The organism is Streptomyces sp. NBC_01450, assembly GCF_036227505.1.
Taxonomy (GTDB): Bacteria; Actinomycetota; Actinomycetes; order Streptomycetales; family Streptomycetaceae; genus Streptomyces.
Genome location: NZ_CP109480.1, coordinates 8,570,085 through 8,684,388 on the forward strand (window position 1 = coordinate 8,570,085; position 114,304 = coordinate 8,684,388).

General features: G+C 71.1%; 99 protein-coding genes, 1 tRNA gene and 1 pseudogene (1 of these 101 running past the window's edge). 52 read left to right on the forward strand and 49 right to left on the reverse strand.

Annotation, left to right across the window (positions count from 1 at the left end):
* The first annotated feature begins 61 nt into the window (after nt 1–61).
* Nucleotides 62–1,294, forward strand: a complete 1,233-nt coding sequence (locus OG568_RS38095) for a DUF5685 family protein (RefSeq protein ID WP_329534823.1) — start codon at nt 62–64, stop codon at nt 1,292–1,294.
* Nucleotides 1,295–1,413: 119 nt separating this feature from the next.
* Here OG568_RS38095 and OG568_RS38100 read toward each other — a convergent pair whose 3' ends face one another.
* A complete protein-coding gene (locus tag OG568_RS38100) occupies nt 1,414–2,370 on the reverse strand; it encodes an ABC transporter substrate-binding protein (RefSeq protein WP_329534824.1) in 957 nt (318 codons plus the stop codon).
* 419 nt (nt 2,371–2,789) lie between these two features.
* On the opposite strand from OG568_RS38100, the gene OG568_RS38105 reads away from it, so the two are divergent.
* From OG568_RS38105 to OG568_RS38155, 11 genes are all read left to right on the forward strand, one after another.
* Nucleotides 2,790–3,647: an amino acid ABC transporter permease gene (locus tag OG568_RS38105; protein WP_329534825.1), complete on the forward strand. Its 858-nt coding sequence runs from the start codon at nt 2,790–2,792 to the stop codon at nt 3,645–3,647.
* Nucleotides 3,644–5,416 carry an FAD/NAD(P)-binding protein gene (locus tag OG568_RS38110; protein WP_329534826.1) on the forward strand — a complete coding sequence of 591 codons (1,773 nt, stop codon included), beginning with the start codon at nt 3,644–3,646 and terminating at the stop codon, nt 5,414–5,416. Before OG568_RS38105 ends, OG568_RS38110 begins: the two co-directional genes overlap by 4 nt.
* A 43-nt stretch (nt 5,417–5,459) precedes the next feature.
* Entirely contained in the window at nt 5,460–6,221 is a 762-nt protein-coding gene (locus OG568_RS38115) for an amino acid ABC transporter ATP-binding protein (protein WP_329534827.1), read from the forward strand.
* Nucleotides 6,222–6,272: 51 nt separating this feature from the next.
* Nucleotides 6,273–7,352 (forward strand): LLM class flavin-dependent oxidoreductase, encoded by a 1,080-nt coding sequence (locus tag OG568_RS38120; protein ID WP_329534828.1) that lies wholly within the window; start codon nt 6,273–6,275, stop codon nt 7,350–7,352.
* Nucleotides 7,349–8,647, forward strand: coding sequence for an NtaA/DmoA family FMN-dependent monooxygenase (locus OG568_RS38125; RefSeq protein ID WP_329534829.1), 1,299 nt, complete (start codon nt 7,349–7,351; stop codon nt 8,645–8,647). Before OG568_RS38120 ends, OG568_RS38125 begins: the two co-directional genes overlap by 4 nt.
* A gap of 4 nt (nt 8,648–8,651) precedes the next feature.
* Nucleotides 8,652–9,518 (forward strand): DUF1684 domain-containing protein, encoded by an 867-nt coding sequence (locus OG568_RS38130; protein WP_329534830.1) that lies wholly within the window; start codon nt 8,652–8,654, stop codon nt 9,516–9,518.
* Between the two features lie 303 nt (nt 9,519–9,821).
* Complete coding sequence (locus tag OG568_RS38135; RefSeq protein WP_329536570.1) at nt 9,822–10,721, forward strand: S1 family peptidase; 900 nt, start codon at nt 9,822–9,824, stop codon at nt 10,719–10,721.
* A 184-nt stretch (nt 10,722–10,905) separates the two neighbouring features.
* Nucleotides 10,906–11,796, forward strand: a complete 891-nt coding sequence (locus OG568_RS38140; RefSeq protein WP_329536571.1) for a slipin family protein — start codon at nt 10,906–10,908, stop codon at nt 11,794–11,796.
* 246 nt (nt 11,797–12,042) lie between these two features.
* Entirely contained in the window at nt 12,043–13,125 is a 1,083-nt protein-coding gene (locus OG568_RS38145; protein WP_329534831.1) for a S1 family peptidase, read from the forward strand.
* A gap of 191 nt (nt 13,126–13,316) precedes the next feature.
* Nucleotides 13,317–16,859 (forward strand): DNA polymerase III subunit alpha, encoded by a 3,543-nt coding sequence (locus OG568_RS38150; protein WP_329534832.1) that lies wholly within the window; start codon nt 13,317–13,319, stop codon nt 16,857–16,859.
* The gene (locus tag OG568_RS38155; protein ID WP_329534833.1) at nt 16,856–17,830 is read left to right on the forward strand and encodes a DNA polymerase Y family protein; all 975 of its coding nucleotides are present in this window, start codon (nt 16,856–16,858) and stop codon (nt 17,828–17,830) included. Before OG568_RS38150 ends, OG568_RS38155 begins: the two co-directional genes overlap by 4 nt.
* A 15-nt stretch (nt 17,831–17,845) precedes the next feature.
* On the opposite strand, the gene OG568_RS38160 is transcribed toward OG568_RS38155, so the two are convergent.
* Nucleotides 17,846–18,220 (reverse strand): cupin domain-containing protein, encoded by a 375-nt coding sequence (locus tag OG568_RS38160; protein WP_329534834.1) that lies wholly within the window; start codon nt 18,218–18,220, stop codon nt 17,846–17,848.
* A 93-nt stretch (nt 18,221–18,313) separates the two neighbouring features.
* On the opposite strand from OG568_RS38160, the gene OG568_RS38165 reads away from it, so the two are divergent.
* Both OG568_RS38165 and OG568_RS38170 read left to right on the forward strand, forming a co-directional pair.
* Complete coding sequence (locus OG568_RS38165; protein WP_266415718.1) at nt 18,314–18,760, forward strand: MarR family winged helix-turn-helix transcriptional regulator; 447 nt, start codon at nt 18,314–18,316, stop codon at nt 18,758–18,760.
* 170 nt (nt 18,761–18,930) lie between these two features.
* Nucleotides 18,931–19,788, forward strand: coding sequence for an esterase/lipase family protein (locus OG568_RS38170; protein ID WP_329534835.1), 858 nt, complete (start codon nt 18,931–18,933; stop codon nt 19,786–19,788).
* Between the two features lie 61 nt (nt 19,789–19,849).
* Here the strand turns inward: OG568_RS38170 and OG568_RS38175 are convergent, their stop codons facing one another.
* Nucleotides 19,850–20,893: a lytic polysaccharide monooxygenase auxiliary activity family 9 protein gene (locus OG568_RS38175; protein WP_329534836.1), complete on the reverse strand. Its 1,044-nt coding sequence runs from the start codon at nt 20,891–20,893 to the stop codon at nt 19,850–19,852.
* 168 nt (nt 20,894–21,061) lie between these two features.
* Here OG568_RS38175 and OG568_RS38180 point away from each other — a divergent pair, with 168 nt between their 5' ends.
* The gene (locus OG568_RS38180) at nt 21,062–21,523 is read left to right on the forward strand and encodes a GNAT family N-acetyltransferase (protein ID WP_266581477.1); all 462 of its coding nucleotides are present in this window, start codon (nt 21,062–21,064) and stop codon (nt 21,521–21,523) included.
* A 52-nt stretch (nt 21,524–21,575) separates the two neighbouring features.
* Here the strand turns inward: OG568_RS38180 and OG568_RS38185 are convergent, their stop codons facing one another.
* Entirely contained in the window at nt 21,576–21,710 is a 135-nt protein-coding gene (locus OG568_RS38185; protein WP_266415725.1) for a hypothetical protein, read from the reverse strand.
* Nucleotides 21,711–21,847: 137 nt separating this feature from the next.
* Between OG568_RS38185 and OG568_RS38190 the strand changes: the two genes are divergently transcribed.
* On the forward strand, nt 21,848–22,600 hold the full coding sequence (locus tag OG568_RS38190; RefSeq protein ID WP_329534837.1) for a class I SAM-dependent methyltransferase: 753 nt from the start codon (nt 21,848–21,850) through the stop codon (nt 22,598–22,600).
* Nucleotides 22,601–22,656: 56 nt separating this feature from the next.
* Here the strand turns inward: OG568_RS38190 and OG568_RS38195 are convergent, their stop codons facing one another.
* Nucleotides 22,657–23,157 carry a DUF402 domain-containing protein gene (locus tag OG568_RS38195; protein WP_329534838.1) on the reverse strand — a complete coding sequence of 167 codons (501 nt, stop codon included), beginning with the start codon at nt 23,155–23,157 and terminating at the stop codon, nt 22,657–22,659.
* Nucleotides 23,138–24,067 (reverse strand): GNAT family N-acetyltransferase, encoded by a 930-nt coding sequence (locus OG568_RS38200; RefSeq protein ID WP_329534839.1) that lies wholly within the window; start codon nt 24,065–24,067, stop codon nt 23,138–23,140. Before OG568_RS38200 ends, OG568_RS38195 begins: the two co-directional genes overlap by 20 nt.
* A gap of 71 nt (nt 24,068–24,138) precedes the next feature.
* On the opposite strand from OG568_RS38200, the gene OG568_RS38205 reads away from it, so the two are divergent.
* A complete protein-coding gene (locus OG568_RS38205) occupies nt 24,139–24,507 on the forward strand; it encodes a GntR family transcriptional regulator (RefSeq protein WP_329534840.1) in 369 nt (122 codons plus the stop codon).
* Here OG568_RS38205 and OG568_RS38210 read toward each other — a convergent pair.
* Nucleotides 24,495–25,268, reverse strand: coding sequence for a DUF72 domain-containing protein (locus OG568_RS38210; RefSeq protein ID WP_329369925.1), 774 nt, complete (start codon nt 25,266–25,268; stop codon nt 24,495–24,497). The two genes, OG568_RS38205 and OG568_RS38210, sit on opposite strands and share 13 nt — an antisense overlap.
* Before the next feature lie 35 nt (nt 25,269–25,303).
* The gene (locus OG568_RS38215) at nt 25,304–26,398 is read right to left on the reverse strand and encodes a DUF5925 domain-containing protein (RefSeq protein ID WP_266415735.1); all 1,095 of its coding nucleotides are present in this window, start codon (nt 26,396–26,398) and stop codon (nt 25,304–25,306) included.
* A 158-nt stretch (nt 26,399–26,556) separates the two neighbouring features.
* Here OG568_RS38215 and OG568_RS38220 point away from each other — a divergent pair, with 158 nt between their 5' ends.
* The gene (locus OG568_RS38220) at nt 26,557–27,978 is read left to right on the forward strand and encodes a GH39 family glycosyl hydrolase (RefSeq protein WP_329534841.1); all 1,422 of its coding nucleotides are present in this window, start codon (nt 26,557–26,559) and stop codon (nt 27,976–27,978) included.
* Between the two features lie 48 nt (nt 27,979–28,026).
* Here the strand turns inward: OG568_RS38220 and OG568_RS38225 are convergent, their stop codons facing one another.
* From OG568_RS38225 to OG568_RS38250, 6 genes and pseudogenes are all read right to left on the reverse strand, one after another.
* The gene (locus OG568_RS38225; protein WP_329534842.1) at nt 28,027–31,893 is read right to left on the reverse strand and encodes a lipopolysaccharide biosynthesis protein; all 3,867 of its coding nucleotides are present in this window, start codon (nt 31,891–31,893) and stop codon (nt 28,027–28,029) included.
* A complete protein-coding gene (locus OG568_RS38230) occupies nt 31,886–32,686 on the reverse strand; it encodes a polysaccharide deacetylase family protein (protein ID WP_266415742.1) in 801 nt (266 codons plus the stop codon). The genes OG568_RS38225 and OG568_RS38230 overlap by 8 nt, the downstream gene beginning before the upstream one ends.
* Nucleotides 32,687–32,729: 43 nt before the next feature.
* Complete coding sequence (locus OG568_RS38235) at nt 32,730–33,746, reverse strand: glycosyltransferase family 2 protein (RefSeq protein ID WP_266415744.1); 1,017 nt, start codon at nt 33,744–33,746, stop codon at nt 32,730–32,732.
* On the reverse strand, nt 33,743–34,561 hold the full coding sequence (locus OG568_RS38240; RefSeq protein WP_266581460.1) for a glycosyltransferase family 2 protein: 819 nt from the start codon (nt 34,559–34,561) through the stop codon (nt 33,743–33,745). Before OG568_RS38240 ends, OG568_RS38235 begins: the two co-directional genes overlap by 4 nt.
* 412 nt (nt 34,562–34,973) lie before the next feature.
* The gene (locus OG568_RS38245) at nt 34,974–35,489 is read right to left on the reverse strand and encodes a hypothetical protein (RefSeq protein WP_329534843.1); all 516 of its coding nucleotides are present in this window, start codon (nt 35,487–35,489) and stop codon (nt 34,974–34,976) included.
* Between the two features lie 134 nt (nt 35,490–35,623).
* Nucleotides 35,624–36,663, reverse strand: a pseudogene (locus OG568_RS38250) (S8 family peptidase); the annotation flags it as partial.
* Between the two features lie 439 nt (nt 36,664–37,102).
* Here OG568_RS38250 and OG568_RS38255 point away from each other — a divergent pair.
* The gene (locus OG568_RS38255; RefSeq protein ID WP_266581456.1) at nt 37,103–37,909 is read left to right on the forward strand and encodes an SGNH/GDSL hydrolase family protein; all 807 of its coding nucleotides are present in this window, start codon (nt 37,103–37,105) and stop codon (nt 37,907–37,909) included.
* Between the two features lie 7 nt (nt 37,910–37,916).
* Here OG568_RS38255 and OG568_RS38260 read toward each other — a convergent pair whose 3' ends face one another.
* The 4 genes from OG568_RS38260 to OG568_RS38275 form a co-directional block, all read right to left on the reverse strand.
* Entirely contained in the window at nt 37,917–39,572 is a 1,656-nt protein-coding gene (locus OG568_RS38260) for a serine/threonine-protein kinase (protein WP_266415750.1), read from the reverse strand.
* Between the two features lie 72 nt (nt 39,573–39,644).
* Nucleotides 39,645–41,375 (reverse strand): urease accessory protein UreH domain-containing protein, encoded by a 1,731-nt coding sequence (locus OG568_RS38265; protein ID WP_329534844.1) that lies wholly within the window; start codon nt 41,373–41,375, stop codon nt 39,645–39,647.
* Nucleotides 41,372–42,961, reverse strand: a complete 1,590-nt coding sequence (locus OG568_RS38270) for a tetratricopeptide repeat protein (RefSeq protein WP_329534845.1) — start codon at nt 42,959–42,961, stop codon at nt 41,372–41,374. The genes OG568_RS38265 and OG568_RS38270 overlap by 4 nt, the downstream gene beginning before the upstream one ends.
* Before the next feature lie 138 nt (nt 42,962–43,099).
* On the reverse strand, nt 43,100–44,623 hold the full coding sequence (locus tag OG568_RS38275; protein ID WP_266415756.1) for a DUF4331 domain-containing protein: 1,524 nt from the start codon (nt 44,621–44,623) through the stop codon (nt 43,100–43,102).
* A gap of 274 nt (nt 44,624–44,897) precedes the next feature.
* Here OG568_RS38275 and OG568_RS38280 point away from each other — a divergent pair, with 274 nt between their 5' ends.
* From OG568_RS38280 to OG568_RS38290, 3 genes are all read left to right on the forward strand, one after another.
* Nucleotides 44,898–45,440, forward strand: coding sequence for a sigma-70 family RNA polymerase sigma factor (locus tag OG568_RS38280; RefSeq protein ID WP_329534846.1), 543 nt, complete (start codon nt 44,898–44,900; stop codon nt 45,438–45,440).
* A 184-nt stretch (nt 45,441–45,624) separates the two neighbouring features.
* Entirely contained in the window at nt 45,625–46,449 is an 825-nt protein-coding gene (locus tag OG568_RS38285) for an anti-sigma factor (RefSeq protein WP_329534847.1), read from the forward strand.
* A gap of 115 nt (nt 46,450–46,564) precedes the next feature.
* Nucleotides 46,565–46,834 (forward strand): hypothetical protein, encoded by a 270-nt coding sequence (locus OG568_RS38290; protein WP_054231078.1) that lies wholly within the window; start codon nt 46,565–46,567, stop codon nt 46,832–46,834.
* 245 nt (nt 46,835–47,079) lie between these two features.
* Here the strand turns inward: OG568_RS38290 and OG568_RS38295 are convergent, their stop codons facing one another.
* Both OG568_RS38295 and OG568_RS38300 read right to left on the reverse strand, forming a co-directional pair.
* A complete protein-coding gene (locus OG568_RS38295; protein WP_329534848.1) occupies nt 47,080–47,862 on the reverse strand; it encodes an ABC transporter permease in 783 nt (260 codons plus the stop codon).
* Nucleotides 47,859–48,845 carry an ATP-binding cassette domain-containing protein gene (locus tag OG568_RS38300; protein ID WP_329534849.1) on the reverse strand — a complete coding sequence of 329 codons (987 nt, stop codon included), beginning with the start codon at nt 48,843–48,845 and terminating at the stop codon, nt 47,859–47,861. Before OG568_RS38300 ends, OG568_RS38295 begins: the two co-directional genes overlap by 4 nt.
* A gap of 64 nt (nt 48,846–48,909) precedes the next feature.
* Between OG568_RS38300 and OG568_RS38305 the strand changes: the two genes are divergently transcribed.
* Nucleotides 48,910–49,623 carry a TetR/AcrR family transcriptional regulator gene (locus OG568_RS38305; protein ID WP_266581440.1) on the forward strand — a complete coding sequence of 238 codons (714 nt, stop codon included), beginning with the start codon at nt 48,910–48,912 and terminating at the stop codon, nt 49,621–49,623.
* Nucleotides 49,624–49,651: 28 nt separating this feature from the next.
* On the opposite strand, the gene OG568_RS38310 is transcribed toward OG568_RS38305, so the two are convergent.
* Genes OG568_RS38310 through hmgA form a run of 3 tightly spaced genes read right to left on the reverse strand, consistent with a single transcriptional unit; the run spans nt 49,652 to nt 53,002 of the window.
* On the reverse strand, nt 49,652–50,842 hold the full coding sequence (locus OG568_RS38310; protein ID WP_329534850.1) for a type ISP restriction/modification enzyme: 1,191 nt from the start codon (nt 50,840–50,842) through the stop codon (nt 49,652–49,654).
* A 41-nt stretch (nt 50,843–50,883) separates the two neighbouring features.
* Complete coding sequence (locus tag OG568_RS38315; protein WP_266581438.1) at nt 50,884–51,633, reverse strand: GntR family transcriptional regulator; 750 nt, start codon at nt 51,631–51,633, stop codon at nt 50,884–50,886.
* Between the two features lie 28 nt (nt 51,634–51,661).
* Entirely contained in the window at nt 51,662–53,002 is a 1,341-nt protein-coding gene (gene hmgA, locus OG568_RS38320; protein ID WP_329534851.1) for a homogentisate 1,2-dioxygenase, read from the reverse strand.
* Nucleotides 53,003–53,203: 201 nt separating this feature from the next.
* Here hmgA and OG568_RS38325 point away from each other — a divergent pair, with 201 nt between their 5' ends.
* The 8 genes from OG568_RS38325 (at nt 53,204) to OG568_RS38360 (ending at nt 64,071) form a co-directional block, all read left to right on the forward strand.
* Nucleotides 53,204–53,839, forward strand: coding sequence for a nuclear transport factor 2 family protein (locus OG568_RS38325; protein WP_329534852.1), 636 nt, complete (start codon nt 53,204–53,206; stop codon nt 53,837–53,839).
* On the forward strand, nt 53,836–54,453 hold the full coding sequence (locus tag OG568_RS38330) for a TetR/AcrR family transcriptional regulator (RefSeq protein ID WP_329534853.1): 618 nt from the start codon (nt 53,836–53,838) through the stop codon (nt 54,451–54,453). Before OG568_RS38325 ends, OG568_RS38330 begins: the two co-directional genes overlap by 4 nt.
* Before the next feature lie 150 nt (nt 54,454–54,603).
* Nucleotides 54,604–56,862 (forward strand): molybdopterin oxidoreductase family protein, encoded by a 2,259-nt coding sequence (locus OG568_RS38335; protein WP_329534854.1) that lies wholly within the window; start codon nt 54,604–54,606, stop codon nt 56,860–56,862.
* A gap of 154 nt (nt 56,863–57,016) precedes the next feature.
* Nucleotides 57,017–58,441: a CitMHS family transporter gene (locus OG568_RS38340; protein WP_329534855.1), complete on the forward strand. Its 1,425-nt coding sequence runs from the start codon at nt 57,017–57,019 to the stop codon at nt 58,439–58,441.
* A 120-nt stretch (nt 58,442–58,561) separates the two neighbouring features.
* Nucleotides 58,562–59,791 carry an MFS transporter gene (locus tag OG568_RS38345; RefSeq protein WP_329534856.1) on the forward strand — a complete coding sequence of 410 codons (1,230 nt, stop codon included), beginning with the start codon at nt 58,562–58,564 and terminating at the stop codon, nt 59,789–59,791.
* A gap of 248 nt (nt 59,792–60,039) precedes the next feature.
* Complete coding sequence (locus OG568_RS38350; RefSeq protein WP_329534857.1) at nt 60,040–61,383, forward strand: ABC transporter ATP-binding protein; 1,344 nt, start codon at nt 60,040–60,042, stop codon at nt 61,381–61,383.
* 131 nt (nt 61,384–61,514) lie between these two features.
* Nucleotides 61,515–62,903 (forward strand): aldehyde dehydrogenase family protein, encoded by a 1,389-nt coding sequence (locus tag OG568_RS38355; RefSeq protein WP_329534858.1) that lies wholly within the window; start codon nt 61,515–61,517, stop codon nt 62,901–62,903.
* Between the two features lie 85 nt (nt 62,904–62,988).
* Nucleotides 62,989–64,071 carry a Zn-dependent alcohol dehydrogenase gene (locus OG568_RS38360; RefSeq protein WP_329534859.1) on the forward strand — a complete coding sequence of 361 codons (1,083 nt, stop codon included), beginning with the start codon at nt 62,989–62,991 and terminating at the stop codon, nt 64,069–64,071.
* On the opposite strand, the gene OG568_RS38365 is transcribed toward OG568_RS38360, so the two are convergent.
* The 3 genes from OG568_RS38365 to OG568_RS38375 all read right to left on the reverse strand — a co-directional run bounded on the left by OG568_RS38365 (nt 64,068) and on the right by OG568_RS38375 (nt 66,652).
* A complete protein-coding gene (locus OG568_RS38365) occupies nt 64,068–65,036 on the reverse strand; it encodes a DMT family transporter (RefSeq protein WP_329536572.1) in 969 nt (322 codons plus the stop codon). The two genes, OG568_RS38360 and OG568_RS38365, sit on opposite strands and share 4 nt — an antisense overlap.
* 73 nt (nt 65,037–65,109) lie before the next feature.
* Complete coding sequence (locus OG568_RS38370; protein WP_329534860.1) at nt 65,110–65,835, reverse strand: ArsR/SmtB family transcription factor; 726 nt, start codon at nt 65,833–65,835, stop codon at nt 65,110–65,112.
* A gap of 175 nt (nt 65,836–66,010) precedes the next feature.
* Complete coding sequence (locus tag OG568_RS38375; protein WP_329534861.1) at nt 66,011–66,652, reverse strand: TetR/AcrR family transcriptional regulator; 642 nt, start codon at nt 66,650–66,652, stop codon at nt 66,011–66,013.
* Nucleotides 66,653–66,737: 85 nt separating this feature from the next.
* Here OG568_RS38375 and OG568_RS38380 point away from each other — a divergent pair, with 85 nt between their 5' ends.
* The 3 genes from OG568_RS38380 (at nt 66,738) to OG568_RS38390 (ending at nt 68,902) form a co-directional block, all read left to right on the forward strand.
* Nucleotides 66,738–67,889: an acyl-CoA dehydrogenase family protein gene (locus OG568_RS38380; protein ID WP_329534862.1), complete on the forward strand. Its 1,152-nt coding sequence runs from the start codon at nt 66,738–66,740 to the stop codon at nt 67,887–67,889.
* 95 nt (nt 67,890–67,984) lie between these two features.
* Nucleotides 67,985–68,215 carry a YiaA/YiaB family inner membrane protein gene (locus OG568_RS38385; RefSeq protein ID WP_266623489.1) on the forward strand — a complete coding sequence of 77 codons (231 nt, stop codon included), beginning with the start codon at nt 67,985–67,987 and terminating at the stop codon, nt 68,213–68,215.
* A 60-nt stretch (nt 68,216–68,275) separates the two neighbouring features.
* Nucleotides 68,276–68,902: a TetR/AcrR family transcriptional regulator gene (locus tag OG568_RS38390; protein ID WP_329534863.1), complete on the forward strand. Its 627-nt coding sequence runs from the start codon at nt 68,276–68,278 to the stop codon at nt 68,900–68,902.
* A 201-nt stretch (nt 68,903–69,103) separates the two neighbouring features.
* Here OG568_RS38390 and OG568_RS38395 read toward each other — a convergent pair whose 3' ends face one another.
* Complete coding sequence (locus tag OG568_RS38395; RefSeq protein ID WP_266415803.1) at nt 69,104–69,565, reverse strand: MaoC family dehydratase; 462 nt, start codon at nt 69,563–69,565, stop codon at nt 69,104–69,106.
* A 128-nt stretch (nt 69,566–69,693) separates the two neighbouring features.
* On the opposite strand from OG568_RS38395, the gene soxR reads away from it, so the two are divergent.
* On the forward strand, nt 69,694–70,221 hold the full coding sequence (soxR, locus tag OG568_RS38400; RefSeq protein ID WP_329534864.1) for a redox-sensitive transcriptional activator SoxR: 528 nt from the start codon (nt 69,694–69,696) through the stop codon (nt 70,219–70,221).
* A gap of 69 nt (nt 70,222–70,290) precedes the next feature.
* Here soxR and OG568_RS38405 read toward each other — a convergent pair whose 3' ends face one another.
* The 3 genes from OG568_RS38405 to OG568_RS38415 form a co-directional block, all read right to left on the reverse strand.
* A complete protein-coding gene (locus OG568_RS38405) occupies nt 70,291–71,358 on the reverse strand; it encodes an RNA ligase (ATP) (RefSeq protein WP_329534865.1) in 1,068 nt (355 codons plus the stop codon).
* 133 nt (nt 71,359–71,491) lie between these two features.
* Nucleotides 71,492–72,220, reverse strand: a complete 729-nt coding sequence (locus tag OG568_RS38410; RefSeq protein ID WP_329534866.1) for a 3-keto-5-aminohexanoate cleavage protein — start codon at nt 72,218–72,220, stop codon at nt 71,492–71,494.
* A gap of 422 nt (nt 72,221–72,642) precedes the next feature.
* Entirely contained in the window at nt 72,643–73,245 is a 603-nt protein-coding gene (locus OG568_RS38415; RefSeq protein WP_266581405.1) for a hypothetical protein, read from the reverse strand.
* A gap of 368 nt (nt 73,246–73,613) precedes the next feature.
* On the opposite strand from OG568_RS38415, the gene OG568_RS38420 reads away from it, so the two are divergent.
* Nucleotides 73,614–76,406, forward strand: a complete 2,793-nt coding sequence (locus tag OG568_RS38420) for a penicillin acylase family protein (protein WP_329534867.1) — start codon at nt 73,614–73,616, stop codon at nt 76,404–76,406.
* 34 nt (nt 76,407–76,440) lie between these two features.
* Here the strand turns inward: OG568_RS38420 and OG568_RS38425 are convergent, their stop codons facing one another.
* The gene (locus OG568_RS38425; RefSeq protein ID WP_329534868.1) at nt 76,441–77,775 is read right to left on the reverse strand and encodes a serine-threonine protein kinase; all 1,335 of its coding nucleotides are present in this window, start codon (nt 77,773–77,775) and stop codon (nt 76,441–76,443) included.
* Between the two features lie 110 nt (nt 77,776–77,885).
* On the reverse strand, nt 77,886–79,139 hold the full coding sequence (locus tag OG568_RS38430; protein WP_329534869.1) for an exo-beta-N-acetylmuramidase NamZ family protein: 1,254 nt from the start codon (nt 79,137–79,139) through the stop codon (nt 77,886–77,888).
* A gap of 229 nt (nt 79,140–79,368) precedes the next feature.
* On the opposite strand from OG568_RS38430, the gene OG568_RS38435 reads away from it, so the two are divergent.
* The 3 genes from OG568_RS38435 to OG568_RS38445 are packed head-to-tail and all read left to right on the forward strand — an operon-like array spanning nt 79,369 to nt 82,441.
* Nucleotides 79,369–80,133: an SDR family oxidoreductase gene (locus tag OG568_RS38435; protein WP_266623476.1), complete on the forward strand. Its 765-nt coding sequence runs from the start codon at nt 79,369–79,371 to the stop codon at nt 80,131–80,133.
* Nucleotides 80,130–81,791 (forward strand): AMP-binding protein, encoded by a 1,662-nt coding sequence (locus OG568_RS38440; RefSeq protein ID WP_266415821.1) that lies wholly within the window; start codon nt 80,130–80,132, stop codon nt 81,789–81,791. The genes OG568_RS38435 and OG568_RS38440 overlap by 4 nt, the downstream gene beginning before the upstream one ends.
* A gap of 56 nt (nt 81,792–81,847) precedes the next feature.
* Nucleotides 81,848–82,441, forward strand: coding sequence for a TetR/AcrR family transcriptional regulator (locus OG568_RS38445; protein WP_266415823.1), 594 nt, complete (start codon nt 81,848–81,850; stop codon nt 82,439–82,441).
* 145 nt (nt 82,442–82,586) lie between these two features.
* Here the strand turns inward: OG568_RS38445 and OG568_RS38450 are convergent, their stop codons facing one another.
* The 7 genes from OG568_RS38450 to OG568_RS38480 form a co-directional block, all read right to left on the reverse strand.
* Nucleotides 82,587–83,801 (reverse strand): acyl-CoA dehydrogenase family protein, encoded by a 1,215-nt coding sequence (locus OG568_RS38450; protein ID WP_266415825.1) that lies wholly within the window; start codon nt 83,799–83,801, stop codon nt 82,587–82,589.
* Between the two features lie 5 nt (nt 83,802–83,806).
* Nucleotides 83,807–84,829, reverse strand: coding sequence for a phosphotransferase family protein (locus tag OG568_RS38455; RefSeq protein WP_329534870.1), 1,023 nt, complete (start codon nt 84,827–84,829; stop codon nt 83,807–83,809).
* A 144-nt stretch (nt 84,830–84,973) separates the two neighbouring features.
* Nucleotides 84,974–85,270, reverse strand: coding sequence for a hypothetical protein (locus OG568_RS38460; protein ID WP_329534871.1), 297 nt, complete (start codon nt 85,268–85,270; stop codon nt 84,974–84,976).
* 80 nt (nt 85,271–85,350) lie between these two features.
* Entirely contained in the window at nt 85,351–85,713 is a 363-nt protein-coding gene (locus tag OG568_RS38465) for a DUF202 domain-containing protein (protein WP_329534872.1), read from the reverse strand.
* The gene (locus OG568_RS38470; protein ID WP_329534873.1) at nt 85,710–86,102 is read right to left on the reverse strand and encodes a YidH family protein; all 393 of its coding nucleotides are present in this window, start codon (nt 86,100–86,102) and stop codon (nt 85,710–85,712) included. Before OG568_RS38470 ends, OG568_RS38465 begins: the two co-directional genes overlap by 4 nt.
* A 32-nt stretch (nt 86,103–86,134) precedes the next feature.
* Entirely contained in the window at nt 86,135–86,656 is a 522-nt protein-coding gene (locus OG568_RS38475; protein WP_329534874.1) for an NUDIX hydrolase, read from the reverse strand.
* A 77-nt stretch (nt 86,657–86,733) separates the two neighbouring features.
* Nucleotides 86,734–87,627: a DMT family transporter gene (locus OG568_RS38480; protein ID WP_266581385.1), complete on the reverse strand. Its 894-nt coding sequence runs from the start codon at nt 87,625–87,627 to the stop codon at nt 86,734–86,736.
* 312 nt (nt 87,628–87,939) lie between these two features.
* Here OG568_RS38480 and OG568_RS38485 point away from each other — a divergent pair, with 312 nt between their 5' ends.
* From OG568_RS38485 to OG568_RS38505, 5 genes are all read left to right on the forward strand, one after another.
* Nucleotides 87,940–89,595, forward strand: coding sequence for an FAD-binding dehydrogenase (locus OG568_RS38485; RefSeq protein ID WP_329534875.1), 1,656 nt, complete (start codon nt 87,940–87,942; stop codon nt 89,593–89,595).
* Between the two features lie 290 nt (nt 89,596–89,885).
* Nucleotides 89,886–90,845, forward strand: coding sequence for a hypothetical protein (locus tag OG568_RS38490; protein ID WP_266685546.1), 960 nt, complete (start codon nt 89,886–89,888; stop codon nt 90,843–90,845).
* Nucleotides 90,846–90,889: 44 nt separating this feature from the next.
* Nucleotides 90,890–92,455, forward strand: a complete 1,566-nt coding sequence (locus OG568_RS38495; protein WP_329534876.1) for an APC family permease — start codon at nt 90,890–90,892, stop codon at nt 92,453–92,455.
* A gap of 129 nt (nt 92,456–92,584) precedes the next feature.
* A complete protein-coding gene (locus tag OG568_RS38500; protein ID WP_385076407.1) occupies nt 92,585–93,346 on the forward strand; it encodes a molybdopterin-dependent oxidoreductase in 762 nt (253 codons plus the stop codon).
* A complete protein-coding gene (locus OG568_RS38505; protein ID WP_329534877.1) occupies nt 93,330–93,965 on the forward strand; it encodes a cytochrome b/b6 domain-containing protein in 636 nt (211 codons plus the stop codon). The genes OG568_RS38500 and OG568_RS38505 overlap by 17 nt, the downstream gene beginning before the upstream one ends.
* Before the next feature lie 39 nt (nt 93,966–94,004).
* Here the strand turns inward: OG568_RS38505 and OG568_RS38510 are convergent, their stop codons facing one another.
* The gene (locus tag OG568_RS38510; protein ID WP_329534878.1) at nt 94,005–95,402 is read right to left on the reverse strand and encodes a GntT/GntP/DsdX family permease; all 1,398 of its coding nucleotides are present in this window, start codon (nt 95,400–95,402) and stop codon (nt 94,005–94,007) included.
* Nucleotides 95,403–95,440: 38 nt separating this feature from the next.
* Nucleotides 95,441–95,968 carry a gluconokinase gene (locus OG568_RS38515; RefSeq protein ID WP_329534879.1) on the reverse strand — a complete coding sequence of 176 codons (528 nt, stop codon included), beginning with the start codon at nt 95,966–95,968 and terminating at the stop codon, nt 95,441–95,443.
* A gap of 130 nt (nt 95,969–96,098) precedes the next feature.
* On the opposite strand from OG568_RS38515, the gene OG568_RS38520 reads away from it, so the two are divergent.
* Nucleotides 96,099–96,800, forward strand: a complete 702-nt coding sequence (locus OG568_RS38520) for a FadR/GntR family transcriptional regulator (RefSeq protein WP_266415853.1) — start codon at nt 96,099–96,101, stop codon at nt 96,798–96,800.
* A gap of 5 nt (nt 96,801–96,805) precedes the next feature.
* Here the strand turns inward: OG568_RS38520 and OG568_RS38525 are convergent, their stop codons facing one another.
* The 4 genes from OG568_RS38525 to OG568_RS38540 form a co-directional block, all read right to left on the reverse strand.
* Nucleotides 96,806–97,189, reverse strand: coding sequence for a YchJ family protein (locus tag OG568_RS38525; RefSeq protein WP_443077811.1), 384 nt, complete (start codon nt 97,187–97,189; stop codon nt 96,806–96,808).
* A gap of 22 nt (nt 97,190–97,211) precedes the next feature.
* Entirely contained in the window at nt 97,212–98,600 is a 1,389-nt protein-coding gene (locus OG568_RS38530; RefSeq protein ID WP_329534880.1) for a M1 family metallopeptidase, read from the reverse strand.
* 71 nt (nt 98,601–98,671) lie between these two features.
* The gene (locus OG568_RS38535) at nt 98,672–102,556 is read right to left on the reverse strand and encodes a Pls/PosA family non-ribosomal peptide synthetase (RefSeq protein WP_329534881.1); all 3,885 of its coding nucleotides are present in this window, start codon (nt 102,554–102,556) and stop codon (nt 98,672–98,674) included.
* Between the two features lie 329 nt (nt 102,557–102,885).
* Nucleotides 102,886–102,970, reverse strand: a tRNA-Leu gene (locus tag OG568_RS38540).
* A gap of 188 nt (nt 102,971–103,158) precedes the next feature.
* Between OG568_RS38540 and OG568_RS38545 the strand changes: the two genes are divergently transcribed.
* The 3 genes from OG568_RS38545 to OG568_RS38555 all read left to right on the forward strand — a co-directional run bounded on the left by OG568_RS38545 (nt 103,159) and on the right by OG568_RS38555 (nt 105,868).
* On the forward strand, nt 103,159–104,484 hold the full coding sequence (locus tag OG568_RS38545) for a M20/M25/M40 family metallo-hydrolase (RefSeq protein ID WP_266415862.1): 1,326 nt from the start codon (nt 103,159–103,161) through the stop codon (nt 104,482–104,484).
* A 147-nt stretch (nt 104,485–104,631) separates the two neighbouring features.
* The gene (chpH, locus tag OG568_RS38550) at nt 104,632–104,865 is read left to right on the forward strand and encodes a chaplin ChpH (protein WP_010988036.1); all 234 of its coding nucleotides are present in this window, start codon (nt 104,632–104,634) and stop codon (nt 104,863–104,865) included.
* 151 nt (nt 104,866–105,016) lie between these two features.
* Nucleotides 105,017–105,868 (forward strand): chaplin family protein, encoded by an 852-nt coding sequence (locus tag OG568_RS38555; protein ID WP_329534882.1) that lies wholly within the window; start codon nt 105,017–105,019, stop codon nt 105,866–105,868.
* A 131-nt stretch (nt 105,869–105,999) separates the two neighbouring features.
* Here OG568_RS38555 and OG568_RS38560 read toward each other — a convergent pair whose 3' ends face one another.
* Nucleotides 106,000–106,188 carry a DUF5703 family protein gene (locus OG568_RS38560; RefSeq protein WP_054231126.1) on the reverse strand — a complete coding sequence of 63 codons (189 nt, stop codon included), beginning with the start codon at nt 106,186–106,188 and terminating at the stop codon, nt 106,000–106,002.
* Nucleotides 106,189–106,235: 47 nt separating this feature from the next.
* Here OG568_RS38560 and OG568_RS38565 point away from each other — a divergent pair, with 47 nt between their 5' ends.
* Nucleotides 106,236–106,943, forward strand: coding sequence for a hypothetical protein (locus OG568_RS38565; RefSeq protein ID WP_329534883.1), 708 nt, complete (start codon nt 106,236–106,238; stop codon nt 106,941–106,943).
* A gap of 132 nt (nt 106,944–107,075) precedes the next feature.
* Here OG568_RS38565 and OG568_RS38570 read toward each other — a convergent pair whose 3' ends face one another.
* Both OG568_RS38570 and OG568_RS38575 read right to left on the reverse strand, forming a co-directional pair.
* A complete protein-coding gene (locus OG568_RS38570) occupies nt 107,076–109,343 on the reverse strand; it encodes a helix-hairpin-helix domain-containing protein (protein ID WP_329534884.1) in 2,268 nt (755 codons plus the stop codon).
* On the reverse strand, nt 109,340–110,323 hold the full coding sequence (locus OG568_RS38575; protein ID WP_266581361.1) for an aldo/keto reductase: 984 nt from the start codon (nt 110,321–110,323) through the stop codon (nt 109,340–109,342). Before OG568_RS38575 ends, OG568_RS38570 begins: the two co-directional genes overlap by 4 nt.
* 150 nt (nt 110,324–110,473) lie before the next feature.
* Here OG568_RS38575 and OG568_RS38580 point away from each other — a divergent pair, with 150 nt between their 5' ends.
* Together OG568_RS38580 and OG568_RS38585 are read left to right on the forward strand one after the other, a co-directional pair.
* Nucleotides 110,474–111,529 (forward strand): LLM class F420-dependent oxidoreductase, encoded by a 1,056-nt coding sequence (locus OG568_RS38580; protein WP_329534885.1) that lies wholly within the window; start codon nt 110,474–110,476, stop codon nt 111,527–111,529.
* A 234-nt stretch (nt 111,530–111,763) separates the two neighbouring features.
* A complete protein-coding gene (locus OG568_RS38585) occupies nt 111,764–112,552 on the forward strand; it encodes a ferritin-like domain-containing protein (protein ID WP_329534886.1) in 789 nt (262 codons plus the stop codon).
* 34 nt (nt 112,553–112,586) lie between these two features.
* Here OG568_RS38585 and corA read toward each other — a convergent pair whose 3' ends face one another.
* Entirely contained in the window at nt 112,587–113,585 is a 999-nt protein-coding gene (corA, locus tag OG568_RS38590) for a magnesium/cobalt transporter CorA (RefSeq protein ID WP_329534887.1), read from the reverse strand.
* Nucleotides 113,586–113,683: 98 nt separating this feature from the next.
* Here corA and OG568_RS38595 point away from each other — a divergent pair, with 98 nt between their 5' ends.
* Nucleotides 113,684–114,304, forward strand: the 5' portion of a protein-coding gene (locus tag OG568_RS38595; RefSeq protein ID WP_329534888.1) for a histidine phosphatase family protein. It continues 66 nt past the right edge of the window; only the first 621 of its 687 coding nucleotides appear in the window; it begins with the start codon at nt 113,684–113,686; the stop codon falls past the right edge of the window.

The following is a 114,304-nucleotide window of genomic DNA, read 5'->3' on the forward strand; positions in this document are numbered from 1 at the left end:
GTGAACGCGAGGGTCGGTACGATGCCGCAGCTCAACGTCGTACGAGGCACGGGGGAGTGTCGTGTTCGGAATCGTGAGGCCCTGCAGCCATCGCCTCGGGGAGGGGCTCAGAACGCAGTGGATGGCGCATCTGTGCGGGCTCTGTCTCGCGTTGCGCGGAGACCACGGGCAGTTCGCTCGGATTGTCACTAATTACGATGGGCTGCTGATATCGGTTTTGACGGAGGCTCAGGTCGAGCGCGCCACCGGAGGGCGGCGTACGGCGGGACCGTGCCCACTGCGCGGGATGCGGACCGCGTCCGTCGCCCAGGGTGAGGGAGCCCGTCTCGCCGCCGCCGTCTCGCTGGTGCTGGCCTCGGCCAAGGTGCGCGACCACGTGGCGGACGGGGACGGACTGTTGGCGCGCGGGCCGGTGGCGCTCGCCGCCCGCCGGGTCGCCGCGAGCTGGGGGCGCGCCGGGGCCCGTACCGGATCCGACGTGGGCTTCGACACCGCCGTACTCGTCGATGCCGTCGACCGGCAGATCGGCATCGAGACGCTCGCCGGTCCTGGAACGCCGCTCCTGACCGTCACCGAGCCCACCGAGACCGCGACCGCCGCCGCCTTCGCGCACACGGCCGTCCTGGCCGGGCGCCCGGACAACGCCGAGCCGCTCGCCGAGGCCGGCCGGCTCTTCGGGCGGCTCGCGCATCTGCTGGACGCCGTGGAGGACAGGGAGACCGACGCCGCGTCGGGGGCGTGGAACCCGCTCACGGCCACCGGCACCTCGCTCGTGGAGGCGCGACGGCTCGCCGATGACGCCCTGCACGGGATACGGCTCGCGCTGCGCGAGGTGAGCTTCACGGACGGCAAGCTGGCGCATCTGCTGCTCGCGCACGAGCTGGGACGGTCGGTGGACCGTGCGTTCGGGACGTCGGGGTGCGGGCATCAGGCTCATGCGGATGGTGTGCGAGGGGCGTTCGGACCGCCGCAGCACGGTGGGCCTTACAACCCGAGCAGCCCGCATCCCCATGACGGGCAGAATCCTTACGCCGGTGGCGGCAACCCCTTCGGCGGCGGTCCCTCCTTCCAGCTGCCGGGGCCCGGCAGGCGTGGCTTCTGGGCCGGGTGCGCGGCCGCGATCGGGGTGTGCTGCACCTGCAAGGTGTGCTGTGCCGACGAGTTCGAGGGGCCCTGGTCGCGCAAGAAGCGCGAGGGCTGTTTCAGCAACTGCGACTGTGACTGCGGTTGCTGCGAGGCCTGCGAGATCTGCGAATGCTGTGAGTGCTGCTCGTGCTGTGATTGCGGACTGTGACCGAACCCGTATACGGCGGCGTGCGCGAGCACGCCGCCGTACGGGTTCGATCGGCCGGACGGGAATTCCAGCTAAGGCACTTGAGCGGACGTCACACTCCGATCTCGTTGCCGGGCGCCCTAGTTCTTCAGTTCCGGCGGCGAGATCTGCGACTTCTCTATCGCCGAACCCGTGGTCCCCCACTTCTTGAGGATCCTGTCGTACGTGCCGTCCGCGATCAGCTTGTTCACCGCCGCCTGGAAGGCCGGTGCCAGCTTCGTGTTCTTCTTGAAGGCGAAGCCGACGTCGAGGCGGTGGAACTCGTTGAGGAACTTGACGCCCTGCTGTTGGGTGACGGCGTAGCGCAGGCCGTTGATGGTGCTCATCACGATGTCGCTGCGGCCCTGTTGGAGCGAGGACCAGATCGCGCCCTGCTCGCTGTAGGTCTGCACCTTGTACGCCTTCTCGCCGGCGTCGGCGCAGACCTTCTTGTTCTCCTCCAGCGTCGCCTCGAAGGTGGTGCCCGCGCCGGTCGCGACGTTCAGGCCGCACAGCTGCTTGAGATCGGTGATCTTGGCGAGCTTGCTGTCCTTGCGGGCGGCGAAGCCCTGGCCGTCGTTGATGTAGGTGACGAAGTCGATCGTCTTGCGCCGTTCGTCGGTCACGCCGAAGTTGCTGGCGCCGAAGTCGTACTTGCCGCTGTCCAGGGCCGGCAGGATCGCCTCGAAGCCGGCCTGTTCCGTCTTGAGCCCGATGCCGAGCACCTTGGCCACGGCGTCCGCGAAGTCGACGTCCTGGCCCGTCAGCGTCTTGCCGTCGTCCAGGTATGTCGTGCCGGGTGGCGTACCGCCGACGGCGACCGCCACGGTGAGGCTGGTGACGCCGGACGGGAGCAGCTTGGCCGCGGCCTCGTCCTTCGTGATGTCCGAGACGACGTCCGTGGTGGGGATCTTGCCGGCCTTGGCCGCGGCCGCGTTCGCCGTGGTGCCGGTCGTGCCGTCCGAGCCGGAGCCGCATGCCGTGAGAAGCAGGGCCGCCGAGGTGATCAGGGCGAAGGGTGCAAAACGCCTGTAACGGGTACGCGTGGACGTACGCATGGTGTGCGGTCTCCTGAGAGCAAGAGTGAGCAGAACCCGAGGGGAGGGATGCGCGTGTGAAGGCGAAGGGGGGAGAAAAGAGGGGGAGAACGCGAAAGGCGCCCGATTTGATCAAGGGATCAAGTGGTCAGGGCGCGCAGTGGGTCAGCTCAACAGGAAGAGGACCACACTCGACCGAAGTCGATGTGGGAGCGCTTGACCAGCCACTGCTGTGGATGCATGGGCCAAGTGGAACAGGCATCCGGTTGTGCGTCAACTGACCTGAGACGTACGGCTCACAGTATGGACAGCCTTGACAGCGGGGGGAAACGGGCCCGTACTCTCGGTGGACGGCCCTGCTGAGGGGCTCGGCCGTACGGCGCCGCGAGGCGCTCCGTGTGAAGGCAGCCGTGTTCGACCGACGTCACGGAGTCTTCCGCATGTCTTCCGACACCCTCGCCAAAACATCCGCCGCACCGGACATACCGGAGCAGGCCGACTCCCTGCGGATCGTTCCGCAGCGCCGTCTCGGTCAGTGGGCGGCCGCCGTCGCCGTGCTCGTCCTGCTCGGACTCGCGGTCACCTCCGTCGTCCGCAACCAGGCGTTCCAGTGGGGCGTGGTCGGCGACTACTTCACCTCGGACTCCGTGCTGCGCGGCCTGTGGCTCACCCTGTGGCTGACGGCTGTGGTGATGGTGCTCGGGTTCGTCCTGGGGACGCTGCTCGCGGCGGCCCGGCTGTCCGCCAACCCCGTGCTGCGCAGCGTCGGTTGGGGCTATGTGTGGCTGTTCCGGTCGATTCCGATCCTGGTGCAGCTGCTGCTGTGGTTCAACATCGGGGCGCTGTATCCGCAGCTCCTCGGCGTGAAGACGGTCAATCTGTTCACCCCGATCGCGGTCGCGATCATCGGGCTCACCCTGCACGAGGCCGCCTACGCCGCCGAGGTCGTCCGGGGCGGCATCCTCTCCGTCGACCGTGGACAGATCGAGGCCGCGCAGGCGCTCGGGCTGAGCTGGTGGCGCCGCTGGTGGCGGATCGTGCTGCCGCAGGCGATGCGCTCCATCGTGCCGCCCGCCGGGAACATGCTGATCGGCACCCTCAAGGGCACCTCGATCGTCAGCGTCATCGCCGTGCAGGACCTGCTCTTCTCGGTGCAGCTGGTCTACCACCGCACCTACCAGGTCATCCCGCTGCTGATGGTCGCCACCATCTGGTACACCGTCGTCACCTCGGTGCTCAGCGTCGGCCAGTACTACGTCGAGAAGCACTACGCGCGCGGTTCGGAGCGCACCCGATGAGCACGACGAAGCCGACTCTCGTGATCGTCGGGGCCGGGCCGCGGGGGACCGGTCTCATCGAGCGCATCGCCGCCAACGCGCTGGAGCTGTACGCCGGTTCGGGCGCCGAAGGCCTCGACATCCATCTCGTCGACCCCCATCCGCCGGGCGCCGGACGCATCTGGCGCGCGGCGCAGTCGCCGCTGCTGTGGATGAACTCGCACGCCGAGGACGTCACCATGTTCACCGACGAGACGGTGGTCATGGACGGTCCGGTACGCCCCGGCCCCACGCTGCACGAATGGGCCGCCATCGACGGCGGCACCTTCGCCGACCGCCGGCTCCAGGGCGGCTATCTGCGCTGGGTGCACGAGCAAGCCGTGGCGGCCCTGCCGCCGGACGTCACCGTCCACCACCACCCGCACAGGGCCCTCAGGGTGAGCGGTTCACGCGAGGGACGCCAGCAGGTGTGGCTGGAGGGCCGCGCGCGTCCCCTCCTCGCCGACCTCGTCGTCCTCGCTCTTGGCCACCTCGACGCCGAACTCGACCAGGAACAGCACGAGTTGGCGGCGTACGCCCGCACCCACGGCCTGGTCCATCTGCCGCCGGACTTCACCGCCGACAGCGACCTGTCCGCGCTCGCACCCGGCGAACCCGTCCTCGTGCGCGGCTTCGGTCTCGCCTTCGTCGACCTGATGGTGCTGCTCACGGAGGGGCGGGGCGGGCGGTACGACGGCGACACGTACGTTCCGTCGGGGCAGGAGCCGGTGCTGTATGTCGGGTCGCGGCGCGGAGTGCCGTACCACTCGAAGATCGGTTACGACTGGACCGGCGAACGGCCGCCGCCGCCACGGTTCTTCGGGCCCGACGAGGTCGACGCGCTGCTCGCCCGGCCGGGAGGGCTCGACTTCCGGCGGGATGTGTGGCCGCTGATCGAGAAGGAGCTGGGGTTCGCGCACTACCATCGGCTGTTCACCGTCCACCCCGAGCGCACGGCCATCGCCTGGACCGACTTCGAGGAGAAGTACGCGGCCGGGGAGGCGGCGGAGCGTGAGGCTTTCGTGGCGTCCGCCGTGCCCGACCCGGCCGACCGGCTCGACCTCGCGGCGCTCGACCGCCCGCTCGACGGGGTGCGGTACGCGACGCACGAGGAGTTCCAGGAGGGGCTCCGGGCGTACGTCGAGGGAGATCTGAGTCGCCGTCATGACCCCGTGCACAGCCCTGACCTGGCCGTCTTTCTCGGACTGCTCTCCGTCTACGGGCAGTTGATCCGGCTCGGTGACATCGGGGCCTGGTGGCACGGCTTCTTCAGTTACCTCGCCTCGGGGCCGCCCGGCCCCCGGCTGCGGCAGATGCTCGCGCTGTCCCGGGCCGGCGTCGTGCGGTTCGTGGGCGCGGACATGGCCGTGACCGCCGAGGACGGGGTGTTCCGGGCGTCGAGCGCGACCGTGCCGGGCGCGAGTGTCGAGGCGCGGGCGCTGGTCGAGGCGCGGCTGCCCGAGCCCACGGTCGGGCGTGCCCTCGACCCGCTGCTGCGCGCACTGCACGCCGACGGGGCCGTCGAGACCCCGGAGGGGCTGCTGCGGGTGGACCGCTCCGACGGGCGGATCCTCGACGGAGCCGGGCGGCCGCATCCCCGGCGGTTCGCGCTGGGGCCCTACACCGACGTCCGCACCCCCGGCGCCTTCACCCGGCCGCGCACCGGCGGGCCCGCCTTCCGGCAGAACGACGCCACCGCGCGGGCCGCGCTGGCGTTCCTGCGCGACCTCGCGTGTCGGGCCGCCGCGTAACCACCGACCGCCAACTCCGCTGCCAGCACAAGGGATTCACACCATGACCGTCATGGTCGACATCAGGTCCGTCCACAAGAGCTTCGGACCGCTGGAAGTGCTCAAGGGCATCGACCTCGAGGTGCGCACCGGAGAGGTCACCGTGATCCTCGGCCCGTCCGGCTCCGGCAAGTCCACGCTGCTGCGCACCATCAACCACCTGGAGAAGGTGGACCGGGGCCGGATCAGCGTCGACGGCTCGCTGGTCGGCTACCGGCGCTCCGGCGACAAGCTGTACGAGCTGCGCGAGCGCGAGGTGCTGAAGCAGCGCACCCGGATCGGGTTCGTCTTCCAGAACTTCAACCTCTTCCCGCACCTCACTGTGCTGGACAACATCGTCGAGGCCCCGGTCTCCGCGCTGAAGCGCCCGCGCAAGGACGCCGTCGAGGCGGCGCGGGCGCTGCTCGACCGGGTGGGGCTCGCCGACAAGGCCGACTCCTACCCGAAGCGGCTCTCCGGCGGCCAGCAGCAACGCGTCGCCATCGCCCGAGCGCTCGCCCTGGAGCCGAAGCTGCTGCTCTTCGACGAGCCGACCTCGGCGCTCGACCCCGAGCTGGTCGGCGAAGTCCTCGACGTCATCAAGGACCTGGCCCACCAGGGCACCACGATGATCGTCGTCACGCACGAGATCGGGTTCGCCCGGGAGGTCGCCGACACCGTCGTCTTCATGGACGACGGGCGGATCGTCGAGTGGGGCGCCCCCGGTGACGTACTCGACCGGCCGCGGCACGAACGGACGCGGTCGTTCCTGTCCAAGGTTCTTTGACCCTCTCCAGGGTCTTTTCGATCGGTTTACCGGAGAAAGGTTTCACCCGATATGACCGCACCGCACGGCCGGGGGCTGTTGCACCTGGCCGCCGCCCTCGATCAACAGGCGGCCTTCGACGCCGCCTCGTACGTCGAGCCGGCGCAGCTCGCGGAGCGTGGCGGACTCGACTTCGTGACGCTCGGCGACACCTTCGCGCGCCCCGGGCCCGACGCGCTCGCCGTGCTCTCCCGTCTCGCGCCCGCCACCCGCCGGATCGGTCTGGTGCCGACCGTGACCACCACCCACACCGAGCCCTTCCACGTCCAGGCGGCGGTGGCGACCCTCGACTGGGTCAGCAGAGGCCGGGCCGGCTGGCAGCTCGACGTGTCGACGACCGAGGGCGAGGCCCGCCTCTTCGGGCGCCGGCATGCCGCACCCGCCGACGCGCTGTGGCGGGAGGCCGGCGAGATCGCCGAGGTGGCCGCCCGGCTCTGGGACAGCTGGGAGGACGACGCCGAGATACGCGACGAGGCCACCGGCCGGTTCATCGACCGGGAGAAGCTGCACCACGTCGACTTCCGGGGCGCCACCTTCTTCGTGAAGGGGCCCTCGATCGTGCCGCGGCCCCCGCAGGGCCATCCCGTGCGGGTCGTCGACGCCACCGAGGGACCCGCCCGGCGGGTCGCCGCCCGGTACGCCGACGTGGCGCTCGTCCGGGTCGCGGGCCCCGCGCAGGCCCGCGCCGTTCGGACCGAACTCCGGGACGCGGCAGCGGAGTTCGGCCGCAACCCCGACGCCCTGCGGGTCCTCGGCTCGCTCGTCGTCGACCTCGGCGACGGGGAGCGCGCGGCCGAGCCGGGTCACGGCGGCGGCGGTCCCCGGCAGAGCGCGCAGGGGCCGCTGTACCGGGGCGGCCCGGTCGATCTGGCCGAGCTGATCACCGCCTGGCACGCGTCCGAGGCCGTCGACGGCTTCCACCTCACCCCGGTCGAGCCGCGCCGTGACCTGGAGCGGCTCGTCAACGGAACGGTGGCGCTGCTCCAGCACCGCGGCCTGTTCCGCACCTTCTATCCGGGCAGCACGCTCAGGGAGCATTTGGGGCTGGCCCGGCCCGCCAACCAGTACGCCGTGACAGGGGGAGCGTCATGACCGTACGCAAGCGCATGCATCTGGCGGCGCACTTCCCGGGCGTCAACAGCACCACCGTCTGGACCGACCCGCGCTCGAGGTCCCAGATCGACTTCGCCTCCTTCGAGCACCTCGCGCGCACCGCCGAACGAGGCCTGTTCGACTTCTTCTTCCTCGCCGAGGGACTGCGGCTGCGCGAGCACAAGGGACGGATCCACGACCTGGACGTCGTGGGGCGGCCGGAGTCGATCACCGTCCTCAACGCGCTCGCCGCCGTCACCGAGCGGCTCGGGCTCGCCGCCACGGTCAACGCGACCTTCAACGAGCCGTACGAACTCGCCCGCAGACTGGCCACGCTGGACCACCTCAGCGGGGGCCGGGCCGCCTGGAACGTGGTCACCTCCTCCGACGCCTTCACCGGGGAGAACTTCCGCCGCGGCGGCTTCCTCGACCGCGCCGACCGGTATGCGCGCGCCGCCGAATTCGTCGCCACGGCCCGGGAGTTGTGGGACTCCTGGACGCCGGAAGGCGTGGCGCGCCCCTTCGCGCACCGGGGGCAGCACTTCGACATCGCGGGGGAGTTCGGGCTGCCGCGCTCACCGCAGGGGCAGCCCGTCGTCATCCAGGCCGGGGACTCGGACGAGGGCCGGGAGTTCGCCGCGTCCACGGCGGACGTGGTCTTCACCCGGCACGGGACCCTGGAAGCCGGCCGGGAGTTCTACGCCGATGTGAAGGGTCGGCTCGCGGCATACGGGCGGTCGCCCGAGGACCTGAAGATCATGCCGGGTGTCACCGTCGTGCTCGGTGACACCGCGGCCGACGCGGTGGAGCGGGCCGCCGAGATCCGCCGCCGGCAGGTCTCCCCGCAGAACGCGCTCCTCGCCCTGGAGCAGATCTGGGGCGTCGACCTCTCCTCGTACGACCCCGACGGGCCCCTGCCCGACATCGACCCGGAGCCGGAGCCGGCCCTCGCGCGGGGGCGGGTGCGTGTCGCCGACCCCCTCGCGGTGGCGGAGAAGTGGCGGTCCCTGTCGCGGGCGAAGGGGCTGTCCATCCGGCAGACCGTGATCGAGGCGTCCGGGCGGCAGTCCTTCATCGGCACGCCGGAGGCCGTCGCCGCCGAACTGGACGAGTTCGTGACGGGTGAGGCCGCCGACGGCTTCATCCTCGTCCCCCATCTGACCCCGGGCGGGCTGGACGAGTTCGTGGACGGGGTGGTCCCGCTGCTCCAGGAGCGGGGCGCCTTCCGTACGGAATACACGGGCACGACGCTGCGCTCACACCTCGGGTTGCCGGAACCCGTATGGAAGGGTTGATCACATGACGAACGACGCATCCGCCGACGTATCTGACGGCGTATCCGCAGACGTATCCGACGACGCATCCGCAGACGTATCCGCAGACGCGTCCGACGGCGCGTCCGAGGACTGGAAGCGGTGGCACGAGTACCGCGTCGAGACGGTGTCCGCCGCCTACGGTCCGCTGGCGCTCACCGGTACGCACTGGCTGGAGGACTATCCGGACGGGCGACTTCCGGACATCCCCGGGCGGTGGACCGACCAGGAGGACGGGATCCTGCTGACGGCCGCCCCCGAGGACGGTCTCAGCCTGGACGGAAAGCCCTTCACCGGCGAGGTCCGGCTCGACGCCGACCCCGGGTCCGCCGCCAAGGCCCGGGTGGGGCTCGGCGAGCGCCGTTTCGTCGTCCTGGTGCGCGAAGGGATCTGGGGCGTACGCGACTTCGACCCCGCTTCCGAAGCGCGCGCGGCCTTCAAGGGCGTCGAGGCGACGCCGTACGAGCCGCGCTGGTCGGTGCCGGGGCACTTCACGCCGTACGGCGAGAACCGCACCGTACACGTGGAGAACGCGGACGGAGTCGCCCGTGGTCTGGCGCTCGGCGGCATCCTCGCCTTCACCCTGGACGGCGAGGACCTCACGCTCCATGTGTCGGTGGAGAGCGACGGCTCGCTGTGGGCCGTGTTCGCAGACGCCACCAGCGGGGACAGCAGCTACCGCTTCCGGTTCCTGCGTCCCGCGGCGCCCGACGCCGAGGGGCGCACGACGGTGGACTTCAACCGGGCCGTGCTCCCGCCGTGCGCGTTCGCCGACCACTTCATCTGCCCCTTCCCGCCGCCCGGGAACAGCCTGGGCGTGGCCGTCCCGGCGGGGGAGCGCACGTTGCTCTGACGGTTCACTCCTTTGAGCCCTCTGCCCACTCCTCCGAGCCCTCCTGGCACTTCGAGTGCCCCGACGATCCACTCGCAATCCGCACACCCGAATCTGGGAAGATCAACTGCCGCTGGTGGAAGGCAAGTTGAACACTGCACGGCCGAAAGGCGCCCTTGCGCCGGTCGGCCGCGCAGCCGAATACTCCCCCACAGCGCTTGTCAGGAGCACGGCTTGTCCGGAATCCGGTCGGGCGGCTCCGGGCTGCGCCTCACGGGCCCCGACCCCACGCGGGCCCCCTACTTCCCTCGGGAGGAACGACAAGTGAGGATCAAGCGCACCACCCCCCGCAGCGGTATAGCGAGACGGACCCGGCTGATCGCCGTGACCACCGGACTCCTGGCCGCCGCAGCGTTCTCCGTCCCCACCGCGAACGCATCCGACGTCCAGACGTTCAGCGCCACCCAGCTGAGCACGGTGAACAAGTCGGTACTCAAGTCCGATGTCGCGGGCACCGCCTGGGCGGTCGACGCCAAGACGAACCGCGTCGTCGTCACCGTCGACAGCACGGTCTCCAAGGCCGAGATCGCGAAGATCAAGAAGGACGCGGGCGGCGACTCCGCGGCCATCACGATCAAGCACACCCCGGGCAAGTTCAAGAAGCTGATCACCGGCGGCGACGCCATCTACGGCGGTTCCTACCGCTGCTCGCTCGGCTTCAACGTGCACAGCGGGAGCACCTACTACTTCCTGACCGCGGGTCACTGCGGTGAGGTCGCCTCCACCTGGTACTCCAACTCCGGTCACACCACCACGCTGGGCACGAACGTCGGGTACAGCTTCCCGACCAACGACTTCGCGCTGGTGCGCTACACCAACACCTCGATCGCCCACCCGAGCGCGGTCGGCAGCCAGACCATCAGCAGCGCGGCCACGCCCAGCGTGGGCACGACCGTCTACCGTCGTGGTTCGACCACCGGCACGCACAGCGGTCGGGTCACCGCGCTGAACGCCACGGTCAACTACGGCAGCGGTGACGTGGTCTACCAGATGATCCAGACCACGGTCTGCGCCGAGGGCGGCGACAGCGGCGGTCCGCTCTACGCGGGTACCGTCGCCTACGGTCTGACCTCCGGCGGCAGTGGTGACTGCACCTCCGGCGGTACGACCTTCTTCCAGCCGGTCACCGAGGCGCTGAGCTACTACGGCGTGAGCGTCGGCTGACCGACGGTCCCCCGTAGCACGCACAACCGGACCTGCAGCCAGCAGCAGGCGAGCCCCCGTACGCAACTGTCGTGCGGGGGCTCGCCCTTGCTCGGGTGACGGAGTTACCGTCGAAGTACACGCCGGGTACGCGCCTGTTGCGGCACTTGCCCGATGCGCCCACTTCGGACCCTGGGGGGCCGTGATGGTCGAGGAGCTGGTGGCGGCGGGAGTCTCCGTCGCATCCGTGGGGATCGTCTATGTGATGGCCGGGGCCCGGGTCGTCAAACAGTACGAACGGGGTGTGGTGTTGCGCCTCGGCCGGCTGCGCTCGGATGTGCGCGGGCCGGGGTTCACCATGGTCGTTCCCTTTGTCGACAAGCTACGTAAGGTCAACATGCAGATCGTGACGATGCCGGTGCCCGCGCAGGAGGGCATCACTCGGGACAACGTCACGGTGCGGGTCGACGCGGTCGTCTACTTCAAGGTGGTCGACGCTGCGGACGCGGTCATCCAGGTGGAGGACTACCAGTTCGCGGTCTCGCAGATGGCGCAGACCTCACTGCGCTCGATCATCGGCAAGAGCGACCTGGACGATCTGCTCTCCAACCGGGAGAAACTCAACCAGGGCCTGGAGTTGATGATCGACAGTCCGGCCATGGGCTGGGGTGTGCAGATCGACCGGGTCGAGATCAAGGACGTGTCACTGCCGGAGACGATGAAACGGTCGATGGCCCGGCAGGCCGAGGCCGACCGTGAGCGGCGCGCGCGGGTCATCAACGCGGACGCCGAGCTGCAGGCGTCGAAGAAGCTGGCGGAGGCCGCCGGGGTGATGTCCGAACAGCCCGCCGCGCTTCAACTGCGCCTGCTGCAGACCGTGGTGGCGGTCGCCGCCGAGAAGAACTCCACCCTCGTACTGCCCTTCCCGGTGGAACTGCTGCGGTTCCTGGAACGGGCGCAGCAGCCTGCCGCGCCGGCGCCCGAGCAGCCGGTGCGGGCATCGGAGGGCGTTGAGCAATCGGTGCGGGAGCAACCGTCCTCCCTCGCGCTCCCGTTGGGATCGGACCCCGAAGGGTCGAAAACCAGACAGGACTAGACCTCACGGGCTACGCATACGTCACTCGCGCTCGGTGTTTGCACTGCGAACGCACAGGGTGCGATCACACAGGGTCAAGGTGCCGGGGGCGTACGCCCGTTGCTGTACGCGCGTCCTGAAGTCGACCTTGTGAGCTCCCTGTGGGTCTCGGAATAGTGGGCGCCGGTACGCCTTTCGATTCCGTACACCTTCCGGCCCCGGTGGTCCCCACAACCTCCCGGGCCGCCCCCCACAGGAGGACGCGAAGTGAAGCACCGACGTATATCCGGGCGGCGCGCAGCCGTGGCAGGCGGGAGTGTCGTCGCCCTGGTCGCCGCGGGAGTCACCTTCCAGACTGCGAACGCGAGCGAGACACAGAAGAGCGCGGCGCCCCGGGAGCTGTCGATCGTAGCGGCCGGAAAGCTCGCCTCGACGCTCGGCGAGGACCTGGGGTCCGACGCGGCGGGAACGTATTACGACGCGAAGGCCGGACACCTCGTCGTCAACGTGCTCGACCGAGCCGCGGCGCGCGTCGTCGAGGCGGCCGGCGCCCAGGCCAGAATCGTCGAGAACTCCCTCGCCGAGCTGACGAGCGCCCGTACCACCCTCAAGAAGGACGCGACCATCCCCGGCACGTCCTGGGCGACCGACCCGGGTACCAACAAGGTCGTCGTCACCGCGGACCGCACGGTCGGGGGCGCGGCCCTCGTCCGGCTGACCAAGGTCGTCGACCGCCTCGGCGCCAAGGCCGAACTCCAGCGCACGAAGGGGGAGTTCAAGCCCTTCATCGCGGGCGGCGACGCGATCACCGGCTCCGGCGGACGCTGCTCGCTCGGCTTCAACGTGGTCAAGGGCGGGCAGCCCTACTTCATCACCGCCGGACACTGCACCCGGGCGATCTCCACCTGGTCGGACTCCAGCGGCAAGGAGATCGGCACGAACGAGCAGTCCAGCTTCCCCGGCAACGACTTCGGTCTGGTCAAGTACACCTCGACGGTCGACCACCCGAGCGAGGTCGATCTCTACAACGGCTCCGCGCAGCCCATCACCCAGGCGGGTGCGGCGACCGTCGGGCAGTCGGTGACGCGCAGCGGTTCGACGACCCAGGTGCACAGTGGCAAGGTCACCGGCCTGGACGCCACCGTGAACTACGGCAACGGCGACATCGTCGACGGACTCATCCAGACCGACGTCTGCGCCGAGCCCGGTGACAGCGGCGGCTCGCTCTTCTCGGGCTCCACGGCCATCGGCCTCACCTCGGGCGGCAGCGGCGACTGCGCCTCGGGCGGCGAGACCTTCTTCCAGCCGGTCACCGAGGCGCTGTCGGCCTTCGGCGCCCAGATCGGCTGACGCGATCCGTCCTGCCTGCTCAGGGCCGGGTCGACCGGTGTTTGCGCAGGTGGGACGGGCTCGAACAGATGTCGCACACTTGTTCGGAAATTGGTCTATGGTGGGGGTGAGGTCATTGGGAACGAATGTTCGAGAGTCTGGTGAGAGGGCCCTCGGACACGAACGGATACGGACGGGTACGGGAGGTGTGTGTGCCGGGGTTCACGCATCTGCACACCGCCTCCGGGTTCTCCCTGCGGTACGGGGCCTCGCACCCGGAGCGGCTGGCCGAGCGCGCCTCGGAGCGGGGCATGGACGCCCTCGCGCTCACCGACCGGGACAGCCTCGCGGGCGCGGTCCGGTTCGCCAAGGCCTGCGCGAAGGCGGGTGTCCGTCCGCTGTTCGGGGTGGAGCTCGCGGTCGAGGCTCCCGTGCGGGTGGTGGGGACTTCCGCCCGAGCGGACGGGGGTCCGGTACGGGCGGCCGGTGAGCCGGCACGAGGGACCGGCGAGCCCGTACGGGCGGAGCGGCGCCGCGCCCCGGTCCGTGGCGGTGCCTTCATCGACGAGTCGACTCCCCGGGTGACCTTCCTCGCCCGGGACGGCGCGGCCGGCTGGGCCGACCTCTGCAGAATCGTCACGGCGTCGCATGCGGGCGGCGGTCCCGACAGCGGTCCGGGGCGGCAGCCCCTGCTGCCCCGGACGGACAACCACGCCGAAGGGCTGACCGTACTGCTCGGCCCCGCCTCCGACGTCGGCCGCGCACTCGCCGCGGGGCGCCCCGACCGCGCCGCGAAGCTGCTCGCGCCCTGGCGGGAGATCTACGGCGACGCCCTGCGTCTCGAAGCCGTCTGGCACGGCCGCGAGGGCACCGGCCCGGGATCCCTGCGGCTCGCCGCCCGCACCGTCGGCTTCGCCGCCGAACAGCGGGTGCGGCCGGTGCTCAGCAACGCCGTCCGGTACGCCGACCCGGGCCTCGGCCCGGTCGCCGACGTCCTGGACGCCGCCCGCCGCCTCGTCCCCGTCGACCCCCGGCGCGAGCTGGACTCCGGCGAGGCCTGGCTCAAGGGCGAGGCCGCCATGCTGGGCGCCGCCGAACGGATCGTCGAGGCCGCGGGCTACCGCCGTGACACCGCGTACCGCCTGCTCGAACAGACCCGGGCCACCGCCGCCGAGTGCCTCGTCGACCCCGAGGACGACCTCGGCATCGGCACCGTCCACTTCCCCGAGCCGCACCTCGTCGGCGCGGGCCGGCGCACCGCCCAGCGCGTCCTGGCCTCCCGGGCGGCGGCGGGCATGGTGCTGCGCGGATACGACAGCAAGCGGGCCTACTGGGAGCGGATGCACCGCGAGCTGGACATCATCGCCCACCACGACTTCGCCTCCTACTTCCTGACGGTCGCCCAGGTCGTGGACGACGTACGGGAGATGGGCATCCGGGTCGCCGCGCGCGGCTCCGGCGCGGGTTCCCTCGTCAACCACCTCCTCGGTATCGCGCACGCCGACCCGGTCGAGCACGGGCTGCTGATGGAACGCTTCCTGTCCAAGCGCCGCTCGGTGCTGCCCGACATCGACATCGACGTGGAGTCCGCGCGCCGGCTGGAGGTCTACCGCGCGATCATCGACCGGTTCGGCACCGAGCGGGTCGCGACCGTCTCGATGCCCGAGACCTACCGGGTCCGGCACGCCGTCCGCGATGTGGGCGCCGCTCTCTCCATGGATCCGGCCGACATCGACCGGATCGCCAAGTCCTTCCCGCACATCCGCGCCCGCGACGCCCGCACGGCGATGGACGAGCTGCCCGAACTGCGGAAGCTGGCGGGGGAGGTCCAGCGGGAAGGGGGGAAGTACGGACGGCTGTGGGAGCTGGTCGAGTCCCTCGACGCCCTCCCGCGCGGCATCGCCATGCACCCGTGCGGGGTACTCCTCTCCGACGCCTCGCTGCTCGCGCGTACGCCGGTCGTGCCGACCAGCGGCGAGGGCTTCCCCATGTCGCAGTTCGACAAGGAGGACGTCGAGGACCTCGGGCTGCTCAAGCTCGATGTGCTGGGCGTGCGGATGCAGTCCGCGATGGCGCACGCGGTGGCCGAGGTGGAGCGGGCCACGGGGGACCGGCCGGACATCGACGCGGTGGCGCCGGGCGACCCGGCGACGTATCGGCTCATCCGGTCCGCCGAGACGCTGGGCTGTTTCCAGATCGAGTCGCCCGGACAGCGCGACCTGGTCGGACGGCTGGAGCCCGCGACCTTCCACGACCTCGTCGTCGACATCTCGCTCTTCCGGCCGGGACCGGTCGCCGCCGACATGGTGCGGCCGTTCATCGAGGCGCGGCACGGGCGGGCGCCGATCCGCTATCCGCACCCGGACCTGGAGGGGCCGCTGAAGGAGACGTACGGCGTCGTGGTCTTCCACGAGCAGATCATCGACATCGTCGACATCATGACCGGCTGCGGACGCGACGAGGCGGACCGGGTGCGGCGCGGGCTGTCCGACCCCGAGGAGCAGGGGCGGATCCGGTTCTGGTTCGCGCAGAACGCGGCGGCCAAGGGGTACGACGCCGAGACCATCGCGCGGACCTGGGAGATCGTCGAGGCCTTCGGGTCGTACGGCTTCTGCAAGGCGCACGCGGTCGCCTTCGCCGTACCGACGTACCAGTCGGCGTGGCTGAAGGCCCATCACCCGGCCGCGTTCTACGCCGGGTTGCTCACGCACGACCCCGGGATGTATCCGAAGCGGCTGCTGCTGGCGGACGCGCGGCGGCGGGGGGTGCCGATCCTGCCGTTGGACGTGAACCGGTCGGCGGTCGCCCACCGTATCGAACTGGTGTCTGAATCTGTTGGTTCCGGCGGTCGCTGGGGCGTCCGGCTCGCCCTCTGTGACGTGCACGGCATCAGCGAGGCCGAGGCGGCGCGGATCGCGGACGGACAGCCGTACGCCTCCCTGCTCGACTTCTGGGAGCGGGCCCGGCCGAGCAGACCGCTCGCACAGCGGCTCGCGCAGGTCGGCGCACTGGACGCGTTCGGCGCCAACCGACGTGATCTGCAACTGCACCTGACCGAGCTGCACCGGGGTTCCCGGGGCGCGCGCGGCGGTCAACTCCCCCTGTCCGACGGGCGGAAGACCGCCTCCGCCGGGCTGCCCGACCTTTCCTCGGCGGAGCGGCTCAGCGCCGAACTGGGTGTGTTGTCGATGGACGCCTCGCGCAATCTGATGGACGACCACCGGGAGTTCCTGGAGGAGCTGGGCGTGGTGACGGCACGCCGGCTGCGGGAGGCGCGGCACGGTGAGACGGTCCTGGTCGCGGGCGCCAAGGCGGCCACCCAGACCCCGCCGATCCGCTCCGGCAAACGCGTCATCTTCACCACCCTGGACGACGGCACCGGCCTGGTCGACCTCGCCTTCTTCGACGACTCGCACGACGCCTGCGCCCACACCGTCTTCCACTCCTGGCTGCTGCTGGTGCGTGGAGTGGTGCAGCGCCGTGGCCCGCGCAGCCTCAGCGTGGTGGGCGCGGCGGCCTGGAACCTCGCCGAACTGGTCGAGCTGCGCGCCGAGGGAGGCCTCGACGTGGTGGCGGCACGGCTGGCGGAGCCCGCGCCGGAGCCCCCGCCGGAGGGGGCGGGCGCGCGGGAGAGCCGGAAGATCCGGATGTCCACGGGGTACGAGATGCACCCCTGGGCCGATCTGCGTCCCGCGGGCGAAGGGCCCGCGGGAGGAAAGAAGTTGTGGCACCAGAGTCCGGGGAGTGCGGGATGACCATCCTCTGCGTACGTTTCCAGCTGCCTCCGATGTACGAGGCCGCCCTGCCGGGGCTCCTCGGGCTGTTGGAGGAGTTCACCCCCGTCATCGAGGCGCTGCCGCCCGACGGCGCGCTGGTCGATCTGCGGGGCGCCGAACGGTACTTCGGGCGGACCACCGTGGAGTTCGCCTCGCTGATCCGGGTAAGGGCGCTCGCCCGGTACGGGGTGGACTGCGCGATCGGTGCCGGTCCCGGGCCGATGCTCGCGCGGATGGCGCTGCGGGAGGCCATGCCCGGAGTGACCCGGGTGGTGCCCGGGGAACCGGACGCCGTCGCGGAGTTCCTCGCCGAGCGGCCCGTCGCCGCGCTGCCCGGGGTCGGCGGCGCCACCGCCCGCACCCTGTGCGAGTACGGTCTCGACACCATCGGCAAGGTCGCCGCCGCGCCCCTGTCCACGCTCCAGCGCCTGACCAGTGCCCGGACCGGCCGCGAACTGCACGAGAGGGCGTCCGGCATCGACCGCGGCCGGGTCGTACCGAACGCCACCTCGCGCTCTCTCGCCGCCGAACGCCCCTTCTCCCGAGACGAGTTGGACCCGTCCCTGCACCGTCGCGCGCTGCTCTCCGCCACCGAGGAACTGGGCACCCGGCTGCGCGCCCTGGAGAAGGTCTGCCGCACCCTGACCCTCACCGTCCGCTACGCCGACCGCTCCTCGACCACCCGCAGCCGCACCCTCAAGGAACCGACCGCCCACTCCTCCGCGCTCACCGGCGTTGCGTACGGCCTGTACGAGGCTCTTGGCCTCCAGCGCGCCCGGGTCCGCGCGATCGTCCTGCGCGTCGAGGGCCTGACCACCGCCGGACAGGCCTCCCACCAGCTCACCTTCGACCCCGTGGACGAGAAGGTCCGCCGCATCGAGGAGGTCGCGGACCGCGCGCGAGCGAAGTTCGGGCCGCGTGCGGTGATGCCGGGGACGCTGGCCGCGTAGATCCGGTACGGGGGATCAGTTCGCCCACGGGGGAGTGAGGACCGAGCCGTCGGCCAGTTCCGCCTGGAGGCCGATGGATGTGGTGACCCAGGCGGTGGCGGTCTCCTGGGTCGGGTTCTCGATGCCCAGGGTTGCGCCGGGGTTGATGATCACCGTGTCGCCCGCGGTGATCCGCTCGGTGCGGCCGTCGAGGGTGATCAGCAGTTCGCCGGTGAGGAGGTGGAAGATCTCCTCACGGTTGACGGTGTGCACGGGGGCCTCGTGTCCCGCGGGTATCTCGCCGCGCCAGGCGCACAGCTCCTTGCTCCCGCTGAGGGGAGTGGCGTACGAGACGAAACGGACGCCGTGGATCTCGTGGACGACGGCTTCGGACGAGCGGACGACGGGCATGGGTGCCTCCAGGGCCAATGGTCAAGCCGCTTGACTATATGGCTCTATGGTCAAGTGGCTTGACCAGTTAGTCAAGGGTGTTTCAATGCACGCGTGCACAACTCCGAGGCCATGGCCCTGTCCGCCGCTCTGCTCGCCGTCGCCGGTGAGCTGACGCAACGCATTCACGAGGGCGTCGTCGCCCGGGGGTTCGAGGGGATACGGCCCGCGCACGGCTTCGCGTTCGCGCGGCTCGCCCCGGACGGCGCGACGGTCACCGACCTCGCGGCGCACCTCGGGGTCACCAAGCAGGCCGCGAGTCAGCTTGTCGACGAGTTGGTGCGTAAGGGGTACGTGGAGCGGCGGCCGCATCCCGACGACGCGCGCGCTCGGCTGATCGTGCTGACCGAACTCGGCTGGGCCTGTACGCGCGCGGCGGAGGAGGCGGCCGCCGAGGCGGTACGGGCCTGGGGTGAGGTACTCGGGGAGAGTGAAATGCGCGCGTTGCGCGACCGTTTGCTGCGTATCGCGCCCTACGGTCCCATCAGGCCCTCCTGGTGACGGCGCATCGGCCGTGACCACCGCTCTGACCACCACCGGAAGTTTTTACTGACGCGTAACTTCACACTTGGGCTACTCGCCCGTAACTTGACGAGTGAACAGCATCCTGGTGATCCGGATCACAGGGCGTACGTCGTCGCAACTCCCTTGAGCCGCAAGGAGATCACCCGATGCTGCCCTGGAAGCGCCTGCTCAGACCCCTCACCGCACTCCTGCTGACCGCCGTGGTCGCCGTGGTCCCCGCCGCCACCGCCCACGCCGCCGCACCGAGCAGTGGCTGGAACGACTACTCCTGCAAGCCCTCCGCCGCCCATCCCCGCCCCGTCGTCCTCGTCCACGGCACCTTCGCCAACTCCACCGACAACTGGCTGGCCTTCGCGCCCTACCTGGTGGCCCGCGGGTACTGCGTCTTCTCCCTCGACTACGGGCAACTGCCCGGCGTCCCCCTCTTCAACGCCCTCGGCCCCATCGACAAGTCGGCCGAACAGCTTCAGGTATTCGTCGACAAGGTGCTCGCCGCGACCGGCGCGGCCAAGGCCGACCTCGTCGGCCACTCGCAGGGCGGCCTGATGCCCCGCTACTACCTCAAGTTCCTCGGCGGCGCCGCCAAGGTGAACACCTTCGTCGGCATCGCGCCCGACAACCACGGCACCACCCTCGACGGCCTCACCAACCTGCTGCCGTACTTCCCGGGCGCCGAGGACCTGCTGTCCATGGCCACACCCGCGCTCGCCGACCAGATCGTCGGCTCCGCCTTCCTGACCAAGCTCAACGCGGGCGGCGACACCGTCGCGGGCGTGCACTACACGGTGATCGCCACCAAGTACGACGAGGTGGTCACGCCGTACCGCTCACAGTTCCTCACCGGATCCGACGTCCACAACGTGCTGCTGCAGGACCTGTGCCCGGTCGACCTCTCCGAGCACGCGGCGATCGGCCTCATCGACCGGATCGCCTTCCACGAGGCGGCCAACGCCCTCGACCCGGCACACGCCACCCCCACGAACTGCGCCTCCGTGTTCAGCTGACCGCCCCGGCCGGGGCCTGTCCGACCTGAGCCGCCGGACAGGCCCCGGAGTACACCGGGGACTAGCGGCCGCGCCGGCCGCCGGTGGTGTCGCGACGGCGGACCGAGGCGAACAGTGCCGCCGATCCCAGCGCCAACGCGCTCGCTCCGCCGATCACGAGGTACGGAGCGGAGGGGTCGCCGCCGGTCTCGGCGAGGTGCTGCTCCGAGACGCCCGCGGCCTCCGGCTCGCCCGCGGAGCCGCCGGGAGTGGCTTCGGAGGGGTTCTTGTCGGCCGCCGGAGTGACGGTGCCGTCGTGGTGGTCATGTCGAACCGTCGACTTGTCGGCACCGTCGGCTATCCGCCGCTCGGAGGGTGCGGAAGCGGTGGGTGCCGGGATGGTCGGTGGGGGAGTGGTGCCGGTTCCGGCATTGCCCGTACCGCCGCTGCCCTTGCTGCCGCCGCCGGAACCGGCGTTGCCGGAACTCCCGCCGAAGGTGACGTCCGAGCAGGAGTAGAACGCCTCCGGACTGTCCGAGCGCTGCCAGATCGCGTAAAGCAGCTGCCTGCCCGAGCGCTGTGGCAGGGTGCCGGAGAAGGTGTAGTAGCCGTTCGTCGCGACCGGATCGGTCTTCGTGGCGACCGGGTGCGCCAGGTCCAGGTCGGCCCAGGCCGACGGCTTGGACGGGTCGTAACCCGCCTTGGTGATGTAGACGTTGAACGTGCCCTTGTGCGGGGCCGTCACCCGGTACTTGAAGGTGTACGCGCCGCCGCTCACGCTCGTCGTCGGCCAGTCGGCGCGGGCCAGGTCCAGGCCCTTGAACTCGTCGTTGCCCGCGCTGCACAGCTTCCCGTCGGGGATGAGCCGCTGGTGTCTGCCGTTCGCGTCGCCGATCCGGATGCCGTTCCAGTCGTACAGCGCCTGGGTGCCGCCGGCCGCGACGGCCGCCTTGCAGGCGCCGGTTTTCGGGCTCTCGGGATTCTCCGCGTAGCACTGGAAGACCCTGCTGACCGGGTCGCCCATCGTGCCGTGCGCGGCGGCGGGCGCCGCGGCGAGGGCGGTCAGGGCGACCGGGGCGACACCGACGGCGACAGCGACGGTGGCGGCCTTGCGGCGAGCGGGCATGGGGGAACTCCTCGAAACGGTCCTGCGGGGGGTGGCGGACCCGTGGGGGTGATCAGCAAGCTAGCCCGAAGAAGCCGCGAAATCGCCTGTCGGAGGCGGGTGCGGGAGATCCTTATGGTCGGCTTAAGGGAGCGCTGAGCCTGCGCTCAGGTAGGTACCGTTCGGGGCATGACAGACGCCCGGAACGAACCGGAGATCCGCCCGGCCACCGCCGCCGACCTGACCGCCGTGAAGGCGGTGACCGACGCCGCCTACCACCACTACATCGAGCGCATCGGAGTGGTGCCGGCGCCCATGGAGGCGGACCACGCGGCGAACGTGGCCGAGGGGCGGGTATTCGTCACGGGGGAACCGGTGACGGGCCTCGTGGTGATCGAGGCGCGCGAGGACCATCTCTTCCTCGACAGCGTCGCCGTCCACCCCGACGCCCATGGCAAGGGCGTCGGGCGACGGCTGCTGGCGTTCGTGGACGCACACGCGCGTGCGCTCGGACTGTCCGAGGTCAGGCTCTACACGAACGCGATGATGTGGGAGAACCAGAAGATCTACCCGAAGTACGGGTACGAGGTCGTCGAGCGCCGCGTGGACGGCCGGTACGACCGGATCCACTACCGCAAGCGGCTCGACTGACGGTTTCCGTGCTGGGGCGTGTCTCTGTGCCGGGGCGCGCGGCCCGGGCCGCTCACCCGTCCGGCCACCACGTGCGGTGGATGTCCTTTCGGACCTCCGGACGCTCGGCCGGACGCTCGTCGGCCTCGTCCCGCACTCGGCGGGACTGCGACTTCCTCAGGGGCTTCTGCACGGTCACACGGCGCATGGCTGCCTCCTTGTGCCTACCGGGTTCCGCGGTTGTACGGAGGTAGACCCTTTCCGGGAGAGTTGCTCATCGGTCGGGATCTGTCTGTGGCGGCTGTCACGATTCGACTGTCAGTGGTGGGTGTCACTCTGGGGCACATGGCGAGTTACAGCGACATGAATCCAGGTCAGAGCGGTGTCGAACCGTGTCAGGACGAGGTGAGATCGGGGCCCGGCGACGCGATCACGGAGCGCGGCGACGTGAACGCGGAGCGCGACGGCGTGCGGTCGGGCGCGGACGGGAGCGTGGACCCGGCGGACGGCGTGGACCGGGTGGACTGGGATGCCGAGGCCGACACCTTCGACGACGAACCCGACCACGGGCTGCGCGACGCCGCCGTGCGGGAGGCCTGGGCGGAGCGGCTGAGTGCCTGGCTGCCCGAGACCCCGTCCGACGTCCTCGACCTGGGCTGCGGCACCGGCAGCCTGTCGCTCCTCGCGGCCGAGCGGGGACACCACGTCACCGGGATCGACCGCGCGCCCCGCATGGTCGACCTGGCCCGCGCCAAGCTCGCCGGGCGTGACGCGGTGTTCCTCCTGGGTGACGCGACGGCACCACCCGTCGGTGAGCAGCGGTTCGACGTCGTGCTCGTCCGGCACGTCCTGTGGGCCCTGCCCGACCCCGAGCGCGTCCTGCGGCACTGGCACGGGCTGCTGCGTCCCGGAGGGCGGCTCGTCCTGGTCGAGGGCGTGTGGGGAACGCTGAGCCCGGTGGGCATACCCGCGGACCGGCTGGCCGCCCTGCTGGAACCCCTGACCTCGGACCTCCGGGTGGAGCGGCTGTCCGACGACGCGCGGCTGTGGGGGCGCGAGGTGGCGGACGAGAGGTACGCGGTGGTGGCCCACATCTGACCAGCGGGGACCCGGCGGTCGTCCGACGGGCGGCTGCCGGGTTCCAGGGCCTGTCCCTAGTCGAGCAGTGCCTCGAAGTCGCCCCCGCGGGCCAGGAGTTCGAGGGCGTCGAGGGCGTCGCGCGCGGCGGTCGCGGCCCGCGGGTCGGTGGTCGCGAGGCCGCTCGCGGCGAACTCGTCCTCGTCCAGGCGCAGTACGTCCGTGCCGTCGGCGGAGCGCCACAGGTCCAGGTCGAGGTCCTCGACGACCAGTTCGCCGCCGGAGAGGGTGGCCGGGCGGGTGATGTCGCAGTACCAGCCCTTCCGTACGCCCTCGGCGTCCCGGACCTCCTTGACCGCGTACCAGCGGTCCCGCCAGTAGTACTCGGTGAAGACATCGCCCGGCTCGAACCGTACGAAGCCGAAGTCGCGGACCCCCTCGCCCGCCCACGGCGCGCGCACGGTGACGCGGGTGCCGTCGTCGGCGAGCAGCTCGGCCGGGTAACGGATCTTCGTACGGCCGGACTTGACGAGGACGACCTCCACCGTGGCCGGGGTGTCAGCCGAGTTCGCGGACATACGTCACCTCCGTCGCGCAGACCTCGTAGCCGAACCACTTGTTGATCGCCAGCATCGGCCCGTTGCCGGCGTCGTTGCCGGTGAAGGCCTCTGTGAGACCGGCGGCCCGGGCGCGGTGCAGGGAGTCGTTCTTGGCGAGCTTGGCGAGACCGCGGCCGCGGTGGGCGCGGGCGGTGCCGGTCATGACGGTGCCGTAGCGGGTGGCGCCGTCGGTGCGGGCCGCGCTGAACGCGGCGGGGCGGCCGTCGACCACCGCGACCGAGGTCAGGTCATGGCTGAGGAGGGGATGGTTCCAGGTCTCCTCCAGCCAGGCCTCGAAGTCCGTGAACTCGCGGTCGACGTCGCTCGGTTCGTCCAGCAAGGTCTCCGCGTCCAGTTCGAACAGCGGGCGCGGGTCGTCCGCGAAGTCCGCGGCTGTGCGCAGCTCGACGCCCTTGGGCGGTGCTTCGAGCGGCGGCAGGGTGCCGTTCGCCAGGTCGAGGCGGAGGAAGTGCGCGGAGCGGCTCGCGCGGTAGCCGTGCTTCTCCGCGAAGGCCCGGTTCGCGGGCCGGTCCAGGACCCAGGTGTGGATCTTCGTCGCGCCCAGCGCGGCCAGTCGCTCCTCGGCGGTGCTCACGAGCAGTGATCCAGCGCCCCGGCCCAGCCGCTCGGGGTGCACATAGACGTGAAGGTGGCCGTTGCCCGGGTCGGGGCTGTCGTACACCAGGCCGACCTGCGCCGTACCGATGAGCTCGCCGTCCTCCTCGGCCAGCAACGGCCGGTAGTGGGCGTCGGGGTGGGCGTGCGCCACGTCGTACGCGACGGACTCGCCTGTCTGGATCATGAACGGCAGGGCCAGGTGACGGATATGGGCGAAGCCCTCGGTGTCTGCCGGGACCTCGCCGAGCAGCTCGCGAACGATCACAGTCATGGGGATGGACGCTACGCGCGAGGTGTGTGCGAGTGCCTCTCATTTTCCGTCCGGTACGGGACAATCGCTCCGTGACGCTGAAGATCCACATCGATGAGGGGGCCGCGCCCTACGAACAGGTGCGTGCCCAGATCTCCGAGCAGGCGCGGTCCGGCGCGCTGCCGGTCGGCTACAAACTGCCCACCGTGCGGGGGCTGGCCGAGGAGCTCGGCCTCGCCGCCAACACGGTTGCCAAGGCCTACCGGGCGCTGGAGTCGGACGGGGTGGTCGAGACGCGCGGACGCAACGGGACGTTCGTCGCCGCCGCGGGCTCGGCGGCGGAGCGTGAAGCGGCGTCGGCCGCACAGGCGTACGCCGAGCGCGTGCACCGCCTCGGCCTCTCCGAGTCCGCCGCGCTGGACGCCGTACGCGATGCCCTGCGGGCGGCCTACCGGCCCTGAGGCCGGTCGTCCGGCGTCCGGGTCACCGTCAGGCCCGTTGTCCTCGCCGCCCGGGCGAAGGCCGCCGCGTCGTGGACCGCCGCCGCGTTCGGGTCGTTGTTGAAGTACGCGTACACCGGGTGGTCGTCGGACCAGGCGTCCGTGACGCGCCCTACCCAGGTCGTCAGGGACTGGCGGCCGTAGCGCGGCCACGGCAGGGCGCGGCCCTCGTGGAAGCGGAGGTAGCCCCAGTCGGCGGTCCGCCACAGGGGCGTCACGGGGCGGGCCTGTACATCGGCCCAGCAGAGGGCGGCGCCCCGCGACTCCAGTACCTTGCGCACCTCCGGTGTCCACCAGGAGTCGTGGCGCGGTTCGACCGCGACCCGGACGTCGGCGGGGAAGCGGCCGAGGCACTCGTCGAGAAGGGCGGGGTCGGCGTGCAGTGTGGGCGGGAGCTGGAGCAGGACCGGGCCCAGGCGGTCACCGAGCCCGGCGGCGTGGCTCAGCAGCCGGTCGACCGGCTCCGCCGGGTCACGCAGCCGTTTGATGTGCGTCAGATAGCGGCTCGCCTTGAGGGCGACGACGAAGTCCGGCGGAGTGCGCTCCCGCCAGCTCTCGAAGGTCTCGCGCGTCGGCAGCCGGTAGAAGGCGTTGTTGATCTCGACCGTGGCGAACCGTGCCGCGTACTCCTCCAGCCAGAGCCGCATGGGCACCCCGTCCGGGTACAGGACGCCGCGCCAGTCCTTGTACTGCCACCCCGACGTGCCCACGAACAGGGTCATACGACCATCAAAGCACCACGCGGAGTTCCGGGCAGCTACAGATAGAGCCCCGCGTCCGCGCCCTCCCGCTGGTCCGGCACCGACGTCGGCGTGGTGCCCCGGCGCAGCGCGTACAGCTCGGCCAGGGTCGCGCCCTCGCGGCCGACGCCCTCCTCCGTGCCCAGCCAGCTCACCGCCTCCGGGCGGGTCAGCGCGCCGACCTCGATCCGGGCGAGGCAGCGGCCGGGACGGACCACGGCGGGGTGGAGGCGCTCCAGGTCCTCGTTGGTCGTGACGCCCACGAGCACGTTGCGGCCCTGGCCGAGGAGCCCGTCGGTGAGGTTGAGCAGCCGCGAGAGCGCCTGGCCCGCGGTGTGCTTGGCCTCGCCGCGGATCAGCTCGTCGCAGTCCTCCAGCAGGAGCAGCCGCCAGCGGCCCTTGCCCGGGCCGTCCTCCTCGCCGATCGCGATGTCCATCAGATACCCGACGTCGGAGAAGAGTCGCTCCGGGTCCAGGACGCAGTCCACCTGGCACCAGTCGCGCCAGGAGCGGGCCAGGGTGCGCAGGGCCGAGGTCTTGCCCGTGCCGGGCGGACCGTGCAGCAACAGCAGCCGGCCCGCGATGTCCTCGGGTGTCGTCTTCATCAGCCGGTCCATGGCGTCCGCCACCGGCGCCGTGTAGTTCGGCCGCACCTCCTCCCACGTACCCGCGGAGATCTGCCGGGTGGTGCGGTGCGGGCCCCGGCGCGGGGAGACGTACCAGAACCCCATCGTCACGTTCTCCGGCTGGGGTTCGGGCTCGTCCGCCGCGCCGTCCGTGGCCTGGTCGAGGATCTTCTCGGCCAGTTCGACGCTGGTCGCGGTGACCGTGACATCGGCGCCCCGGTTCCAGCGGGACACGAGCAGGGTCCAGCCGTCGCCCTCGGCGAGCGTGGCGCTGCGGTCGTCGTCGCGGGCCGAGCGCAGCACGCGGGCGCCCGGCGGGAGGAGCGTCGCCCCGGACCGTACGCGGTCGATGTTCGCCGCGTGCGAGTGCGGCTGCTCGCCCGTCGCGAAGCGGCCGAGGAACAGCGCGTCGACGACGTCCGACGGCGAGTCGCTGTCGTCGACGTTGAGCCGGATCGGCAGTGCGTCGTGTGGGTTGGCAGACATGCCGCCATGATCCGTCACGCGGGCGCGCCGTGCACCCGGTTTCCGCGGTGCGTCCTGTGTGTCGCCTGTGTCTGCCCGTATCCCCTCCGTCCTGTTACACGGCTGTGGTCTTACAAGACCTGTCCCGCGGCCGATCCCCGCCGTTACTGTTGCCCTTGATGGGACGTCATGGGTGGAATTCGGGGGCACGGCGGTGGCGGCTCACCGCGCTGCTCGGCGTGGGAGTGGCCGCTCTGGCCCTGGTGGTGACCTTGCTCAACACCCTGCCCGGGGGCGGTGCGAGCACCGCGGGCACCACCCGCGACGGGGACAAGGTGCACGGCACCCCCGTCACCCCGCCCGAAACGTCGCAACCGGAGGTGGGCTGGGGCTTCACCCACACCCAGTACAGTGCCGACCAGGGCAGTGACACGGCCACCCAGCGCGTCGAGGGTCTGCTGGAGAAGCAGTCGCTGCCACAGATCCAGCACATCATGGGGTGGGGGGCGGGCAACCCCGAACCCTCCAAGGGGCGTTACGACTTCTCGGAGATGGACCGCCGTATCGACTTCATGCGGAAGTCCGGCGGGACCCCGGTCGTCACCCTGTGCTGCTCCCCGGACTGGATGAAGGGCGGCAAGCCCGGCGCGAACAACACGGACTGGAGCCAGGCCGCCCTGGAGACCGCCCCGGACCGCGCCCACTACGCGGACTTCGCCGCGCTGGCCGCGACCGTCGCCAAGCGCTATCCGGACGTCCGTCACTTCATCGTCTGGAACGAGTTCAAGGGCTTCTGGAACAACAGCAAGGCACGCTGGGACTACGAGGGCTACACCGAGCTCTACAACCTCGTCTACAAGGCGCTCAAGAAGGTCAACAAGGACATCCTGGTCGGCGGGCCCTACCTCGTCATGGACAGCGTCGACCCGCGCCAGACGGAGAACGCCTCGACGACCCTGAAGGGCACCTGGGGCACCATGGACCAGCGGGTCCTCGACGCCTTCGACTACTGGAACAAGAACAAGGTGGGCGCCGACTTCGTCGTCGTCGACGGCTCCAGCTACACCAACGACGACGACCTGCTCCCGAACGAGTTCGCGGCCACCGACAAGTTCACCGCCGTCAGCCGGTGGGTGCGCGAGCAGACCCACGGCCTGCCGCTGTGGTGGGCCGAGTACTACGTCGAGCCCGCCGACGGCAACGACGAGCGCACGGGCTGGTCCGAGGCCCACCGCGTCGCCGTCCAGGCCGCCGGCCTGATCGGCATGGCCCGCGGCGGCGCCACCTCCGGCTTCTACTGGAACCCGGAGAAGGAGAAGGGCACCGACTGCGCGGGCTGCCTGTGGACGCCGACCGACAGCGCCGGCGGCGGCGCGGCCCTGCCCATGCTCGACCTCGTCTCCCGCTTCAGCCGGGCGTTCGCACCCGGCACCAAGTACGCGACGGTGTCCGTGGCCCCTGACGACGTGCCCAACGTCCGTGTCCTCGCCACCGACAAGGCCGTCCTCGTCGTCAACACCCTCAACCGGTCCATCAACGCGCAGGTGGACGGCAAGCGGTTCGACATGAAGGCCTACGAAGTGAAGTGGCTCACCCGCTGAACCCGTGATCCCGGGTCCGGGTGAGCCACCGCCTGGCTGGACCTCGTCCTACTTCATGGTCAGGAACCGCTGCACGAGCGAGGCCAGCAGCACCGCCAGCAGCGGCAGCGAGAACCAGAAGCTGCTCTGCAGCCACCGCAACTGCCGCACACTCGGCCGCACCGCGACCCGTACGACCTCCCGCGCCGTCAGCATGATGATGAGCGCCACGGCCGCCAGCGCGCCGACCACCGACCACGGAGTCCAGGTGATCTGGGGTCCGATCGGTCCCGGATCGGGCTCGGGCACCTTGCCCGCGGGCTGCTTGCGTAGCGCGTACATCGTCACGTCGTCGTTGACGAGGACCTTCTTCAGGTCCTGCCGGTCGTCGAGGTTGCGGATGAGCCGCGACTCCCAGGTCGCCGAATAGCCCACGTCCATCTGGAGGTAGACCACCTGACTGCGGTTGATCATGAGGTACGAGTTCGGGCCGGCGTCCTTGAGCGACTTGACCAACCCGGACACCAGCACCGGGTCACTCGGCGCCAGCGTCGGCACGTACTGCACCTTCTCCATGTCCCGGGTGCCCCACGGCATCGCGGGCGTCACGTTGTTGACCGTGTCGTTGCTCAGCCACAGCAGCCGTACGGTCGGCTTGTCGTGCGCGTACACGTAGTCCATGGCCGTGACCTCGCCCGGCCGGATCCGCTCGAAGGACTCGTTGCCCCAGCGGGCCACCAGGAAGCCGCCCATGAGGAGCAGCCCCGCCATGAGCGCGGCGAGCGGGGCGAGGGTCACCCGGTCCTTCTCACGCTCCTTCGCGGTGACGCCGGTGCGCGGGAAGAGGGCGAGCCCGGCCAGCAGCGCCGCGCCCGGCAGGGCGAACATGAAGACCCGCAGGGCCATCTCGCCGCCGTACGACTGCATGCCGAAGCCCAGGAACGGGACGAAGGTCAGGACGATCAGTGACCGCTCGCGGTACTTGTGGTCGCGCCGCCGCCACCAGCCCCAGCAGGCGAAGGCCATCACACCGCCGGCGAGCAGCACGCGCGCGTAGAGGACGAGTTTGTGGGTCGAACTGCCGCCCTGGATACGGCCGGAGACGGAGGTCGACACATTGCTGCCGACGCCGCCGACCCCGCCGAACAGGTCGTTGAAGTGGCCCGACCAGTAGGGCTCGGCCATGAAGCCGATCCAGACGGAGACCAGGACGGCGAACAGGATCGGCAGCCCGCGCAGCTCGGACCGGCCCACGAGGACGAGGACCGCGAGCACCCCGAGCATCACGAACGGGGTGAGTTGGTGCGCCGGGACGCTCGCCGCGAACAGGCCGATCAGCACCATGAGGAGCACTGCCTGCTGGCGCCGGTCGGTCGGCTCGACCTCCGCCTCGCCGGGGCGCGCCTTCGTCCACAGGACGCGCGGCGCCCGGAACCACACCAGCAGGATCGCCACGAAGGCGAGGTAGAGGAGATAGGTGAAGCCCTGCGGGGAGAAGTAGTCCTGGCCGACCCAGCCGCTCAGCACGAAGATCCAGATGCCGGTCCACTTGGCGCGCCAGCTCGCCCGCATGGAACGCACGAGCAGGAACATCGGGGCCAGGTAGAGCAGCTGTATGGTCAGCGGCCACCAGCGGATCACCTCGGTGAGGTCGCTGACACCGCAGGCCTTGGCGACGAACGCGGCCCCCGCGAAGAAGCCCGGCCAGCTCCAGCGGGCGTCCAGGTCGGGTACGGCGGATCCGGTGCGGTCGATGTAGTCGATGAAGCCGAGGTGCTGCCAGGCGGTGGCGAACCGTGGCTCGGTCTCGATGACCGCGGGGAGCGCGTGCAGGGAGACCACGGTGGCGAGCAGGGTGATGAACAGCAGGCCCTTGTGCTCGCGGTTCATCCAGAGCAGCGAGGCGAAGACCGTGATGAGCAGGGCCGCGCCCACGAGGGTGGGCAGCGGGAGGATCGAGATGAGGCCGAGGCCGCCCATCTTGTCGAGGGAGGCGTCGTCGAGGCTCAGTGCCGGGACCCAGTAGAGGAGCAGCGCGGAGATCAGCAGGAAGCCGAGGAGCACGCCGGGTTTGGAAGGGTGCCGCAGGCGGTCGCGGAGAGGTGGTGGGGGTGGGGGTGTGTCGTCTGCCGGCTGCGGGTCGGTGGTGGCTGGTCGCGCCCACGCGGCGGCCCCGCTTGATGTCCCGCCCCGCACCCCTGTCGGGGCGCTGTCCGAACCGTCTGTCTCGAAGGGAGCGTCGACTTCCGGCGCTTCCGCCGGGCCCAGGGAAGCCTCCGAGCCCGGCTCCCGCGCCTCCACCGGCAGCCCCACTGAGGGCAGTTGCGGCTTCAGCGCCCAGGTCGGGCGGTGGTCTGTGCGCACCTTGGGCGTGCCCGTGGGCGGAGTGCCGGGTCCCGGGCGGACGTCCGGTCGGCGTTCCTGGTGGTCGAAGTCGACGTGCACGCCGAGGGCGAGGGTGTCGGAGTCGAGCGCCCAGGCGGGCCCCCGCTTCGCCTCGCGCGGCTTGGCCACGGGCACGTCGCGCGCGCCCAGGTCGGCGAGGTCCCCGTCCGGTGCCGCGCCCGCCGGGAGTTCGGCGGGCGGCGCGGTCCGTACGATCTTGAACAGCTTGGGCGCGGCGATCGACACGATCACCGCGAGGCTGGAGATCTCCGCGACGCCCGCCCCGGTCAGCCCCATCCGGGGGAGCAGGGTCACCGTCAGGCCGAGGACCAGGACGCACAGCAGGCCCTGCAGATAGGCGAGTCCGGAGGTGCGGCTCTGGGCGCGCAGCACCGCGAAGTACGTCTCCATGACGACCCGCAGCAGCGCGCCGACCGCGAACCAGCGCAGCAGCGGGGTCGCCGCGTGCGCGTAGCCGTCGCCGAAGACGTGCAGGATGAACGGCGCCCCGACGAACAGCAGCCCGCACACCGGCAGCATGATCCGCGCCATGCGCTTGAGCGCGGCCCGGGTGTTCGCGGCGAGCCGCGCCGGGTCGTGCGAGCCCTCGACGGTCAGCGAGGCGCCCATGTTGATGGCGAGCAGGTTGACCGTGCCGCCTATCGTCGTGGTGATGTAGAAGTACGCGTTGTCGGAGGAGCTGACCTGCGAGGCGACGATCACCGGGACGAGATAGACCACGGCGAGCGAGAAGAGCGAGCCGGTGTAGTCGCCGGCCAGGAAGCGACCGACCTCCTTGAGCGTGGGCGGGTTCGCGCGCTCCTCGGTCGCCTTGATGTGCCGGGGGACCAGCCGACGGAAGACCAGCAGGCCGAGCGGTACCACCGACAGGGCGATCGCGGCGACCCAGGAGACGAAGACGCCCGTCGTCGGGATCGCGGCGGCGAGCCCGACCAGCAGTGCCAGCTTCACCGCGGAGAACACGGTGTTGCCCACCGGCACCCACAGCGCGCTGCGCAGTCCGGTCAGTACGCCGTCCTGCAGGGTCAGCAGCGACCAGGCGACGACCGCCAGGACGAAGCCGAGGCCGTTGAGCGGGCCGTGCAGGAAGCGGTACGAGGGGCCCCACATGTCCAGTGTCAGCAGGAAGACGCCGCCGGCCACCGCCACGACCACCGAACTGCCAGCGTACGTGCGGAAGATGAGGCGTCCGGTGGCGCGGCCCGCGACGGGGATGAAGCGGGCCAGGGCGCCGGTCAGGGTCACGGCGGTCAGGCCCGCGAGGAGCTTCATCGCGGCGATCGCGGCGGAACCCTGGCCGACCGCGGAGGCGGAGTAGTAGCGGGCGGCGATCAGCCAGTACCCGAGCCCGAGCACCGCGGAGATCCCGGTGTTGAGCATCAGGGCGTAGGCGTTGCGGAAGAGTTGGTTGCCTCCGCCGCTGCCGTCCTTGCGGCCCCGGCCGGGCAGGCGGAGGCGGCGCCCGGGCCGCTGCTCGGGCGCCTCGGCGGTGGGCGATGAAGCCTGGGCTGTGGTCGTCGTGTCAGACACGGGAACGGATGGCCTTCCGCCGGACCTGTCGTGCTCTTCGGACCATGGCGTACCCCTTGGTGAGGGCGCGGTCCCGGGCGAAATTGCGGGCGATCGCGCGGCCCTCGACCAGCCGCTCGAACTCCTCGATACCGGTGCCGCGGCGCACGGTGACGCGTTGCAGGGCGTACGGGCCCTGGCGGCGGCGCGCCAGGCCGTTGCCGACGGCGAGCGACTGGGCGAAGCCCGTCTCCCGCACCACGTGACGCACCCGGCGGCTGGAGTAGCCGTACGGGTACGCGAACGAGGCCGGGCGGGTGCCCAGCTCGTCGGCGATGATCTCCTTGCAGCGCAGCACCTCGAACCGGAGCGCGTCGTCGGTGAGCTGGTCCAGCTGCGGGTGTGTGTGGCTGTGCCCGCCGATCTCGACCTGCCCGGCGGCGAGTTCGCGCACCTGATCCCAGCTCAGCATGGCGTCGAGGCCGCCTCCGGTGTCGTACGCGCCCTTGATCCATCCCGTCGAGACGAACAGCGTCGACGCGAAGCCGTGTTTGGCCAGCACGGGCAGCCCGTGCCGGTGCACGCCCTCGTATCCGTCGTCGAAGGTGATCAGCACGGGGCGTCGCGGCAGCGGCCGGCCGGAGCGCCAACGCGCCGCCAGCGCCGCTGTGTCGACCGGGGTGAACCCCTGGTCGCCCAGCAGCGCCATCTGCTCGGCGAACGCCTCGGGCCCGACGGACAGTTCACGCGTCGCGTCATTGGGCGCGGCGGCGATGGAGTGGTACATGAGGATGGGTACGGGAGTGTCGTTCATGGGGCCGCCACACCTCCCGCGACCCGCGGGGGTCCTCCTGTGCTCATGCCGCCGCCCCCTCGCGTCCCGGACCGCTCCCGGCCCCGTTCTCGATCTCGGCCACGGTGAACGTGGCGCCGCCCCGGCGGGCCCGGACGCTGCCGAGTACGTACCCCCCGGCCGCCGTCAGAACCCCGGCCACGATGGCGCCCGCGCGCCCCGCGCCGCCCGGGCGGGCGAGCAGGGCGTCACGCAGTCCGCGGGCCACCCCGGCGGGCAGGACGCGGGTCGCGTAGCGGCGTTCCGACTCGAGGCCCTTGTCGGCGCCGACGCTTCGGGCGACCAGGGCCTTGGAAAGGCCCTCGGCATAGGCGCGGGTGCGGAAGTACGCGAAGTGCTCGCGCGGCTGCGGTACCCGGTGATGGATGACCGCGCGGTCGTCGATCAGCAGGATCGCGTCCGGGCGGGCGCGGGTGAGGCGGATGCACAGCTCCGTCTCCTCGCAGCCCAGCGGACGCTTGTCGCCGTCGCGGCCGATGCCGGTCGCGAAGCCGCCCGCCGCGTCGAAGGCCGTACGACGGAAAGAAGCGTTTCCGCCCAGGACGTTGCGGACCTGGACCCGGCCCGGCGGCAGCCCCTTGTACGTGCAGCCCACCACCCAGTCGAACTCCTCGGGGAACCAGGCGGGCCGGCGGCCCGACGCCCAGATCGGCATCGTACGGCCGCCGACGGCCATGACCCGTGGGTCGGCGTACCCCGAGGCGAAGTGGCGCAGCCAGTCGCGCTCGGCCACGGCGTCGTCGTCGAGGAACGCGATGATCTCGCCGCGCGCGACGGCGATCCCGGTGTTACGGCCCGCGGACAGGCCGCGCGGGCCCGCGTTGGCGAGCACCCGTACCGCGTCGGCCTCCTTGTACTCCCTGCTCAGCCGGTCGAGCAGCGTGGCGTTGTGGTCCACGACGAGGAGCGTCTCCAGGGCGGGCAGCGACTGCGCCCGCACCGAGGAGACCGCCGCGAGGATGTCCTCCCAGCGGTCCTCGGTGTAGACGCAGATCACCACAGAGATGTCGGGACCGCTCAAGACACCTCTCCCTGACCCGAGTCGAGCTGGGCGGCGTGCGGCCTGCGGCGCAGCGCGCGCCGGTTGGAACGCTCACCCATGATCACCTTGAGCACCCGGAACCCGTCCCGCACGGCCCGCAGATTGCTCGTGCCGTGGATGCGGAGGTACTCGTGGCTGGGAATCTCCTGCACTTTCAGTCCGGCCTTGACCACCCGGATGTTCATCAGGGTCTCGACCTCGAAACCGGTGCAGTCGAGTTCGATCTCGTCCAGGCAATGCCGCCAGAACGCGTTGTAGCCGTAGCAGAGGTCGGTGTAGCGGGCGCCGAACTTGGCGTTGACGGCCGCGCACAGCACTCTGTTGCCCAGCTTGCGTATCGGCGTCATGTCGGAGGTGCCGCCGCCATTGGCGAACCGCGAGCCCTTGGCGAAGTCCGCCCCGGACACCAGTGCGGACACATACGACACGATCTCGTTCCCGTCGGCCGAGCCGTCCGCGTCGACCATCACGATGATGTCGCCGGTGCACGCCTCGAATCCGGTGATCAGGGCGTCGCCCTTGCCCTTTCCCTGCTGCTCGACGACTTTGACGTCGGGCCACAGTTCCCGGGCCACCTCGACGGTGTTGTCAGTGGAATTGCCGTCGACAAGAACCACTTCATGTATCCAGTCGGGAAGGGTCTTGAAGACGTACGGGAGATTCTCCGCCTCATTCATGGCGGGAATCACGACACTCACCGGTGGCGCTATGGCCAGGTGAGAGGAGATCGGCCGGTATTTGCCGGCCATTAAAAGATCTTCGCCCGATACGGCTGGGCGCAGGACTGAACTCATGAGTCTGGTCCCTCTCGTCCGGTGGACCGCCCGCCCCTGGGCGGTCCGGCTTTTAGTCCGGTTCGAAAGGGGGGTTCTCACTTACGGCATGACGAAATGGATCTCCGTGCATGCCGGGTGAGCTGGCAAAGCTGGCCGATTCCGAAGGCGGAAGTCCGAGGACGGAAACCCGAGGACGGAATTCCGGATACGGAAACCGGTCGCGCGGCACGACTCGGCACAAGTGTGGTCACCGAGCACGGCACCCCCCTACCGCGCCCCGCGCCGGGCCCTCTTCGCGATCTTGAGCCCTCCCCTAGATCGCATGTGCGTGATGGTCCGATGCGGGTGAGATGTATGACGGTATTGACGATTGCGTCCATATGGCAAGGCCTGGAACGGCGTCTCACGTTTTTGTTGGTTTGGCCGTTACCTAACGACTCGAACGGATTTTCCCCATCCGCTTGCGTAGTTGCCGTACCACCACCAGCAGGAGAACAAGCGTGCTGATCGCCGTCACGGCCACGATTCCGCCACGGACCGACCACCGGTGCACCGCCAGCATGCCCTGGGCGACGAGGAGGTCGACGGCGATCGCTCCCGCGACGGACACCACCGTGCGGGCGAGGGGATCCAGCCCGCGCAGCGCGGCCGCGATGGCGGCTCCTGGTGCGGCGAGCAGGAAGAAGAGTGTGAACGGGCCGCGCAGGGACGCGTCCACGTCGGCGAGCGCGAGCACCGCGCCGACCCCCGCGACGGCCACCGCCACGCCCGCGAACAGGGGGACCAGGTCCCTCCCCGGATCCTGTCCCGACCGCTTGTCACTGTCTGATGAAGGTGACTTGATGCCTATGGTCTGCATTGGCGACTTTGCCCCCCGAAGCGCCGGATGCCGGGCTTCAATGTCGCGCAGCGGGCTGGGGGTCGTCAAGATGCGGTCGGCGCTCATGGACGCTTCTTGGTCGACTTCAAACATCCGGCGCGAGTGTGGACGGAGTGTTCCCCGGAGGCGCCGGCTGCCTCCGGGGAACCGCGGTACGGGTCAGGCGAGTTGGGGTGTTACGAGACGATCTTCCTGGGGTGTCACGGGACGATCTTCAGCAGCCGGTTCGGGGAGCCGGTGCCCGGGCTGGTGACTTTGCCCGTCGTGGCGCCGTTCACCAGTGCGGTGGCGACCTGCGCCGGGGTGGCGGAGGTGTGGCCCGCGAGGTAGACGGCGGCCGCGCCCGCGACGTGCGGGGTGGCCATCGACGTACCGGAGATGGTGTTCGTGGCGGTGTCGCTGGTGTTCCAGCCCGCCGTGATGGAGGAGCCGGGGGCGAAGAGGTCCAGGACGGAGCCGTAGTTGGAGTAACTGGCCTTGGCGTCCGTGCTGGTGGTGGCGCCGACGGTGATCGCCGCGCCGACCCGGGCGGGGGAGTAGGAGGAGGCGCTGGCGCTGTTGTTGCCCGCCGCGACCGCGTAGGTCACGCCACTCGCGATGGAGCTCGCCACGGCGTTGTCCAGTGAGGTGGAGGCGCCGCCGCCGAGCGACATGTTGGCGACCGAGGGGCCGCTGTGGTTGTCGGTCACCCAGTCGATGCCCGCGATCACGCCGGCGGTGGTGCCGGAGCCGGAGTTGTCGAGCACGCGCACTGCCACGATCTTCGCCTTCTTGGCGACGCCGTAGGTCGAGCCCGCGATGGTGGTGGCCACGTGGGTGCCGTGACCGTTGCCGTCCTGGGCGGTGCTGTCGCCGTCCACGGCGTCATAGCCGTAGGACGCCCGGCCGCTGATCTGGGAGTGTGTGATCCGCACGCCGGTGTCGATGACGTACGCCGTCACGCCGCTGCCCGCCGTGTCCGGGTAGGTGTACGTGCCGGAGAGCGGCAGCGAGGTCTGGTCGACGCGGTCCAGGCCCCAGGGAGCGCTGGACTGGGTGGTGTCGGTGAGGCGCACCGTCTGGTTCTGCTCGACGGAGGCCACCGCCGGCCTGCGGCGAGTCTCTTGGCCTCGGTGGCGCTGGCGTGGCGGTCGAGGGCGGCGCCGAACGTCTTCTGCGCGGCGCCGCCGACTCGGGACCAGGCCGTTGCTCTCGGTGGAGACGGCCTTCGCGTCACGCTCTTCTTGAGCGTGACGATTTGACGCCCTCGTCCGCCCGGAGGTGGACGATTCCGGTCCGCACCGCTGCGCGGTACCACCGAGGGTTCCTGCTTCACAGGCCCTTGCCGTGCCCCGAGGGGAGCGGTCTTACATGAGCCTCCACAGGCGTCACTTTCCGCCCGTCCGGCGGTAGATCCGACAACCCCGTCGTCGGACAAGCCGAGATTAGCAGCGGTACTACGTCCATCCCGGCCGTTACCCCTGATCTCCACGCTGAGGGATGGCGCCCCGGGCGGAGGTTCGATATTGCGATGGGTTCGGCGGCTGGGTGTGTCCCTGACGCCCGTCTCTGATCGAACTTGCGGTGAGCTCGTGGGGCACGTCCCAATAGAGGTTGAAAAGTCTTGGCATGGACACTTCCTGTCAACACGCGTAGCTGCTACGACAGTTGTGGCAGAGATCCTGCTAAAGGGAGGTTCCATGAGACGTTCCCGAATTACGGCATACGTGACCTCACTCCTCCTCGCCGTCGGCGTCGCCCTCACCGGGGCCGCGACGGCGCAGGCGTCCGGAACCGTCGCGGCCACCGGGTATGTGGCCCTCGGCGACTCCTATTCGTCCGGTGTCGGCGCGGGCAGCTACATCAGCGCCAGCGGCGACTGCTTGCGCAGCACGAAGGCGTACCCCTATCTCTGGGCCGCCGCCCATTCACCCTCGTCGTTCGACTTCACGGCCTGCTCGGGCGCCCGTACGGGTGATGTCCTGGCGAACCAGCTGGGCCCGCTCAGCTCCTCCACCGGCCTCGTCTCCATCAGCATCGGCGGCAACGACGCGGGCTTCGCGGACGTCATGACGACGTGTGTGCTCCAGTCCGACAGCGGCTGCCTGTCCCGCATCGCCACCGCCAAGGCTTACGTCGACTCCACGCTCCCCGCCCAACTCGACTCCGTCTACTCCGCGATCAGCGCGAAGGCACCCGCCGCCCATGTGGTCGTCCTCGGCTACCCCAGGTTCTACAAGCTGGGCGCGACCTGCCTCGGTCTCTCCGACACCAAGCGCGCCGCGATCAACGGCGCCGCCGACTACCTGGACAGCGCCCTCGCCAAGCGCGCCGCCGACCACGGCTTCACCTTCGGCGACGTCAGGACCACCTTCACCGGGCACGAACTCTGTTCAGGCAGCGCCTGGTTGCACAGTCTGAACCTGCTGAACATCACCGAGTCGTACCACCCGACCGCGGCCGGCCACTCCGGCGGTTATCTGCCGGTCTTCACCTCGGTCGCCTGACCATCCCTCACGGAGACGTGGAAGCGGAGGCCTCGTCCGACGGGGTCTCCGTCACACACGTCACCGAGAACGGCACCGAGTTGGACGTCGTCCTGACGGGGCTCCGGACCTCCACGCTGATCTCGTTCTGGAAGGTCCCGCTCGAGTTGTACGTCGTCAAGAAGATCGACTTCTGCTTGGTCCTGCCACCGTCCGACGGGAACGACAGGGTCTTCCAGCCCGGATCGGACACCTCACCCGTCTTCAGCACCCAGCGGTACTCGACGTCCACCGGCACCCGGCCCACCGTGAAGGTCGCCGTGAAGGTCGGAGCCTGTGCCTGGGGCGGCGGGCAGGAACCGGAATAATCGGTGTGCGCACCCGCGACCGTCACCTGCACGGACTGGGCCGGCGGCGAGCTCGTACGGGCGCTGCTCGACGGACTGGCCGAGGGAGTGACGCCGCCGGGCGCGGCCGTGTTGCTCGCGCTTCTGCTCGCGGACGGCGAACTCCCGTCTCCGGCACCGCTCTTGGTGCCACTCCCACTGCTGTCGTTGTTGCTCCCGCCGCCGTTGTCACGGTTTATCAAGGCGTACGTCAGTCCGCCCAGCGCGAGCGCGAGTACGATCACGCCCGCGATCACGGCGGCGGCCGCGCGCCGGTTGCGTACGGGCTCCGTGGAGGTGGGGGTGTCGTTGGGCGGCGGGTACGGCGTGTGACCCGGCTGCGGTCCCTGCGGGTAGGTCCGGGACGGCGGGACGGGAGGTCCGAATCCCGGCGGCTCGTGCGCGGGGTGGGAGAACGAGGAGATCGTCGGCGACTGGGCGGTCGGCGACGGCGGGCCCGCGGCCGGGGAGCCGCCCGCGGCGACGAGCCGCAGATCGCTCTCCGCCTGCGCGGCGCTCAGCCGCTCGGCCGGGTCCTTCCTCAGCAGACCCTCGATCACGGGCGTGAGCGGCCCCGCGCGGCGCGGCGGCGGCAGCGGCTCGTCGACGATGGCCCGCAGGGTGCTCAGCGGGGTGTTGTGGCGGAAGGGCGAGTTGCCCTCGACCGTCGCGTACAACAGGACCCCGAGCGACCACAGGTCGGACTCGGGCCCGGGCGTACGACCGAGCGCCCGCTCGGGAGCGAGGAACTCGGGCGAACCGATCACCTCGCCCGTCATCGTCAGCGCCGAACTGCCCTCGACCGTCGCGATACCGAAGTCCGTGAGGACGACCCGGCCCTCGTTCGACAGCAGCACGTTCGCCGGCTTCACATCGCGGTGCAGCACCCCGGCCTCGTGCGCGGCGCGCAGTGCGGAGAGCACCTCGGCGCCGATGTCGGCGGCGCGCTGCGGCGACTGCGGGCCCTCGGAGTCCAGCAGATCGGAGAGGGAGACGCCACGGACGAGCTCCATCACGATCCAGGGGCGGCCGTCCTGCGTCGCCACGTCGTACACCGTCACCACGTTGCGGTTCGCGACCCGGGCCGCGGCCCAGGCCTCGCGCTCCAGACGGGCGTACATCCGCTCCACGTCGTGCGCCGGGATCCCGGCGGGCGCACGGACCTCCTTGACGGCGACCTCGCGGTGCAGCACCTCGTCAAGCGCGCGCCACACGGTCCCCATCCCGCCCTCACCCAAAGGGGAGAGGAGGCGATAGCGGCCCGCGATCACACGTTCACTGCCCGGCTCTTCGGACACGGGTGTCCCCCCATTCGTATCCGCTGCGCATCCGCGTGATGTCTCTTCGCGCGATTTCTCCCCAAAAGTAGCTCAGCCGAGTGCGGATGCCGCCCCCTTGAACACCAATCCAGCCCCAAGAGCGACGACGATCAACGCCGAGCCCAGGGGAGCGGTCCTGCGGATCAGGGCCGCGGTCGGTCCACCGGCCCACCGGGGACGCTTCGCCAGCGCACGGTTCATCCCGTCGCCCAGCTTGACGACGGCGAACCCGGCCGCCGTGAGCGTCAGGGCGAGACCGACGCCGTACGCCAGGACGAGAAGAAGGCCGAACCACGCCTGTCCCAGCGCCGCCGCGCCCACCAGGACGACCACGGCGGAGGGGCTGGGCACGAGTCCGCCCGCGAAGCCGAGCAGGATCGTGCCGCGGAGGGTGGGGGCGACCTCGTGGGTGTGGGTGAAGCCGCCGTGGGTGTGTTCGAGGGTGGGGGAGACGGCGGAGTCGTGCGAGTGGGGGTGGGGGTGCGCGTGGTCGTGGTGGTGGTCGTGATCGTGCCCGTGTGTATGCGGCTTGCTCTCCGCCACTGCCGTCGCGGAGGAGGCGTGGGCGTGGGCGAGCACCAGGGGTCGTTCGTGCTCTTCGGTGTGCTGGTGTTCGTGGTCGTGGGCGTGCTCGTGGCTGTGCGGGTGCGGGTGCGGGTGCGGGTGGGCATGGTCATGGTCGTGCCCATGGCCGTGTGGCCGCGGCCGGTTGCGCCAGGCCCGGCGTAGGAGCGTGGTGCCCGCGAAGGTCACCAGGACGCCGCTGCCGATGCCGAGCCAGGCGATCACGGAAGGCGCCGCGGCCGAACCGGCCGTCACCAGGAGGCCGAGGGCGACCACGCCCAGGGTGTGGGTGATCGTGACCGAGGCGGCCAGCGGAAGGACGTCACGCAGTCCCGCCTTGCCGCCGCGCGCCGCGGCCGTCGCGGCCATCAGGGTCTTGCCGTGGCCGGGCGCGAGCGCGTGCATGGCGCCCAGGAACACGGAGATGACCAGGGCCAGCGCGGCGAAGCCGAGGGTGAGGTGATGGCGGGCCACCAGGTTGTTCAGCGCCTCGGTCCAGCGGTCGGCGCCCCGGGGCAGTACCGAGGCGCCGGGCGCCTCCGCCCGCTCCTCGACGAGGGCTGGGCCGCCGGGGCGTATCCGCAGGGACGCGGTGGCGGTGTCGGCGGGGGAGGAGAGCAGCGCCTTGGGGTAGCTGGTCAGTTCGTGCGACACCGACTTGGTCGGTACGTCCGAGGCGGCCAGTGTCATCCGGTCGCCACGCGCGGTGATCTCGCGCCAGCCGGGTCCCCGGTCGGCCCCGGCGCTGTGGAAGCCCAGGGAGACCGTGCCCTCCTTGGGCAGCGCGGCCGTCAGCCGGCACTCCACGCGCAGGGTGTTGAGCCCGGCCTGCCCGGGGCGCAGCTTCGCGTGGCTCGTGACGACGGAGAGCGCGGCCGGCTGTCCGTCGACGGTGACCTTGCTGCCGGTCGCGGCCGTCTCGCAGCGCTGCCGGGCCCAGTCCGTCATGCCGAGCTTCTCGAGGTCGGGCTTCGCCTGGGTGGCCGGGATCTCGGCGAGGTCCTCGACGTGGCCGACGCGCAACTGCCCCGGGGCGGCGACGAGTCCGTCGTAGCGGTTGACGGTGAAGTTGCCGAGCGGATGCGCGCTCGCGGCCGCGGTGGGGACGAGGACGAGGGCGCAGGCGGCGGTGAGGACGGCCGCGCAGGAGGCGAACAGCCGACGCGACCTCCCCCGCGGGGACCGCGCCCGCAGGCCGCGCGTGCGAGGGGACTTCACTTGGCCTCCCCCAGAGCTTTGCGGGCCTCACGGGCCCCCAGGGGTGAGAAGCCCGCGTTGAGGTCGAGGGCCGACTTCAGCGAGGCCCGGGCTTCCTTCTCGTGGCCGGTGGCGCGCTGGATCATGCCGCGGTGGTAGAGGAAGGACGCGTTGTGGTAGCCGGTGGCCGTGGCCTGGCGGGCGTACGGCAGGGCCTCCTTGTCACGGCCGTTGACGTGCAGCGCCCAGGCGAGCGCGTCCGCCGTGTGCACGGTGTGGCGGCGGGCCCACTCGGCGCGCGCCGCCTTGAGCGCGTCGCCCCGGTTGCCGTGGTCGGCGGCGGCGAGGGCCGTGTCCAGGTCGGCGTTGACACCGTAGGAGTGGGCCAGCGAGACCCAGGCGGTCACAAGGGAGTACTGGTCGTGGGCCTTCTGGGCGTCGCCGGCGTGGCCGCGTGCCTCGTACAGCTCACCGAGTTCGACGAGGGGCTGGGGGAGCGGATAGCGCTCCACGACCTGCTCCATGCCCTTGATCGCCGCGGCTTGGTCACCCTGCGCGGCCTGGGCACGGGCGCGGCCCTCGAGTGCGGGGAGGTAGCTGTCGTCGGCGGCGAGCGCCCGTGCGTAGTACTTCAGGGCGGAGGCGTAGTCGCCCTGGTTCCAGGCGAGTTGGCCGAGCGCCGTCGCCACGTAGGAGACGTCGCCCCGGCTCGTCGCGGTGCCGAGCGCCTGCTCGAGGACCCGGCGGGCGGTCTTCACATCGCCGCGCAGCTCGTGGACGTAGGCGTACCGGGTGAAGACGGGGACGCCCGGTCGGCGCGAGTCCGCCAGGTCGGCGGCCTTCGAGGCGTCGGCGTAGCGGCCGAGTTCGACGAGCGCGTCGATACGGGAGGAGAGGGCGCGCTCGCTGTACGGGTTCTCCTTCAGCACCTTGTCCGCGTAGGTCAGGGCGCCGGTGAAGTCGTGCCGTGCCGCGGCGAGGGCGGCGCGGCCCGTGAGCGCCGACTCGTTGCCGGGGCGCAGCTTCAGGGAGCGGTCCAGTGCCTGCTGCGCCTGGGGGTAGCGGGAGGGGTCGCCCTTCGTGCGGGCCTGCTCGACGTACGCGAGTCCGAGGGTGGCCCAGCTGTCGAAGTCCTTCGGCTGCGTGCGGAGATGGGCCTGCAGGGCGGTGATGCTGGCGTCGAGATCCCCACTGGCCAGCAACTGGGGCGACACGGCGCCGGGGGCGGCGGCGACCGCGGTGCCCGAGCCGTCCCGCAGGGCTCCGAAGATCATGGCCCCGGCCGTGAGCGCTACGGCCAACGAGGCGGCACACAGGCCGAGTTGGGCCGCACGCCAGCGACGCGACGAGGCGGACACCCGCCGGACGGCGGCGACGCGTTCGTCGACCACGGGCGGATGGTCCTCGGGTTCGGACGAGGGGTCTTCGGCCACGGGCAGCTCGGCCTTGTCCTCGGCCTTGTCCTTGTCCTCGGCCACGGGCTTGGCCACGGGCTTGGCCACGGGCTCGGGTTCGGGCGCGGAAGCGTCGTGTGGAGGCTGCGGGGCGGCCGTCGTCACCTCGTCGGGCTCGCCCTCCGGCGCGCTCTCGTTCGTACGCGGGGACATGCCCTCTCCTCAAAGTCCTTGGGTGAACGTTCGTCGTGGGGGGTGGGGCGGCGCGGCCCGCGCCGTGGGGGATGGTGGGTGCGGGCCGCGCCAGTCGGTGCACCGGGCCCGGTCAACGGGCCCGGTGGGCAGGGCCGGTCAGTAGGCCCGGTTGTACATGCGGCGACGCCACCACATCACGCCGGCGCCGATCAGCAGGACCCCGGCCACGCCCGCCGCCGCGGAGCCCGCGATCAGCATGGTGTCGGTGCCGCCGGAGCCCGACTGCAGAGCGTCACCCAGCTGGTTCTTGACGTCGTTGCCGGTGCCCTTCGCCAGCGCTCCACGCGAACCCGAGGTGGGCTCGGCCACGTACGGGAACGACTTCTCGAAGCTCTTGTCGTTCTTGTCGACCGAGTCCGACAGGCCGGTCTTCTGGCCGAGGAGCTCGCCCTCGACGACCCGCAGCGAGGCATCGATCACGTCGTCGGCGAGCCGACGTCCGTTCGGGAAGCCCGCCTTGTCGCCGTCGAGCACACCGAGCCGCTTGGGATGCATGCTGGGCTTGATCGAGGTGTTGAGCCGCAGCTCCTCCGCCGGAGTCACCTTGGGCGGCTGGTTGAGACCCTTCACGCCCTTCAGGAACACGTCGACCAGGTCGTTGCGCGGCTCGGCGGGCGCCTTGATCTTGTAGATCGCCTCGATGAGCTTGGGCAGCTCGGGGTTGGTCACGTTCTTCAGGAACTGCGCGTCGTCCCACGGCGAGGACGCGTTGAACTTGTCCTTGTCCTTCTGCGGGTTGACGACCTCGTTGACCAGCGGGCTGCCCAGGCGCGAGACCTGCGTGTAGTAGCCGCGGGCGTCCTTGCGCTGCACGGTGGACCAGATGCCGACGATCGGCTGGTGCGACGACTCCTGGATCATGTAGTTGGGCACCTGCAGGGCCAGCGTGTTGACGTTGTAGCCCTTGAGCGTGTCCCGCCCGACCTCGGACAGGTTGCCGCCGTACAGCAGGTCGAAGACCCGCAGATCGGCGAAGAAGGGGTCGTCCGCCTGACCGGCGAAGGTCGTGGAGTCGCCCGCGAGCTTGTACACGGCCTGGTTGCGCAGCTTGGTGTAGTCCGGCATCGACGCCTTGCCGACGTTCGACGGCGCGACCGGGATGTCGTCCGCGACCTTCGTCTTGGAGACCAGCTTCTGGTTGTGCAGCCGCAGCAGATCGATGTCGTAGGTCTGCGTGATGTTCAGGTCCGGGTCGTCCAGGCTGTTGACCGGGCCCGTGTTGTAGAGGAACGTGTCGCCGTTCTTGCGGTGCGTCTTGAAGGTGTACCGGTACACCAGCTCGCTCTGCGCGTCACCGTTGTTGTCGATGTGGATGTCGTACTGCGCGTCGTCGGCGAACGTGTAGAAGTTCGGCCCGCCGGCCGGCTCCTCGAAGGGGATGAAGTTCGCGATGACGGTCGTCGTGTCCGGCTTGTCCGGGCTGACGAAGGCGTACAGGTCGGTGTTGTCGTACTGGGGAGTGCCCGAGATGAGCGGGGCCTCCCGGTGACTGGAGGCGGAGGCCGCCCCGGGGTCCAGCGCGGCTACGCCGGCGGCTACGAGCCCCCCGGCGGCCAGCGCGCCACAGACGAGGGTCGCGAGACTCCTGCGTCCCAAGCCACTCCTGGATATAGGTGTCATGCCGTCCGTCCTCAGATCCCAATTGCCTGACGCACGCCATTCGGAGCGGTCGCCGGGGTGGATTGGTCGAATCCCAAACGTTCTTACGGCGGGTTTCGCGGCTCGTTTCACCGACGGGCGAGGTTTCTTTCACGGCGCTCTCACTGACCTCTCATCACTCTTTGGCAACCGACCCGTTTTTTGCCGGTCCTGATCCGTAACCCATCCGAGTGAGCTCGCGCTGCGAACATGTAGGCGTAGGGACAGGCCGCGCGCGGCCGGAGAGGGGGGACGAGTGGAGGCGGACGAACTTCTGGTGCTCGTGGCCGGAGGCGACCAGAAGGCATTCGAGGAGCTGTACGGACAGGTGTCCGGGCCCGTGTTCGGGCTCGTGCGCCGTGTGGTGCGGGACGTGGCCCAGTCGGAGGAGGTGGCCCAGGAGGTGCTGCTCGAGCTCTGGCGCTCCGCCGCGCGGTTCGACCCCGGCCGGGGCACCGCCCTGTCCTGGATCCTCACCCTCGCCCACCGTCGGGCCGTCGACCGGGTCCGCAGCGCCCGCGCGGCCACCGAGCGCGAGCAGCGCGAGGGGCAGCGCGCCCATCCCCCCGCCTTCGACCAGGTCGCCGAGGAGGTGGAGGCCGGGCTCGAACGCGAGTGGGTACGCCGTTGCCTGGAGCGGCTCACCACCCTGCAACGGCAGTCCGTCACCCTCGCCTACTACGACGGCTACACCTACCGCGAAGTCGCCGAACGTCTGTCCCTGCCGCTCGGCACGGTCAAGACACGTATGCGCGACGGCCTGACACGCCTGCGCCACTGCCTGGGAGGTGCGGCATGAGCGCGCGCCGGACACCGCGCCACGGGGACGGCGTGCCGGGCCGTCAGGCCCCTGCCCCGGTCCTCGAGTTCGGCCGCCGTATCCGTGTTCCACACCCGAGGCGCCTTCTCCCCGGCTCCCGACACCCCCGTATCCGCGCCCTGGAACTGCCCAGCAGCGCCCCGCACCCACTGGGAGGCGTCGTATGAGCGTCCTCGACCGTCTGCTGCGTCGCGATCTGCACTCGCTCGCCGCCCCCTACGCCCTCGACGCGCTGGAACCCGACGAACGCCGCCGCTTCGAGCGCCATCTGCAGGGCTGCCTCCGGTGCGAGGCCGAGGTGCGGGAGCTGAGCGAGGACGCGGTGCGGCTCGCCTGGTCCACGACGGCCCCCGCCCCGGCCGCCCTGCGCGAGCGGGTCCTGACCGCCGTACGCACGACTCCTCAGGAGGCGCCGGACCCGTCGCACCCCGCCCACCCGTCGCAGGCGTTGCCGAACGGCGTGCCCCGTGGGCGCGCCGCGCACGGGCCCGTGCGCGGCCGGACCCCGCGCTTCCGGTCGCTGCTCGCCCCGCTCTCCACCGCCACCGCCGCCGCGGCGCTCGTCGTGGCGTCCCTCTTCGCCGTCCAGGCGACACAGACCCAGGACAAGCTGGACCAGGAGCGGGCCCAGGCGCGTGAGATCGCCCACGTTCTGGCCGCCCCCGACGCTCGGGCGACGAGCGACCGGGACGCACAGGGCCGCGGAATCGGAGTGGTCGCCTCCGCATCGGAGCGGCGCGCCGTCGTGACCCTGAGCGGACTCGGCACTCCATCGGGGGGGCGCGTGCATCAGTTGTGGCTCATGCGCCCCAACGTGCAACCGCGCTCCCTGGGGCTCTTCGAGGGAGACACGCCCTTGATAGCCGACGGACTGAATACGAACGCCACGTCACTCGCTGTCACCGTCGAGCCGCAGGGCGGCTCGACACAGCCCACTACCTCGCCAGTTGCGCAACTCGCCCTGAAATCGGTTGGATTCGGAGAGTAACCGTCAACACCCTTACGGGGAAGGTGAATCCTGCCACCGCGATACACGAGTGCCACGAGGGAGCGATAGGGTTAGCCTGCCCGGGCCGGGTGGACTCGTACGGGTGGGGAGAGACATGGAACAGATAACAGTGCGCAGCAGGGCACGTGTCCCTGCGATCACCTGCGGGAGCAGCGCGACCAGTTCGCGCCTCGACCGTCATCTGGCGGTGCTGGGTGGCCCTGCCGTCCCGCAGCGCGAGACGGCCGAGGCGACCTCGCTGATGCGTGAGCTCACCGCGCGTGACACCGCGCACGACAGCAGCGGGAGGGGCGCGCGCGTACGGCGGGTCTCGCTCTTCGCCCCTCTGAAACGACTGCGTCGTTCGCTGTTCGGCGGCCACTAGTACGGTCGCGCGGTACTCGAACCCGCGCTCAGGCGACCACACCGCCCTGGCGTAAGCGCTGCGCTCTCGCCGCCCGTCATCCCCACGGCGCGCAGCGGCGCCCCGGTGTGCTTCCCGAGCGCGGGTCACCCCTGTTCACTCTTTCGTGCGCCTCATCCCCACCCGGCGGCGCGCGGCGGCTCTCGGCATCCCCTCCCCCCAGCCCCCGCCGTTGTCAACCCCGTGTGCCCGAACGCCTGTTGGTGTCATCGCTCGCCGGTCGCGTACCGGCGCACGGCGAGTGGCACGAACACCGCGAGGATGACGGCGCACCAGGTCAGCGCCCCGGCCACCGGATGCGTCACCGGCCAGGCCCCCTCGCCTGGGACCGGCGCGTTCCCGAAGAGGTCCCGCAGCGCCGTGGTCACCGCGCTGATCGGATTCCACTCGGCCACCGTGCGCAGCCAGCCCGGCAGGTTGTCGGTGGGGATGTACGCGTTGGACAGCAGTGGCAGGATGAACGTCGCGCCGCCCAGCTGCCCGGCCGCCTCCTCGCTCCGTGAGGCGAGCCCCAGCGCGATGCCGATCCACGTCGTCGCGAACCGGAACAGCAGCAGGAGCCCGACGCCGGCCACCGCCCGGAGGGTCGATCCCTCGATCCGCCAGCCCACGGCCAGCCCGACCAGCATCAGCGGCACCGTGCCCACGGCGGTGACCACGAGGTCGGCGAGCGCCTGCCCGAGCGGCACGGCGGCCCGGCTCATCGGCAGCGTACGGAAGCGGTCCATCACGCCCCGGTGCGAGTCCTGGGCGGCCTGGAACATGCCGGTCATGATCCCATTGGCGGCGGTCGCCACCAGCAGTCCCGGCAGCAGGAAGGCGCGGTACTCCTGTCCCGGTGTCGCCAGGGCGCTGCCGAAGACATAGCCGAAGAACAGCAGCATCGTGATCGGCATGGTCTGGGTGAGGATCAGCAGCCCGGGATTGTGCCGGATCCGCCGCAGGTGCCGCCCCAGCATCGCGGTCCCGTCGTACGTCAATGCGGTCATGTCACAAGCTCCTTGCGGTCGGTGCGGTCGGTGCGGTCGGTGCCGCCCCCGGTGAGGCGCAGGAAGACGTCGTCGAGCGTCGGTGGCCGCAGGCTCACGTCGAGCAGGGGCACGCCCGCGGCGTCGAGCTCACGGACGAGCCGGGGCAGGGTCAGTGTCGGATCGGTGGTCATCGCCCCGACCGCGTGCCGCTCCTGGGTGAAGACCGGTGCGGAGCCGGTGAGCCGGTCGAGGACGGCCGCCGCGCCGGGCATCGCGTCGGCGTGGGCGACGACGACCTCCGCGTACGAGCCGATGAGCGCCTTGAGTTCGGCGGGCGATCCGGTGTGCGCGACCCTGCCGTGGTCCACGAGCGCGATGTCGTCCGCGAGTTGGTCGGCCTCCTCCAGGTACTGCGTGGTCAGCACTACGGTCGTGCCCTCACCCTTCAGGGTGCGCACGGCCTCCCAGATCTGGTTGCGGCTGGCCGGGTCGAGCCCGGTGGTGGGCTCGTCGAGGAAGAGCACCTCGGGGCGGCGGATCAGGCTCGCCGCGAGGTCGAGGCGGCGCCGCATACCGCCCGAGTAGGTGGACGCGGGCCGGTCGGCGGCTTCGGCGAGCCCGAAGCGTTCGAGGAGTTCGCCGGCCCGTGCGGGCGCGTCCCGCATCCGGTGCAGCCGTGCGAACAGCCGCAGGTTCTCACGCCCGGTGAGGTCCCCGTCGACGGAGGCGTACTGCCCGGTGACCCCGATGGCGCCCCGCACCGCGGCCGCCTCCCGTACGAGGTCGTGCCCGGCGACCCGTGCGGACCCCGCGTCGGGCCGCAGCAGCGTGGTGAGCAGGCGTACGGCGGTGGTCTTGCCCGCGCCGTTCGGTCCGAGCACCCCGCAGACGGTGCCCTCGGCCACCGCGAGATCCAGCCCGCGCACCGCGTGGACGACCTCTCCCTTGGTTTTGAAGCTCTTCTCCAGACCTTCACTAAGTACGGTGTACGTAGTTGTCATGGGGTGACCATAGCGCACTACGTACGGTGTACGTAACTAGGATGGTGGCGAGGTGATCGACGACATGACAGGGCGCAGTGCCGTACCCGAAGTGATCTGGGCCCGCCCCGAGCGCGCGGGCCGGGGTCCGCGGGCGGCGTACAGCCGGGCGGACATCGCGGCAGCCGCGGTGCGGATCGCGGACACGGACGGGCTCGACGCGGTCTCGATGCGGCATGTGGCCACCGAACTGGGCTGCGGCACGATGTCGCTGTACAACTACGTCCCCCGCAAGGAGGACCTGTACGAGCTGATGGTCGACGCCATCAGCGGTGAGCACGACTCCTGGGAGCCGACCGGCGACTGGCGCGCCGACATGCTCCGGGTCGCCCATCAGACGCGTACCCTGATGCACCGCCACCCGTGGCTGCCGCGCCTGATGTCCCCGGTCTACGGTTTCAGCCCCAACGCCCTGCGCTACCTGGAGCACTGTCTCGTCTGCCTCGACCCGCTGGACGCGTCGTACGGCACGAAGATGGAGCTGATCGCGATGCTCAACGCCGTGGTGACGACGTACGTCGGCAACGAGCTGGCCACCGCCGAGCGCACCCGCTCCCTGCCCTGGTCCGAGGAGCAGGAGCAGGCGATGCGGACCGCCTACCTCGGCAGCCGGATCGCGACGGGCGCGTATCCGCGCATGGCGGCCGCCTTCACACAGGACGCGGGGCCGATCGACCTGGAGGCAGTGTTCGAGCGGACGCTGGGGCGGGTGCTGGACGCGTTCGAACCAAAGGGTTAGATCAACGGGGCTCTGAAGCCTACGGGGGTCAGATCAGCGCGAACTGTCCTTCGGGGCCCTCTTCGTGGTGGTCGAGGACGGACGCGGGCCGCTGCGCCGCCTCCGGAACCGGCAGCACGCCCGCCTCGCGCAGCTCGGTCCGCGTGATCGGCGAGTCGATCGTCACCTCGGCCAGCTGAGGGCGCAGTTCCGCGAGCAGCGCCAGCACCGTGATCAGTTCCAGGAGCTCGGACGTCCAGGCCTGCGGCCAGCCGGCGGGCCGGATCGCCTCCAGGGTGCCCGGCTCGACCGGTTCGGCCGGCTCGGTCCTGGCCGCGAACCACTGCTCCAGGACGCGCACTCCGCCCACCTCGAAGTCCCAGGACTCCGGTGGCACGGGCGAGATACGGCCCTCGTCGAGGTGGAGGGCCTCCTCGTCACGGTCGTAGCGCACGTCGAAGGGGCGTGGGGGGAGCGGGGCGCGAACGTAAGGGCGGCGGCCGCCGGGGAGCTTGGGACGTTCGCCGTCGCGGCGCATCAGCCACAGCATCCGGCGCCCCAACCCGACGCCCTGCGCCCACGTGTGCGGGTCGGCGGTGAGCGGGACGGCACATCCGTCCCGGCCGGACCGCGCGACCGCGACCGTCCAGGCGAGGACGTCGACGGGATCGGGGGAGTGGCCGAGGCGGGTGCCGAGGTGCTCCGACAGTCCGGGCGCCAGGTTCGGTTCGAGGCCCCCGGGGCGCCGGTAGAGGGGGCGCACGCGGCCGCCGCGGCCCGCGCTCAGCGGCAGCACGGACGCGGCCAGCAGCGCCGGCCCCGACGCCTCCGCCGCCACCGTCTGCTCCACCGCGAACACCTGCCGCCCGTCGGCCACCCGCCACAACTCGGGGCGCGCCGCGTCGATCAGCCGGTGGTCCGGAATCAGCCACTGCTCGTCGAACGGGCCGTGCAGGACGCGCACCGGCTCCGGACAGGGCCCCGACTCCCGCTCCAGCCGGACCGTCCCACTGGACTGCCCGGGCAGTTGCCCCACGGCCGAGTGCGTCGTGCGCGACCGCGTCGAGCCGAACAGCGCCTCGCGGCCTCGCCCCTCGGCCTTCAACAGCGCGTCCCAGCGCGCCTTCAGGGACGCGGGGTCCGGTGCCGTCGGCCACCCCCGGCCCAGCCTCGGCGGTGCGACGGACCACGGCATGAGGTCCGCGAGCAGCGGAGCGTCGTCGTGCGTCACGCCCGGCATCGTACGACGTGGGCGGTGCGCGCCGTCCTGGTACGCCATCGTCAGTGGGCGTCGAGGGTGACCGTGAAGGAGAAGCGGTCACCGCGGTAGTGGATGCGGGCCACGTCCAGGGCGCGGCCGTCCTCGCCGTGCACGATGCCCGTGTAGTGCAGGATCGGGCTGAGCAGCGGCACTTGGAGCAGCCGGGCCGTCTCGGGATCCGCGAGCCGCGCCTCCACCGTGTCGGTGATCCGGCTGATGCGCACCCCCACCACGTCCCGCAGCACCTTGGTCATGGGCCAGCGCACCAGGTCCTGCGGGTCGATCCGCGCGGCCAGTTCGGGACGGACGTAGTTGCGCGCGTGGTTCGTCGGCTCGCCGGTCTTCTCGTCGCCGCGCAGCCGGTGGTACGTCCCCACCTCGGCCAGATCCGGGAAGTGCTCGGCGAGTTCGGCCGGCACCGGTACGGTCCCGTGGTCCAGCAGCTCGGTCGTCATGCCCGACTGCTGCGCGACGATCGTGTCCACCGAGCCCAGCAGCCGCACCGGAGCGCCCCGTTGCGCGCTCGGCTCGATGAACGTGCCCCGCCGTCGATGGCGGGTGATCAGCCCCTCGTCCTCCAGCTCCTTCAGCGCCTGCCGCATGGTGAGCACGCTCACCCCGTAGTGGCCCGCCAGCCGTTCCTCGGTCGGCAGGCGCAGCGGGTCCTGGGGCGAGCGCCCGAGTATCGAGGCGCGCAGCGACTGCGACACCTGATACCAGAGCGGGAGTTTGCGGTTCAGGACGATCGAGTCCGGGGCGAAGGAGGTCACGAGGGATATCCGTACCGGTCGCCGACGCTCAGTGCAACGGGCCGAAGTGCCGCTGGAGGCCCTGCCACACGTCGTCGTACCCGCGCTGCAGATGCTCCGCGTGCGCCGCCTGCGCCGTGGCGGTCACCGGCCACCGGGTCTCGAACATGAACGCCAGCCCGTCGTGGATCTTCTGCGGCCGCAGCTCGGCGGCGCTGGCCCGGTCGAAGGTCTCCCGGTCCGGCCCGTGCGCCGACATCATGTTGTGCAGCGAACCGCCCCCCGGGACGAAGCCCTCCGCCTTCGCGTCGTACGCCCCCTCGATGAGCCCCATGTACTCGCTCATCACGTTCCGGTGGAAGTACGGCGGCCGGAAGGTGTCCTCGCCCACCAGCCAGCGCGGCGCGAACACCACGAAGTCGACGCCGGCGAGACCCGGGGTGTCGCTCGGCGAGGTCAGCACCGTGAAGATCGACGGGTCCGGGTGGTCGTAGCTGATCGTGCCGATCACATTGAAACGGCGCAGGTCGTAGACGTACGGCAGATGGTTGCCGTGCCAGGCGACGACATCCAGTGGCGAGTGGTCGTACGTCGCCGTCCAGAGGTTGCCGCAGAACTTGTTGACCACCTCCACCGGGCCCTCGACATCCTCGTACGCGGCGACGGGCGCGAGGAAGTCCCGCGCGTTGGCGAGTCCGTTGGCGCCGATCGGGCCGAGGTCGGGCAGCCGGAACGGCGCCCCGTAGTTCTCGCAGACATAGCCTCGGGCGGCCGGGCTCTGCCCGCCGTCGGACGCCTCGTCCAGCAGCTCCACCCGGAAGCGGACCCCACGGGGAATCAGCGCCACTCCGCCCGGCTCCACGTGCAGCAGCCCGAACTCGGTCCGCAGCAGCAGCCCGCCGCGCTCCGGCACGATCAGCAGCTCCCCGTCGGCGTCGCTGAAGACACGGTCCATCGAGGTATCGGCGTGATACAGGTGCACCGCCATGCCGGTGCGCTGCGTCACGTCGCCGTTGCCGCCCACCGTCCACAGGCCCGCGAGGAAGTCCGTGCCCCGCGCCGGCTCCGGCAGCGGGTTCCAGCGCAGCCGGTTCGGGTCGGGCTCGGTCTCCGTGAAGGGCGCCGAACGCAGCGCGCCGTTGTCCGTGCGCGTGAACGCGGGGTGCGCGGCCGACGGACGGATCCGGTACAGCCACGAACGCCGGTTGTGCGCCCTCGGCTCCGTGAACGCCGTACCGCTCAGCTGCTCCGCGTACAGCCCCAGGGGGGCGTGCTGCGGCGCGTTGCGGCCGTGCGGCAGCGCCCCGGGGAGCGCCTCCGAGCTGTGTTCGTTGCCGAATCCGGTGAGGTAGGTCAGCCCCTCGGCCGTCTTCCTCGCGTCCCCGCTCATGATCGCTCCCTCGCGCCTGATTCCTATGCTTCACCGTAGGATTCAGGTTTTTCGCGCGCAAGAGGTACGCCGAGGTGCGTGGCCGGCGCACGCGGGGCGCCGGAACCTCCGTGCGGAGTACACCCCAGGGCTGGCGGCACGGCCCAAGAACCCGACTCCAGGGGGATCCGCCTGTCAGAGCGTTGTTCTAATCTCCCCGGCATGTCGTGGAAGCGTGGACTGCTCGCCGCGCTCGCGGTCTGCGCCCTGCTCGGCGGATCCGCGGGCTGCGGCACCGGCGCCGCACACGAGCGGAGGGACGCGGTGTCGCCCTCGCCCGTGGGCAAGATCCTGGACGAGACGGACAAAGAAGGACGTCATTACCGTGAGGTCGACAAGAAGAGCGCACCCGAGGTCGCCATCGAGGTCCAGCCGGACTCCGACGACGGCTGGGACGTACTCCTGACCGTCCACCGCTTCCGCTTCTCGCCCGCCGCCGTGAAGGCGGAAGCCGTGGCGGGCCGCGGCGTCGCGCTGCTGTCCCTGGACGGCCGGACCCTCGCCACTCTGCGCACCGCCGAGTACCACCTCACCGGCGACCTGGTCCCACGCGGCACGCACCACGTCACCGCGCGCCTCTACGCGGACGACCGCACCGCGTGGGCCGTCGGCGGCAAGCCCGTCGAGAGCACGGCGGACATCACCGCCTCCGGGGCCGCGTCGACATCGTCCGCGATACCGTCCGCGACACCGACCTCGCCCCTCGTGTCGACACCGGCAGCGGCGGTGAGCGGGAGCGGCATCGTGGCCCGTGCCGATATCGGAGGTTCACCGGACCCCGGCGGGCAGGCATCATGAAGCCTGTGCCCCAAGCGACCTCGCTGCGCCGTGCGCCCGTTCAGCGGCGCAGCGCCGAACGACTGACCAGGATCCTCGACGCCTGCGCCGCCCTCCTCGACGAGGTCGGCTACGACGCCCTGAGCACCCGGGCCGTGGCCCAGCGCGCGGGCGTCCCCATCGGCTCCGTCTACCGCTTCTTCGGCAACAAGCGCGCCATGGCCGACGCGCTCGCCCAGCGCAACCTCGAGCGCTACACCGAACGCGTCACCGAACGCCTCCGGGCGACCGACGCACAAGGCTGGCGCGCCGCCATGGACGCCGTGCTCGACGAGTACCTCGCCATGAAACGCACCGCCCCCGGCTTCTCCCTCGTCGACTTCGGCAACCAGATACCCGTCGGCTCCCGCGACGCCGAGCCCAACACCCGCGTCGCCGACCGCCTCACCGACCTCCTCTCCGACTATCTCGACCGCACCCCCGACGAGGACCTGCGCCGCGTCTTCCTGGTCGCCGTGGAAGCCGCCGACAGCCTGGTCCACCTGGCCTTCCGGATCGCGCCGGAGGGGGACGAGCGGATCATCGAGGAGACACGGGAGCTGCTGCGCGCGTACCTGGCCAGAGTGCTGGACTGAACCGCTCCCCCCTGAAGCGCGCGTGGACCGGGGGGAGAGGTACGCGATTTTCCGACCTCACCCCCTTCAAGCCCTCCCTCCCATCCGTACCGGTCGGTATGCTCGGCCCAGTCCGTGTGCCACCGCCGTCACCGCCCTCCGGGAGGACCCGTGTCCCGCACGTCCGGAACCACCCCCGACTCCCGCACCGCCCTACGCGTCTGCCCCCTCTGCGAGGCCACCTGCGGGCTGACGCTCACCATCGAGGGCACCCGGGTCACCGGGGCCCGCGGCGACCGCGAGGACGTGTTCAGCAAGGGGTTCATCTGCCCGAAGGGCGCCTCCTTCGGCGCGGCCGACGGCGACCCCGACCGGCTGCGCACGCCCCTCGTCCGCACGGACGGCGAACTGCGCGAGGCCACCTGGGAAGAGGCCTTCGACGCGATCACGGCGGGCCTCGGCCCGGTCGTCGAGCGGCATGGCCCGCACGCCCTCGGCGTCGTCCTCGGCAACCCGAACGTGCACACCATGGCCGGCGCCCTCTACCCGACCGTCCTGCTCACCGCACTGCGCACCCACAGCGTCTTCACCGCCTCCACGCTCGACCAGATGCCCAAACACGTCTCGAGCGGCCTGCTCTACGGCGACGCCAACGCCATCCCGGTCCCGGACCTCGACCACACCGACCACCTCCTCCTCATCGGCGCCAACCCCCTGGAATCCAACGGGAGTCTGTGCACCGCCCCCGACTTCCCCGGCAAGCTCAAGGCGCTGCGCGCCCGCGGCGGCACCCTGACGGTCATCGACCCGCGCACCACCCGTACGGCCAAACTCGCCGACCGTCACGTCACCGTCCGTCCCGGCACCGACGCCCTGCTGCTCGCCGCGATGACGTGCGTCCTCTTCGAGGAGAAGCTCGTCGACCTGCGCGACCTCGCCCCGCACGTCCAGGACGTCGAGGAACTCGCCACCGCCGTACGGGACTTCACCCCCGAGGCCGCGAGCGCGGCCTGCGACGTGGACGCCGACACCATCCGGGCGCTCGCCCGCGAACTCGCCGCCGCCCCCACCGCGGCCGTCTACGGCCGCATCGGCAGCTGCACCGTCCCGCACGGCACCCTCGCCAGCTGGCTCGTCGACGTCCTCAACATCCTCACCGGCAACCTCGACCGCCCCGGCGGCGCCCTCTTCCCGCAGGCCGCCACCGACAGGACACCCCGCCCCGCCGGGCCCGGTCGCGGCTTCGCGCTCGGCCGCTGGCACAGCCGGGTGAGCCGCCATCCCGAGGCCAAGGGCGAACTGCCGCTCGCCGCACTCGCCGAGGAGATCGACACCGCCACACCCGAGGGCAGCCCCATCCGCGCCCTCATCGCCATCGCCGCCAACCCCGTACTGTCGGCCCCCGACGGCAACCGCCTCGACAAGGCCCTCGACTCCATCGACTTCATGGTCAGCGTCGACCCGTACCTGAACGAGACCGCACGCCACGCCGACGTCGTACTGCCGCCGCCCCCGCCCTCGCAGAGCGCCCACCACGACTTCGCCTTCAACACCCTCGCCGTACGCAACCAGGTCCGCTACAACCGCCCCGCCGTCCCCCTCGAACCGGGCCGCATGGCCGAGACCGAGATCCTCGCCCGGCTGGTGCTCGCCGCGACCGGCATGCATGGCGCGGACCCGTCCGCCGTGGACGCCATGGTCATCGACTCCACCCTCGGCAAGGCCGTCCAGGACCCGCACGGCCCCGTCCACGAGCGCGACCCGAAGGAACTCGCCGCGCGGCTCACCGGCGAGAGCGGCCCCGAACGCCGGCTCGACATGATGCTGCGCCTCGGCCCGTACGGCGAGGGCTTCGGCGCCCGGCCCGACGGCCTGAGCCTGGAGAAGCTGCTCGCGCACCCGCACGGCATCGACCTCGGACCGCTGCGCTCGCGTCTGCCGGGACCGCTGAAGACGCGCAGCGGAAAGATCGAGCTGCTGCCGGCGCCGATCGCCGACGATCTTCCCCGGCTGCGCGCGGCTCTGCGTGAGCGCCCGGCGGCGATCGTCCTCGTCGGCCGCCGCCATCTGCGCTCCAACAACAGCTGGATGCACAACGTCCCCGCCCTCACCGGCGGCACCAACCGCTGCACCCTGCACATCCACCCCGAGGACGCCGCACGCCTCGGCCTCGCCGACGGGGCGGCCGTCCGTGTCAAGGGCGCCGGGGGAGAGGTGGTGGCCCCGGCCGAGGTCACGGACGCCGTACGACGCGGGGTGGTGAGCCTGCCGCACGGCTGGGGCCACGACCGCCCCGGCACCCGGATGAGCCACGCGGCCCTGGACCCGGGCGTCAACGTCAACCAGCTCCTCGACGGTTCGCTCCTCGACCCGCTGTCGGGCACGGCGGTGCTCAACGGGGTGCCCGTGGAGCTCGCGGCATGCCCGTAGCGGGCCCCCGCTCACCGAGACAAGCCTGTGACCTGGAGTTTTGCGCTTATTGCTCGCGTGTCAACATCTTGTTAACGCAATCTTGCGCGACCTAACGTCATCGCACCGCCGTCCCTGGTGGGAGTTCAAGGGCGAACGTTAGGTAATCCAACTCATGCTGACCATCCTCGGCTTCACCATGATCGCGACCTTCCTGGTCCTGATCATGGTGAAGAAGATGTCGCCGATCGCGGCGCTCGTGCTGATCCCGGCACTCTTCTGTGTCTTCGTCGGAAAGGGCGCCAAGCTCGGTGACTACGTCATCGACGGCGTCACCAGCCTCGCCCCGACGGCGGCGATGCTGATGTTCGCGATCGTCTACTTCGGCGTGATGATCGACGTCGGTCTCTTCGACCCGATCGTGAGGGGGATCCTCAAGTTCTGCAAGGCCGACCCGCTGCGGATCGTGGTCGGCACGGCGCTCCTCGCCGCGATCGTCTCCCTCGACGGCGACGGCTCGACCACCTTCATGATCACGGTCTCGGCGATGTACCCGCTGTACAAGCGCCTCAAGATGAGCCTGGTCGTGATGACCGGTGTCGCCGCCATGGCCAACGGCGTGATGAACACGCTCCCCTGGGGCGGCCCCACGGCCCGCGCCGCGACCGCGCTGAAGCTCGACGCCAGCGACATCTTCGTCCCGATGATCCCGGCCCTCGCCGTCGGTCTCCTCGCCGTCCTCGCCCTCTCGTACGTCCTCGGACGCCGCGAGCGCAAGCGGCTCGGCGTCCTCACGCTGGACGAGGTCCTGGAGCCGGACACCGAGACGGTGCTCGTCGGTGCGGGTGCGGGTGCGGGTGCGGGCGCCTCCGGTGACGGCGCGAAGAAGGCGACGCGTGCGGGTGGTTCGGGCTCCGGCACCGACGCGGACGCCGAGCTGCCCGAAGAGGACGACGACTTCAAGGGTCTCGACCCCCACCGCGCCACCCTGCGCCCCAAGCTCTACTGGTTCAACGCGCTCCTGACGGTCACCCTGCTCACCGCCATGATCATGGAGTGGCTGCCGATCCCGGTCCTCTTCCTGCTCGGCGCCGCGCTCGCGCTCACCGTCAACTTCCCCCACATGCCCGACCAGAAGGCCCGCCTCGGCGCCCACGCCGAGAACGTCCTGAACGTCTCCGGCATGGTCTTCGCCGCCGCCGTCTTCACCGGCGTCCTCCAGGGCACCGGCATGGTCGACCACATGTCCAAGTGGCTGGTCTCCAACATCCCCGCGGGCATGGGCCCGCACATGGCCTTCGTCACCGGCGTCCTGAGCATCCCGCTCACCTACTTCATGTCGAACGACGGCTTCTACTTCGGCGTCCTCCCGGTCCTCGCCGAAGCGGGCCAGGCACACGGAGTCTCGTCCCTGGAGATCGCCCGCGCCTCGCTCGTCGGCCAGCCGCTGCACATGTCCAGCCCGCTGGTGCCCGCCGTGTACGTCCTCGTCGGCATGGCGAAGGTCGAATTCGGCGACCACACCAGGTTCGTGGTGAAGTGGGCGGCGCTGACTTCGGTGGTGGTGTTGGGGGCGGGGATCCTGTTCGGCATCATCTGACGGGCGGGTGACGGCTGACAGTTTCTGTCATCTGTTATCTGTCATCTGAAATCCGTCATCTGCCACCTGTTCTCTGAAATCCGTCATCTGTCAGCCGTCATCGGATGGAGAGGTGTCCCCGTGGGGCCCGGTCGGAACCGCGGCTGGCTGCTGCGCCTCGTCATCGCCTTCAGCTTCGCGCAGGGGGCGGTGTCGATGGCCCGGCCCGCCGTCTCCTACCGGGCCCTTGCCCTGGGCGCGGACGAACGTGCGATCGGTGTGATCGCCGGTGTGTACGCCCTGCTGCCCCTCTTCGCCGCCGTGCCGCTGGGCCGCCGTACCGACCACGGCCGGTGTGCCCCGCTGCTGCCCGTCGGGGTCGTCCTCATCGCGGGCGGTTGCGCGCTCAGCGGTACGGCGGACTCGCTGGGGGCGATGGCTGCCTGGAGCGGGGTGATGGGCCTCGGCCACCTCTGTTTCGTCATCGGCGCCCAGTCGATCGTGGCCCGGCAGTCCGCGCCGCACGAGCAGGACCGCAACTTCGGCCATTTCACCATCGGCGCCTCCCTGGGCCAGCTGGTCGGACCGATCGTCGCGGGCTTCCTGATCGGGGGCTCGGACAGGGCGGGCAGCAGCGCGCAGGCCCTGCTCGTCGCGGGTGCGGTCGCCGCGGTGTCGTTCACCTCGCTCTGGCGCATCGAACACCGCAGGCCCGCCGAGTCCCGTACGGCTCAGGGCGACCGTGTCCCGGTACATCGCATCCTGCGCGCCCGGGGCGTACCCGCCGGAATCCTCATCAGCCTCTCCGTGCTGTCCGCGACGGACATCCTGACCGCGTATCTGCCGGTGGTCGGCGAGCACCGGGGCATCGCGCCGTCCGTGATCGGTCTGCTGCTCAGTCTGCGCGCGGCGGCGACCATCGCCTGTCGGCTGGTCATGACGCCGATGCTGCGGCTGCTGGGCCGGGCGGCGCTGCTCACCGCGACCTGTCTGGTGGCGGGTGTGCTGTGCGCGGGGCTCGCGCTGCCCGTGCCGGTGTGGGCGCTGGCCGCGATGCTGCTGGTCCTCGGCTTCTGTCTGGGCGTCGGCCAGCCGCTGTCCATGACGACGGTCGTACAGGCGGCCCCGGACGAGGCCCGCTCCACGGCCCTCGCCCTGCGGCTGACCGGCAACCGTCTGGGTCAGGTGGCCGCCCCCGCCGCCGCGGGGCTGGTCGCCGGGGTCGCCGGCGTGGCCGCGCCGTTCGTGATGCTGGGCGCGCTGTTGGTGCTGTCCTCGGGGGTCGCGCTGCGCTCGCCGAGGAAGGCGCCCGCCGACCGTGCCGGGCACGTACGGCCCCGGGTGCCCGTGCGTCGCAAGAGCGACATCTGACCTTCCCCCGACAGGCCCGATGAGGGCGAGCCGAATCGCCTGCCGGGCCGGTAGGTGATCGTCCGTTTCCGCCGCACCGGGACAGGGGCGGGAACCGGACCGCGAGCGACACGCCGGATCGCGCCGGGTGTCTTCCCCCGGGCGGTCGCGGTCCGTTAACTTCCGTGACTCATACGTTCCTTGCGACCCGCTCGGGGCGTTTCGACCGCGGAGCGACAGCGCCCTGTGAGCCCCCGGGGGCACCCTTCATGACACGCGCCATCTCCCTGCACCAGGTCAGCAAGTCGTACACGCGCGGTGTCCGCGTGGTGGAACGGCTGTCGCTGGACATCCGGCCGGGCGAGTTCCTCGTACTGCTCGGGCCCTCCGGCTGCGGCAAGTCGACCGTGCTGAGGATGATCGCCGGTCTGGAGGACGCCACTGAGGGCGAGGTGCGCCTCGACGGTGAGGACGCGGGCGATCTCCCGCCGTCCGAGCGGGACATGGCGATGGTCTTCCAGAACTTCGCCCTCTATCCGAGCATGACGGGCCGCGACAACATCGGCTTCCCGTTACGCATCGAGACCCCCGGCGAGGACCCGCGTCCGCGCGTCGACGCCACGGCCCGGATGCTCGGCATCGAGGACCTGCTCGACCGTTTCCCCCACCAGCTGTCGGGCGGCGAACGCCAGCGCGTGGCGATGGGCCGTGCGATCGCCCGCCATCCGTCCGCCTTCCTGATGGACGAGCCGCTCTCCAACCTCGACGCCAAGCTCCGCAACCACCTGCGCGCCGAGATCGCCTCGCTCACCAGGGAGTTGGGCGTCACCACCGTGTACGTCACCCACGACCAGGCCGAAGCGCTGTCGCTCGGCGACCGGGTCGCCGTCCTGCGCGGCGGCGTCCTCCAGCAACTGGGCACACCCCGTACGGTCTACGCGCTGCCCGCGAACGTCTTCGTCGCCGCCTTCATCGGCACCCCGCGCATCAATCTGCTGCGCGGCCTGGTGCGGGCCCCGCTCGACGGGGCCATGACGATCAGCCTCGGCAAGCAGTATCTGCCGTTGCGTGAGCCCTGGTCGGTGGATCAGCGGTTGCTGCGGGTGCAGATGGGTCGTGAGGTCATCGTCGGGCTGCGCTCCGAGGCCGTGCGCGTGGCGAAGCCGTCGGAGGCCAGGCCCGGCGAGGTGGCGATCAGCGGACTCGTCGAGCACGTGGAGTTCCAGGGGCACGAGGTGCTCGTCCACTTCAACACCGGCTCGCGGCCCGCCTTCGTCCCGGAACTCGAGGCGCCGCGCCCGGTCCGCCCGGCCGGGCGCCGCCGCCGCGAGGGCTCGCTCCTGGACCGTCTCCGGGACCGCCGGGCCGCTCTGCGCGCCGGGCCGGTGGTCGCCCCCGACGACCCCGCCGACGCGGATCCCGCCCGCGACGACGAGATCCCGCCGGACGGCCGCCTCCCCGGCGACCTGGTCGTCCGCACCACCCCCGACTTCGACCTCCGCCACGGCATGCAGGTCCCGCTTCTCGTCGACCTCGCCCATCTGTTCGTCTTCGACCAGCACGGCGAACGCATCTCCCCCGCTCCGGCGCGGCTGCCGGACCTGGACGAGTGAGGTGAGCAGGGTGAGCCGTGGGAAGACGTCTGGCGCCTGAAAACTAACACCGCTAGTTTGTGGGTCGGACGACGCTACGAGGTGGACGACGCTGCGAGGCGGAAGACGCGCCCCCGCCCGGGAGGAACACCATGAAGGCACATGACGGCATGTACATCGACGGCGCCTGGCGCCCCGCCGCCGGGACGGACGTGATCGAGGTCGTGAACCCGGTGGACGAACAGGTCCTCGGCCGGGTTCCGGCGGGCACGGCAGAGGACGTCGACGCCGCCGTACGGGCCGCCCGCGCCGCCTTCCCGGCCTGGGCCGCGACCCCACCCGCCGAGCGGGCCGCGCGGCTCGGGGCCCTGCGTGACGTCCTCACCGCACGCAAGGACGAGATCGCCGAGACGGTCACGGCGGAGCTCGGCTCCCCGCTGCCCTTCTCGCAGTCGGTGCACGCGGCGGTACCGATCCTGGTCGCGGGCTCGTACGCCGAACTGGCGGCCACGTACGCCTTCGAGGAGAAGGTCGGCAACTCGACCGTCTACCAGGAACCGGTGGGTGTCGTCGGCGCGATCACGCCCTGGAACTACCCGCTGCACCAGATCGTCGCCAAGGTCGCCCCCGCGCTCGCGGCCGGCTGCACGGTCGTCCTGAAGCCCGCCGAGGACACCCCGCTCACCGCCCAGCTCTTCGCCGAGGCGGTCGCGGAGGCGGGCGTCCCGGCCGGCGTCTTCAACCTCGTCACAGGCCTCGGTCCGGTCGCGGGCCAGGCCCTCGCCGAACACCCGGACGTGGACCTGGTCTCCTTCACGGGTTCCACGGCGGTGGGACGGCGGATCGGAGCGACGGCCGGTGTGGCGGTCAAGCGGGTCGCCCTCGAACTCGGCGGTAAGTCCGCCAACGTCATCCTGCCGAGCGCCGACCTCGCCAAGGCCGTCAACGTCGGTGTCGCCAACGTGATGTCCAACTCCGGCCAGACGTGCAGCGCCTGGACCCGCATGCTCGTGCACACGGCCCAGTACGAGGCGGCGGTCGAACTCGCCGCGGCCGCCGCGGCGAAGTACGGGGACCGCATCGGTCCGGTCGTCAACGCCAAGCAGCGGGCACGCGTGCGCGGTTACATCGAGAAGGGCATCGCCGAGGGCGCCCGGCTCGTCGCGGGCGGCCCCGGATCCCCGCGCGAGCAGGGGTATTTCGTCCAGCCGACCGTCTTCGCGGACGTCACCCCCGAGATGACGATCGCGCAGGAGGAGATCTTCGGCCCGGTGCTGTCGATGATCCCCTACGAGGACGAGGACGACGCCGTCCGGATCGCCAACGGCACGGTGTACGGGCTCGCGGGCGCGGTGTGGGCGGGCGACGAGGCCGAGGCGGTCGCCTTCGCCCGACGGCTCGACACCGGGCAGGTCGACATCAACGGCGGCCGGTTCAACCCCCGGGCCCCGTTCGGCGGTTACAAGCAGTCGGGGGTCGGACGGGAACTGGGCGCGCACGGCCTGTCCGAGTACCTCCAGACGAAGTCCCTCCAGTTCTAGCCCGTTCCACTCCACTCCACTCCACTCCACTCCATCTCAGTCAGTTCCAGTCAGTTCCGGAGTTCTGGACCCGAGGAGCTTTTACGTGGTTCGCGCTGCCGTACTTCCCGCCGTGGGCGCTCCCCTGGAGATCGCCGAGATCGACCTTCCGGCACCCGGCCCCGGCCAGGTCCGCGTCCGGCTGGCCGCCGCCGGGGTCTGTCACTCCGACCTCTCGCTGTCCGACGGCACCATGCGGGTACCCGTCCCCGCCGTCCTCGGGCACGAGGGTGCCGGGACCGTCGTCTCCGTCGGAGAGGGCGTGACGGGCATCGCGCCCGGCGACGGAGTCGTCCTCAACTGGGCGCCCTCATGCGGGAGTTGCCACGCCTGCTCGCTGGGCGAGGTGTGGCTGTGCGCCAACGCGCTGACCGGTGCGGGGGACGTGTACGCGCGGCGCGCCTCCGACGGGAGCGATCTCCATCCCGGGCTGAACGTCGCCGCGTTCGCCGAGGAGACCGTCGTGGCCGCCGGGTGCGTACTGCCCGTCCCGGACGGCGTCCCCCTCACCGATGCCGCCCTCCTCGGCTGCGCCGTCCTCACCGGGTACGGCGCCGTCCACCACTCGGCGCGGGTCCAAGCCGGTGAGACCGTCGCCGTGTTCGGGGCGGGCGGGGTCGGGCTCGCGGCGCTCCAGGCGGCGCGGATCGCGGGCGCGTCGCAGGTCATCGCGGTGGACGTCTCTCCGGAGAAGGAGTCGCTGGCGCGCGAGGCGGGCGCCACGGACTATGTCGTCGCCTCCGACGCCACCGCCCGTGAGATCCGCTCCCTCACCGGGAAGCAGGGTGTCGATGTCGCCGTCGAGTGCGTAGGGCGTGCGGTGACCATTCGCGCGGCCTGGGACTCCACTCGCCGCGGCGGCCGTACGACGGTCGTCGGCATCGGCGGCAAGGACCAGCAGGTCACCTTCAACGCGCTGGAGATCTTCCACTGGGGCCGTACGCTGTCCGGCTGCGTGTACGGCAACTCCGACCCGGCGCGGGACCTGCCGGTGCTGGCGGAGCACGTTCGGGCGGGGCGGCTGGATCTGGGGACGCTGGTGACCGAGCGGATCGGGCTGGACGGGATCGCGGGGGCGTTCGAGAACATGGTGGCGGGGAAGGGCGGGCGCGCGCTGGTGGTGTTCTAGCTCCGGGTGGCGTGGTCGTCCGCGGGTGGGTGGGGGCTGGTCGCGCGGTCTCCCGCGCCGCTGGAAGCCTTGGGCCGGGGGCGGGAGCGGGACACCGCGACCCCGGCCAGGCACAGCGTCCCACCCGCCAGCGTGAGCAGCCCCGGTATCTCGTCCAGGAACAGCCAGGACATCGCGACGACGAGCGCGGGCACCGCGTAGGTCGTCGCGCCCATACGGCTCGCGGTGGTCCGGGCCAGCGCGTACGCCCAGGTCGTGAACGCCAGCGCGGTCGGGAAGACGCCGAGGTAGAGCACGTCGAGGGTGGCGGAGGCGGGCGCGTCGGCGACGTCGTGGACCAGTTGTCCCGCGAACGGCAGGCACACCGCGGCCCCGACCAGACAGCCGAACGTGGTCACCTGGAGGGCACTCGCCCGTCCGAGCGCCGGTTTCTGCGCGACGACCCCCGCCGCGTAGCCGACGGCGGCGAGCAGACACAGGACCACCCCGAGGACCGAGGACCCGCCCTCGCCGGACATCGACAGCCCCACCGCGACCGCCCCCGCGAACGACACCGCCATACCGGCCAGCAGCCGCGGCGGCATCGCGTCGCCGAGCAGCCGGGAGCCGAGCAGCGCGATCAGGATCGGACCGATGTTCACGACCAGCGCCGCCGTGCCGGCGTCCACCCGCTGCTCACCCCAGTTGAGGACGACCATGTAGAAGCCGAACCAGAGCAGGCCGGATATCGCGATCCCGCGCCAGGCCGCGCGCGGCGGCCACCCCTCCCGGCGTACGAGACAGATGGCGCCCAGCACGACGGATCCCGCCAGCAGCCGCCCGAGCGCCAGCGCGCCCGGCGAGTACGCCGCGCCCGCGCTGCGGATCGACACGAAGGCGGAGGCCCACAGCACGACGGTGACGGTCGCGGCGCCCGCGGCGAGCGGGTCCGCGCGGTGGGCGGACACGGGTGGGGTGGTGTTCATCATGGTCCCGAGGCTAGGTGGGGTACGGGGAGGCGGCTCGCGGTTTTCGGACGCCGCGGTGGGGCCGGTCGGCTCAGCGCAGTGTCGTCGCCTCGATGCCCAGGAGTTCCGCGAAGGCCCGCTCGCCGTCCGGCGTGACCTTGACCGCGCGCTCCGAGCCGATACGTACGCACCAGCGGGCGTCCAGGGCGTGGCGGCACAGGGCCGCGCCGGCGGTGCCCGCGAGGTGGGGGCGGCGCTCGGTCCAGTCGAGGCAGGCGCGGGTGAGGGGGCGCCGGCCGGTGCGGTCCAGGCCGATGCCGGCCGCGTCGAACCAGCGCAGGCCCGCGTCCGTGAGCGCGAAGCCGGTGTCCTGGCGGAGCAGCCCGCGGTGGGTGAGGGCATCGGTGAGGGTGATGCCGAGGCGGCCCGCGAGGTGGTCGTAACACGTGCGGGCGCGGGCCATCGCGGAGCCGGTGCCGGCTTCCCGCAGGGTGCGGGGGCGTCGGGTGGTATCGGGGGCGATCTGGGCGGCGAGGTCCTCGACGAGCTGGGCGACGTGGGGGTCTGCCAGTCGTACGTAGCGGTGCCGGCCCTGCCGTTCCTCGGCGAGCAGGCCGCCGACGACCAGCTTGCCCAGGTGTTCGCTGGCCGTCGAGGGGGCGACCTGGGCGTGCCTGGCCAGTTCACCGGCGGTCCAGGCGCGGCCGTCGAGCAGGGCGAGCAGGAAGGTGGCGCGGGTTTCGTCCGCGAACATCGCGGCCAGCGCCGCGAGGCGCGGTGCGACCGGATCCGTCGACCTCGTCATGCCACCCATCATCCGCCCCGCACAGTTCGGCCCTCGCCGAACGGTTTCCGGGCCGCGGGGCCGGGGCGATGGGGCGCCGGGGCGCAGCCCCGTGCCCCAGGGGCGCGGGGAACTGCGCGACCAGCCCCCACTCACCCGCAGCCAACACGCCCACTCACCCGCAGCGAACACGGCCGCCCCGGCGCCGTCAGCCCTTGTCCGTCACCCTTCCGAACTGCTCCGTCAACCCGTCCAGCAACGCCCCGAGCCCCACCTCGAAGGCCCGCTCGTCCACCTTCTCCTGCTGCTCGGCGAGCAGGTGGGCCTGTCCGAGGTGGGGATAGTCGGCGGGATCGTAGGCGTTCTCGTCGTCGACGAAGCCCCCGGCGAAGGAACCCAGCGCGGACCCCATGATGAAGTACCGCATCAGCGCCCCGATCGACGTGGCCTGGGCCGGCGGCCACCCGGCGTCGACCATCGCGCCGAAGACGGCGTCCGCGAGCCGCAGCCCGGCGGGACGGCGCCCGGGACCGCGGGCGAGGACCGGGACGATGTTCGGGTGGTCGCGCAGCGCCGCCCGGTAGGACACGGCCCAGTCGTGCAGGGCGGTACGCCAGTCCCGCCCGTCCTCGAACATCGACAGGTCGACCTGCGCGCTCACGGAGTCCGCGACCGCTTCCAGGATCTGGTCCTTGGTGCGGAAATGGTTGTAGAGGGAGGGCCCGCTCACGCCCAGTTCGGCGGCGAGCCGCCGCGTGGAGACGGCGGCCAGACCCTCCGCGTCCACCAGGGCCCGTGCCGTCTCGACGATCCGGTCGGTGCTCAGGAGGGGCTTGCGCGGTCGGGCCATGGCGCACATAGTAGGGCTGCGCACTTAAACTAGCAGTGCTAATTTAGCTTTTCGAATGTACGGCTTTCACATGGGGTGACCCGTCATGAACCTGGAGCTCAGCGAGGAGCAGACCGCCGTCCGGCAGCTCGCCAAGGACTTCGTGGACCGCGAGATCGCCCCTCATGTCGTCGAGTGGGACCGCGCCGAGGAGGTCGACCGCTCGCTCGTCAAGAAGCTCGGCGAGGTCGGCTTCCTCGGGCTCACCGTCGACGAGGAGTACGGCGGCAGCGGCGGCGACCACCTCGCGTACTGCCTCGTCACGGAGGAGCTGGGCCGCGGTGACTCCTCCGTGCGCGGCATCGTCTCCGTCTCGCTCGGTCTGGTCGCCAAGACCATCGCGTACTGGGGGAGCGAGGAGCAGAAGCGGCAGTGGCTGCCGGGGCTGACCTCCGGCGCGTACGTGGGCTGCTTCGGCCTCACCGAGCCCGGCACCGGCTCGGACGCGGGCAACCTGACGACGAAGGCCGTACGTCAGGGCGACGACTACGTCATCAACGGCACCAAGATGTTCATCACCAACGGGACCTGGGCCGACGTCGTCCTGCTCTTCGCCCGCTCCACCGACGCCCCCGGCCACAAGGGCGTCTCCGCCTTCCTCGTGCCGACCGACACCCCCGGCCTGAGCCGCCGCACCATCCACGGCAAGCTCGGCCTGCGCGGCCAGGCCACCGCCGAAATCGTCCTGGAGGACGTACGCGTACCCGCGAGCGCCATGTTGGCGCCCGAGGGCAAGGGGTTCTCCGTGGCCATGTCCGCCCTCGCCAAGGGGCGGATGTCGGTCGCCGCCGGGTGCGTCGGCATCGCCCAGGCGGCCCTGGACGCCGCCGTGCGGTACGCGACCGAGCGGGAGCAGTTCGGGAAGACCATCGCGCACCACCAGCTCGTCCAGGAGCTGATCAGCGACATCGCCGTCGACGTGGACGCGGCACGGCTGCTGACCTGGCGGGTCGCCGATCTCATCGACCGCGGACTGCCCTTCGCCACGGAGTCCTCGAAGGCCAAGCTCTTCGCCTCCGAGGCCGCCGTGCGCGCCGCGAACAACGCCCTCCAGGTCTTCGGCGGCTACGGCTACATCGACGAGTACCCGGCCGGCAAACTGCTGCGCGACGCCCGCGTGATGACCCTCTACGAGGGCACCAGCCAGATACAGAAGCTGGTCATCGGGCGTGCCCTGACCGGGGTTTCCGCCTTCTGAGGCCGACCGGGGTCCGCGTCTGCTGAGTACGCCCGCGCGCGGCACTGAGTACGTGGGCGGATGTGACGACGGTCGCGTCCGCCGACCCTGGTCCCATGAACGAGACACCCGTCAAGCACCAGAACACGGCGGCCTTCTACGGTCAGGCCGTGGCGTCCTTCTCCCTGGCCATGGTGGCGACCGCCGTCGGCATCTACAAGCTGCACGCCGACGCCTGGGTGCGAGCCTTCCTGGCCATCGCCGTCCTTTATTTGGTGACGTCGGCCTTCACGCTGGCCAAGGTGATCCGTGACCGTCAGGACGCGGGCGCCGACCGGGCTCGCTAAGCGCTCGCTCACCTTCGGCGGTATGGTGTACCTCCTGTCAGCGAGAGGGGCGAACCAGCGATGAGTACGGCGGAGGAGACGGCCGGCGGCGAGATGCAGCCGTGGGCCGAGGTCACCCCGGACGCGGCCCGGCGGCTGCTCGTCGCCGCCGTGGAGGCCTTCGCCGAGCGTGGCTACCACGCGACGACGACCAGGGACATCGCGGGCCGTGCGGGCATGAGCCCCGCCGCGCTCTACATCCACTACAAGACCAAGGAAGAGCTGCTCCACCGCATCAGCCGGATCGGTCACGACAAGGCGCTCGACATCGTGCGCGGCGCGGCGCAGGGCGGGGGCAGCGCCGCCGAGCGGCTCACCGACGCCGTGCGGTCCTTCGTACGGTGGCATGCCGGGCAGCACACCACCGCGCGGGTCGTGCAGTACGAGCTGGAAGCCCTCGGGCCCGAGGCGCGAGCGGAGATCGTCGCGCTGCGGCGGCAGACCGACGCGGCCGTGCGCGGCATCATCGAGGACGGCGTGGCGGCGGGCGACTTCGACGTGCCGGACGTGCCGGGCACCACGCTCGCCGTGCTCTCGCTCTGCATCGACGTGGCCCGCTGGTTCAACGTCGACGGCCCTCGTACGCCCGACGAGGTCGGCGCGCTCTACGCCGACCTCGTGCTGCGCATGGTCGGGGCCAAGGATTAGGCCCTGTCGTCAAATTCCCGTCTGCCCTGCGACGCCATGCACGCCCTCTCGCCGCACCGGGCACAGACCCGAGTACAACCAGTACGAGGGTCTGTGCCCGGCACGCCGAGAGCACGCACCTGACGCCGCCGGGCCCGCCCTTCGGGCGGACGACGGGAATTTGACGACAGGCCCTAGCGGCCCCGGGCGCGTGCGGGGTGCTCAGACGTAGTAGCGCGACACCGACTCGGCGACGCACACCGGCTTGTCGCCGCCCTCGCGCTCCACGGTGAAGGCCACGGACACCTGGACGCCGCCGGTCACGTCCTCGACTCCGGTGATCTTCGCGGTGGCGCGCAGCCGCGAGCCGACCGGTACGGGGGCGGGGAAACGGACCTTGTTCGTCCCGTAGTTGACGCCCATCTTCACGCCTTCGACCTTGATCAGCTGCGGGCCGAAGAGCGGGAGGAGCGACAGGGTGAGGTAGCCGTGCGCGATCGTCGTGCCGAAGGGGCCGGCGGCGGCCTTCTCGGGGTCGACATGGATCCACTGGTGGTCGCCGGTCGCCTCCGCGAAGAGGTCGATCCGCTTCTGCTCGATCTCGACCCAGTCGCTGTACCCCAGCTGTTCGCCCACCGCGGCCCGCAGTTCGTCGACCGTCGCGAACGTCCTCGGCTCTGCCATCTTCCCGACCTCCCGCATCTCTATGTCTAAGCAACTGCTTAGCATGGTCGGGCACGGGGCGCATGTCAACGGACCGGACGTGTGACGAAGTAGGTAGGGCGGATGACGAAGTAGGTAGGGTTGGAGGGGTGCCCCAGATCCCTGAGAAGATCCACGAGCTGACCGTCGGCCAGCTGTCGGCCCGCAGCGGCGCCGCCGTCTCCGCCCTGCACTTCTACGAGTCCAAGGGCCTGATCAGCAGTCGTCGCACCACCGGGAACCAGCGCCGCTACCACCGCGACGCGCTGCGCCGTGTCGCCTTCGTCCGGGCCGCCCAACGCGTCGGCATCCCCCTCGCCACCATCCGCGAGGCGCTCGCCGAACTCCCCGAGGAGCGCACCCCGACGCGCGCGGACTGGGCCCGGCTGTCGGAGGCCTGGCGTTCCGAACTCGACGAGCGGATCAGGCAGTTGAGCCGGCTGCGGGATCACCTGACCGACTGCATCGGGTGCGGCTGTCTGTCCCTGGAGAACTGCGTGCTGTCCAACCCCGACGACGTCTTCGGCGAGCGCCAGACGGGTTCCCGGCTCATGGCGGAGCGCGTCACCACGCGGCCGGAGCCGCAGAAGTCACAGGAGTCGCGGCAGTCGCGGCACGCGGCCGAGGAGTGCCGCTGAGGGGCACCCCTCGGCCCGCCCCGTGGACGGGCGGAACCAGCGGCTCCCGTGCTGCGACCGCCCGGCCCGTCACTCGTACTCCGTGCCGCCCTTGCGCGTGAGATACGCCGGGCTGACCGCCTTCGCGATGGCCCGGCCGCCGGTCACGGGGCTGTAGCGCTCGACGGCCGGGCGGATCACGACACCCTCCCGCAGATGCAGTTCGCGCCCGGACACGGTCTCCCGGCCCGAAGCGACCTCCAGGACGCGGTCGATGTCGTACGGGCCCTCGTACAGCCGTGGCACCAACGGCAGTTCGCCGTCGAGGAGCGCGGCGGCGTCCAGCCAGCGGACCTCGCCGTCGATCTCCGCGGACACGTCGAACACGGCGTAGCCGAGGGACTCGCGGCGGCCGTCGGCGCCGTACGTCAGGTCCTGCACGCCCGCCCCGTACACCTCGCCGAAGATGCCGACCCGGCGGGCGCCGAGCCGTTCGGCGAGCCGGGCCGCGGCCACCGCGACGCCATGGCCGTGGACGGCGCGCCAGTACAGGTTGCGGGGATCCTCCTTGAGGGCGAGCGACTTGGCGCCGAAGCCCTTGGAGGAGACGTGCGCGCGGCCCTCGTCCGCCAGGTAGGTCACCAGGCACGCCGAGCCGTGCAGCTTCTCCGTCAGGACGACGCTCTCGCCCGGCGCGAAGATGTCCGGGTAGCGCTGGATGTTCTCGATGTCGACCCAGGGCAGTAGATCGGGCACGGACTCGACGTCGCCGTTCATGGTGGGCGGGATCGGCGGCACCCACTTGACGATGCCGAGCGCCTCGGCGAAGTCGGTACCGTCCGCGACGGCCCGCGCCAGGTCGACGTCGGCCAGCGCCTTGGGGCGGCAGACGATGCCCTGCGACAGCTCACCGCGCAGGCGTACGGCCTTGACGCGGTCGGAGCCGGGGCCCGCGAGGCGTCCGGTCAGGCCCAGTTCCTCGATGAGCTCGGTGGGGAGCACGGACTGCTCGGGGATGTAGACGGCACTCTCGCCGGTGCGGTAGGCGCCCTTGGCGACGACAGCTCGGTACAGGCCCACCTGGGCCAGTTCGAGCGCGTCGGCGTTCGGATGCTCGTGGACGGTCAGCACTTCGGCGGTGACGCGCAGCGTCGACATGGGGACTCCTCGGGTTCCGCGGGTACCTCAACGGGGTTTCATCGCGCCCAACTGTCCCGAGGAGAAAGGGGTGGAGCGAGCGGATTTGCGGCTGCTAGCGTCGGATTCTTCGGCGCGCGGCGAGGCCGTACCGCTACGGCGAGCGCCGGGCTCGCCGGTACTCACACAACCCTTCCTCCACCAACCGCGCGTTGGACATCGCCCGCTGCCCGTCCGGCAGGACCAATGTGTCCTCCAGGCCGATCCGGGTCGCGAGCCCCAGCCGTCCCGCGAGTCTCAGGACCGGCCAGGTGCCGCCCTCCTCGCCGTGCAGCAGGACGGGCCGGCCGTGCGCGGTGCCCAGGTCCGCCAGGAGGGAGCGGGCCGACCGCTCGGCCGTCTCCGGAGAGGCGTCCGTCACCTCGGCCAGTACGCGCAGCACCCGTGGTCCGAGCGGCGATCCCGCGAACCGGGCGGCGCCGTCCGTGCCGGACCAGATGCCCGCCTCCACGCCGATCCCACGGTCGAGGAGCGCGGCCGCGAGCTCCTCGGCGCCCGGCTCGTGCCAGTTGACCGAGGCGTGGTCGGGCAGGACGGTCCAGGAACGGACACGCTCCACGCGGGCGCTGGGATCGGGTTCGGCCCAGGCGCCGGTGGTGACGCCGACCGGGACGGCCACCCGTGCCCGTATCGCTTCGAGCGTCGCCGCGACCACCCTCGCCGACAAGGTGTCCCGTCCGCAGGGCGTCTTCGGGTGCACATGAACGTCCGACGCCCCCGCCAGGACCGCCCCGGCCGCCGAGTCCCCCATGGCCCCGGGAATCATCGGCACGCCAACCCCGTCGCCGGCCCCCCGACCCCCGTTCAGACAAACCTGCACCATGCCTCCGAGCCTGCCAGACCCCGCACTCGAAGGGACGCGGGGAACCGCCCATCCAGCCGCAGCTGAACAACCCCGGCAAGGGCAGCGCCCCTTAAAGGACGCGGAGAACCGCGCGCCCAGCCACGGACAACCCCGCAGCCGACATCTCTCCTCGCACGCCGCCCATCCAGCCGCAGCCGAACAACTGCGGCGGGGCAGCGCCCCTTAAGGGACGCGGGGAACCGCGCGCCCAGCCACGGACAACCCGGCAGCCGACATCTCTCCTCGCATGCCGCCCATCCAGTCGCCGCTGAACAACCCCGGCGGGGGCGGCGCCCCTAAGGGGCGCGGGGAACTGCGCGCCCAGCCACGGACAACCCCGCAGCCGACGACTCACCCGCAGTTCCCGTAACCCGACCGCCCCGCTCAACCCAGCGGAGCGCTCACGCGGAGACCAGCAACCGCCCGCGCCTGGCCTCCGCCAGTGCCTCGGGCGTGAGCACGGGCCGCGGCACGACGATTCCGCAGCCTGTGCAGACGGGACCCGACGACGGTTCGTGCGCCAGGTCGTACTTCCAGATGAGGCGCTCACCGGTGCAGACCGGGCAGACCGTGTCCGGTTCGCGCTCCAGCGCGGCGATCAGCCGGCGCAGCACCTCGGCCAGTGATTCATGGGGGTGGATCCGAGGATCGTCGCACCACGCGACGCCGAAACCGCCCCAGGTCAGCCGGTGCCAGTCGTCCACGCTGCCCGGCCGGCGCAGCCCGTCGTGCTTCTCCTTCTTGCGGCGTTCGGCGAACTCGACCTCGTAGGCGAGCCAGACGGAGCGGGCCTCCTCCAACTCGTCCAGTGCGGCCACGAGCCGCGCTGGATCGGGGGACCGGTCCTCGGGACCGAACCCGGCCCGGGAGCAGAGATGGTCCCAGGTCGCCCGATGCCCGTAAGGGGCGAACCTCTCCAGGCACTTGCGCAGTGAATAGCGTCGCAGTGCCAGATCACTCCTCGGATCTCGCACCTGTCTCGCCAGACTCCGGAAACCCGCCATCGCCCTGCACCTCCGTCACACCTGCACCTGTACTTCGGTCACTTCGGCGTCGCCGTCCCAAGGACGTCGCCGAGTAGACGTATCGACACGTGATTCGGCTCCATCCAATTTCCGATGAGCGCCACAAGCCACCGGCCGAACTCCCTCCGGCCTACCTCCCTTCGCTGTCAGTCACCCGTTGAAAAGCCTGTGGGTCGGGGTGCCGGGTGCCGGGGTGTCGGTCGTCGGCTCCGCAGGGCCACTCGATCTCTAAACGGCTCGTGACCTCTGAACAGCTCAGTGATCGTTGAAAAGTTGACGCATGTTCATCTTCCAACTCGGGGATACCGGCGGTAACGTCCGGCCCACCCCCGTCGGTAGGAGCAGCCATGCCACGGCGCACCGCACGCACCGCACTCGACAGACTGAGAACTCCCCGCAGATTCCCCAAGTTCCTCGGGGCGGCATCCATCTGTGCCCTCATAGCCGCCCTGTTGTCCCCGCTGACCCAGGCGGCGGCCGCCGACAGCACGGCCGCGCTCGCCGCCAACGACTACTGCGGCGGCCAGTGTTCGGACATCCTCCCGCCCGGTCAGAACGGCAACGCCACCCTCGCCCAGATCCTCCTCAACCAGGCCTTCGGCATCCAGCCCGACCACGCCGAGGACCAGCTCGGCCCCTACAACAACCTGGCCTCGGGCGCCGCCACGCTCACCGACGCCAAGATCAACGACTTCTTCAACGACGCGTCGTTCGGGGTCGCCTCCGACCAGGTCGCCTCCACCACCGCGCCCGGCGGACGCACCGACGTGACGATCGTCCGCGACAAGAAGACCGGTGTGCCGCACATCACCGGCACCACCCGCTACGGCACCGAGTACGGCGCCGGGTACGCGGCCGCCCAGGACCGGCTGTGGCTGATGGACGTCTTCCGGCACGTCGGCCGCGGCCAGCTGACCTCCTTCGCCGGCGGGGCCCCCTCCAACCAGGGCCTGGAGCAGGAGTTCTGGCGCAACGCCCCCTACACCGAGGCCGATCTGCAGACCCAGATCGACAACGCCATCGCGAACAACGGCACCCGCGGCCAGCAGGCCCTCGGCGACGCCAACGCCTACATCGACGGCATCAACGCCTACATCGACGCCTCCGACAGCGGCCGTTACTTCCCCGGCGAGTACGTCCTGACCGGCCACAAGGACTCCATCACCAACGCCGGCACCATCGACCACTTCAAGATCACCGACCTGGTCGCGCTGGCCTCCGTCATCGGCTCGCTCTTCGGCTCCGGAGGCGGCGGCGAGGTCAACAACGCCATCTCGCTGCTGGCCGCGCAGTCCAAGTACGGCGTGACCGAGGGCACCAAGGTCTGGGAGTCCTTCCGCGAGCGCAACGACCCCGAAGCGGTGCTCACCGTCCACAACGGCGAGAGCTTCCCGTACGCCTCGAAGCCCGACACCGCGCAGGGCGAGGCCCTGCCCGACGCCGGTTCGGTGACCCAGGAGCCGCTGGTCTACGACCGCACCGGCAGCGCGGCGACCGCCACCGCCACCAGCACCTCGGCGACGGCGGCCGCCACCACCCTCACCTCGGCGAAGCGCGGGATGTCCAACGCCCTCGTGGTGAGCGGCAAGTACACCGCCAGCGGACATCCGATCGCCGTCTTCGGGCCGCAGACCGGCTACTTCGCGCCACAGCTCCTCATGCTCCAGGAGATCCAGGGCCCGGGCCTCAGCGCGCGCGGCGCCTCCTTCGCGGGCCTGAGCATGTACGTCGAACTCGGCCGCGGCCAGGACTACTCCTGGAGCGCGACGACCTCCGGCCAGGACATCATCGACACCTACGCCGTCGAGCTGTGCCAGGACGACTACCACTACCTGTACCACGGCACCTGCACGGCCATGGACAAGGTGGAGCGGACCAACTCCTGGAAGCCCACCACGGCCGACAGCACGGCGGCGGGCTCGTACCGCATGCAGGTCTACCGGACCAAGTACGGTCCCGTGGAGTACCGCGCGACGGTCGGCGGCAAGAAGGTCGCGTACACGACCCTGCGCTCCTCCTACATGCACGAGGCCGACTCGATCATCGGCTTCCAGATGCTCAACGACCCGGACTACGTGAAGAGCCCGGGGACGTTCCAGAGCGCGGTGCAGCACATCAACTACACCTTCAACTGGTTCTACGCCGACTCCTCGCACACCGCGTACTACAACAGCGGTGACAACCCGGTGCGCGCGACCGGCGTCGACGCCGAGTTCCCGGTCCGGGCGCAGGCCGCCTACGAGTGGCAGAACTGGGACCCGACCACGAACACCGCCTCGTACACCCCGCCGTCCGCCCACCCCAACTCCATCGACCAGGACTACTACATCTCCTGGAACAACAAGCAGGCCAAGGACTACACCACGGCCCCCTGGGGCGACGGTTCCGTGCACCGCGGGAACCTCCTGGAGGACCGGGTGAAGAAGCTGGTCGCCGCGGGCGGGGTGACCAGGTCCTCGCTCACCAAGGCGATGGCCGACGCCGCGCTGGCCGATCTGCGGGCCGAGGACGTGCTGCCGAAGCTGCTGAAGGTCATCAACAGTTCGACGGTCACGGACACCACGGCCGCCGCGGCGGTGACCAAGCTGTCCGACTGGGTGACGGCCGGCGCCAAGCGCAAGGAGACCTCGGCCGGCTCGAAGGCCTACGCCAACGCCGACGCGATCCGCATCCTGGACGCCTGGTGGCCGCTGCTGGTGAAGGCCGAGTTCCAACCCGGTCTCGGCACCGACCTGTACACCGCCTTCTCCAACAACCTGCCCATCGACGAGTCGCCGTCGGCCGCGCACGGCCCGACCGGCGCACACGCCGGAAGCTCCTTTCAGTACGGCTGGTGGAGCTATGTCGACAAGGACATCCGGGCGGTCCTCGGCGAGTCGGTGCAGGGCGGACTGTCGCAGAAGTACTGCGGCAGCGGCAGTCTCAGCGCCTGCCGGGACACCCTGATCAGCACGCTCAAGACGGCGGCCGGCCTGACGGCCGCCCAGGTCTACCCGGGCGACGACCAGTGCTCGGCGGGTGACCAGTGGTGTGCCGACTCGATCGTCCAGCGGACGCTCGGCGGCATCAAGCACGGCAAGATCACCTGGCAGAACCGGCCGACCTATCAGCAGGTGGTGGAGTACACGTCGCACCGGTGACCCCGGAGCGCGTCGCGGACTTCCCGGCGGCGGGTCACTGAACGCGGCCCGCCGCCAGCACCACCTGGGCCAGCTCCCGGTGGCAGATGTCGCTGTGGGCCCCGGACGGGGGCCCGCCGCGGTTCACCACCGCGCACGCGTCGACGTTCACGCACCCCGACACCGGCAGCTTCGCGCGCAGCGCGTCGGCGAGCGTGAACGTCTTCGTGCCTTCCACCGCCTGCACCCCGTCGTGTCCCATCGCGCCCCAGCGGGCGCCCAGGAGGTGGCCGGGGTCGAGATCGACGCCCAGCACCGAGCGGTCGTCGTCCGCCATCCGGGAGGCCAGCGGATAGATCGTGCCGAGGGCCGTGTCGAAGTGGGAGTAGCAGCACACCACAGGGCCGTCGACGCGGCTCGGCAGACCGTGCAGCACGCCGCTCGACCGCGGGTCGCCTGGCAGCCGCGCGGCGAACGCGTAGTGCGAGAACGCCCCTTGGAGCAGCGTCACGGACTTCACCGTGCGCACGCCCTCGGGCAGCCCGCGCAGCGCGAAGGAGACCAGCCGTCCGCCGAAGCTGTGCCCGACCAGGTGCACGCGCACCCCGGGCGCGGCGGTCGCGAGCTGTCCGAGTGCCCGCCCGAGCCCACGCTCTCCCACCGTGCCGGCGCGCCGCTTCATGGCGTAGTACGTGGCCTGGCGCAGCAGTTCACGCGCCCCGTCCCAGAGCCGCGGCAGCGCGAAGGCCTCGCCGGGGGCCGCCATCCGGGCCAGCGCATCGGCGAACTCGCCGCACGCCGTGGCCGTGTCCCCGAAGAGCATCGCGGGGTCGCCCTGGGGCACCCCCGCCGCGAGCGTGTCCGCGGCGAAGGCGGCCTGCGGTCCCTGCGGGCGCACCTCCACCAGCCGCCGTACCAGACGCCCGAACTCCTCCAACGAGGCGCCCTCGTCCGGTTGTTGGTCCAGCAGGCGTGCGATCTGCTCGACGACCGTCGTCCGGCCGGGGAACACCTCAAGGAGCGCGTGCCGGGTGTCCTTGTCGAGCGCGGCGCGGGCGGCGGCGGGCACGCCGGTGGAGACGGCGGCGGCCACCGACCGGGGGAAGTCGGGGATCGGCTCGTCCGAGAACCGCATCGAGGGCCACACCACACCGACGTACCCCAGACGCGCGTGCGGCGCGAGGTCCGGGACGGGTGCGAAGAACTGGCTGTAGAGACGGGTCGCGCCGGAACGGTCGTTGTTCCAGCCGTGCGCGAAGACGATCAGATCACGCACTCCGCGCCGGGGCACCTCCGCGAGCAGCCGGTCCCTTTCCCGGCCGTCCACGTCTCCGTCCGCGTCGAAGGTCAGTTCCCAATAGGGAGAAACACTGACTGCCGGATCCGCCATGGCAAGCCCCCTCGTCCCCCGAAGGCGGTGCGATGTGGGCGCATCGTCCTACCGGGGGCGAAGATTGGCCATAGGTCACGACCCATCCAAGGAAAAGAAGTTCTTTCCGTTCATCCGTAGAGCAGATATTCCTTCCGGATCCCTTGGAAAGCCTTCAGTTCGTCCTGCCAGGCGGCCACGATCTTGTCGGCCGTCGTCCCCGCGTCGATCATCCTGCGCACGCTTGTGGAACCGGTCAGCTTGTCGATCCAGTTGTCCGAGCGCCAGGTGAAGCCGCTCCAGACCTTCTTGGCGGTCACCAGGAGGGCGATTCCGGTGCGGACGGGGTCGTACGCGGCCCGGTCGTGCACATGGATCTGCACGCCGCCGATCGTCTTTCCCTGGAACTTGGAGAAGGTCGGAGCGAAATACGCCTCCCTGAAGCGCACGCCCGGGAGCTTGAGCCGGTTCGCCTCCAGCGCCCATCGGCCGTCGATGCCCTCCGCGCCCAGCAACTCGAACGGGTGGGTCGTGCCGCGCCCCTCCGACAGGTTCGTCCCCTCGAAGAGACAGGTTCCGGAGTACACCAGGGCGGTGTCGGCCGTCGGCATGTTCGGGCTCGGCGGCACCCACGGAAGGCCGGAGGCGTCGTAGAAGTCCGACCGCTTCCAGCCCGACATCAGTACGGTGGTCAGTTCCACCGGCGCCGCCAGGAACTTCCCGTTGAACAGCCGGGCCAGCTCCGCCACCGTCATCCCGTGCGCCTGCGCGATGGGCTGCCGTCCGACGAAGGTCGCGAACTCCTTGTGCAGCATCGGGCCCTGGGCCGCCCGTCCGGTCACCGGGTTCGGCCGGTCCAGCACCACGAAGCGCTTGCCCGCGAGCCGGGCCGCCTCCATGCAGTCGTACAGCGTCCAGATGTACGTGTAGAAACGCGCGCCCACGTCCTGGATGTCGAAGAGGACGGTGTCCACGCCGGAGGCGGTGAAGATGTCGGCGAGAGGTCGCCCGCTCTTGAGGTACGTGTCGTAGACCGGGAGTCCGGTCGCCGGGTCGTCGTAGCGGCCCTCGGAGCCGCCGGCCTGCGCGGTGCCGCGGAAGCCGTGTTCCGGGCCGAAGACGGCGGTCAGCTCGACGTGGGGGTCGGCGTGCATGACGTCGACGATGTGGCGAAGGTCTCGCGTGACACCGGTGGGGTTTGTGACGACGCCGACGCGCCGGCCGTGGAGGGCGGTGTAGCCGGATGCCTGGAGCTGCTCGAAGCCGGTGCGCAGGGGGTCGGCGTGGGATGCCGTCGTGGTGGGGGTGGTGCGGGTCGCGGCGAAGGCGGCGGTGGCGGTGGCCGTGGCGGTGGCCGTGAGGAGGGCTCGGCGGGAAGGGCACATGGGGGGACCTCCGTGATCGCGGAAGGCTGGTACCGGCACGTTAGGCGCTCCCGCGGACGGTGCGTAAGCGGCAGGCCGTACGCGGCCGGTCGGGCCCACCCGGCGGAGCCGCATATGTGACACAGCCCCACCCCCCTGAAAAGTACGCCCCTTCCCTCGCTACATACCGACTGGTTAGTCTGGGGTCGCAGCTGAGCCGTGTTGTGTCGCGTCGTGTCGAAGGAGACCGATGGTGGAAGCCGTGCAGGATGCGGGAGTCGTAGTCACCGGAGCGGGGGGCGGCATCGGGGCCGCGCTGGCCCGTCGTTTCGCCGCCGAGGGGGCCCGGGTCGTCGTCAACGACCTGGACGCCGCCAAGGCGAAGGCCGTGGCCGAGGAGATCGGGGCGATCGCGGTTCCCGGCGACGCGTCCGCGATCGTGGCCGAGGCCCGGGACGCCCTCGGGGGCACCATCGACGTCTACTGCGCCAACGCGGGCCTTCCCTCGGCCGGCAGCGAGTCGGCCGACGAGAAGGTCTGGGCGCTCGCCTGGGACGTCAACGTGATGGCGCACGTACGGGCGGCCCAGGAGCTGCTCCCGGCCTGGCTGGAGCGTGGCAGCGGCCGGTTCGTCTCCACCGTCTCCGCCGCCGGACTGCTCACCATGATCGGCGCCGCGCCCTACAGCGTCACCAAGCACGGCGCGTACGCCTTCGCCGAGTGGCTGTCGCTGACCTACCGCCACCGCGGCCTCAAGGTGCACGCGATCTGTCCGCAGGGCGTGCGCACCGACATGCTCGACGCCACCGGCAGCGCGGGCGACCTGGTCCTCCAGCCGACCGCCATCGAGCCGGAGGCCGTCGCGGACGCGCTCTTCGCGGGGATCGCGGAGGACCGCTTCCTGATCCTGCCGCACCCCGAGGTCGCCGGGTACTACCAGGTGCGGGCCACGCAGCCGGACCACTGGCTGGCGAACATGAACCACATCCAGCAGAAGTGGGAGGCGACCCGATGACCACGTACGCCGACCGGCCCTGGGTCGCCCTCCTCAATGACGCCCAGAGCGGCCCGGTGAGCCCGGCCGACTCCCTGGTGCACGCCCTGCGCGGGGCCGTGGCGGCCGCCCCGGACCGCGCCGCGCTCGCCTACTTCGACGGGCGGCTGAGCTACCGCGAGGTGGACGAGCTGAGCGACTCCGTCGCCGGGCACCTCGCCGCCCGCGGTCTGGAGCGCGGCGACCGCGTCGCGATCCTGCTCCAGAACTCCCCGCACTTCGTGCTCGCGCTGCTCGGCGCCTGGAAGGCGGGCGCGACCGTCGTGCCGGTCAACCCGATGTACAAGTCGGGCGAGGTCCGTCACGTCCTGCACGACGCGGACGTACGCGCCCTGGTGTGCTCCGACCGCGCGTGGGAGTCGTATCTGCGCGACACGGCGGCCGACTCGGCCGTCAGCGTCGTCCTCACCGGGTGCGAGTTGGACTTCCAGACGCGGGGCGACGCGCGTGTGCTGACCTTCGAGCGGCTGCCGCAGGCCGCGGACGCCGACGATCTGGTGGCCGTCGCCCGGGCGGGCCACAAGGCCCCCGAAGGGCGTGACGCGGAGCCCTCCGACATCGCGCTGATCAGTTACACCTCCGGGACGAGCGGCACCCCCAAGGGGGCCACCAACACGCACGGCAACATCATGTACAACGCCGAGCGGCAGCGGACGGGGCTCGGGCTGCCCGAGGCGCCCGTCTACTTCGCGATGGCACCCCTGTTCCACATCACCGGGATGGTCTGCCAGCTCGCCGCCTGCCTCAACAGCGCGGGCACGCTCGTCCTCGCCTACCGTTTCGAGGCGGGGGTCGTCCTCGACGCGTTCGCCGAGCACAGGCCGCTGTACACGGTGGGCCCGTCGACCGCCTTCATGGCACTCGCGGCGCATCCGGCGGTCACGCCGGACCACTTCTCCTCCTTCGTGAACATCTCCTCGGGAGGCGCGCCGCTGCCGCCCGCCCTGGTGGAGAAGTTCCGGGCCGGCGTCGGGCCCTACATCCGCAACGGCTACGGACTCACCGAGTGCACCGCGCCCTGCGCCTCCGTACCGCCGCACCGGGAGGCTCCCGTCGACCCGGTCTCCGGCACGCTGGCCGTCGGCGTGCCGGGCCCCGACACGGTCGTACGCATCGTCGACGACCAGGGCCAGGAGGTGCCCTTCGGGGAACAGGGCGAGATCCTTGTACGAGGGCCCCAGGTCGTGCCCGGCTACTGGCGCCGTCCCGAAGCCACCGCCGAGACCTTCCCGGACGGTGAGCTGCGCACCGGAGACATCGGATTCATGGACCCGGAGGGCTGGCTCTACGTCGTCGACCGCAAGAAGGACATGATCAACGCGTCCGGCTTCAAGGTGTGGCCCCGCGAGGTCGAGGACGTGCTCTACACGCACCCCGCGGTCCGCGAGGCGGCCGTCGTCGGCATCCCCGACGGCTACCGCGGCGAGACCGTGAAGGCCTACATCAGCCTGCGGCCGGGCGCCGACGAGGACCCCGACGCGCTCGCCGCGTACTGCAAGGAGAGACTGGCCGCCTACAAATATCCGCGGTACGTGGAGATCCTGCCCGAGCTGCCGAAGACGGCGAGTGGCAAGATCCTCCGTCGGGAACTGCGTTCCCGTCCCCAGGACTCTCAGTAGACGACCAGCAGACGACGCGTTTCACCGGACAAACGCTTGGAAGGCAGGTGGCGGCAGTGCCCAGGACGACGGACGGAGACGGTACGCCCGTCCCGCAGCGGCTCTTGGCCGCCGCCACCCGGCTCTTCGCCGAGCAGGGCTACGACCGCACGTCCGTGCAGGAGATCGTGGAGGCGGCGGGCGTCACCAAGGGCGCGCTGTACCACTACTTCGGGTCCAAGGACGACCTCCTGCACGAGGTGTACGCGCGTGTGCTGAGGCTTCAACAGGAGCGGCTGGACGCGTTCGCCGACGCCGACGCGCCGGTGGAGGAGCGGTTGCGGGGTGCCGCCGCCGACGTAGTCGTCACCACGATCGACAACCTCGACGACGCGGCGATCTTCTTCCGCTCCATGCACCACCTCAGCCCCGAGAAGGACAAGCAGGTGCGCGCCGAGCGCCGCCGCTACCACGAACGCTTCCGCGCGCTCGTGGAGGAGGGCCAGAAGAAGGGCGTCTTCTCCACCGCCACCCCGGCCGACCTGGTCGTCGACTACCACTTCGGCTCGGTGCACCACCTGTCGACCTGGTACCGCCCCGATGGCCCCCTCACCCCCCAGCAGGTCGCCGACCACCTGGCGGACCTGCTGCTGCGCGCGCTACGGCCGTAGGGACCGCAGTGCCCCGCGCCCATGAAAAGGGGCGCGGGGCACTGCGCGATCTTTTGCGGGGTCCGGGGGCGCGGCCCCCAGGGGACGGGAATGGGTAGGGGCGGCGGGGGCGAAAAGCCCGTCACCGCCCCACCGGACCGGACGGTCACACGTACTTCTTGATCTCCCGTCGCGCCAGCGACCGCTGGTGCACCTCGTCCGGCCCGTCCGCGAGCTTCAGCGTGCGCGCGCTCGCCCACAGCTCGGCCAGCGGGAAGTCCTGACTGACACCCCCCGCACCGTGCAGCTGCACCGCCTTGTCGAGGATGTCCACGACCGTGCGCGGGGTGGCGATCTTGATGGCCTGGATCTCGGTGTGGGCACCCTTGTTGCCGACGGTGTCCATCATCCAGGCGGTCTTCAGGACCAGGAGACGGAGCTGCTCGACGGCCACGCGCGCGTCCGCGATCCAGTTCTGGACCACGCCCTGCTGGGCGAGCGGCTTGCCGAAGGCCGTACGGGACACGGCCCGGCGGCACATCAGCTCGATCGCCCGCTCGGCCATGCCGATCAGCCGCATGCAGTGGTGGATACGGCCCGGGCCGAGCCGCGCCTGGGCGATGGCGAAGCCGCCGCCCTCCTCGCCTACGAGGTTGCTCACGGGAACGCGGACATGGTCGAAGACGACCTCCGCGTGCCCGCCGTGGGAGTGGTCCTCGTAGCCGTACACCTGCATGGCGCGCCGGACCTCGAGCCCCGGGGTGTCGCGCGGGACCAGGACCATGGACTGCTGGCGGCGGATGTCCGGCCCGTCCGGGTCCGTCTTGCCCATCACGATGAAGATCTTGCAGTCCGGGTTCATCGCCCCGGAGATGTACCACTTACGGCCGGTGATGACGTAATCGTCACCGTCGCGCTCGATGAGCGTGGTGATGTTGGTGGCGTCGGAGGAGGCCACCTCCGGCTCGGTCATCGCGAACGCCGAGCGGATCTCACCGGCGAGCAGCGGCTCCAGCCACTGCTTCTTCTGCCGCTCGTCGCCGAACTGCGCGAGCACCTCCATGTTGCCGGTGTCCGGCGCGGCGCAGTTCAGCGCGGTGGGCGCCAAGTGCGGGCTGCGGCCAGTGATTTCGGCGAGCGGCGCGTACTGGAGGTTGGTGAGCCCGGCGCCGTACTCCGCGTCGGGCAGGAAGAGGTTCCACAGACCCTGCCTGCGGGCCTCCGCCTTCAACTCCCCGACCACCGCGGGCGTGTCCCACGGGGAGGCCAGCCGGGCGCGCTGCTCCTCCGCGACCGCCTCCGCCGGGTAGACGTGCTCGTCCATGAAGGCGAGCAGCTTCCCGCGCAGTTCCTCGGTGCGTGCGTCGTATGCGAAGTCCATGCGGGTCAGCCTTCCTGAAGAGTGGTCAGACCGTGCTCGATGAAGAACGGGACCAGTTCACCGATGCGGTCGAAGCCCGCGCCGACCGTCTGGCCGAGCGTGTAGCGGTAGTGGATGCCCTCCAGGATCACGGCGAGCTTGAACCAGGCGAACGCCGTGTACCAGGCGACGTCGGACACGTCGCGGCCCGAGCGCGCGGCGTACCGTTCGATGATCTCGGCCGGGTCCGGGTGCCCGGCGGCCGAGGCGGTCGTGCTGATGGGGGAGTCGGGCAGGTCCAGCGGCGCGCTGTACATCACCAGCAGGCCGAGGTCGGTGAGCGGATCCCCGAGCGTGGACATCTCCCAGTCCAGGATCGCCGTGATCCGGTCCTCCGCGTCGATCAGCACGTTGTCGAGCCGGTAGTCGCCGTGTACGACCGCGGGCGCGGGGGAGTGCGGCAGCGCGCGCCCCAGAGCCGCCTGCAGCTCGTCGATCCCTGCCAGCTCACGGTTCCTGGACGCGTCCAACTGCTTGCCCCAGCGGCGCAGTTGCCGGTCGAGGAAGCCCTCGGGACGTCCGAAGTCGGCGAGGCCCACGGCGGCGGGGTCGACGGCGTGCAGTTCGACGAGGGTGTCGACGAGGCCGAGTACCGCGTTCCGGGTGCGCTCCGGGCCGAGCGGGGCGAGCTGCTCGGCGGTGCGGTACGGGGTGCCGGCCACGAACTCCATGACGTAGAAGGGGGCGCCCAGCACCTCCTCGTCCTCGCACAGCAGCACCGGACGCGGTACCGGGACGGCCGTCGGGTGCAGCGCGCTGATCACCCGGTGCTCGCGCTTCATGTCGTGCGCGGTGGCCAGCACATGCCCGAGCGGAGGCCGGCGGACGACCCAGCTCGTGGCGCCGTCCGTGATCGCGTACGTGAGGTTCGACCGCCCGCCCTCGATCAGCCGGCCGGTCAGCGGGCCGTGCACCAGACCGGGTCGCTCGCTGTCGAGCAGGACGCGCAGTCGGTCGAGATCGAGACCTGGCGGGTGGTCGGGACTCATTCTTTTCTCCTGCACGCCGGGAAACTGGACAGGACCATGATGCCGACCAGTCGGTATGTCGTCCAGCGTCGGGGCGAAACGTGATCGGCGTCTCCCCCCGGAAGCCGGGGGAGACGCCGGGGCGTGCTCGCGACCGGGCAGCTTCTAGTGGTCGTCCCAGTGGCCGTCGTGCTCGGCGTGGCGGTGGCCGTCGTGCAGGTAGTCGACGTGGTCGCCGTGGGTGACCGCGGGGTGCCCGCAGCCCTCGCCGTGCCGGTGGCCGTGCTCGCCGTGCGCCGTGTGGCCCTTCGGCTCGCACTCGTCCCAGTGTCCTGAGTGCTCCCGGTGCAGGTGTCCGTCGTGCGCGTAGTCGACGTGGTCCCCGTGCTGCACGGCGGTGTGCCCGCAGTCCGGGCCGTGGGTGTGCTCGTGGGTCGGGTGCTCCAGGTGAAGGGTGGTCATGGTGCTCACCTTCGTGAGTGGCGTGAAATGACGGCTCAGGCTAGCGCCAGAAAGAACCGCATCCATCACTATTTGCACCATTACGCCCCATTTGACCCTGTTTGGAACACCAGTGCCACCGCGCACACGGCCAGGGCGACCGTGCACAGGGTCGCCGCCGTCGCGTGCCGCGGTGCGAGTGCGGGGGGACCGTCGGTGCCGGACGTCGTCGAGAGCACGCGGATGCGCCGGTGCGCGAGCGCCAGGAAGCCCAGCCACAGCGCGCAGCACAGGGCGCAGGCCGTCAGGTCGATCGCCGACGGGCCGCCGTGCAGCGCCGCCTTGGCCGCGAGGACCGCGGCGACGGTGCTCGACAGGGTCGTACGCCGCCACGCGAGCCGCGTACGCTCCGGCTGCAGCCCCGGGTCCCGCTCGCGGCGGTGCTCCGGGCCGGGCACGGTCACCCTTCCCAGCCGACGAGGACGACGACGACCATCGCGACGGCCACGATCGCGACGGCGATGCTCAGCAGCGCCGGGAAGCGCGACACGGGAAGGTCCTCCCCCCGGCGCATCGCGCGCTCGCAGCGCACCCAGTGGTTGACGGCGCGCAGTGAGCAGAGCACGCCCGCCGCCAGCAGGGCCAGCGCGAGGCCGACCCGCCAGCCCCGGCGCAGGTCCGGCAGGAACTGATCCACGGCGAAGCCCCCGCCGATCAGCGCCAGCGCGGTGCGCAGCCAGGCGAGGAAAGTCCGCTCGTTCGCCAGCGAGAACCGGTAGTCGGGCGTGCCGCCCTCCTGCCGGACCGCCTCGGGCGCGAACCACAGCCGGACGTTCCGTACGAATTCGATCACGCCATCGACCCTACCGGGGCCCGGCGGGGGGCTCAGCCGGTGCCCGTCGCCCGGTGGTCCTTCAGGCGCTCGTACGCCGCCAGGCCGTCCGGCACCCACGTCCAGTCCGACAGGCGCCGCTCCACCTCCTCCTCGGTGAGGAAGTCGTGCCAGGCGACCTCCTCCTTCTGAGGGTTCACCGGAAGGTCGCAGCGGACCTCGTAGACGGCCGACCACCAGGTCTGGCCGGAGCCGTTGTCGTAGAGGAACTTGAAGAGGGGGACGGGCCGGGGGAGCCCGGAGACCCCGAGCTCCTCCTCGGCCTCGCGCAGGGCCGCGGAGTCGTACGACTCGCCCGCGCCCACGACCCCGCCGACGAACATGTCGTACAGCGAGGGGAAGACGAGCTTGACGGGTGTACGGCGGTGGACGAAGAGCCGGCCCTCGCGGTCCCGGGCCTGGATGAACACGCACCGGTGGCGAAGACCGCGCGCGTACGCCTCGCCGCGCGGGGACTGCCCGATGACCACGTCGTTCTCGTCCACGATGTCGAGGATCTCGTCAGCGGCACTCATGGTCCCATCCAAGCAGCCGCCGGAACCGGGGACGGTGCGCGCCGCCCGTGCGGCCCGACGCGGCGCCGCCGGGCGCCTCAATGCGGCTGGAGGTCCCGTACCGACTCCGTCTTGGTGGTGCCCGACGGCATCGCGGGATGCAGGCCCAGCAGGAGGATTCCCACCACGATCGCCGCGAGCCCCGCCGCTTCCCAGGCGAGCGCCCCTACGTCCGTGTGCAGCCGGTCCCCGAGGAAACCCACCCCGCACACGATTCCGGCCAGGGGCTGGGCGGCGGTGAGCGCGGGCAGTGACATCCGCAGCTCCGCCGTCTCGAAGGCGCTCTGCACCAGGACGAGGGCCGTCACCCCGAGCACCAGCACGCCGTACGGCTGCCAGCCGGTCAGCAGCTCGTTCCAGCCGCCGGCGCCGAACCGCTGCCCGCTGACCCGGGTGAGCGCGTCCTGCACGCCGTACAGCAGCCCCGCGGCCAGCGCCAGCAGGACGGGCGCGGCGCTCAGCCGGGAGCGCTTGGCGTAGGTGGTGAGCAGCAGCGCGAGCCCGATCATGATCCCGATGATCAGCCAGTGCCGCAGCGGATCCATGACCGAGTCGCCGCCCCTGGGCTTGCCCGCCAGGATGAACGCCGTGACCCCGCCCGCGAGCAGGCCGAGCCCCGCCCAGCCCTGGCGGCCCAGGGGGTGCTTGGTCTGGTGACGGGAGAGCGCGAGCGCGAAGAGCAGGTTGGTCGCGAGGAGGGGTTCCACCAGGGAGATCTCGCCCTCGCCCAGGGCGACCGCACCGAGGATCATGCCGCACGCCATGAGTCCGATACCGCCCAGCCAGCGGGGCACCCGGATGAGGTCGAGCAGCAGGCGGGGGGAGAGGAAGTCGCTCAGCGGAGCGTGCGAGGCGGCGTTCTGCTGGAGCACGAATCCGAAGCCCAGACAGCAGGCCGCGCTCACCGAGAGAATCAGAACGAGAACCGACACGCTGGATACCTCGATACGTTCGGGTCAGCACGGGTCACGGGCGCGTATTCCCGCCGACTGTAGTGCCATCGGCCTGGCCCTGCCCACGGGAGTACCCGGAACCGGGCAGTTGACTCGGTCACTCTTCTTGCCGAAGGATCTGACCGATCAGTAACAACAAGCTGGTCGAACGGCAGCCGCGCCTGTTCGACCGGTATTGATGCCTGATGTCTTTCGTACCACTGTCTCATCAACCAACGACCGATGCCGCCGGCTCGTGACGAAGCCGACAGAAGTCGACCGGAAACGTCGGCAGGCCGAGAGGACGGGCCCATGGCCTACGACGCAGATGTGATCGTGATCGGAGCGGGCCTCGCGGGGCTCGCCGCGACCGCGGAGCTCGTCGACGCGGGCCGCACGGTGATTCTCCTCGACCAGGAGCCGGAGCAGTCGATCGGCGGCCAGGCCCACTGGTCCTTCGGCGGACTCTTCTTCGTGAACTCGCCCGAGCAGCGCCGGATGCGGATCAAGGACAGTCACGCGCTCGCCCTCCAGGACTGGATGGGCACGGCCGGCTTCGACCGGACCGAGGACCACTGGCCGCGCCGCTGGGCCGAGGCGTACGTGGACTTCGCGGCCGGTGAGAAGCGGTCCTGGCTGCACCAGCAGGGGGTCCGCTTCTTCCCGGTGGTCGGCTGGGCGGAGCGCGGCGGATACGACGCCAACGGCCACGGGAACTCCGTGCCGCGCTTCCACATCACGTGGGGGACCGGGCCCGGGGTGGTGGCGCCCTTCGAGCGGCGGATACGGGCCGGGGTCGCCCGGGGGCTCGTCCAGCTCAAGTTCCGCCACCGCGTCACCGGGCTGTCGCGTAGCGCGGGCACCGTCGACACGGTCACCGGGGAGATCCTGGAGCCGTCCGGCATCGCGCGCGGGCAGGCCAGCAGCCGTACGGTCGCCGGGGCGTTCGAGCTCAAGGCGCAGGCGGTGATCGTCACCTCGGGCGGTATCGGCGGCAACCACGACCTGGTCCGCGCGAACTGGCCCGAGCGGCTCGGCACGCCGCCCGAGAAGATGGTCGCGGGCGTCCCCGCGCACGTCGACGGCAAGATGCTCGCGATAGCCGAGGAGACGGGCGCGCACCTCATCAACCGCGACCGCATGTGGCACTACACCGAGGGCATCCAGAACTGGAACCCCATCTGGGAGAACCACGGCATCCGTATCCTGCCGGGCCCGTCCTCCCTGTGGCTGGACGCCCGGGGCAACCGGCTCCCGGTGCCGCTCTTCCCGGGCTTCGACACCCTCGGCACGCTCGAACACATCATGAAGACCGGCCACGACTACACGTGGTTCGTGCTCGACCAGAAGATCATCGGCAAGGAGTTCGCACTCTCGGGCTCCGAGCAGAACCCGGACCTGACCGGCAAGTCGATCAGGGACGTGATCGGCCGGGCCCGCGCCGACGTACCCGGCCCCGTCAAGGCGTTCATGGACAACGGCGCGGACTTCGTCGTCGAGAAGGATCTGGGCGCCCTGGTGCGCGGCATGAACGCCCTCACCAAGGAGTCGCTGATCGACGAGGCCGCGCTGCGCCGCGAGATCGTCGCGCGCGACCGGGAGATCGCGAACCCCTTCACCAAAGACCTCCAGGTGATGTCGATCCGCGGCGCCCGCAACTACCTCGGCGACAAGCTGATCCGTACGGCCACCCCGCACCGCATCCTCGACCCCAAGGCGGGCCCGCTCATCGCCGTCCGCCTCCACATCCTCACCCGCAAGAGCCTGGGCGGCCTGGAGACCGATCTCTCCTCGCGCGTGCTGACGGAGGGCGGCGACCCGCTCTCCGGTGTGTACGCGGCCGGCGAGGCCGCCGGCTTCGGCGGCGGCGGAGTCCACGGTTACCGCTCCCTCGAGGGCACCTTCCTCGGCGGCTGTCTCTTCTCCGGACGCACGGCGGGCCGCGCGGCCGCCAAGGCGGTGAGCTGACCCTCGCGGGGGGCCGTTTTGGGGTCGGGTTTCAGCCGTGACCCGGGCTCCGGGGAACCGGGGCCCGGGCGCGGCTCGGCCCCCGCGGGGAGTCGGGCTCGCCCCCGGAGGGGGCTGCCCCACCAGCCCGTTCCCGGCCCGCAGGGCGTGCGGAGGAACATCAACTCTGCGCCATTCAAGGGTAGTTGCAACGGGCAGCGAACCAATCGGGCCTTGACGTAAACCCTCAGCCAAGGGTTTGCTGTGCGTGATCACCCCTTGACCAGCCGCGTCTGTGAGGAACCCCCGCGGTGTCGCCACCCCCGCCACCCCCTCCTCCCCTCGGCCGTGGTCGTAAACGCGCGGCCCACGCCTTCGACGCCGCGCTCGACGACACCGAACTCGTCGCCGCGCGCGCCTCGTTGGCGCAGGGACGATGGACCGCGGTCCGCGCACTGCTCGCCGCGACGGGCGACGACTGGGACCGCCGCGGACACCGTGTCACCGTCCTCGCGCAGGAGCCCGCCGCCCACGCCTGGGCCCGCGACTGGCAGCTCGCCGAGCCCGAGTCCGCCGACGCCGCCGTGCTGCTCGCCTGCGCGACCGTCGAGCGCGCCCTGCACGGCAAGGACCGCCCGGAGGGTGCCCGCGAGGCCTGCGCCGCCGCGGCCGCGCTCGTGCCCGCCGACCCCACCCCCTGGCTCGGCCTGCTGATACTGGAGCGTTCGCGCGGCAGCGAGGGCGACGTGGTCCGGCTCTTCGACGAGGTGCGCCACCGCTACCCCGACCACCACCACGCCCACCACCTGATGGTCGCCCGGCTCGCCGAGCGCCGCGCCGAGGCCGGTCAGGACCCCCTCCACGAGGTCTACGACTTCGCGAACTGGGCGGCCGAACAGGCGCCCGCCGACTCTCCGCTCGCGATGTTGCCCGTCGTCGCGCACGCCGAGCGCTATCGCGTACTGGCCGGTGCCGGCAGCGAGTCCACCGACCCGGTCGCCTCCGGGCACTGGGTCGGACGCCGGGCCCGCCAGGTGATGAAGGCCGCCTTCGACTGGTGGCTGGAGTGGGAGCGCGAGGACCACCCCCGCCGCCACCTCGACCTCAACTTCCTCGCCCACGCCAAGTTCTGCGAGGGCCGGGGCGCCGAGGCCGCCGCCCTGTTCCACCGCATCGGGCCGCACGCCACCCCGGTGCCGTGGTCGTACCCGGACCGCGACCCGTACCAAGCCTTCCGTGCCGCCCGCGACAGCGCCCTCGGCACGGCGTGACCCCACCCACAAGAAGTCGAAAAACCCGAAAGGACGGCCCCGCGATGACGACGGGCAGTTCGAGCACATCGAGCAGTTCGAACACGGGTAGACCCGCCACGGCCGGTGGCGCCATCAGCACCTTCAAGGGCCAGGAGCGCGCCCTGCACGCGGGCCGCCTCGGCACGGGAGGTCTGCTGCTCTCCGTCCTCGCGGCGACCGCCCCCCTCATGGTGGTCGCGGGTGTCATGCCCACCACATTCGCGGTGATGGGCATCGTCGGACAGCCGCTGCTCTTCGTCATCCTCGGCGTGGTGCTGGTGCTCTTCAGCGTCGGGTACGCCGAGATGAGCCGCCACGTCCACAACGCGGGCGCCTTCTACGCCTACGTCGCCCGCGGTCTCGGCGGCACCGCGGGCGCGGGCGCCGCCGCGGTCGCGCTCGTCGCCTACAGCGCCCTGCAGTTCGGCATCTACGGCATCTTCGGCTTCGAGGTCTCCGGGCTGTTCGCCACCTACGCCCACGTCGAGGTCGCCTGGTGGATACCGGCGCTGATCGCCGTCCTCGCCGTCGGCGCGCTCTCCTGGCTGAAGATCGACGTCAACGCGCTCGTACTCGGCGTCCTCCTGGTCGTCGAGGTGGCGCTCGTCGTCATCTTCGACATCGCCGCCGTCGCCGACCCCGCCAAGGAGGGCCTCTCCCTGCACGCCTTCAACCCGGACACGCTCACCGGGGCGGGCGTAGGAACCGCGCTGTGCTTCTGCATCGCCGCCTTCACCGGCTTCGAACAGGCACCGGTGTACGCCGAGGAGACCAGCCGCCCGCACATCCTCGTCCCGCGCGTGATGTTCCTGGCGATCGGCTTCGTCGCCGTCTTCTTCGCGCTCAGCTCCTGGGCGCTGACCGTCGCCGCGGGCCCCTCCGGGATCGTCGGGGCGGCGCAGAAGCAGAGCGCCGGACTGCTGTTCTTCCTCACCGAGTCGCGCCTCGGGGGAGCCTTCACCGACGGCCTGCACGTCCTCTTCGTGACCGGCATGTTCGCCGCGCTGCTCAGTTTCCACAACGTCGTCGCGCGCTACGCCTTCGCCATGGGCCGCGAAGGGCTGCTGCCCGCCGCCTTCGGCCGGACCACCGGCAGCAGCGGCGCGCCCGGCACCGGCTCGCTGCTGCAGACCGGCGTCTCTGCGATCGTGCTGATCGCGTTCGCCGTGACCGACGACAAGCCCACCGGCGACCCGACCGCGCCCGTGCTGCACCTGTTCACCTGGGCCGGCAACGTCGGCGCGCTCGGCGTCATCCTGCTGATGGCGGCGGCCTCGGTCTCAGTGATCGTCTTCTTCGCCCGCCGCGGCGCCGCCGGCGCCCAGGCCTGGCGCCTGGTCACCTCGGCGATCGCGGCCGTCGCCCTCCTCGTGATCGCGGGCTACACGGTCAAGGACTTCGACATCCTGGTCGGTGCCGGTCCCGGCTCCGTGCTGAGCTGGCTGCTGCCCGCCCTCGTCGCGGCCGCCCTGGTCGTCGGCCTGGTCCAGGGCCTGGTGCTGCGCTCCCGCAAACCCGAGGCGTACGCCCGTATCGGCCTGGGCAACGAGGCGTTCCAGCTGGACAAGGCGGCGGAGTCCACGCCCTGACCGGAGCCCTCGTCCGGCGCCCCGATCCGGGGCGTCCGTTCTGAGAAGCGCGTGAGAAGTGGTTACGGAAATCTGACGAGCACCCGCTGCCGCTGGCCTCAAGGGGGTCGCGGGTGCTCGTATGGGTGTGTGAACCCTGAACAGTCCCCACGGCAGGGACCGGACCGGCCCCGGGAACGCCCGCCGGAGGACCCGGAAGCCTCCGGCGCGCCCATCGGCCGCCGGCTCCTGCTCGGCACGCTCGGACTCGGCGCCTTCGGCGTGCTGGCCGCGCCCACCCTGCAGCGTGGCCTGGAGTCCCTCTTCGCCGACGACCCCACGGGGCTGACCGGCCTGCTCCCCAACGGCGGCGGTTTCCGCTACTACTCGGTGACCTCATCCGTCCCGCACAAGGACGCGTCGAACTACCGGCTGACCATCAACGGCCTGGTCGACCACCCCCGCAGCTACACCCTGGCCGACCTCAAGGCCCTGCCGCAGACCCGGATCGTCCACGACGTCCAGTGCGTCACGGGCTGGCGCGTGCCCGGCACCCCCTTCGAAGGCGTACGACTGTCCCACCTCCTGGACGCCGCCGGGGTCCAGACCAAGGGCCGCGCGATCCGCTTCACCTGCTTCGACGGGGCGTACACCGAGAGCCTCACGCTGCAGCAGGCCCGGCGCCCGGACATCCTGGTGGCCCACCGCATGCAGGACAAGCCCCTCGGCCACAGCCACGGCGGCCCGGTCCGCCTCTACGTCGCCCCCATGTACTTCTACAAGTCCGCCAAGTGGCTCTCCGGCATCACCGTCACCGAGGACGTCCGTCCCGGGTACTGGGAGGACCGGGGCTACGACGTGGACGCGTGGGTCGGCCGCTCGAACGGACGCGACGATGCACCCACGAGTTGACGAGACCCCCGCCCTCGCCGCGCCCGCGCCACGCGTACGGCGCTTCAGCCGCGCCGAGCGCTGGGTGCACCGCGTGACCGCCCTGCTGATGGGGATCTGCGTGGCGACGGCGGCCTGCCTGTACCTCCCGATGTTCGCGGAGCTCGTCGGCCGCCGTGAGCTGGTGGTCAGGATCCACGAATGGGCGGGCTTGCTGCTCCCGGTACCCGTCCTGGCGGGCCTGGTCTCCCGCGCCTTCCGCGCGGACCTGGGCCGCCTCAACCGCTGGGGCCCGCACGACCGTACGTGGCTGCGCGCGGCGCTACGACGGGACCGGCGCCGCTCGTCCCGCCCGGCGGCCAAGTTCAACGCGGGCCAGAAGACCTACGCCGCCTGGATCGCCGGCGCGACCCTGGTCATGCTCGCCACGGGGCTGCTGATGTGGTTCACCCACCTCGCCCCCCTGATGTGGCGCACCTCGGCGACCTTCGTCCACGACTGGCTCGCGCTCACGATCGGCGTCGTCCTCGCGGGCCACATCGGCATGGCCCTCGGCGACCCGGAGGCCCGCCACGGCCTGCGCACGGGCTCGGTGAGCCGGGAGTGGGCGGAACGGGAACATCCCCTCTGGCGGCCTTAGGCCGAGTCTGCCGGGGGCTCAAGGCCCCCGGCACACCCCCTAGATGACCAGCGACAGCAGCAGGATCAGCCCGCCCGCCACCACCGAGATGATCGTCTCCATGACGGACCAGGTCTTGACGGTCTGGCCGACGCTCAGGCCGAAGTACTCCTTGACCAGCCAGAAACCGGCGTCGTTGACATGGCTGAAGAAGAGCGAGCCGGCGCCGATCGCGAGGACCAGGAGGGAGGTGTGGGCGGTCGACATGTCGGCCGCGAGGGGCGCGACCAGACCGGCCGCCGAGATGGTGGCGACGGTCGCGGAGCCGGTCGCGAGGCGGATGGCGACCGCGATCAGCCAGGCGAGCAGCAGCGCGGGGATCGACCAGTCCTTGGAGATGTCCAGGATCATCTGGCCCACCCCGGAGTCGATCAGGGTCTGCTTGAAGCCGCCGCCCGCGCCCACGATCAGCAGGATGCCCGCGATGGGAGCGAGGGACTTCTCGACGGTCGTCGAGATGCGGTCCTTGGTGAAGCCGGCCGCGCGGCCCAGTGTGAACATGCCCACGATCACGGCCGCGAGCAGGGCGATCAGCGGGGAGCCGACGACGTCGAAGGCGCGCTGCACCATGTGGGTGGGGTCGTCCACGATGATGTCGACCAGCGCCTTGGACAGCATGAGGACGACCGGCAGCAGCATGGTGGCGAGGGTGGCGCCGAAGCCGGGACGCTTGTCCAGTTCCTCGGAGGCGCGGGTGGGGATCATGCGGTCGGGGGCGGGGACGTCGACCCAGCGGGCGGCGTAGCGGGAGAAGACCGGGCCCGCGATGATCACCGTCGGGATGGCGACCAGGACACCCAGCGCGAGCGTGATGCCGAGGTTGGCCTTGACCGCGTCGATGGCGACCAGCGGGCCGGGGTGCGGCGGGATCAGGCCGTGCATCACGGACAGACCGGCCAGCGCCGGGATGCCGATGCGCATCAGGGAGTAGTTGCCGCGCTTGGCGACCATCAGCACGACCGGGATCAGCAGCACGATGCCGACCTCGAAGAACAGCGGCAGGCCGATCACCGAGGCGATCAGCACCATCGCCCACGGCATGGCGCGCCCGCCCGCCTTGGCGAGGATGGTGTCGACGATCTGGTCGGCGCCGCCGGAGTCGGCGAGCAGCTTGCCGAGGATCGCGCCGAGCGCGATCAGGACGCCCACACCGGCGACGGTGGCGCCGAGACCGGTGGTGAAGCTGGCGATGGTCTTGTCGAGCGGGGCCCCGGCGAAGGCGCCGAGGGCGAGCGAGCCGATGGTCAGGGCCAGGAATGCGTGCAGCTTGAACTGGGTGATGAGCAGGACGATGACGGCGATGCCCGCCAGTACGGCGATGCCCAGCTGAGCATGGCCCGCCGAGGTGATCGGCTCGACGGCGTCCGCTGCCAGCATCTCGACGCTGAGTCTGGTCACGGTGGTCCCTTGCTTGAGAAACGTACGTGGGAAAGGTGTTAGAGCGAGGGCTGGTCGAGCCCCTGGAGTGCGGCGACGGCCCGTTCGGTGATCTCCCCGGGGTCGCCGGAGACGTCCACGGAGACACCCGCCTCGTCCGCTTCCAGCGGCTGGAGGGTGGCGAACTGCGAGTCCAGCAGCGCCGTCGGCATGAAGTGCCCCTGACGGTGCGACATCCGGTCCTCGATGAGCGCGCGGTCACCGGTCAGATGGACGAAGACGACTCCGGGCGCCTCGGCCCGCAGCCGGTCGCGATAGCTGCGCTTGAGCGCCGAACTGCTGACCACTCCGCCGAGCCCGTGCCGGTCGTGCGCCCAACGGCCGATGGCGTCCAGCCACGGCCAGCGGTCGTCGTCCGTCAGCGGGTGCCCGGCCGACATCTTGGCGATGTTGGCCTGCGGGTGGAAGTCGTCGCCCTCGGCGTACGGAACGCCGAGCCGGGCCGCAAGCAGGGGACCGATGGTGGTCTTGCCGGTGCCTGCGACGCCCATGACCACGACGACATGGGGGGTGCGCACTTGCTGCATCGTGCTCTCACTGTCTTCGTCGACATCTGATGTCGACGACACTGAAACTCATTAGGTACGACTAATTCAAGAGTGTGTGACATATAAGTCTGACTTTTTGTCCACTGGCTCCGCCTCGTACGCTGAGCCCATGACCACACGGGGCCGGGGGCTGCACGGACATGTACTGGAATGTCTCGGGCCGGCGATCACGGCGGGCGAGTACCCGCCGGGGAGCGTGCTGCGCACGGACGAGCTCGCGCAGCGCTTCGAGGTGTCACGCTCCGTGATGCGCGAGGCGGTCAGGGTGCTGGAGTCCATGGACCTGGTCGAGTCCCGCCGTCGCGTCGGCGTCACGGTCCGCCCCAAGGCGGAATGGAACGTGTTCGACCCTCAGGTCATCCGCTGGCGGCTGGCCGGCGCCGACCGCCCCCACCAGCTGCGCTCGCTCACCGTGCTGCGCTCCGCCGTCGAACCGATCGCCGCGGGCATGGCCGCGCGGCACGCCACCGCCGAGCAGTGCGCGGAGCTCACCGAGTGCGCCCTCGGCATGGTGGCCAACTCACGCGGCCACAAGCTGGAGGGGTACCTCGTCCACGACGTGGCCTTCCACCGGGTGATCCTCAACGCCTCCGGCAACGAGATGTTCGCCCGTCTCGGCGATGTCGTCGCCGAGGTCCTCGCGGGCCGCACCCACCACGAGGTGATGTTCGAGGACCCCGACCCCGCCGCCGTCACCCTGCACGTCCAGGTCGCGGAGGCGGTCCGCGAAGGCGACGCGGCCCGCGCCGAGGCACTCACCCGCGAGATCACGGTCGGGGCGCTCCAGGAACTGGACGTCCTCGCGCCGTAGGCGTCCTACTCCAGGAAGTCGCCGTCCACGTACACCCAGGCCCCGTCGACCCGCTCGAACCGGCTCCGCTCGTGCAGCGAACCGCCCCGGTAGGAGGCCCGGAAGGTCACCGTCCCCGCGGAGTGGAACGCCGACCCCTGCCCCGTGTCGAGGATCTCCAGCCCCGTCCACCGCATCCCCGGGTCGAAGTCGACCCGCCCCGGCCGCGTCCGCGGATGCCAGGTCCGCAGCAGATACCCCTCGTCCTCCTTGACGAAGGCGCAGTACCGCGACCGCATGAGCCGCTCCGCGGTCGGCGCGAGCGCCTCACCGCGGTGGAAGGGCCCACAGCACCGCGCGTACGGCTCGGACAGCCCGCACGGGCAGCTACGACTGGTCATGACCGCCATTCTCCCCCAGCCCGGAAGGGCCCTACGCCGAGTCGGCGTTGGTCGGCGGGTATGTCGGGCGGGCCGGCATCGGCGCGACCGATGCGGGCTGGGTGGGCAGCGGCGGCAGCTTCGCCGTATGCAGCCAGGCTCCGAACAGGTCGTCCAGCGGCTCGGCCGCGTACCGGGCGGCGTGCCCGGTGAACGTTGCCGTGGTGACGGCGCCGCCCCGGTGCAGGGCGGCCCAGCCGCGCAGCATACGGAAGAAGGCCTCGTCGCCCATCGCGCAGCGCAGCGCGTGCAGGGTGAGTCCGCCGCGCTCGTAGAGCCGGTCGTCGAACATCAGCTTGCGGCCCGGGTCGGACAGCACCAGGTCCTTCGGCTGCCCGGACAGCTTGCGGTGCGCGAGAGCGGCCAGCTGCTGTGCCGTACGACCTCCCGACCGCTCCGACCACAGCCACTCGGCGTACTTCGCGAAGCCCTCGTTCAGCCAGATGTGCCGCCAGTCCGCGATGGACACGCTGTTGCCGAACCACTGGTGCGCCAGCTCGTGCGCGACCAGCCGCTCCGAACCCCGCGCCCCGTCCACGTGGTTGGCGCCGAACAGCGACAACCCCTGGGCCTCGACGGGGACATCGAGCTCCTCCTCGGTCACCACCACGGCGTACTCGCCGAACGGATACGGCCCGAAGATCTGCTCGAACAGCTCCATCATCGCGGGCTGCCGCGCGAAGTCCCGCGAGAATTCGGCGAGGAGGTGCGCGGGCAGATGTCCTGTCTGCGGTACGCCGCCGAGTCCGGGGTCGCCGAGCAGCACCGTCTGGTACTTCCCGATCGACAGCCCGACCAGATAGCTGGAGGTCGGCGCCGCCTGCTCGTACACCCAGGTGGTCGTCGACGCCTTCGTCGTCCGGGTGAGCAGCCGGCCGCCCGCCACCACCGAGTACGCCGACGGCGTCGTGATGGAGATCTGGTACGAGGCCTTGTCGGCGGGGCGGTCGTTGCACGGGTACCAGGAGGGCGCGCCGGTCGGCTGGCTCGCCACCAGCGCCCCGTCCTCCAGTTCCTCCCAGCCGAGTTCGCCCCAGGGGCTGGCGACCGGCTTGGGGTTGCCCGACCAGTGCACCTCCACGGTGAAGGCGGCCCCGGCCCGTATCGGCTTCGGCGGGCGGATGCGCAGCCGGCCGCCCCGGTGCGTGTAGTGCGGTGCCTTGCCGTCGACCCGGACCCGGCCGATCCGGAAGTCGGCCAGGTTCAGCTGGAACTCGGCCAGCGGAGCCCGGCCCGCTATGGCGTTGAGCCGTGCGGTGCCGGACAGCCGGTTCGGGCCGGGGCGGTAGTCCAGCGCGAGCTCATACCGGTGCACCCGGTAACGGGGATCACCGTTCGCCGGGAAGTACGGGTCCGATCCCACTGTCTGCTGAACGCTCACGCTTGCGTCTGCTCCCTGCGCTGTGCTCGTACGACGTGCCGGTGCACCGTCCCCGGACGCCGTACAGGCGCCTAGGAACGCCATGCCTCGATCGGGTTGCCCAGCCAGCGGGTGTCGTCGGGGACGGATTCCGCCGCCATGACGAGCGACGCGGGTCCCAGCGTGCTGCGCGCCCCGACTGTGCTGCCGGGAAGGACGATTCCGCCCGGGCCCAGAGTGGCGCCCTCACGGAGGACAACAGTATCCGTCCGCAAGATCCGGTCGTGGAAGAGGTGGGTCTGCAGGACACAGCCCCGGTTGACCGTGGTCGCGTCCCCCAGGGTCACCAGGTCCGTCTCGGGTAGCCAGTAACTCTCGATCCATGCGCCCTTGCCGATACGGGCACCGAGGCCGCGCAGCCACGCCGTCATCAGCGGCGTACCGGGCACCGATCCGGCCAGCCACGGCACGGCGACGACCTCGACGAAGGTGTCCGCCAGCTCGTTGCGCCACACGAAACCGCTCCACAGCGGGTGCTCGCCCGCCCGGTGCCGGCCCACCAGCAGCCACTTCGCCACGATGGACGTCAGGCAGGCGAGCACACCGGCGCCCAGGAACACGAGTCCGGCCAGCAGCGGCGCCCACCCGCCCAGCGCGCTCAGCGCGCTCAGCGCGGCGACCGTCAGCACCGCCAGCGCCGCCGAGCAGAACACCGGGACGATCCGGCACAGCTCCACGAGCGCCCGCGCCCACAACAGCCGCGCGGGCGGGTCGTAGGTACGGCTCTGATCGCCGTCCTGCGTCGAGCGCGGCAGCTTCACCGGCGGCAGCCCCAGGTACGAGCTGCCCTTCTTCGCCTTCTTCGGGGTCGCCGACAGCACCCCGACCAGCCCGCCGTCCGGCACACTGCGGCCCGGCGCGGTCATCCCGGAGTTGCCCAGGAAGGCCCGGCGGCCGATCTCGGCGCGCCCGATCCGCATCCAGCCGCCGCCGAGCTCGTACGGCGCGGTCAGGGTGTCGTCGGCGAGGAAGGCGCCCTCGCCCACGGTGGTGAGACTCGGCAGCGCGAGGACGGTGGAGACCTCGGCGCCCCGGCCGATCTTCATGCCGAGCAGCCGCAGCCACACCGGCGTGATCAGCCCGGCGTACAGCGGGAACAGTGTGTCGCGCGAGCGGTCCATCAGTTGCGTGACGGTCCAGGCCTGCCAGCCGATCCTGCTGTGCGTCGGGTAGGTGCCGTCGCGCAGGCCCAGGCTGAGCAGACGCACGCCGACCAGGAGCAGCAGCGCGTAGGCCAGCCCGAAGGCGAGCGTGGCCGGGACCAGCGCGAGCGCCGCGCCGCGCAGGGCCGCACCGAGTCCGGCGTCCGCGCTCACGAAGACATGCGCCACCAGGAGCGCGGCGACACCCGCGAGCACGGGCAGCGCGGTCAGCGCGAAACCGGTCGCGCCGTACATCGCCCGCCAGTACGTGCCCCGGCGCGGACGCTCCTTGGGCCAGGCGCGCTTCGCCTTGCCGAGCTTGCCTGCGGGCGCTCCGGCCCAGCGCTGTCCGGTGGGAATCTGCCCGGCGACCGCCGAGCCCGGCGCCACCTCGGCCCGCTTGCCCACGCGCGCCCCCGGGAAGAGCATGCTGCGCGTCCCGACCACCGCACCGGCGCCGACCTTGACCTGCCCGATCTCCAGCCGGTCCCCGTCCAGCCAGTACCCCGACAGATCCACCTCGGACTCGACGGCGGCACCCCGGCCCAGCTTGAGCATGCCGGTCACCGGCGGCAGCGAGTGCAGATCGACGTCCGCGCCGACCTTGGCGCCCAGGGCACGGGCGTACCGCTCCAGCCAGGACCCGGTCAGCGAGACCGCGCCACTGAACTCGGCCAGCCGCTCGGCGGTCCACAGCCGCAGGTGCACACTTCCGCCGCGCGGGTAGCGCCCGGGCTTCACATGGCGCAGCAGCAGCCGCGCCCCGCCGGCCGCGATCGCGAGCCGTCCGGGCGGGCTGAAGAGCACGACCGCCCCGGCGCCGACGAGCCACCACGAGGCGCTCGGCGCCCAGGGGTACGGACCGAACCAGTGCAGGATGTTGCCGAGCGCGGCCAGCGCCACGGTCCAGCGCAGCCCCATCAGGGTGAACAGGGGTATCAGCAGGAACAGCTGGGTCACCTTGGCGCGCAGCGGTACCGGGGCGATGACCCGCTCGGCGCCGTCGTCCTGCGCGGACTTCTCCAGGTGCCGGGCCAGCTTGCGCAGGACGGGCTGCTGGTAGATGTCGAGCACGGCGGCGCTGGGGTAGCGGGTGCGCAGCCGGGTGGTCAGCTGGGCGGCGGCGAGGCTGCCGCCGCCGATCGCGAAGAAGTCGTCGGACGCGCCGGAGACCGGGATGCCCAGGACCTCGCTCCACTGCTCGGCGAGCCAGGCCTCGGTGCCGTAGAGCTGTTCCTTCGCACCGCCGCTCTCCAGGCCCTCCAGGGGCCAGGGGAGCGCGCCCCGGTCGACCTTGCCGGAGGTGCGGGTCGGCAGGTCCTCGACCGGGGCGAGCAGCGGGACGAGGGCCGCGGGCAGCTCGGCGCGCAGCTTCTCGACGGCGGCGGCCTGGTCCCAGCCCTCCTGGGTGACGACATAACCGACGAGCAACTGGTTGCCGCCGCGGGCGGTACGGACGGCGGCCGCGGCCCCCGCCACACCGGGGAGCGCCTGCAGCGCCGCGTCGACCTCGCCGAGCTCGATACGGCGCCCGCCGAGCTTGATCTGCTCGTCGGCCCGCCCGAGGAAGATCAGCCCCTCCGGCTCGGCCTTGACCAGGTCACCACTGCGGTACGCCCGCTCCCAGCCGAGCGATGTGAGCGGCGCGTACTTCTCCGCGTCCTTCTCGGCGTCGAGATACCGGGCGAGCCCGACCCCGCCGATCACGAGCTGACCGCTGTCGCCCATCGCCACGGGCTCGCCGGCCTCGTCGACCACGGCCAGCTCCCAGCCGTTCAGCGGCAGCCCGATCCGGACGGGCTCCTCGCCGGTCATGAGGGAGGCACAGGCGACGACGGTCGCCTCGGTGGGCCCGTAGGTGTTCCACACCTCGCGGCCCTCGGTCACCAGCCGCTGGACCAGTTCGGGCGGGCAGGCCTCACCGCCGAAGATCAGCAGCCGTACGTCGCCCAGGGCCTCCGGCTCCCAGAGCGCGGCGAGCGTCGGCACGGTCGAGACGACGCTGATCTCCTGCTCGACCAGCCAGGGCCCCAGGTCGGTGCCGCTGCGCACCTGAGAACGCGGTACGGGCACCAGGCAGGCGCCGTACCGCCAGGCCAGCCACATCTCCTCGCAGGAGGCGTCGAAGGCGACGGACAGGCCCGCCATGACCCGGTCGCCGGGCCCGATCGGGTCCTCGGTGAGGAACAGCTCCGCCTCGGCGTCGACGAAGGCGGCGGCGCTGCGGTGACTGACGGCCACGCCCTTGGGCTTGCCGGTGGACCCGGAGGTGAAGATGATCCAGGCGTCGTGCTCGACGCCGGGCCGCGCGGCGGGCACCTCGGAGGCGCTGTTGACGGTCAGCCGGTGCCCGGCCTCGATGACGGCCCGCACCTGAGCCTCGCCGAAGACCAGCTCGGCCCGCTCGTCGGGGTCCTCGGCGTCCACCGGTACGTAGGCGGCGCCCGCGGCCAGTACGGCGAGGATGGCGACGTACAGCTCGTTGGTGCCGGAGGGGACGCGGACGCCGACCCGGTCGCCGAGGCCCACTCCGGCGCTGCTCAGCCGCCGCCGCAGGGCCTCGACCTCGACGGCGAGGGCGCGGTAGGTGAGGCTCCGGTGACCGTCGTCGAGGGCGGGCTCGTCGGGGTGGGCCCGGACGGTGGCGTCGAGGATGTCGACCAGCGTGCGCGGCGAGGCGGCGACGGAGGCGGAGAAGCGCGCCGGGTCGCCGAACTCCGCGCGCACCTCCTCGTCGAACAGCGCGAGTGCGGGGCCTTGCTCGAGGGCTGCCATCGGGTCCTCACGTGTCGTTCCCGGAGCGTCCGGGGAGCTGGTGGGCCCGCAGGTATGCCTGGGGATGTTCCGGTCCAGCTCCAAACAAGCCTGGAATTTTAGTACGACGCTAGTCGCGTACCTGGTCGTCAGCCATGTGAGGGGGCCGTACGAGGGCACCGGAACAACTGATTCCGGTGTGGTGACGGTGCTCTGACATGGGGGTATGTCATCCTGACGAGATCTGCCCCACATCTGTCCGTAACGCGGTGAACACGGCGAGCGAGACCTGTGGTCGACGCAACGAGTGAGGGCCGCAACCTGACGGTCGCGGCCCTCACTCCTCTGTGTGTCCGAGGGGGGACTTGAACCCCCACGCCCGATAAAGGGCACTAGCACCTCAAGCTAGCGCGTCTGCCATTCCGCCACCCGGACAAGGTGTTTGTCGCGCGGGGTTTCCCTCGCGGCGACAGAGGAAACATTACCAGGCTTTCGAGGGCCCCCGGTCACACCCCGTCGCCGCGTGAACGGCGTGTGACGGGCCGGGTCCGGCCTTGGGGGAGGGTGGGGGCGGGAGAGAGGATGAGGGGGGACCACCAGCAGTGACAGTGGGAGGAAGCAGCGTGAGCGAGTCGAACACGGCCAGGAGCGTCTCTGGCGAGGACGAGGTCGTGGACCTCTGTCGCGAGCTGATCCAGATCGACACCAGCAACTACGGGGACCACTCCGGACCGGGTGAGCGCAAGGCCGCGGAGTACGTGGCCGAGAAGCTCGCCGAGGTCGGGCTCGAGCCGCAGATCTTCGAGTCGCACAAGGGGCGCGCGTCGACCGTGGCCCGTATCGAGGGTGAGGACCGTTCGCGCCCCGCGCTGCTCATCCACGGCCACACCGACGTCGTACCGGCCAACGCGGCGGACTGGACCCACCACCCCTTCTCCGGCGAGATCGCGGACGGAATGGTGTGGGGCCGCGGCGCGGTCGACATGAAGGACATGGACGCCATGACGCTGGCGGTCGTCCGGGACCGGCTGCGCAGCGGGCGCAAGCCGCCCCGGGACATCGTCCTCGCGTTCCTCGCCGACGAGGAGGCCGGCGGTACGTGGGGCGCGCGGCATCTCGTCGACAAGCACCCCGACCTCTTCGAGGGCGTGACCGAGGCGATCGGCGAGGTCGGCGGCTTCTCCTTCACGGTCAACGAGAAGCTGCGGCTGTACCTGGTCGAGACCGCCCAGAAGGGCATGCACTGGATGAAGCTGACCGTGGACGGCACCGCCGGGCACGGTTCGATGATCCACAAGGACAATGCGATCACCGAGCTGTCCGAGGCCGTCGGGCGGCTGGGGCGGCACAAGTTCCCGGTCCGGGTGACGAAGACGCTGCGGCACTTCCTCGACGAGCTCGGCGACGCGCTCGGCACCGAGCTCGACCCGGAGAACATGGACGAGACGCTCGCCAAGCTCGGCGGCATCGCCAAGCTCATCGGCGCCTCCCTGCAGAACACCGCGAACCCGACCCAGCTCGGTGCCGGATACAAGGTCAACGTGATTCCGGGGCAGGCGACCGCGCACGTGGACGGGCGGTACCTGCCGGGATACGAGGAGGAGTTCCTCGCCGACCTGGACCGGATTCTCGGACCGAAGGTCCAGCGTACGGACGTGCACGCGGACAAGGCGCTGGAGACCACCTTCGACGGGGCACTGGTCGACGCCATGCAGACCGCGCTGTCCGCCGAGGACCCGATCGCGCGTGCCGTGCCCTACATGCTCTCGGCCGGCACCGACGCCAAGTCCTTCGCCGACCTCGGCATCCGCTGCTTCGGTTTCGCCCCGCTCAAGCTGCCGCCGGAGCTGGACTTCGCGGGCATGTTCCACGGGGTCGACGAGCGGGTGCCGGTGGATGCGCTGAAGTTCGGCGTCCGCGTACTCGACCGCTTCATCGAGGCGTCATGACGTGTTGACGCCCGCAATCGCCCGTACGTGCGGAGATCGCCCGGGACGGGTGAATGGGACCATAAGCTCGTAGCTCAAGTACTTCTTCCTCGTTACAGGTGATGTGATCCGCTACTTGGGGATCGCATTTGCCTACAAGGAGGAATAATGATCAAGAAGGTCGTCGCTGCTGCGGCTGCCACTGGTGGTCTGGTTCTCGCGGGTGCGGGCCTGGCTGTCGCCGACTCGGGTGCCCAGGGTGCCGCTGTGCACTCCCCGGGCGTCGTCTCCGGCAACGTCATCCAGGTGCCTGTTCACGTCCCGGTGAACGTCTGCGGCAACACGGTCTCCGTGATCGGGCTGCTGAACCCCGCCTTCGGCAACACCTGCATCAACAAGTGACGTTGTGCCTCACCCCATGAGGGTCTGAGCCCGTCGGCCCCGGAGCGTGCGCCATGCGCTCCGGGGCCGACCGGCTTTCGGCGCACGCACGGGACGGATGCGTGCGCTTTCCGGAGGGTCCAAGCCAAGGACTAAGGCAGGGAATTCAGCTATGCGACAGGTCACCCGCAAGGGCCTGATGACCGTGGCGGCCGCGACCGGCGTACTCGCCGCGACCGGAGGCTACGCACACGCCGACTCGGGTGCGAGCGGCGCCAGTTCCAACTCGCCCGGCGTGCTGTCGGGCAACACGGTGCAGGTACCGGTGCACGTGCCGGTCAACGTCTGCGGCAACACCGTGAACGTCGTCGGGTTGCTCAACCCGGCGATGGGCAACAAGTGCGTCAACGACGGCGGTGGATCGTCCGCCGGGGGGCACGGGGGCGGTGGTTCGCACTCGGGCGGCGGCTCCCACGCCGGCGGGCACGCGAGTGGCTCGCCGGGCGTCGGCTCCGGCAATCACGTCCAGGTGCCGATCGACGTGCCGGTCAACGCCTGCGGCAACAGCGTGAACGTGATCGGAGTCGGCAACCCGGCGATGGGCAACGACTGCGCGAACGGACACGGCGGCCACACCCACTATCCGCCCGGCGGCGGTCACCCGGGGCACCCGGGGCAGCCCGGCCACCCAGGTCACCCAGGTCACCCGGGATACCCCGGAAACCCGGGACAGCCCGGAAACCCGGGTCAGCCGGGGAACCCCGGGAATCCGGGGCAGCCCGGTCAGCCCGGGAATCCGGGTCAGCCTGGAAACCCCGGTACGCCCGGGCACCCCGGAACCCCGGGCACCCCGCCCGCCGCGCACCCCCACCACCCGGGGACGCAGAACGTCTCCCAGCCGCAGAGCCCCGCGCAGCTCGCCCACACCGGCAGTGACCTGCCGATCGGCGCGGTGATCCCGGCGGGCGCGGGCGCGCTGCTGGCGGGCGCCGTGCTCTACCGCCGGGCGCGCTCCGGGGCGTAGACCGGCAGAACAAGGCAGGACGGGAACGGGCCGGGACAGGGGTAATCGCGACGCCACAGGCATCCCCTGTGGCGAAGCGCCCGTAGCGGGCCCCGCACCGGCGGGGCCCGCCCCGTTTCAGCCGCTTCCGCTCACCACGTGGCACGCACCTGGCGGATGATCCGCCGGCGCAGCCGCACCTTGCGGCTGCCGTCGGGGTGCAGGCTGAGGCGGTCCAACTCCCAGTGTCCGTACTCCGCATGGTCCGTCAGCAGACGTGTCGTCTCCTTGCGGGACACCCCGCGCGGCACGTACACGTCGACAAATTCGTATTCCGGCATCGCATCTATTGTGCGGGCAGAGGCCCTGTACGGATAGCGTCTGCACTATGTCTGATGCTGTGCAGCCCACCGCTGCCGAGGTACGCGCCGCCGCCGAGGCTGTCAAGATCGCGCTCGACCGCCACCTGGCCGCGGTCGAGCGCAGGTCGGGCGATGACGACCCGGCCGTCTATGAGGCGTTCAACGAGCTGGCCGCCGCGGCCGAGGAGTACGACGAGCTGCTCTACGACCGCTACGACGAGGTCACGCCCTTCGAGATCCCCGGTAGCGACGACACGCTGCCGCCGTACACGGGGCCCGAGGAACCGAACGCGCTGAGCGTGCTGATCCGGCGGGACTACGCGGTGGTGGAGCCGCAGCGACTGCTGGCACAGGCCCAGCGGGTGGAGGCGGTGGAGGAGGACGGGGCGACCGCGGCCGCGGGCTTCGACGCGGCCTCCGGCACGGTGCACGGGGCGCTCGGCGTCCTGTTCGGCGAGTTCGAGCCGGACGAGATCGCCTCCCGGCACAAGGAGTTCGGCCTGGAGGAGGGCGACTCCACACTCTGGGTCACGGCCGCCGACGAACCCGCCGATCCCGGCGAGTGGCTGGAGACCCCCTTCGAGGCGATCGACCCACAGCGGGTGGTCTGCCGCTTCGACGTCAGCGCGGTCTTCGACGACGAGCCGGACGAGGACGAGCTGGACGACGAGCTCGCTCCGGACTCCGAGCTGGACGAGGACGGGGATCTGGAGCCGTTGGACGCCGATCGCTGAGAACCGCGTCACAGGATCGCCGAGCATCCCCTCGCGGGATCGCTGAGCACCGCGTCACAGGAAGGTGGCGGTCACCGGAAGTCCGGTGGCCGCCACCTTCCCGCGTAGGGGAGTCGTGTCCCTGAGCGGGGCTCAGCCCGCTGCCGGGACCTGTGCCTTGAGCAGGGCGGGCAGACGCGTGGTACGCGGCTTCTGCGGGATCTCGGCCACCGCCCGCTGCAGTGCCTGCTCCACCCCGTGGACCACGGACAGATGGCGCTCGGCCCGGCCGAAGGCCGTGTAGACCCAGGGCCTGGTCAGGGCCGCCGCGGCGTCACCGGGGAGCACCACGACCGCGGCGGGCCAGCGCAGCCCGACCGCCTGGTGCGCCGTGAGCGCCCAGCCGTGCCGCACCGACTGCTCCACCCGCTCCTTGGGTACGACGACGGGGAGCCCCGAGCACGTCAGGTGCAGCCCGTCGGCGTCGGCCTTCACCACGTGCCCCACCGCCGTACGACCCGGAGCGGGGGAGTAGGCGACGCGGTCTTCGGGGTCGAAGCCGCCGAAGCGGCCGGGGCCCGGGTTCAGCCGCTCCTTGAGCGCGGTGTTCAGCGCGCGGGTGCCGACCGCGCCGCCATGCCCCGGGGTGATCACCTGCGTCTGCTCGGCCGGGATGCCGATGGCGCGCGGCACCGAGTCCGCGACCAGCTGCACGGTCCGGTGCACCGCCTCGCCGGCGTCCCGCACGGGGACGATCACGACCTCCTTGCCGGGCGCCTCGACCTGGTTGAGCTCGCCGATGCCGACCCCGGAGACCAGTTCGCCGATGGGGCCGGGGTCCGGCGTCCTCGAGGCCACCTGCGGGCACACGCGGGCGGCGAGCAGGTCGGCGAAGACGCGCCCCGGACCGGCCGACCACAGCACACCCGGGTCCCCGCTCAGCACCAGCCGCGCGCCGTCCGGCAGCGACTCGGCGAGCATCGCCGCCGTCTCGACGTCCAGCTGCGGTGCGTCCAGGACGACCAGGAGGTCCAGGTCGAAGGCGCCGTCCGCGTCCCGGCCCGGGCCCTCGGCGCCGGAGAGGAGTCCCGCGACGGTGGCGACCCCGGTGACCGGCCCGCCCTCGGCGTCGCCCGAGGGGTCGTCCGAGGGGCCGTCCGAGGGGCCGTCCGGCAGGTCGTACCGCGCCGTCCGGACCGTGAAGCCGTCGCGGCCGCTCGGCGTGTGGGCGGCGGCCCAGCCACGCAGACCGAGACCGCGCGCGGCGTGCAGCAGCGCCGCCGCCTCCGCCTGGGACGCGTCCCCGCCGGTGTGCAGGACCAGGCCGTGGCCCGCGACCGATCGGATGAGCTCCGCGGCGGAGCGGGTGGCCGACGCGGCGGCCTGCTCCCAACCGTCGGCGGAGCCGTCGGCCTTCGGCACCGAGTTCATCACCCGGGCCAGTCCGTCGGCGAGGCTCTCCTCGGCCAGGGCGTACCGCTCCAGGCCGATGAGGACGCGGACCGGACGCTCCTCGGACTCCTCGGCGCCCTCTTCCTGGGCCGGGGGCGCGGGGTCGAGGGCGTCCTGGAAGACCAGCGCGTCGCCCTCGGCGAGGGTGCTCTGCACGGCCGCGTCCGGGTCCGGCACCGCGCGCTGGGCGAGCGCGGCGGTGAGCGCGGGGGCGTCGAGGGCGGTGTGCCCGGCGAGGGCCGCCTGCTCGAGGAGCCAGACGGTGACCGCCCGGCCGCGCCGCTCGTCGTCCGGGCGGCACTCCGCGCCGAGCATCGCGCGGGCGAACCCGTCGGCCTGCTCGGGCCGCACCCCGGCGACCCGCAGCAGCTGCCAGGGGTCCTCGCGCAACTGCTCGTCCGCGCCCTCGCCGAGAGCCGCGAGGGCCCCCGGTGCGAGGGCGTCGGGTGCGCCGCCTTCGCTCAGTACGGCGCCTACGGCGGCGACGGCTTCCGGAGCGACCGTCACCGAGGTCCGGGCCGGGGCGGCCACCGGCTCCGGGCGGCGCACGGGTTCCGGGGCGACCGTCCTGCGTGGCGTCGGCGCGGGCTCGCGGAAGGCGGTGGCCGCGGGCTTCTCGCCGCTCTCGACGGCCCGCACCGCCGCGAGCAGATCGGCGGCCGTCCCGCTGAGCTTGGCGCCGGCCTCGATCGGCCCCTGCCTCTCGGCCTTGCGCCGCTCGATCCGCTCCCGCTCCAGCCGCTGCGCCGCCAACTCCGCCGCGGCCTCGGACAACTTGGCCGCGTCCGCCGCGCCTTCGGTCTCCGTACCGCCCTCGGCCGCGGTCCCCTCGCCTTCGGAGGGCGTGGTGTCCGCGTCCGCTTCCGTGACCATGTCCGCATCCGTGTCCGCGGTCTGCGGGTCGTCGGTCGCTCCCGCGCCCGGCGTCCCCGGCTCTGCTTCCTCCGTGGTCTCGGGCTCCGTGCTCACAGCGTGCTCCAGTCGTGATCGGGATAGTGGTGCACCGGTGCCGACACATCGTCGAGCGCCCGGCAGATCTCGTCAGGAAGACTAAGGGTCTCCACTGACAACGCGGCCGTGAGCTGCTGCGCGTTGCGCGCGCCGACGATCGGGGCGGCGACGCCGGGCCGGTCGCGGACCCAGGCGAGGGCGACCTGCAACGGTGTGACCGCGAGGCCGTCCGCCGCTGTCGCCACCGCGTCCACGATGCCGCTCGCCGTGTCGTCCAGGTACGGCGCGACGAACGGCGCGAGGTGCTCCGAGCCGCCCCGGGAGTCCGACGGTGTGCCGCCCCGGTACTTCCCGGTGAGCACACCCCGCCCGAGCGGGGAGGACGGCAGCAGACCGACGCCCAGGTCGAGCGCCGCGGGCAGCACCTCCCGCTCCACGCCGCGCTGGAGCAGGGAGTACTCGAGCTGCGTACTGGCGATCCGGGTCCGTGTTCCGGGCGCCGCCAGCTGCCAGGTCGCCGCCTTGGCGAGCTGCCAGCCGCAGAAGTTGGACACCCCCGCGTACCGCGCGCGACCGCTGCTGACCGCGAGGTCGAGCGCCTGGAGGGTCTCGTCCAGCGGGGTGTCCGGGTCGAAGGCGTGCACATGCCACAGATCCACGTAGTCCGTGCCGAGGCGCTGCAGCGAGGCGTCGAGCGCCGACAGGAGATGCCCGCGCGAGCCGTCGAACCGCCGGTCCGGGTCGGGCACACTGCCCGCCTTGGTGGAAATGACCAGGTCGCGACGCGGCACGAGCCCTTCTATGAGCTGCCCGATCAGATACTCCGACTCCCCGTCCCCGTACACATCCGCGGTGTCGACGAGGTTCCCGCCCGCTTCCCAGAACACCTTCAACAGCTCCGCGGCGTCGTGCTCGTCGGTGTCCCGCCCCCATGTGAGGGTGCCGAGTCCGATCCGGGACACACGCAGGCCGGTACGGCCGAGATGCCTCTGCTCCATGGACGCCGAGATTACTGGCCAAAACTCGCCTCGTGGGGGCCCTGTGGACAACCTGGATGATCAGACCTGAACCCGTTCCCACCGCCGCGCCCACCAGCGCGCTAGGGTCTCCGGCACAAGGGACGTTACTGATCGGTAAGGGGATCGGCCATGCAGCTCGGGATCAACCTCGGCTACTGGGGCGGCGGAATGGACGCGGACAATCTCGCCGTCGCCCAGGAGGCCGACCGACTGGGATACGCGGTGTGCTGGGCCGCCGAGGCCTACGGCTCGGACGCGGCCACCGTGCTCACCTGGATCGCCGCCAAGACCGAGCGCATCGACGTCGGCTCGGCGATCTTCCAGATCCCGGCCCGTCAGCCCGCGATGACCGCGATGACCGCCGCGACGCTCGACTCGCTCTCCGGCGGGCGCTTCCGCCTCGGCCTCGGCGTCTCCGGGCCGCAGGTCTCCGAGGGCTGGTACGGCGTCAAGTTCGACAAGCCGCTCGCCCGCACCCGCGAGTACGTCGAGATCGTACGCAAGGCGATGACCCGCGAGCGGCTGTCGTACGACGGCGAGCACTGGACGCTGCCGCTGCCGGGCGGTCCGGGCAAGCCGCTCAAACTGACGGTGCACCCGCAGCGCGAGCACATCCCGCTGTACATCGCCGCGATCGGCCCCAAGAACCTGGAGCAGACGGGTGAGATCGCCGACGGCGCCCTGCTGATCTTCCCCTCGGCCGAGCACATCGAGGACACCGCGCTCCGGCACCTGCGGGCGGGTCGTGAGAAGGCCGGCAAGACCATGGAGGGCTTCGACGTCTGTCCGACGCTGCCGCTCGCCGTCGGCGCCGACAAGGACGTGACGGCGCTCGCCGACATGTTCCGCTCGTACACCGCGCTGTACGTCGGCGGCATGGGCAGCCCCAAGCAGAACTTCTACAACCAGCTCGCCCGGCGCATGGGGTACGAGAAGGAGGCCGCCGAGATCCAGGACAAGTACCTGTCCGGCGACAAGGAGGGCGCGGCCGCCGCCGTTCCGCACGCGCTCATCGACCAGACCACGCTGCTCGGCTCCGTGGACCGCATCGCCGACCGGATGCAGGCCTACGCGGCGGCGGGTGTCACCACGCTCACGCTGTCGCCCGCCGGCTTCACGCTGGAGGACCGGATCGCCTCGCTCCGCGCCGGTTCGGACGCGCTGGAGCGGGCCGGTCTGGCGTAACGCGTCGGAAGCGGTTTTCGGAGGGGCGCGAGAAGTTCCGCGGCCGTGGTGGGGGCTCGGGGGTCTTCCCCGCCACGGCCGTCTCCGGGAACAACGCGCGGGCGCGCCCTGGGTTACGCGCCCGGTCCCGTTCCGGCATCCTTCGTTTGGCGCATTTGTCCGACACATCGGTTGCCGGGCCCCCCGCATCCCATTTGACTCGTTTTCTGCGGACCCTGCAGAAAGGTGTCATCGATGCTTTCGGCCAAGAGTCTGTTCCAGGAGATCCTCGACAACGACGAGTCGTTCCGGCTCTTCTGCTCCATAGCCGCCAGCGGGGAGTCGCAGGGTGGCTGGGAGAACGCGCGCATCGCCGCCCTCGTCCCGCAGAGCGCTCGCGAACTCGCCCCGAAGATCACCCGGCACGGCGCCGACGAGGACAAGCACGGGCGGATCTTCCACGCCCTGATGAACAGGCGCGGCCTCGCGCCGGCCGAGGTCCCGGCCGACACCGACTACACGATGCTCCTGGAACGGCACGGGATCGGCCTCGCGCACGACAAGCTGAAGAGCGAGCAGCCACTCACCGTGGAGGACATCGTCACCTACCTCGCCCACAGCAGGGTCACCGAGCAGCGTGCCTCCGAGCAGATGGAGCTGCTGCGCAGGCACTTCGGCGACCATCCCGGCATCGGGCGCGCGGTCCGGATGATCTCCCAGGACGAGGACAGGCACCTCGCCTACTGCCACGAGGAGCTGCTCCGCCTGGCGTCCGCCGGACACGGCCGGGCCATCCGGCGGACACTGCGCGAGTGCGCGCTCGCCGAGATCCGCGTCTACCGGGACGTCAGTCTCGCCGTGATGGCCCACATGGGACGCATCCTCGGCTGGTCGAGGGCCAAGGCGGCGACGCTCGCCGCCGCCATCCACGCCGTCTACGCCTACGAGCGCGCCGCGGGCTGGCGCCGGATGGTCTCCCTGAAGATGCCGGAGCACCGCGACGCCCTCGGAGGCCCCGCGACGCCCGCACCGGAGTTGGCGTGACCCGCGGCCGCGAGCCCTCCGTACGTCGAACACGTCACAGCCAGCCGCGCCGCTTGAAGAGGTGGTACAGCAGGAACTCCAGCGTCGCCATCGCCAGGATCACCGCCGGGTACGACCAGAGCCAGTGCAGCTCGGGCATGTGGTCGAAGTTCATGCCGTAGATGCCGGCGATCATCGTGGGGACCGCTGCCATGGCCGCCCACGCCGAGATCTTCCGCATGTCGTCGTTCTGGCGCACGCTCATCTGCGCGAGATGCGCCGAGAGAATGTCCGAGACCAGCCGGTCCAGGCTCTCCACCGACTCGTTCACACGGGCCAGGTGGTCGTTGACGTCGCGGAAGAAGGGGTGCGCCTTCTCGTGCACGAACGGCACTGGGGCGCCGGCGGTGCCCGAGCCCGAGAGGCGGGTCAGCGGAACGGTCAGCGGGCCCGTCGCCCGCCGGAACTCCAGGATCTGCCGCTTGAACGTGTAGATCCTGGACGCGGTGTGCCGCGAACCCCCGCCGCTCGGCGAGAAGACCTCCGCCTCCAGCCCCTCCAGGTCCGTCTGGAGCTCGGTCGCCACCCCCAGGTAGTGGTCGACCGTGGCGTCGGCGATCGAGTAGAGCGCCGCCGTCGGCCCCTGCCGCAGCATCTCGGGATCCGCCTCCAGCCGGCGGCGCACCTCCGCGAGAGGCGAGCACTCGCCGTGCCGGACGGTCACCACGAAGGAGTCCCCTATGAACACCATCACCTCACCGGTGGTGACGACATCGCTCTCCGCCTCGTACGCGACCGGCTTCAGGACCATGAACAGCGAGTCGTCGAACACCTCCAGCTTGGGCCGCTGATGCGCCTTGAGGGCGTCCTCGACCGCCAGCGGGTGCAGCCCGAACTCATCGGTGACGAGGTCGAACTCCTGCTCCGTCGGCTCGTACAGCCCGATCCAGACGAACGCGTCGCCCTCGGCGCGTGCCAGGGTCAGAGCGTCGGAGAGGTCCTCGGGGCCCTCCGTCCGGCGCCCGTCGTGGTAGACGGCGCAGTCGACGATCACGGAGCGTATTCTCCCGCCGTCCGGCCGGCACCGCACTCCGGCCGCCGTTGTCCACAGGCCCCGCCGGCTCCCCGAGCCACCCGTTTACGCTGGGCCGCATGCCCACCCTGATTCTCGTACGGCACGGACGTTCGACCGCCAACACCGCTGGGCTGCTCGCGGGCTGGACGCCGGGCGTCGCCCTCGACGCGCGCGGCGCCCAGCAGGCCGCGGCGCTGCCCGGGCGGCTCGCCGCGCTGCCGATCTCCGAAGTCGTCACCAGCCCCCTGCAGCGCTGCCAGGAGACCGTGCAGCCGCTGCTCGACGCCCGCCCCGAGCTGCGCGTGCACACCGACGAGCGGATCGGGGAGGCGCACTACGGGGACTGGTCCGGCCGCAAGCTCGCCGAGCTGAAGGACGAGCCCCTGATGGACGTCGTACAGGCGCATCCGTCCGCGGCCGCGTTCCCCGGCGGAGAATCGATGCGGGCCATGCAGACCCGGGCCGCCGAAGCGGTGCGGGAGTGGAACGCGCGCGTGGAGCGCGATCACGGCGGCGACGCCGTATATGTGATGTGTTCGCACGGTGACATCATCAAATCCCTCGTCGCGGACGCACTCGGACTTCATCTCGATCTCTTCCAGCGGATCTCTGTAGAGCCGTGTTCCATCACCGCGATCCGTTACACACGACTGCGCCCCTTCCTCGTGCGCCTCGGGGACACGGGCGACCTCGCCTCC

Coding starts and splice junctions, on each gene's coding strand:
- OG568_RS38385 (WP_266623489.1), top strand. CDS start 67,985: ATGAACGAGACACCCGTCAAGCACCAGAACACGGCGGCCTTCTACGGT.
- OG568_RS38120 (WP_329534828.1), top strand. CDS start 6,273: ATGACCGCACCGCACGGCCGGGGGCTGTTGCACCTGGCCGCCGCCCTC.
- OG568_RS38350 (WP_329534857.1), top strand. CDS start 60,040: ATGACACGCGCCATCTCCCTGCACCAGGTCAGCAAGTCGTACACGCGC.
- OG568_RS38285 (WP_329534847.1), top strand. CDS start 45,625: ATGAGCGTCCTCGACCGTCTGCTGCGTCGCGATCTGCACTCGCTCGCC.
- OG568_RS38330 (WP_329534853.1), top strand. CDS start 53,836: ATGAAGCCTGTGCCCCAAGCGACCTCGCTGCGCCGTGCGCCCGTTCAG.
- OG568_RS38155 (WP_329534833.1), top strand. CDS start 16,856: ATGACCATCCTCTGCGTACGTTTCCAGCTGCCTCCGATGTACGAGGCC.
- OG568_RS38355 (WP_329534858.1), top strand. CDS start 61,515: ATGAAGGCACATGACGGCATGTACATCGACGGCGCCTGGCGCCCCGCC.
- OG568_RS38375 (WP_329534861.1), bottom strand. CDS start 66,652: ATGGCCCGACCGCGCAAGCCCCTCCTGAGCACCGACCGGATCGTCGAG.
- OG568_RS38555 (WP_329534882.1), top strand. CDS start 105,017: ATGCGACAGGTCACCCGCAAGGGCCTGATGACCGTGGCGGCCGCGACC.
- OG568_RS38455 (WP_329534870.1), bottom strand. CDS start 84,829: ATGAGTCCCGACCACCCGCCAGGTCTCGATCTCGACCGACTGCGCGTC.
- hmgA (WP_329534851.1), bottom strand. CDS start 53,002: ATGAGCGGGGACGCGAGGAAGACGGCCGAGGGGCTGACCTACCTCACC.
- OG568_RS38100 (WP_329534824.1), bottom strand. CDS start 2,370: ATGCGTACGTCCACGCGTACCCGTTACAGGCGTTTTGCACCCTTCGCC.
- OG568_RS38580 (WP_329534885.1), top strand. CDS start 110,474: ATGCAGCTCGGGATCAACCTCGGCTACTGGGGCGGCGGAATGGACGCG.
- OG568_RS38585 (WP_329534886.1), top strand. CDS start 111,764: ATGCTTTCGGCCAAGAGTCTGTTCCAGGAGATCCTCGACAACGACGAG.
- OG568_RS38195 (WP_329534838.1), bottom strand. CDS start 23,157: ATGTCCGCGAACTCGGCTGACACCCCGGCCACGGTGGAGGTCGTCCTC.
- OG568_RS38560 (WP_054231126.1), bottom strand. CDS start 106,188: ATGCCGGAATACGAATTTGTCGACGTGTACGTGCCGCGCGGGGTGTCC.
- OG568_RS38365 (WP_329536572.1), bottom strand. CDS start 65,036: ATGAACACCACCCCACCCGTGTCCGCCCACCGCGCGGACCCGCTCGCC.
- OG568_RS38340 (WP_329534855.1), top strand. CDS start 57,017: ATGCTGACCATCCTCGGCTTCACCATGATCGCGACCTTCCTGGTCCTG.
- OG568_RS38160 (WP_329534834.1), bottom strand. CDS start 18,220: ATGCCCGTCGTCCGCTCGTCCGAAGCCGTCGTCCACGAGATCCACGGC.
- OG568_RS38415 (WP_266581405.1), bottom strand. CDS start 73,245: ATGGCGGGTTTCCGGAGTCTGGCGAGACAGGTGCGAGATCCGAGGAGT.
- OG568_RS38300 (WP_329534849.1), bottom strand. CDS start 48,845: ATGACAACTACGTACACCGTACTTAGTGAAGGTCTGGAGAAGAGCTTC.
- OG568_RS38110 (WP_329534826.1), top strand. CDS start 3,644: ATGAGCACGACGAAGCCGACTCTCGTGATCGTCGGGGCCGGGCCGCGG.
- OG568_RS38450 (WP_266415825.1), bottom strand. CDS start 83,801: ATGGACTTCGCATACGACGCACGCACCGAGGAACTGCGCGGGAAGCTG.
- OG568_RS38295 (WP_329534848.1), bottom strand. CDS start 47,862: ATGACCGCATTGACGTACGACGGGACCGCGATGCTGGGGCGGCACCTG.
- OG568_RS38525 (WP_443077811.1), bottom strand. CDS start 97,189: ATGGCGGTCATGACCAGTCGTAGCTGCCCGTGCGGGCTGTCCGAGCCG.
- chpH (WP_010988036.1), top strand. CDS start 104,632: ATGATCAAGAAGGTCGTCGCTGCTGCGGCTGCCACTGGTGGTCTGGTT.
- OG568_RS38505 (WP_329534877.1), top strand. CDS start 93,330: ATGCACCCACGAGTTGACGAGACCCCCGCCCTCGCCGCGCCCGCGCCA.
- OG568_RS38475 (WP_329534874.1), bottom strand. CDS start 86,656: ATGAGTGCCGCTGACGAGATCCTCGACATCGTGGACGAGAACGACGTG.
- OG568_RS38420 (WP_329534867.1), top strand. CDS start 73,614: ATGCCACGGCGCACCGCACGCACCGCACTCGACAGACTGAGAACTCCC.
- OG568_RS38275 (WP_266415756.1), bottom strand. CDS start 44,623: ATGACACCTATATCCAGGAGTGGCTTGGGACGCAGGAGTCTCGCGACC.
- OG568_RS38515 (WP_329534879.1), bottom strand. CDS start 95,968: ATGCAGCAAGTGCGCACCCCCCATGTCGTCGTGGTCATGGGCGTCGCA.
- OG568_RS38440 (WP_266415821.1), top strand. CDS start 80,130: ATGACCACGTACGCCGACCGGCCCTGGGTCGCCCTCCTCAATGACGCC.
- OG568_RS38575 (WP_266581361.1), bottom strand. CDS start 110,323: ATGGAGCAGAGGCATCTCGGCCGTACCGGCCTGCGTGTGTCCCGGATC.
- OG568_RS38255 (WP_266581456.1), top strand. CDS start 37,103: ATGAGACGTTCCCGAATTACGGCATACGTGACCTCACTCCTCCTCGCC.
- OG568_RS38170 (WP_329534835.1), top strand. CDS start 18,931: ATGCTGCCCTGGAAGCGCCTGCTCAGACCCCTCACCGCACTCCTGCTG.
- OG568_RS38220 (WP_329534841.1), top strand. CDS start 26,557: ATGGGACGTCATGGGTGGAATTCGGGGGCACGGCGGTGGCGGCTCACC.
- OG568_RS38380 (WP_329534862.1), top strand. CDS start 66,738: ATGAACCTGGAGCTCAGCGAGGAGCAGACCGCCGTCCGGCAGCTCGCC.
- OG568_RS38430 (WP_329534869.1), bottom strand. CDS start 79,139: ATGTGCCCTTCCCGCCGAGCCCTCCTCACGGCCACCGCCACGGCCACC.
- OG568_RS38240 (WP_266581460.1), bottom strand. CDS start 34,561: ATGAGTTCAGTCCTGCGCCCAGCCGTATCGGGCGAAGATCTTTTAATG.
- OG568_RS38180 (WP_266581477.1), top strand. CDS start 21,062: ATGACAGACGCCCGGAACGAACCGGAGATCCGCCCGGCCACCGCCGCC.
- OG568_RS38185 (WP_266415725.1), bottom strand. CDS start 21,710: ATGCGCCGTGTGACCGTGCAGAAGCCCCTGAGGAAGTCGCAGTCCCGC.
- OG568_RS38305 (WP_266581440.1), top strand. CDS start 48,910: ATGACAGGGCGCAGTGCCGTACCCGAAGTGATCTGGGCCCGCCCCGAG.
- OG568_RS38495 (WP_329534876.1), top strand. CDS start 90,890: ATGACGACGGGCAGTTCGAGCACATCGAGCAGTTCGAACACGGGTAGA.
- OG568_RS38410 (WP_329534866.1), bottom strand. CDS start 72,220: ATGGTGCAGGTTTGTCTGAACGGGGGTCGGGGGGCCGGCGACGGGGTT.
- OG568_RS38115 (WP_329534827.1), top strand. CDS start 5,460: ATGACCGTCATGGTCGACATCAGGTCCGTCCACAAGAGCTTCGGACCG.
- OG568_RS38290 (WP_054231078.1), top strand. CDS start 46,565: ATGGAACAGATAACAGTGCGCAGCAGGGCACGTGTCCCTGCGATCACC.
- OG568_RS38310 (WP_329534850.1), bottom strand. CDS start 50,842: ATGCCGGGCGTGACGCACGACGACGCTCCGCTGCTCGCGGACCTCATG.
- OG568_RS38425 (WP_329534868.1), bottom strand. CDS start 77,775: ATGGCGGATCCGGCAGTCAGTGTTTCTCCCTATTGGGAACTGACCTTC.
- OG568_RS38485 (WP_329534875.1), top strand. CDS start 87,940: ATGGCCTACGACGCAGATGTGATCGTGATCGGAGCGGGCCTCGCGGGG.
- OG568_RS38520 (WP_266415853.1), top strand. CDS start 96,099: ATGACCACACGGGGCCGGGGGCTGCACGGACATGTACTGGAATGTCTC.
- OG568_RS38210 (WP_329369925.1), bottom strand. CDS start 25,268: ATGACCCTGTTCGTGGGCACGTCGGGGTGGCAGTACAAGGACTGGCGC.
- OG568_RS38565 (WP_329534883.1), top strand. CDS start 106,236: ATGTCTGATGCTGTGCAGCCCACCGCTGCCGAGGTACGCGCCGCCGCC.
- OG568_RS38200 (WP_329534839.1), bottom strand. CDS start 24,067: ATGACTGTGATCGTTCGCGAGCTGCTCGGCGAGGTCCCGGCAGACACC.
- OG568_RS38460 (WP_329534871.1), bottom strand. CDS start 85,270: ATGACCACCCTTCACCTGGAGCACCCGACCCACGAGCACACCCACGGC.
- OG568_RS38215 (WP_266415735.1), bottom strand. CDS start 26,398: ATGTCTGCCAACCCACACGACGCACTGCCGATCCGGCTCAACGTCGAC.
- OG568_RS38325 (WP_329534852.1), top strand. CDS start 53,204: ATGTCGTGGAAGCGTGGACTGCTCGCCGCGCTCGCGGTCTGCGCCCTG.
- OG568_RS38125 (WP_329534829.1), top strand. CDS start 7,349: ATGACCGTACGCAAGCGCATGCATCTGGCGGCGCACTTCCCGGGCGTC.
- OG568_RS38230 (WP_266415742.1), bottom strand. CDS start 32,686: ATGAACGACACTCCCGTACCCATCCTCATGTACCACTCCATCGCCGCC.
- OG568_RS38395 (WP_266415803.1), bottom strand. CDS start 69,565: ATGGCAGAGCCGAGGACGTTCGCGACGGTCGACGAACTGCGGGCCGCG.
- OG568_RS38405 (WP_329534865.1), bottom strand. CDS start 71,358: ATGTCGACGCTGCGCGTCACCGCCGAAGTGCTGACCGTCCACGAGCAT.
- OG568_RS38370 (WP_329534860.1), bottom strand. CDS start 65,835: ATGATGGGTGGCATGACGAGGTCGACGGATCCGGTCGCACCGCGCCTC.
- OG568_RS38105 (WP_329534825.1), top strand. CDS start 2,790: ATGTCTTCCGACACCCTCGCCAAAACATCCGCCGCACCGGACATACCG.
- OG568_RS38435 (WP_266623476.1), top strand. CDS start 79,369: ATGGTGGAAGCCGTGCAGGATGCGGGAGTCGTAGTCACCGGAGCGGGG.
- OG568_RS38140 (WP_329536571.1), top strand. CDS start 10,906: ATGGTCGAGGAGCTGGTGGCGGCGGGAGTCTCCGTCGCATCCGTGGGG.
- OG568_RS38390 (WP_329534863.1), top strand. CDS start 68,276: ATGAGTACGGCGGAGGAGACGGCCGGCGGCGAGATGCAGCCGTGGGCC.
- OG568_RS38245 (WP_329534843.1), bottom strand. CDS start 35,489: ATGAGCGCCGACCGCATCTTGACGACCCCCAGCCCGCTGCGCGACATT.
- OG568_RS38535 (WP_329534881.1), bottom strand. CDS start 102,556: ATGGCAGCCCTCGAGCAAGGCCCCGCACTCGCGCTGTTCGACGAGGAG.
- OG568_RS38190 (WP_329534837.1), top strand. CDS start 21,848: ATGGCGAGTTACAGCGACATGAATCCAGGTCAGAGCGGTGTCGAACCG.
- OG568_RS38130 (WP_329534830.1), top strand. CDS start 8,652: ATGACGAACGACGCATCCGCCGACGTATCTGACGGCGTATCCGCAGAC.
- OG568_RS38175 (WP_329534836.1), bottom strand. CDS start 20,893: ATGCCCGCTCGCCGCAAGGCCGCCACCGTCGCTGTCGCCGTCGGTGTC.
- OG568_RS38270 (WP_329534845.1), bottom strand. CDS start 42,961: ATGTCCCCGCGTACGAACGAGAGCGCGCCGGAGGGCGAGCCCGACGAG.